We start from the raw sequence: 111,280 nt of genomic DNA on the forward strand, positions 1-111,280 counted from the left end.
TGCAGGGAATTCAATGCGACATATTTTTCCAGGTCGCTCGGCAGCGAGCGCAGATTGGTCAGTACGCGCTCGACCTGTGCCTGCATCGACAGCACGCCCGCCGGAAGGAAGCCGCGCAGGCCCAGCGCATCCCGCTCCTGCTCGGTGAAGGCAGTGCCCTTGTTGAGCAGGGGATCGCGCAGCAAGGCGAGGCCACGCGGCGTAAAAGAAGGCATTGAGCGCGCGCTCATCCGGTTCGCTTGGGTCAAGGTGCTTCCCCCTTGTCGTCTTTTGATTGGCTATCGCAGCTTCTGATTGCTGCCGCGACCTTGCTGCTTAAAGCGTTCGCGTTGGGATTGATAGCATAAATGCGATGCCGCAGCGCACCAATGGTGCGAGCGACCCGACGCGCTGGGTGGCAATGCCAGAACTACAGAAAAAATGACGAGAAGAGGGCGATCACCGCGATCGCCATCAGCGCCGTGCCCAGCCAGCCCAGGATTACCAGCCATGATCTTGCCCTGAACCGTCCCATCAGTTTCTGGTTCGAGACGATCGCCATCATCATAGCCATGATCGGGACCGCCACGATGCCGTTGAGCACCGCACTCCATACCAACATGTGAATGGCGTCGATACCGGTGAAGCCCAGTCCGAAACCGATTACGGTTGCAGCGGCGATGATGGCATAGAAGCCGACCGCGTCAGGTGCCTTGGCTTCCAGAGTGGCGTGCCAACCGAGCGCCTCCGCCACGCCATAGGCCGCCGAACCTGCCAAGACAGGGATCGCGAGCAATCCGGTGCCGATGATGCCGAGCGCAAAGAGCAGGAAGGTAAAGTCGCCGGCAAGTGGCCGCAGTGCCTCCGCAGCCTGGGTTGCCGAACTAACGTTGGTGATGCCGTTGGCGTTCAGCACCGCGGCCGTGGTCAGGATGATGGAAAAGGCGATGACGTTCGAGAACATCATGCCAACTGTTGTATCGATCCTGATGCGGTGAAGCTCGAGGCTGCCGCCCCTGGCAAGCTCCCGCAACGGACGGCTGACGACGCCCCGATTCATCTCCTCGACCTCCTGCGAGGCCTGCCAGAAGAACAGATAGGGGCTGATGGTGGTGCCGAGAACCGCGACCACCATCAGGAAGTAGTCTGCGCTCAGCGTCGGCCGCGGCCAGACCGCCGCCAGCAATGCCGTGCTCCAGGGGATGTCGACCGTCAGCGCCGTAATCACGTAGGCGAAGAGCGTCAGCGTCAGCACCTTCAGTATGGGCGCATATTGCCGATAGGGAACGAAGACCTGGAGCAGGACCGATAGGGCTGCGAAGATCAGGGCGTGCTCGTGGATCAGTCCTCCGATGACAAGTGCGAGCGCTTCTCCCATCGCCGCGATGTCGGCGGCGATGTTGAAGGTGTTTGCAGCGATCAAGAGAGAGATAAGCGCGATCACCAGCCAGCGCGGCGCGATTTCGACGACATTGGCGGCGAGGCCCTTGCCGGTGACCCGACCAATCCGCGCGCTGACGAGCTGGATCGCGATCATGAACGGTGTCGTCAGGAAGACGGTCCAGAGCAGGCCATAGCCGAACTGCGCGCCCGCCTGCGAATAGGTGGCGATGCCGGATGGGTCGTCATCCGCAGCGCCCGTCACCAGCCCCGGGCCGAGCAGACGAAGCACCATGCGGTTGGCGTGTCTGGGTGCTTTGGAGCCGGTTTGAAGCATCGAGGGCTGTGGACGTTTTGAGTAGGCGTTGGTTTTGAGATACCTTACCGAGAGCGGCGATAATGTCGCTCAATGCCGTTTCGGGGTGAAAGTTCCGCTGGCCTCTCTGGCGGCGTCTTCTCCGGCGCAACCTGACCGCGATGATCTCGATGGCGAGGTGCCGATGTCGCCCAACGCGACGTTGACAGAGCCGATCGCCAGTGTCGCAAGGTTGCCGCCGGCAGATGTGCCGCAGCCTTGCTCACTGGGGTCGCTGCGGAGCGCGCTCCCTGCCTGATTGCCGGACCGTTCACTGCTCCGCAGTCGATCAAACCTCGCTGCTGATTGTATGGTGCGGTGCGGGTGTTCAGGTTTTGACGCAGATCAAGCCGGGGGCACCTGATCAGCGGATGCTGACGAACTTTCCCCAGGCGGCCGCAAGGCCGGCAGCCACCAGCACATATTGCGGATGGTCGCAGAACGAACCGCCATAACGGCACACATCAGCGCCGAACGAACCGATCTCCTGATTGCCCGCGGCATAGAGCAGTGCGGACAGAATGAACAGCACCGCGGCGGCAAGATACATCATGATGGCCTCCCTGGCGTGGTTGTCTCGATGCTGGCTCACTGACTAGCTCTCGCGCTTGACACGTCGGGCAAATCAGGCGCAGATTCACATCGTCGCAGAAATCATAGAGCCCGCGCCGCAGGAACGGCAGCGGGTTTTTGTTTTTTCCACGGCGATGTTTGTAAAATCGGTTTCAATCTGACGAATTGATTTTCCCGCATTTTAATTAAAGTTTGACGCGTCGGGCAAATCAGACGCACATTGCCATCATCGAGATGAATTCGAACGGCCCGCACGGAGCAATCCGCCGCGGGCTTTTTCTTTAGGTCCTCTTGACTGTGAGGACTTCCCGATCGGACGGCAGCCCGCACGTCAGGACGCCTCAACCCTGCCTCATGCGTCGTCGCCAGCACGCCGCCGTCCGAGCCTTTGCCAGACATTCCCATTCAGCCGGCGCGCGCGAACGTGCCGNTAGGCAGCGCGCGGCAATCGCGCGCGCCCCGCGGCCCTCTGATGAGGATAGGGTTCGCGCCCGAAACGATCGCGCCGCCCGCGATCTGCCGCGCATGAAATGTTCGCCGTCGCGAGGACAGCTCGCCTGTTGTCCTTTGCGATGAAAGGAAGAGCTCCCATCCATGACCGCATCTTTGATATCGCTCGCACTGTTCGGCCTCATGACGATCGCGATCTGGGACGGCTTCTCTTGAGCGGGGAGTTATTCTCCCGCATCAGCCTCAGCACGGCTTGCTGCTGGTCGTCGATGCTTCGTCTCGGCGCAAGTAGTGCGCATCATTTTGCGGATGCATCGACAAAAGATGTGTATTCGTGTGGCCGCCTGCATGTCATTCCGCAACGCCCTTAAATGCTGGCTTGCGCACTCTACGTATGGTAGATGCGACGCTGGAAGGCGCTTGAACAAATGCGCTTCGGGAGTAAAGCATGCAATGGCAGTTTCGTTTGGGCTTGGTGGTGATGTACGTAGCCTGCTCGCCTGCGATAGCGGCTGAGCCTTATCTGTCCAACATGATCAAAAAGCCGGCCTATGCGCAGACGTTGAAGAGTCTGCTCGATCACGCCGGCAACCTGCCGAGCTGGACCCAGGAAGTCCTCAAGCCGAAGGGCGCTAGGGTCGAATCAACCGCCATCCATGCTGCGATCAACGGGACCGTCTATGACGTATTCTTCTCTTGCGAGCCGCATAATTGTAACGCGGCCGCATTGGTCGTCATGTTTGCGCCGAACGGCACCCAAGCATGGGGCGCGCTCCTCAAAGAGGGGACCATTTCCTACCTCGGAACTCCAAGCGACGCGCAGCAAGCGGTGTTGAAAAAAGAGCTGGGACCCAAGTTGTAAGGGCGGATTGCGCGTCAGCGTCATCCGCTGCGGATCACGCTGACGCTGATCTGTCCTACCGACTAAAACAATAGCTCATAGCCCGCAGGGCGCATTTGGCGAAGCGTAATCCTGCTTTTTTTGCAGGCCAGGCAAGCGCTGGTACGCCTGTTGCGGACGTGATCGTCGTGCAGGCAGAAGTACGTCTGCGCGCTCACGCCGACGGCGCACCGAATACATCGACATCGAATTGAGCAACGGTCCCTCGGGGCCGCTATTCTCATTTGGAGGTTAGGATGGATATTCGCGACGACATCATGGGCGCCGAAAGCTCGGGCAATCGAAATGCGAAGTCCCCCACTTCGAGCGCGCTCGGGCCCGGGCAGTTCATTGAGGGGACGTGGCTCGACCTGATCAAGCGCTATCGGCCCGATCTGGCGCAAGACAAATCGCGGGCCGAAATCCTTGCGATGCGCACCGATCCGGAGCTGTCGAAAGAGATGACCGGCCGGTACGTGGCGGAGCACTCAGCCGGGCTTCGCCGGGCTGGCTTTCCCGTCACGCCGGGCACGATCTATCTCACGCACTTTGCGGGCCTGGGCGGCGGGATCAAATTGCTCAAAGCCGATCCGAATATGCCAGTGGAATCGGTCCTCGATGCTAAAGCCATCGCAGCGAACCCCTTCCTCAAAGGCAAGACGGTCGGCGACGTCATCGCTTGGGCGGATCGGAAGATCGCGACCGCCGCACCGCCAAAGTCGAGTGCCGGGTCACCTCCGGCGCCGCAACAGAAACTTGATGTGCCGCCTGCAGGCGACGCGCGGCGACCCCAGCCTTGGTCTCCGCAGCGGGGAGCGCCCATCCCCTACCTCGCGCAGACTCAGGGCGTCGGGCCGATGCCCGGTGCCGGGGGAACGAGTCCTTCGGTTCAGAATCCGGATCAGGCAGTCGCGGCGCAGCGAGCGCTCGGCGGAAGTGCTGTCAGTGTATCACCGAACGCGCCGAATCCTGACGCGAGATACCTGGTCCGGGTCCCGAGCCCAGCGAACAACGCGCCTGGCGGCAGCACGCCAACGTTGCCGGCCACTGCGGCGCCTTCCATTGCACCACCGTCGTTCGACGATCGTTTCGGCATCTGGCCATCTGCGCGCCAAGCGAGCGCACCGGCGCGGCCGACAGCAACGCCTCCGGACGTGCGACCATCGTCTGACGGAGGTGATACCGGTTTCGGCATTTACAAATATCCGACCAGGAATCAGCTTGTGTTTGATCCCGGCGCACTGGGCGCTTTACCGAAGGTGGCAGCACCTTCTGACGCAGGATATCCTGTCCGACTGCCTTCTCCCCAAACAGGCGCGCCGGCGCGGTTCGACCAACCGGGACCGCCGCAACAACCCAGCCGGCGGCCGGAGGAGGATCGAACGATTGCGTTTCCCGTTCCTCCAATGGTCTACGGTCTGCCGGATACACCGATGCGGTTGGCGACAATATGGACGATTGGTTTGACCGCTGGATCAAGCCACTGATCCGGCCGTGAAATTGGTCGCCGCGAAGAATTTGCGAAACCGATTTGATCTACAGCAAATTGATTTTCTGCAATTGGAGTTTGACACGTCGGGCAAATCACCGGCACATTGCCATCATCGAGATGAGTTCGAACGGCCCGCGCGGAGCAATCCGCCGCGGGCTTTTTCTTTAGGTCCTCTTGACTGTGAGGACTTCCCGATCGGACGGCGGCCCGCACGTCAGGACGCCTCAACCCTGCCTCATGCGTCGTCGCCAGCGCGCCGCCGTCCGAGCCTTTGCCAGACATTCCCATTCAGCCGGCGCGCGCGAACGTGCCGGTAGGCAGCGCGCGGCAATCGCGCGCGCCCCGCGGCCCTCTGATGAGGATAGGGTTCGCGCCCGAAACGATCGCGCCGCCCGCGATCTGCCGCGCATGAAATGTTCGCCGTCGCGAGGACAGCTCGCCTGTTGTCCTTTGCGATGAAAGGAAGAGCTCCCATCCATGACCGCATCTTTGATATCGCTCGCACTGTTCGGCCTCATGACGATCGCGATCTGGGACGCTTCTCTTGAGCGGGGAGTTATTCTCCCCGAAACGCGCCATCGAGGCGTATCGAACGGCTTTTGTTAGTTTCTTGCCGACCAGTTACCCGCAGAAAGGAGGGCGACCCGATAGGATTTTGAGCGCGTCGGAATTTCCCTCAAGTGTTTCCCTCACCAGACGGGCGCAGGAGGAGTGCGGTTTAGAAACGTAAAGACGGGCGGCACTGCTTGCACATGCCGAACAGAGTCCAAGCTCCAGAAGGCGATTATCGACGTCGTCGCGTTTCAGTTCTACGGGGCTCAGCTTTGATCTTATCACGTCGAGGTCGTAATAGACATCCTCCGGATCATCAAAGTCGTCTTGCTTGCCGATCTGACAGTTGACGAGCTTCAATACCTCCACGGGCTCGCCGTCCTCCCGAAGATGCGTGGGATAGCAGTAGCCGCCGTGAGAGCAAAACGACGCTTCGCCGGTCTTCTTGTTCACCCGATACTGAGTAACCGCGGTGTCCAATTCACCTGTCTTCAGAACCGAGGCAGGGTCTTCAAGTGCCGGAACATCATGGAGAGCGACGGCTTTGCACGCGTCTGCCGCCAGTGCGGCCAGCGGCATTAGCAGTAGAAGTACAAACGACAAAATTGCGCGCTTCAAGATTGGCTCCCCGGGGCATGTAATGATGTCAATCATCGATTGCCTGCCGCCGAACTGTCGTTCAGCAGCGACAGCAAGCGGAGCTGAAAAAGGCGCATGTCGGCTACCAATTCTGAAAGGCCCGGAGCGCCCCTTCGCCCAAGGTGCTTCAATAAGATACTTCAACTATCGAAGCGATGCGCGTCTCAGCGCTGCTGCGTCTCGTCATTGGGAGTAAAGCCGCACTTTTTGCCCAGCTCCTCGGCAGCTTCGCTGAAACCTTTGAGAGAAAACAGTAATGCTCTCGATCCGGACGAGAAACCAACGCCGGTTTCGGCTCCATAAACGGACATCAGCAGGGAGTTGAACGAAGGATGCTGATGGCGTTCTTCAACGACGACACGACCCGTGCCGAGCGAGACGGCGAGCAGCTTGCCCGGCTTCTCATTGACCAAACGAAAGTCGAGCGTCAGTTTTTGAGCCGGCTTGACAACCTTGAAGATGGGATCCTCGACAAAGAACGCGTAGCTGTGCAAGGCAGGGCTACATTGGAGACCAAAAGCGGAGTCACCATCTGAGGTGAGCGTGCCTATAAAATAGCTGGCGACGTTGGTGACTGGATTCGGCATAACCGCGAGCTTCCAGTCCTGAAAGGCCTTGAGCACCTCGTCGGCTTGAACCGGCGCCGCGGCTAACAACGCCAACGCCAGGACGAGCCTCATTCTCGTGGGCCAAAATATCATGTCACCAAGTCGTGTGATTGTTGTGATCGGGCGGTCCGCAAATGCACCGAAGCGAGTGCATTGAGTTTGTGTTGCACGGTTTGGTTGACTTGGCAAGACATCGACGGCTCGGCGCGGCAGGCACGTCCCGCCTGACACTCTGGCTCGTCGCCGATGCTATCGCGGTTCGACCAGCCGGGACCGCCGCAGCAACCCAGCCGGCGGCAAGAGCAGGATCGAACGCTTGCGTTTCCCGTTCCTCCAATGGCCTACGGTCTGCCGGATCCATCCGATGCGGCTGGCGACAATATGGCCGATTGGTTCGATCGCTGGATCAAGCCACTCGTCCAGCCGTGACGGGTGGAGCAAGACGCTTCATTGGGTAAAAATTTGAATCCCTTACATCAACCTCACCAACCGATGAGGCGAGCCATCGCTCATGCCAGCCAAAACCATCACCGAGATCCGCTCAATCGCGCGCGGCCATACCAGGACTGCGATCAAGACCCTGGTGGGCGTGATGTGCTCGAAAGATGCGACCCATGCGGCACGGGTCTCCGCCGCCAATGCCATTCTCGACCGCGGCTGGGGCAAGCCGCCGCAATCGCTGCGGAATGGCGGGGATGGCCCCCTGGAATTTATTCATCGTATCGAGCGCATCATTGTCGACCCTGAAGACCCTGAAGATACCGACGGCAAGGATCTTTGAACCGCTGCTTCAGCCTGCCCGGTACAAAGGTGTCTACGGCGGACGCGGTTCTGGTAAGTCGCACTTCTTCGGTGAGCTTCTCGTTGAGATCTGCCAGGCCGAGCGTGGCACGCTTGCGGTTTGCATCCGCGAGGCGCAACGGACGCTGGCGCAATCGTCCAAGCGGCTGATCGAGGGCAAGGTCGCTTCTCTCGGCCTCGGAATGGGGTTCAAGCTGTTCAACGACAAGATCGAGACGCCCGGCGACGGCCTCATCATCTTCCGTGGCATGCAGGATCACACTGCAGAGTCGATGAAGAGCTTGGAAGGCTTTCGCATCGCCTGGATCGACGAAGCGCAGACGCTGAGCGCACGATCGCTGGCGCTGTTGCGCCCGACCATTCGCGCGGCGAATTCGGAAGTATGGGCCAGCTGGAATCCTCGGCGCAAGTCGGATGCGATCGATGATTTCCTGCGAACGCGGAAGCCCGAGGGGGCGATCGTCGTCAACGCGAACTGGCGCGACAATCCATGGTTTCCTTCGGTGCTGGAGGACGAGCGCCAGCTCGATCTCGCGCTCTATCCGGATCGCTACGAGCATATCTGGGAAGGTGATTACGTGCGCGCGTTCGAAGGAGCCTATTTCGCGCAACTGCTGAACGAGGCGCGTGCGCAAGGTCGAATCGGCAAAGTCGCCGCCGATCCTCTGCTTCCTTTGCGCGCGTTCATCGACATCGGCGGCGCGGGCGCCACGGCGGACGCCTTCACGATGTGGATTGTCCAGTGGGTGGGGACCGAAATTAGGGTCTTGGACCACTATGAAGCTGTGGGCCAGGTGCTGGCCTTTCACGTCAGCTGGCTGCGTTCGCGCGGTTATCGAGACGCAATCCTTTACTTGCCACATGATGGGATCGCGGCCAACAACATCACCGGCAAGCGCTATGAAGATCATTTGCGCGAAGCGGGGTTTACCGTCGAGCCACCTGTGAAAAACCAGGGACGAGGAGCCGCGACCATGCGTATCGAGGCGCTGCGGCGGCTCGGGCCGCAGCTCTGGTTCAACGAAGCGACGACGGAAGCCGGCCGCGACGCGCTTGGCTTCTATCACGAGCGCAAGGACGAGATGCGCAATATCGGCCTCGGTCCCGAGCACGACTGGTCATCGCACGCTGCCGACGCGCTCGGGCTGATGGCGATCTGCTATGAGCAGCCCGGAAGGATTGCCGCATTCAACCGACCGATCAAATATGCCGATGCAGGGTGGGTCTAGGATCGGTCGCGAGTTTTTGGCAGCTGCAACCTTGACTATGTTCGTTATTTGTTCTAGTCGAAGAACCGTCCAGATCAGGTTCTGATCGAGGTCGAGTACCCGTCCAGCCGAAGTAGCTCTAGATGTCTTTGTTCGCTCGTTTCGCGGTTCCTGCGCTGAAAGTGATATGCCCTGCCGTTTCGATTATCATCGTTTCAGACCCCAGGGGCGCGCTCGCGCAGAATCAACCGGATAAGGCGCTTGTTCAGGTTGGGAAGGCGAGGCAACTTGTTTCAGTGGAGCAAATGCCTCTGACCGAAAAGCACGTCCAAGGTTACATTGCGGCAACGGCGGAAGTTCATTCTGCCTTGGAGACCTCGGAAGAGAGCGTGGACAAGCTGAGTCCGCAGACGATCGTGAAGCTCGACGCCGTTGCGCAGAAACATGGTCTTAGCGACTACGCCGAATACAATCGAATCGGCAAAAATATCGGGCAGGTAACTTCAGGCGTCGACGAGGTGACGCGAAAATACGTCGGACGAGACGCACTAATCAGGCTACGCATCGCCAGGGTTAAGGCGAACAAGAAGATGTCCGAGGTAGACAGGAAGGAAGCGCTTACGGACCTTAACGATCAGCTGCAATTCGCGTTGCCGCCAGTCCAGTACAAAGGCAACATTGACCTAGTGGTCAAGTATTACGGCAAGCTTCCTGAAGGTTACTATAGCGACTAGCGCGGCACAGCCTCACTTCGCAGCCTTCTATGGCACGGGGCATTCACGATCGGCCACAATGGTGCCGTGCGATACCTGACGCATCCTTAAGCTGAGCCATCCGATGGTTGCCCGAGGCTTCACAGCTTCGCTGGCAAAGACTCTCGTTCGCGCGTCGATGAGCACCCGCCACAACGTAAAGGAAGTTCAAAAATGTCGTGGCAAGACATGATGCAACGCGTGTTGCAGCCGAATGTTTGGCCTCCAAACTGGGTATCACAGGCCGGCGTTACCAGCCCTTTTGCGGAGAGCGATAATAGGCCTCCTGGGTCCACTAGTCCGCACCGCGGCGTTGATTTCAATTACCGCACCGGACCGTATGCAAGACTGCTCAATCGGAGTCATCCGGCACTTCGCGCACCGGTGACAGGCATCGTGACACATGCCGGCGAAGGGGCCGTCGGGAGGATTGCCATCAGAGACGCCAATGGCTTTTCACATGAAATCCTACACACCTATACGCGGCATGTCGCGCCAGGCGATCCTGTTGTCGCTGGTCAATTGATCGGCTCGATGGGTGAGACCGGCGTGAAGCACAACGATTCCAATGTCCGGGCGGACCATGTCCACTATCAATTGAAAGACCCCGACGGCAATATTCTCGACCCGAACGCCTATTGGGATCAGCAAGATCGCCTCGACCCTAATCCAGTTCCACCTGGTCATCTCGGCGATTATCAGCATTATCTGCGCACGTCCGGTTCTGTCGGCTCAAGGGCTGCCTTGACCGATCCTCCGACGGAGGACGTGAAAGAGAGCCGCCGCTTGACGCGCGTCACGCCGAAAGCTGACCTCGGTGGATACAATCCGAACGCTCCGGCGACGGCGCTCAGCGAAATACCCTCTCCCGACCGTTCGACTCTGTTCAACGATCGCTTTGGGAATTGGACATCCTCACCTTCAGTGAGCGGGCCGCTCGATCCGTACCAGCCCGTCGCACCTCCGCGGCACGGCAAGGCGGTCGGGATCATCACTGGCCAGCCCGTGCCGGACATTCCGCTGCCACCGTCGGTCTGGGGCTTGCCTGACAACAGCGGCACGCCCGGCGACGAGGAATGGTCCCTGCGGCGGCTCAAGCGAAAGTGGTGAATGATGCGAACGTCGCCATCTCCAGCCGGGGTTTTGCAATGCCAAAAATGTCAATTTTAGACCTGAAGGCCATGTTGGCCTCCGAGAAGGCCAACGCGCTTGCTGCAATCTCGGCTGCGCGGCTCGCCGAGGAGCGTGCTGACGCGATGGACTATTATCTCGGCGACATGCGCAAGGACATGCCGGCGTAGGATGGCCGTTCCCGCGCGGTCTCGACCGATGTCGCCGACACCATCGAAGGGCTGATGGCTGCTGCGGTGGCTTGGGAGCATTGGCGTGCGTTGATGCCACGAGAGATGATCTGGCCTGGTGCGGCAGGGCGCAGTCTAGTTCGCGGCCTTCTGCTGCTCGAGATATCGCCGCTGCGCTTCGTCGCCGCAATACGATACATTGTGGGCTGGTTGCGAGGATTGTCCGTCGTGCGTCTTTTGCAGGGAGATTGTCTTGTCGTCGATCCTTGACAAGCTCATAACCTCAAAGCCAGGCGGTCCAAACATCGTTTCGCCGTCAATCTTGCGCTCGACAAATCCCTTCTTGGCGTGGGTCTCGTTGCAGACCACGGCCATGTAAGGATCGACAAGCTCCGCATCGTTGTGACTGTAGACCTCGCATTGGTCCGTCCCACTCGAGATGATCTTGCGGGCAAAGTCGATAACGGTGTCGGGTGACTTGAGGCAGCGCTCGTCGAAGTCAGCTCCGGGGCTGGCATAGACGCCGTCCTGTGGAATCCACGGCGTCGGCTTTTCGCCGGCGGCGATGCGTTGCTGCTCGTCCGCGCAATAGGATGCCCTCCACCACGAACCCTTGAACTTTCCATTCGAAGTCTGCCGCACAGAAATTGCTCTTTCGCCGACCTTCTTCAGCAGCATGACTTCCTTGAACCGCGCATCCTCCGGGAGTTTGAGAGTCTCTGCCAGGTTGTAATCGTCGCAGCTCATCTCCAGTCGGATAGCGCCAGGCCCGGTGTCGGTCAGTTTTGTGATGTCGCATCCCCACTCATAGCCACCGATATGCTTTTGCGCGATCTCAACGTTGATGTTGTCGTTTTCATCGCACCATCCAGCGGGCTTCTCGATGAGGGTACCGTACAAACCGTCCTTCGGGCGCCATTTCTCAGCTGCTGATTTTGCGCCGGTTGCTGGCTCAGGCTTGGCGCTGTTCTGAGCGACGGCCGGTGTGGCTCCGCACGATAGCAACAAGAGAGCGCCGCAGAGAAAATAGCGAAAATTTCTGTTGTAGTAACGCAAGCGATTGCTCCCGCAGCTGTGCAATCTCGATGATCGGCCGTCGCCGGCCGCGCGATCTCAAGGCGGGTATATCAGATCAGCTTTAAGTTGAGCAACCAGGCAACCTGCAAAACCGATCGCCTGACATCTTCACTACCTATTGACCAGACAACTTCACAATGGAGAATGGAGATGTGGCAAGACATCATCCGGCGCATGTTGCAGCCGATCGAAATTGAAGACAGGAATAAACGTCGGATCACATTCGAACCGCACACTAACGACGGATGGGGATGGCGGCTCATAAAGGGAAAGCCAGAATTACATCGCGGGGGAGATTTCAACTACAATATCGGGCAAACAGGTATCAATCTCACGCATCCGGTAATACGCTCGCCGATAGCGGGTATCGTGACAAACGCCGGGCAGGGGAAGTATGGCACTATAGCCATAAGGGATACCAACGGCTTTTCGCATGAGATATTACACACGCATTCGCGCCATGTTGCGATAGGTGATCCCGTTGCTGCAGGGCAGATTGTCGGTACGATGGGCAACACCGGCGTAGACCATGCATACGTCGAACAAGGGCAGCAACACGTCCATTATCAAATCAGGGATCCTGCGGGTAACCCGCTAAATCCGATCGAATTCTGGGATCAGCAGGGGCATTTCGATCCCGCTCCGCCATCGCCGGCGAATCTTCAGGACTATAATCGATATCTGGGTAGGCCTGGCGCAGCTGGTTCGCCGGCGTCTCCGCGAGGCTCGGCAGGGGCACCCGCAGGTATCCCCACAACGTTCGGAACGAACGGTCAATTTTGGCCGGGCTCAGCTTCGTCGTCGCAGCCGTTGTACGACACGAACAGGCTTGTCGGACCGCTATCTGCATCTGAAGATGAAAGCAACGATGTTCGGCGTTTGACGCGCGTCGTGCCGAAGGCGGACCTCGGCGGATACAACCCGAACGCTCGGGCGACGACGCTCAACGCCAACGATCCACCTTCGTTCAACGACCGCTTCGGGATTTGGACATCCTCACCTCCAGTGAGCGGGCCGCTTGGTCGGTACCAGCCCGTCGTACCTCCGCGGCAACCCGGCAAAGCCGTCGGGCTTATCACCGGTCAGCCGATGCCAGACATTCCGTTGCCACCGTCGGTCTGGGGCTTGCCTGACGATGTCGATACGACTGGCGACGACGAATGGTCCCTGCGGCGGCTCAAGCAAAAGTGGTGAACGACGCGACCGCAGCGATCTCTTGCCGAGGTTTTGTAATGCCAAAAATGTCTACTTTCGACTTAAAGGCCATGTTGGCCTCCGAGAAAGCCAATGCGCTTGCTGCAATCTCGGCCGCCCGGCTCGCCGAGGAGCGTGCCGATGCGATGGACTATTATCTCGGCGACATGCGCAAGGATATGCCGGCGCAGGATGGCCGCTCGCGCGCGGTCTCGACCGATGTCGCCGACACCATCGAAGGGCTGATGCCGCATCTGATGGACATCTTTGCCGGCTCCGACGAAGTGGTCAGGTTTGAGCCGGTCGGCCCCGAGGACGAAGCGGCCGCGCAACAGGAAACCGACTACGTCAATCATGTCTTCATGCAGCAGAACCCCGGCTTCATGATCCTCTATTCCTTCATCAAGGATGCGCTGCTCTCGAAGGTCGGCATCGTGAAAATATGGTGGGAGGAGCGGGAAGAAGAAAGCCGCGAGACCTACTACGACCTGACCGACGACCAATTCGCGTTGCTGGCGCAGGCAGTCGCCGAGTCAAACGGCGCGATGAAGATCGTCGCGCATACCGTGCATGACATGGCAGCTACGAAGAAATCCGAGGTATCGAGCTGACAGCACGGGCCGCCTGAACTTTGCTGCGCTTGCCGACAAACGCCGTGTGGTCACTTCGGAGTTGATCATGAAAACGGGGCTCCATGACCGGATGATCTCCGGGCCTGATCGATTCATTTCAGCAGAGGCAGCAAGACGATCAGGAAGCCGTCGAGCATCCAGACGAACAGGATGTCTTCGGTCCGAACCGCCGACTTGAGATGAGTGCGCCCGATTTCGGTCAAGCGCGCAGGGTCGATGTTGCGGGCGAGCTTTCTGAACCCCAATCGGCGAAAGTCGGCGGGAAGTGCTTCAGGTGTGCGATTTTACAGGGCCAGCTGCATAAGTTTGCGAGATCGCACCGCCAGAACATAGAGACCACTCAGCCAGACAACGAAGACAGCGGTCGCAAGATAATACATTTCTAACCCGGTTCTCGGTCTTGGCTCTTCGCCGCACTCGTCCTGCGAGAATAGTAGGTAAAGGAGCGGGTCGCAATCCTGTTGCTACGTGAGGTTGTCGAAACGGCGGCACGTCGAATGGATTTCCTGTGCCGCCGCAGCACCGTGCTTCCGCCGCCGATCACCAATAGAGGATGTACAGAATGTCGGTGAACCAAAACGGAAATCTGCGGCCGGACGGGATGTCCATTTCATTGCCGACCTGGTTCGGTACCAGGCGCGCGACGATGTGCCCGATAAAACCGATCATGATATGGAAGATGGTGTAGCTTCGCGGAGCAATGGCAACTGTGTGTATTCGTACTCAGAATCCGCGCATCTACGCGTTGCGCTCGCGCCGGACGTGGACGGCCGCTGCTGCACCTTAACCGCTAGCTTGGCAAGCTCGATGTATGGTAGTGGGCTGCCCGAGACGTTCGAGCAGATGCGCTTAAGGGGTAAAGCATGCAACGGCAGCTTCGTTGGGGCTCGGTGATGAATGAAGTGCATAGGTTATGTCCGGCCGGCAGCGACGGCCAGGCGGGAAGTGCGCGTAAGGTCGTTTTCATGAAGAGCGAAGTCGTCCGGTGGTCTCTGAAAGGACTTTCCGCGATTTTGATGTGGCTATGGCTACAGCCGTGCGCAGCTCGCGAGGAAGTAAAACTAACGCAGTCCATAACTCTTTTGCGCGACAGTCCGTCGGGCGTTCGGATGATCATGAAAACGTGGGTGAATGAAAGCGACTCAAGAAGCCGTTTCGTGATTGATCTATTCTCAAAGGCCAAGAGTGTTCAGCCGCAAGCCTCATACTACGAGCGTGTATCTAACTTCTCGGCAGGCAAGCAGGTGGAGCTTTCGATCTGGGACGCACCGGACTGCGCTATCTCCCAAACTATGGTGTTCCGTGTCAAATCGAAATCAGGGGATCGGCTCGTTGTGGGAACAGCGGATCGTGCACCACCAAAAGGTGATCTCGTTCCTCAGGACCAGCCGATTCCGCAGCGGATTCGCGTGTTTGTTCCCAAAACAAATCCGGACGAGGATGAGCCGGGCAAGTCGTCAGTTTGGTTCGATGCTGTTGTGGAAGGGGTCAGCGATCAAAGTCTCTGTTCGCAAGATGAAGTACGTCATGCAATCGATGCCTTTGTTGGTCAGCACATAGTCGAACCAGACGTGCGGTAACTGGTTTAAGGAGAACGGTTATGCCAACGCCAAATTCGGCCTCTCAAGCCGGTTCTCGCGATTGTATCGGAACGACGACGGTTCGACTACTGTTCGAACCGGTGGGACTGTCGCATGGCGCAATAACAACCCGGGCAACATCAAGTATGGGCGGAACGCTAAAGCTGCCGGAGCGATAGGGAAGGATGATAAAGGCTTCGCAATTTTCCCAACCTATGAAGCCGGTTTGCAAGGGATGACCAATGTATTACAAAATGAGTATGGGAATACTACGATCGATGCGATGATGAAGTCATATGCGCCGACATTTGAAAATGACACGGCAGCATATACAGCATTCTTGAATAATAAAGTTGGTGCGCCAAGTGACACGCTGGTCAGGGATCTATCCCGCGATCAGTTCAATAGACACTTACCAAAAGGAGCGCGCCGCCGATCATCCAAGCGAACATGATCTGCTCGATCCGGATTGCGCCTCCGAGATGAGCCCGGCCGGTCTCGGTCAGTTGCGCCGGATCGACGTTACTGAAGCGGAAGCCGAACCGGTACCACCAACCCGGCTTCATATAGTCGGAATAGCCGATCTCCGGCACGAGATTGTTGTGTACCAGACGTAGGAAATTCATCCACTGCCCGACGAGGAAGACCAGTCCTGCCAGCCATATCACGATCAGGACCGTCGCCAGGTGCGTCATGTTGCGTCAGCCATCTTGCCTGGATTGTGGCGCCGCGCGTCCGGCAGCCGGCAAAAAGACATGTCGTATCTGCAGGCCTACGATTCGCTCGTCGAGCGGCGAGCGGGTTCCCGCCGAGCACGTCCGAAAACTCTCAGAAAAAGCTTGCCGGCAGGCAGGCTTAGGTATGTTCCGATTCCAGCGAGGATTCCTTTTTTCCCAAAGCACAGGAATGAAATGTAGCACGCGAGCGCGAGCCCAAAGACGTTCAGGAGCAATGACTTAAGACAACCTAAGGCTGCGTTGCTTTCGGCTTCCTGTTGCATTTTTGATCTCGCTTGCAGTCCGGTCGGGCTCAGGCCTGATCTTGGAGTAAAGAATGGCTGGTGAGAATTTATTGGCGAGACTAATAGCGCAAATCACAAAGACGGAAGGAAAGAAGGAGCTTCTTTCGCAATATGGTCCGCCTTTGCAGGGTGACATCCTTCACGACGGTCTTGTCGGGGCGGGGGAGACCTGGGGAGGCGTCCTGGGATCAGCCGCCGGGGCCGTGGGCGGAGAGGCGGCCGGTGATCCTCTTGGAGGATTGGCTGGCGCAGCTGCGCTGGCTCCGCCTGGCGCTCTCGCCGGAGCGTGGGCGGCTCATGGGGCCTATCGCGGGGGACAACTGGTACGAGATATTCTCTCGCACCCCGAGAATTGGACGGTTGATGCCGCCGGCGCCATCGTGCCGGCCACTCAGGATCAAGCGCCTGCCTCAGGCGCGAACAGCTTGGCTCGCGCCAAGCCTACGCCGTTAAGTGCGACGCATCCTTCGGCAGAAACCGGTTTGGCGAGCGGCAATGCTGTGCCTGCCGGCCCCGCTTCTTCAGTCCCCGTATCGCCGACGGCGTCTCCTCGGATGGGGCCGGGCCGCATAAAAAGCAATCTGGCCTCGCCAGGCGTCTTCTCGAGCGGTGCGTCCCCCGTTCCTCAACTCCGCCCGACTGAGCAAAATAAACCGGGTGGCCTCCTGGGCATGATGATTGACGGCGGCTACATCGATCCGACCAATCCGGATCCACCGCCGGCCGGTGGATTGGCCGGGCTCATCCAGGATTATTTGCGTCGCAGCCCCGACGCGTCCCGCTAATCGGTGCGCCGAACGATTTTCATTCGCAAAACCTCGCGGTGAGCTTTGAACATGATCAGTCTTTCGCCCGCAGTGGTGGCCACACCGGTGTCCGTTCCCGTCACGCACGACGTCGCGATCGCCACCACGCGCAAGCTGTCGCAGGCGAAGGTGGCGCGCTGCGCACTCCGTCGGCGACTGCAACTATTGCTGCCACGACGTCGTTACTAAGACCGAGGCGCGACTTTGCGGCCAAGAGCCAGTAAAGAGGATATCGTTGCGGGATGCGACGCGAGGCGCCTATTTCAAGCATGGGTTGCAGCAAAAGCAGGCGGGAAATTCGGCAGATGACGGGCAGCGGCATCGACTAAACGTCGCGGACCATTGACGAACGTTGAGGCGAGACGAATATTGGTTCAGATCGCGGCGTGCAACCCGGCGAAGTCGCCGACCAGGTTGCTGTTACTGGCGAGTTTATGGACGCTCGATGTGTATCATCTTCGATATCATGATCGGCTTTATCGGGCGCACGGTCGCGCGCCTGATCTTGCCGCTTCTTTCCTTAGGTAAGATATCCGTCCAGCCGCTATCTGCTCCGATGGATGCATTCAATGTTTTTGGCTACCGCCACGATAGCGACGGACGAATAGAGATAGAATCGACACTTGCGGGCTTTATCGGATTTCTTCTTTGTTTCGCGGCCTTTCTCATGATCGGTCTGCTCACGCACGCGGCTCTCTGACGCAACGCCAAAATCTAACTCGACGAGTCTCTTGCTGCGCGCCCGGCGCGTGCGGGCTGTGTCTGATCCGTTCGCTTCTCGCCTTCACCCTGCAACTTCAGCGCGATCTTGTTGCTTGTCAATGTTCTTATTTTGTTCTAGATGAGTGGTCGCGTAGCGCAGCAAAGCTGCCTGCGACTTCCTGCGGGGAAAGCCAATGGCCGCCGTATTCTTCGTTATAGGCGCGATCGCCTTGATCTGGTCGGCGGCTAAATACCAGATCATCTACCATTCGATCGTCGATTCGTTTCCACCGCAGTTTCGAGACGACCTCAGCTCCCGCTACGCGTTTCCCGTGCTGGTGCTCAGTCCTGCGACGCCATTGCCGTTGCAGGCCGAATACGTGAAGTCCATGTGGGGCTTCTGCGTTTTTTTTCTCTGTATGTCTCTTGGTTCTTTCGCGTCTCGGAATGCGGTTTTTGGCAGCCTCTTTCTGCTCGTCTTTGCCGGGGCTGTTTTCAAGGCCATCAAGTCCCGCAAGACGCTTCAGGAAAACTGCAATCGAGCAGACAACCGGGAAGATAGGGAGCATGTATGAAGTCGGGGACGTACGGTCGAGGAACATTTGGAACGCTCTGGGGCATCGGAGGTGGTCTCTACATAGACAGCCACGGGAGAATCTATCCGCAGGCTTACGGCGGGACACCTGGATTGAGTCTATCGGCAGGTTACACTCCAAATCTCGAAGGGCTTCTGACCGGAACGTCGGTTTCGGGGAGTCTTGGAAGCGGATCGTTCAGGTACAATCTCGGAACGAGTGGAAGTGCGACCGGTGTAGGTTTCGGGACGCCGGGGGCTGGCGTCACCTATGGTGTCGGCCCATTGGAAATGGCACAGGATTAAGCTCGGCCTTGGGTAACCCCGTCCATTCGCGATTCAGCAGCCGCAGCAGGGGTGCCGAGCCGATACAATGTCTGGGAATATGACTTTCCTGGATCGGCGTCCGATGAGAGCGGACCAACATCTTCCGCAAGTCCGGATCCGAACGAAGGTGGCGGTTCGGCTGCAGCCCAATCATCTGATAAGTCGAGCTCGATCAGTGGTCTCGCAAGTCGCACGTCGACGCCTGCCTCTTCAGCGCCCGCACCACCAGCAGCGTCGCCTCAGATTAGGCAAGGCCAGATGAACAGCGAGCAGCGGCCGGGTATCTTCGTTACGGGTGCTTCTCCGATTCCGCAGCTTCCATCGATGCCACGACAGAAGCCTGGCGGTCTTTTGGGCAGGATGATTGATGCCGGCTACATCGATTCCGATCTACCGCCGGCCGGTGGACTGGTCGGGCTTATCCAAGATCATCTGCGAAACAACCCTGCTATCAGCCGCTAGTTGAAGCCGCCGAACCAGTTTTCATTCGCAGCATCTCGCGACGAGTTTTTGGACATGGATATCTCACTGTCACCAACGCTGACGCCGTTGGCGCCGCTTCCTGTTACCCACGACGTCACCATCGTCACCACGCGCAAGCTTTCGCAGGCGAAGGTGATGGGTGTGCCGCCGGAAGAGTTCGGCATCGAGCGCGGTGCGCGCTCGATTCGCGACTGCAACTATTGCTTCCATGAGGTCGTAACCAAGACCGAGGCGCAACTGATCGCCGAGGGTTTTGACGAGGACCAGATCTCTTCGCTCACCGAATATACGGGGCTGACGGAGATCGAGACACTCGCCCGCGACACGGTCGAGGAGCACTTTTCGGTCAATGCCGGCGGGCTCAACTCCGCGGCACGGCTGGTCCGCATCACCGAGCATTATGTGCGGATGGACTATGAGGGCAATGGCCGTCCCTGTCTCTACCAGGTGATCACCGGCGGCGACCAGGGCGACATCCTGCGCAAGGACGGCAAGCAGTGCATCACGCCGTTCGATGTGATGCCGTTTGCCGCGACCACGCCGGTCCCGGTCACGCACCGTTTCTTCGGCCGCTCGATTGCCGATCTCGTGATGCCGCTGCAACGGGAGAAGACGGCACTGAAGCGCAACGCGCTGGACAACCTCTACCTCCACAACAATCCCCGCGTCGAGGTCGCCGAGCAGAATGCCGGTCCGAACACGCTCGACGATCTCCTGGTGTCGCGCCCCGGCGGGGTGGTGCGCACCAAGACGCCGGGTGGGCTGAACTGGCAGGTCGTGCCTGACATCACGTCTTCCATCTATCCGATGCTGCAATATCTCGACGCCGAGCTGGAGACCCGCACCGGCCTCTCCAAGCAAGCCCAGGGCATCGATGCCAATGCGCTGCAGAACCAGTCGGCGACCGCGGTCGCGCAGGTGTTTTCGGCCTCGCAAATGCGGATCAAGCTGATCGCGCGGATCATGGCCGAGGGCGTGCGCGACATCTTCGCGCTGCTGCACGGCACGATCCGCAAGCATGGCCAGCAGCAACAGACGGTGCGCCTGCGCAACGCCTGGATCAATGTCGATCCGCGCAACTGGAAGACCCGCGATGACATGACCATCAATGTCGGCCTCGGCAGCGGCGGCAAAGCTCAGCAATTTGCTCAAACCATGGCGATCGCCAATGTCCAGAAGGAGCTGGTCGCCGCCGGCAAGATCAATCTGGTCAGTGATCGCGAACTCTACAACACCGCAGCGGAGCTGACGCGGATCATGGGACACAAAAGTCCCGATCTGTTCTTCAACGATCCCGCGGCGATCAATCCGCAGACCGGACAGCTCTTGCATCCGTTGCCGGCACCGCCCCAGCCGCCACCGCCGCCTCCTGACCCCAAACTGCTGGCGGCGCAGGCGAGGGCGCAGCTCGACCAGGCTACTGCCATTCACAAGGCGCAGCTCGACCGGCAGCAGGCGCAGAACGATACGATCCATCAGCAGGTTAAAATCCAGGCCGAGATCGAGCTCGCGAAGATGAAAGCCGGCCTCGATGCCAAGCTTTCGCTCTTGGACGCGCATCTAAAAGCTGTGAGCGAGGCGCAGAAGATTCAGCATGCGCGGGAGCACCACCGCATGGATATCGCCGAGACCGCGGCCGGCTTGGCGGCCAGCGCTCCCAGCCATCAGGCAAAACGGCACCACTGGATCGATGGAGCGGAGTAATCCAATGACTGATGAAAGCCGGCTGCGCGAGGCGGCCGCTAAGGCCGCACGAGCGCAGGAGCTACTTGATAACGAGCTTCTTGCCGACGCGTTTGAAAGCTTGGAGAAGACCTACATCGCAGCGTGGCGTGTCACGACCATCGACGATTCGGCAGGAAGGGAGAAGCTGTTTGTCGCCATCAATATCATTGGCAAAGTGCGTGATCATCTTGCAAGCGTCGTTGCCAATGGCAGGCTGGCCGAGGCCGAATTGAAGGAGCTTGCGTATTTAGCGGAAAGGAAGCGAAGGTTCGGGATATTGTGAATATTTTGTTGCAGCCGACGCAACCAGGGCGCGTTCTAGGAGCACCGTATGATGTGGCTTAAATGCTTTGCGATCGTCGCCATCGTCGGCGCGGTGCTTGGGCCGTGCGGACTGGAGTTTTTTTATTTTCTCTATCCGCCGATTGCGGATTGGTGCGATTGGGTCGGCGGTCTCTGCCTGGTTCCTGTATTGCTCCTTTCGCTCGGAGCGTTGATCAAGCTTCGTTGGAAATGGATCACGATCTTCGCTGTCGCCTGGGGGTTGATACTCCTTCCCGTGCTCGGATTTGTTGCGCCCTTTGCATGGTTAAGTCACCAGGGCTTTCATACCCACACGCTCCTGGATCAGAACTATCTCTCCAGATGTCGCCTGATCGATGTTGTCGAAGATGGCAAGACACAGAAAGTCGGCTTCTGCGAACACTTTGATCACCTCGAGATCTGCGACTTTATCATGTATGACACGACGGGACAGTTCGTTCTGCCTGCTTCGCGGAGAACGCCGGAATGGAAGCAGGCGATTGCGGCAGTTGCTGCGAATTCGCTGGTCTCGCCCGACGACGATGCCCTGCATCTGTTCGGAAGCTTCTATCTGGTCATAACCATCAGCGGTCCCGGGTGCTTAGGGTGATCGTCCGTCGCGCATAAGTTCGATCTCTGATCGAGAGTGGCGCCCGCTGCAAGTCGTCCTCTGCTGTGTGTCTTTATCCCCGAAGGGGGCTCCCCCAATTCGGGGTTGAGGCCTACCTCAACTCATTTCGACAGGAGCAGCGATTTGGCTGATCCGACTTTCTATGCCGCCGCGCAAGATCCGACCGCGAAAGGCAGTGTCAAAATAAGCGGCTACGTTCCCTCAAGATTTCTGATGCGCAACGGAGCATACGTTATGGACCCGGTTCCGGGCGCATCGCAGAAGGCCTTTCTCTTTTCCGATGGCTCAGGCAATAACAGAACGGACGGGAGGCTAGCCAATCCTAACAATTATCTGATCGTACCTGCGAATTATAGCGAGCGGCAAGCGAGGAATTTCGCGGCTAAGGTGGCGATGGTTCACGGACTTCTAGGGCCTAGCGCGATGCTTGGGATGATGGCGAATGCATTTTGGCTAGGCGGATCTCAAGACCTGCAGCGCAATCCAGGTTGGGGCACCCCACCAAAATCTTTCGTGCCGGCCTACACAAGCGCTGCCTCGGACCATTTCGGGTACGTCACGGCAGCCGCAGGCTTGCCGCGCGCATTGGCGGACAGCGGCGGAGGCGCTCACAATCTATATAGCTGGGCGCGAAACAAAGCGGCCGGTCTGGTAAATGGGGCGGGTAGCTCACATCCAATTCATATCGAGGGAAAGCTTGGCCTATCGAAGATCAACGAGGCCAACATCGCCCAAGGATTTGCCGCTGGTCTGGAAGCCGGTATGGCTCGTTCACCGTTCAATGACTCCGGTTACAACGCGCAATCCTCGGAAGCGCCCGGCCAAATCGGCGATGGTCATGGCATCGCGCCTTTCTCCGCTGGGCTAGCCGGCATCAATCCCGACCAGCCGGCGCCGCCGGACTGGCCGCCGCAGCAGCACACCCAGGTCAGGTATCTCAGCTCGCAGTGCGTCCGATATTGATCGCGCTTCAAATGTAACCGAAGGGCTTCGTCGTGCAGCGAAGAATACGAGCTGGCTGCGCCCTTATCCGGCCACGTGGCCCGAAATCTCTCTGCATATCTTGCGGAACGGAAGCGAGGGTTCAGGATACTATAAGGTCCGCGGAACGACGCACAACCAGAACGGTAGTTGACCGTGTTCATGCATTGTTCTAGAAGCCCGTGAGATGCATTAGGTGAGTTCATGAGTCCGACTGGATCGTGGGAGGGACAGAGCATCACCTGGTCAAAGCGTATCCTGATCTTCCTTGCTTTGTTCGGGTTGTACGGCGGAGACTTCTTTTATTTTCTCGTTCCGCCCCTCGGGTATTGGTTGCCGATAATCACGCTTGTGCTCGCGATGCCTTTGGCGTTCGTTTTCCTGGCAGCTATATTCAAGCGCCGCTGGAAGTTGGCAACGGTGTTCGCGTTGGCCTGGGCGCTGGTCGGCATTCACTTCGCCGGATCTCGGGCTGCTTCGGAGTGGGTGCGTGTCCAAGGCTTTCGTTTGCACACACTGCTGGTTCGGGATTATTCGTCCGGGTGCGATTTGACCGAATTCGTTGAGAATGGCGTCAAGCAATCCACCGGCACGTGCGAAGGCTTTGATCGCGGAAATTATTTCGACGTTATTGTCTACGACACCACGGGCGAGTTCGTATTGCCTGCTGCGCAAAGAACACCAGCCTGGAAGCAGGCGATGGCGACGACGATTTCGAGGGTTGTTGTGTCAGAAGAAGACCGCGCTTCTCATCTGTTCGGGAACTTCTATCACGTCTACGTACGATCTGAGGAACTCTTAGTGGCGATAGGCCTCTCAAGCCGGATTTCCGGCCAGCAACTGTAGGATCGGCCAACGACCGAGCACCTTGATCTCGGCTACCCGGCCTGTAGTTGCCCATAACCGAACATCCTCAGGCCGGTCGAGATTGCTCGCCGGCCCGGGCCGTTTGTTGACGTTCGCTCATCTCAATTGAAGGAGCCGCGATTTTGTCCGATCCGATCTTCTATGTTCGCGCTCAGGTCCGCAACGATCCCCGCAAAGTAAATGGCTAGCGGGCCTACCGCGGGCACTTGCGGAGTTCGGGGGCGGCATACACAATCTCTTCAACAAGCATGTTGTTGGGGCGAACGTTGATACGAGCGGAAAGTTCGGGCTATCGAAGATCAACGAGGCCAATATTGCTCGAGGCTATGCCGCGGGTCTAGACGCCGGCAACTCCCCTTCACCGTTCAATGACTACGGCTACAACGCGCAACCTTCGGAAACGCCCGGCCAAATCGGCGATGGTCGTGGCATCGCGCCTTTCTCCGCTGGGCTAGCCGGCATCAATCCCGACGAGCCGGCACTCCCGACTTGGCCGCCGCAGCAGACCAGCCAGATTAGATATCTCAGCTCGCAGCGCGCCCAATATTGACGCAGTTTGTTGCTGGTCATGCTCGCGATACAACCAAAGGGAGAGTTGACGGCAGAGCGGAAGCGGCGGTTCGGGATCCTGTGATTTTTCCGGACGGCGATGCAACCAAAACGCGAGTTGACATAGTTCTTGGTCTGTTCTAGATGATCCATAAGTTTGCGCGCACGCCGCAAACTCATGATAGCGGGCTGATCTTCCATGAAATTTCTCGATCGTATTTCGCTGGCTGGGTTGATGCTGTTGATCTCCAACAGCTCATACGGTGCTCAGGCCACAATGACTTGGGAAGACGGGGCATTGTGCCAATTCGAACTCAAGTTCGACCCAACGAAATATGACCGCGAGAGGCTAAAGAACACGATCGACGCCGCCTACGGAGACGATTTTTTCAGCATTCCATCTCCGGCCATGGCCATCGATCGGGATGGCCGGATCACATCGCAGATTACGGAATTCCAGCAGGCATGTGATCGTAAGAGAGACGCTGTGGCCAACCTGCCGCTTCTTGAACTTCCCGGAGCCGAGGAGGCGCGAAAGCTCAGTCTTGAGCAACTGGAAGAGACCTGCAGATTCGATGTGCTTGAGGCGCGTGCTGCATTGGGAGATCCGGCAGCGCTCCGCCAGTTTGCGCCATCGGCTGCACAATGCTCCTCGTACATCGACGCGTTGGAAGGAAAGACCGACCTTCGCGCCGTATGGCGCAACATGGTCGAATCCCGCTGTCGTGACAATAGTAGGCCGGATGTCTGCAAGGCCAATTTTTTTTCAGCCGAGACGAGGCCGAACGCTGAAGCGCGAATTAAAGCGGACGTTCTGACATATGGTTGGGGCAATTGCACAACACGCTATCTGAAAACGGCGGACGTGCAGAAAGAGTCGTCGATCCGGGCGAAACTCGAAAAGGGGCTCCGGCGGCTGTTCAAAATCAAAGCCTACCCTTGTAGCGATTAGCTCGGCCGGGCGGCCGTTCTTGATCGGAATTGCGTCGCCATTGCATTTCAAGTCCTCGTCAGTTTTTGCTTCTCGCTGAGCCGGCATTGCAGATCGTGTAATGCGCTGAAGTGTGAATCCTCGCCTCATGCTTGCCGTGGGGCAGTCAAGCCTCAAATGGTGCATTTCCTGTCGTCGATCTTCTCAAATCGATGACAGCGATCGCTCGCGCCGAGTCCTCGCGAACTGCTCATTTCGGCCAATCGATGACTTCCGCTGAACAGCTCTCCTGGGCTAGACCGTTCTCGATTGGAATAATCAAAGGAATAAGAAAATGGCAACCGATCCAATAATCCAAGGGCTTATCGATCTGTTCGAGCCGCCAGAAGACGGCCATGCGGCGCTGCCGTCGAGTGCCTTCGGTGCGTCTCGGAGCAAGGGTACAAATCCGCACGTCGGCTTTGATGTTAGCCGCGGCCGGGGCGTGCTGCCCCACGGCCGAGTCAATTCACCTGTCTACGGCAAGATAAAGGAAATTCAATCGAAGCTCGGTCGCATTGTAATCGAGGAACGGTACCCCGGCACTAATACGCGGACAGGCTATGACGTTGAGATACTGCACACACAAAGCCAGATGGTGAAAGCCGGGGATACGGTTGTACCGATGCAGCAAATAGGTACGCAGGGCGATGTCGGCGCGCCCGGCGCATTCCACGCGCACATACAAGTGTTCCATGGCGATAGAACGCCGCTCAATCCACTGAGGCACCTGTTCGAGTATCACCATCCTGGCGCGCCGGTGCCGCCTCTGCCTGAGTTTGAACCGCTGCAAGTGCCGCCGCGCGTGAAGGGTGGCTCGGCGTTGCAGCCCGACACGCCGCGGCCGCCGGTGCCGGGCGCTGTACCGACACCGGACAATCCGCCTCTGGCGACCGCACCAGCGCCGCGAATTCCGAAGGACCAGCCGCGCAATCCTGGGCCGCCACTCGACATACGGCCTCCCGCTCAATCGCGTTCGCCCGTCGCTCCAGCGCCGACACCCAGCCCAAGCTTGCCGCCGTCGTCCTTTGGTCGCGAAGGCTCGGCGAGCAATCCACCCAACTTTGTGGATCGCTGGAATGCGCCGGCGCCGGCACCGTCGTCTCCTGGCATCGGTGGTTTCGCTCCACCTGGCCAGGCGAATAGCTTCAATGATCGGTTCGGCAATTGGAAATCCGACGCGCCGGATGGCTCCGTCTCCTCGCCTGCGCCCGAAGGGAGACCGGGAGGATTACCGGGCATGATCATGGATTACCTTCAACCCCAGGGGGAGCGGGCCGCCAGACGCTCCCAGGCGCAGCCGACCGGGTTGCCTTCACAACCAGGTACGCTTGGAGGGGCGGTTGATAGTCAACCGGACCAGCAGCAAGCCTCTGCTATGGCTCGTCCCGGTCTGTTCGCATCGTCGTTTCTTGGCGGCAAGCAAAATGGTTCAGGCGGTCTTGCCGGCTTATTCGGCTCTAATCCCGTCGGTCGAATGCCACCCGGAAGATTGCCGCGACCGGAGACATTGTTCAGGCCACTGCCGTTCATGAGCGGTTCGCTTCCCGACAAGCCGCCGCTCGTCCTGGCTCGGCCGGATGTTCGGTTTCCCCTCGAGGCGTTGCTTGCGCCCGATCGCGACAAGGCCTTGGACGAGTGGAGCTCGGCGCGACCGCCTCGTCAAGCCGTTCCGCGCGCGCCTGCGCCAGACAGCGGAGGATCCATCGCCGATTTGATCATGAATTATATTCGATCGCAAAAGGCGCAGGACGCCGATCAGTCGCAACGGCCTGCGTTCAATACCGATGCGGCCCCGATGCCGCCCATCTCGTCCTATGTCGTTCCCTCAACCGATGGAGAGGACGTGTCCGACGACCCGCGCGGGCGCGCGTCTATCCGGCGGCTGTCGCGCTTCGCGGCGTTGTGACCTATCGGCAACCTGCATTCCCGCGCTAGCCTTATTCGAAGCGTTTGGTCCCCGTACCACTTGCCACAACCGTTTCGTTCGCTGGCCGCGGGCTGGTGTCTGGAGTCGATGCAACCGAGGCGAGAGTTGACAACGCTCCCTGTTTGCTCTGGTAATTGAATTGGGCGCGGTAGCCTGTGACTGATGGATTGTTCCAGGAGCATCGGATGACGTGGCCCAGGCGTATTGCAATTGTCGTCATCGTTGGTGCGGTGCTTGGTCCCTGCGGACTGGAGTTTTTCTATTTTCTCTATCCGCCAATCGCGGATTGGTCCGATTGGGCCGGCGCTCTCTGCCTGGCTCCGCCATTGCTCCTTTCGCTCGGGGCGTTGATCAAGCTTCGGTGGGAATGGATCGCGATCTTCGCTGTCGCCTGGAGTTTGATATTTCTTCCCGCCCTTGGAGTTGTTGCGCCCTTTGAATGGCTCAGCCACCAGGGCTTTCATATCCGCACGCTCCTGGATCAGAACTATCTCTCGAAATGTCGCCTGATCGACTTTGCTGAAAATGGCAAGGCACAGAAAGTCGGCTTCTGCGAGCATTTTGATCACCTCGAGATCTGCGACTTCATCATGTACGACACGACGGGACAATTCGTTCTGCCTGCTTCGCGAAGAACGCCGGAATGGAAGCGGGCGATTGCGGTAGTTGCCGCGAACTCGCTGGTCTCGCCCGACGACGATGCCGTTCATCTATTCGAAAACTTTTATCGGGTCATAACCCTCAGCGGTCCCGGGTGCTCAGCGTGATCGTCCGGCGGGGATGACTTCGATCTCCGATCGAGACTGGCATCCGTTGCCTGCCGTCCTGCTGTCCTTATCCCCCGAAAGCCGCTCAGCCCAATTCGGAGCTATGGCTATACCTCAGCTCATTTCCACAGGAGCAGCTATTTGGTTGGTTGTGCATGCGAAATATAGCGAACACTGGTCGGCCGCCTTCACCATTTAAAGACTACGGTTACAACGCTCAAGCTACACAGACGCCCCGCCAGATCGGTCAGGGTCGTGGCATCTCGCCGTGCTCCGCCGGATTGGCCGGCATCAATCCCGAAGCGCCGGCGTTCCCGACTTGGCCGCCGCAGCAGAAAAGCCAGGTTAGATATCTCAGCTCGCAGCGTACGCGATTTTGACCCAGCTTGTTGCTGGTCATGCTCGCGATACAACCAAAGGGAGAATTGACGGTGTTCGCTATTTGTTCTAGGAATGGTGCGCGCCTCTCGCGGGAGTCATTTGGCTTGTCAACCCCGGGGCAGAGTCCTGCGCAGCATTAGAGAATGCCGTAATGAAAATCTGCTCGCGAATCGGGACGACAACTCGTGCTTGTCGAGCCTGGCGTATCTCTTCCATCTTTCTCACCTACTCGCTGTTGATTTTGCCGAGTCCTGGTAACGCACAGGGCGCTGGCGCAAAGCCGCTCGCCCAATCCGACGCTGCTCCAACTCTGGAATCGCTTTCGCACACCGCCTTGCCTCACAGCCTGTTCAAGGCCTGGTGCGGGGAGAAGGGTAGGTTTCTTCTTGATGTGAACGGTCAGCTTGAGGCCTATGACGATGGCGTCAAGTCCGCGACCATCGCGGTGTCGTCCTCAGCGCCAGTCCAATGCGGCCTCGATGGCCACCAACTGGTCTATGTCGACACGGGGATGGGATACATCACAAAGGTCGATATCGGGAGCGGGGCTTCCCGGCTGCTGGCGACTTATAAGCCTGATGAACGGACCGGGAGCGGTCCTGTCATGTCTCCCGATTTCAAAAGTGTTGCGAGTGATCGAGTTTTGCAGCTCGCTGCCGAAGTGAGAAAATTGAAAGTCGTTCGCGTAGATCCTCGCGATGAGGTGCATCAGATCAAGTGGAGCGAGGATTCTTCGAAGCTGTTCGTCGCTTATTTCGCGGCGATAGAAGTTTTTGATGCAACGGGCAGGAAGATTGGTTCGGGACGACTGCCGGAAGGTTCATACTACCAGGATGGGTGGTTCGCGGCAGATCAGCAGGCGCTAATTCTGTTTCTCGGCGTGAAGAAGAAAAAATTCCGGGATACTGTCATTAAGTGCCGCATTGCGGATTGGACCTGCGTTCGTCTGAGGTCTCGTGTTGACGATGTCTCGGTCGGCGGCCGAGGAATAATTGGAACGGTAAGCCCTTTGGGTAAACCGCCGGCGCTAGGTGAGGAAGATGACGATTCGCCGATCGCCTTCGACAAATATTCAGTCGAACTCCGCGATGGCGCAGCGCGCCTCCTTGCACAACAGACGTTTCTGACGGCGAACGGCACCTCCGGCTACGAGATCACCGTCGCCCCATCGGGGATGAAGGCCATCCTCACCTGGCGCGCAAACAGAGCCGCAGACTGCGGGACCTCGGCAGGGACATCGTCCGGGTGCTTGCAGGGAATGCTGATTGACTTATCAAAGGTGCTTAAATGAACGAGCCGTATAACCCCGGTAGGCCCTTCCGCCTGACGTCTCGATATGGTCCGCGCATCCACCCGGTAACAGACAAGGAGACATTTCACGCCGGACAGGATTTCGCCGCTCCGGCAGGTACGCCGATTCAAGCGGCGACGCCGGGAAGGGTCGTTTACTCAGGCTTCAACGACAAATTTGGTAACACGGTCATCGTGCAGACCACCGATGGTTACAGCCTATACGCCCATATGAAGGATGGTGCTCCCAGGGCTCAGCTCAATCAGGAGATTTGGCCGGGGGATGTTATTGGTCAGGTCGGCAGCACCGGCGAATATGCCCGAGGAAATCATTTGCACTATTCCATTATCAAGCGCGGGGAGGCGGTCAACAACACAAACGAAGGCGGCAGGATCGGGATCGGTGTCGATCGGGATCGCACGGTCGATCCCGCCACATTCGATAACTCGGTTCCCTATATGAGGGAGCCTTTGGGCGCCGCCGGACAGATGTACAGCGGGGTTGCTTTCACAATCAGACGCGTTTGGAGGGATGTGGGCCGGACAACCCGGCCAGCAGCAGGTCTCTGCCATAACCGCTCACCCAAGTTCATTTGCTTCGCCGCTTCCGGGCGTTACGCAAAATGTGCCGGGTGGTCGCACAGGCTTGTTCGGCCCTTCCGGACATTCGGATCTCGTAGATCGAATGCAGCCTGGACGAGTGCCACGACCGGAGACATTGGCTAAGCCGATGCCGTTCATAAGCGGCTCGCTTCCCGACAAGCCGTTGCCTTATTGGTCCCAACTGGATGCTCCGTTTCCGCTTGAGGCCTTGCTTGCGCCCGATCGCGACGCCGCCTTGAGAGACTGGAGCGCGGTGCGGCCGCGCCGTCCGGCCGCTCCGGTAGCGCCTATTGCGCCGAAGGCCAGGCGATCCGCAACCGATCAGATCATGAATTATCTTCGGTTGCTAAATGCACAGGATGCCGATCGCTCGCGAGCGCCCTCCTTCGTCACCGATGCGGTCTCGATGCCTCTTGTCCCTTCGAATGACGCAATCTCGACCGGCGCAGAGGACGACGTTGACGACCCGCGTCAGGATCGTGCGTCCATCCGATGGCTAACCAGGCTCCAGATGCTGTGATGCGTCGATAGTTCGTGATTTCTTTATAGCCTCGTTCTCTACATCCACGCCGACCCTGCGCGCATAGCGCCGGCGCCCGGCGAAGACGTCTCGCTAAGACTGCGAACCGGAAGCAACGCCTCCGCGCCATCGCACGACCGAGATCTGAAACACAATCCGATCCGACCTGCGCCTTGAGTGCATCGTGGACACGCTGCCCATACGGCTGCGCATCCCATCATGCGCGGGTGTTACAAGGAACCATTCATGTCTCTACCGACTTCCACCTTTGCCACCTACCAGGCCGTGGGCAATCGCGAAGACCTGAGCGATATGATCTATCGCATCGATCCGGTCGATACGCCCTTCATGAGCGCCGCCGAGAAAGAGAAGGCGACCGCTGTCAATCACGAATGGCAGACCCAGGCCTTGGCGCCTGCCTCTTCTTCGAACGCTCAGCTCGAAGGCGACGATCCCACCACCAACGTCACCACGCCGACCGTCCGCCTCGGCAATCTCTGCCAGATCTCCTACAAGGTCGCCGCCGTTTCGGGTACCCAGCAGGCTGTCGAGCATGCCGGCCGCGACAATGAGCTCGCCTATCAGGAGATGCTCAAGGGTCTCGAGCTCAAGCGCGACATCGAGACCATTGTCGTCGGCACCAATCAGGCGAAGAACGCCGGCAGCACGACCACGCCGCGCTTTACGGCCTCGATCCTGTCGTGGATCATGTCCAACACTTCCAAGAGCACGTCCGGCTCGCCCTCCGATCCGGCGGCGGCCGACGGCACCGGCACGCGCACCGACGGCGCCCAGATCGCCTTCACCGAGGCGCGGCTGAAGTCGGTGCTGTCCTCGATCTGGACTAACGGCGGCAAGCCGGGCGTCATCATGACCGGCGCTTTCAACAAGCAGGTGTTCTCCACCTTCACCGGGCGAGCAAGTGCGATCGAAGATGCGAAATCCAAAAAGATAGTGGCCTCGGTGGACGCCTATGAGTCGGACTTCGGCAAGCTGAAGGTGGTGGCCAACCGCTTCCAGCGCCCGCGCGACGTGCTGGTGCTGGAGACCGACAAATGGGCCGTTGCGTACCTCAACGGACGCAACATGATCTCGATCCCGCTTGCCAAGACCGGGGACTCCGACCGGCGCGAGATCCTCGCCGAATATGCCTTGGTCGCGCGCAATGAGAAATCGAGCGGCGGCATCTTCGACAACACCACCTCCTGATCGCCTCGATCCTCATTCCATCCACATCAGGGGCGGCCTTCGGGGCGCCTCTTTTCTCTTGGAGACCTGGATGTCCCTTCCAAACAATCACACCCTCAATACCATCGACCTCACCGCCTATACGCCATCATGCGGCGCCTCTCCGGTGGCGGCCTATATTCGTGCGCCTTTTCGCTGCCAGCTCCTGAAAACGACTGGCATTCTCGGCGGCGCCATCACGACGACTGATGGCACCGTCACGGTATCGGCAAAGACCAAGACGCTTGCGACATTCGCGGTGCCGCAGGCTGGCGCCGCCGCCGGCGTGCTGTTCTCGACGGTACCGCCTTCTCCGTCTTATCTGAACGAGGATGACGTGATCGTGCTCGCACCCTCGGGCGGAGGCGGCGCGAATATTCCGATGCATTTCTCGATTACGGTGAGGGCGAGCTGAGATGGGCATTCGATATCTAGGCACCGGCCGCCTTGGGACGACGCAGAGCGTCGCCTACTCGGGAACCGCGGGCAGGACCGCAAATCCGATCGGCTCCCAGACGTACATGGTGCGCGTGCTATGCACCACCGATGCATTTGTCCGGATCGATGACAATCCGACTGCGACGACATCGGATGCGTTGCTGCCGGCCGGCGCGCCCGAATACTTCACGATCACCCCCGGCATGAGGGTGTCCGCGGTGCAACTCGCATCCGGCGGCGTGATGTACGTGACTGAGGTTTCATAATGTCTTTCGGTCGCATCGGCGCGCTTGGTCGCAGCTTCGGCAAGAGGGCGCATGGATCGGATCACTCATTAAGCTTTGCTGATGCCAGGAACTCGCAATCATGGTGCGTTGACAGATGATGAAAGATGAAAAGCCCACCGGTGACACGTTCGATGACGGTGGCAGAGCGGTTCAGGGCGAAGCCGATTTTTCGAGCGCTGCCGACGGCTTCAACTATGTTGGCGCAGGCCCGGAGGCCGTGTCGTGAGCGGCGTTCATTTGCGACCTCATTTCGATAGCGACGGCAAAAGCCTGGCGATCGAACACAGTCAGGACTGCGCCCCCATTCTTGAATGGAACCGCGAGGCGCGGCGGGACGAGCAGCACGGCGAGTGGGGCCGCCATGTCGCCCGTATTCCCAACGTCATCTACGTCAAATGGCTCCACGAGGAGCACGCCAGGGGCAATATCGCTTTGCGTCTCTTTTCGGCTGAGTTCGACCAGATCGTGCAGAGAAAGCTTCGCGATCCCGAATGGGCCTATTTGCGAACGGACCGGCCGAGATTGCAGGCCGGTTGGACTGCGGGGATAGCGTGACCGAAATCGTGGACAATGAATCGCTGCAGGCAGCGATCACCGAATATCTGGCACGAGACCAGGACAGCACCCTGATTGCCCGGATTCCGACATTCATCCAGTTGGCGGAGGCGAAGTTCAATCGGCAGCTGTTCGTTCGCCAGATGGAGCAGCGCGCGATTGCCGTGGTCGATCTCAATTCGAGCGAGCCGGAATTCATTGCACTACCTGCCGACTTCCAATCCATGCGCAGGGTGAGGCTCTCGAGCGTGACCGGAAAGCCTTGTCTCGAGTTCAGGTCAGGTGCGCAGATGGACGAGTATCGCTTTGCGACGTCGGATATAGCCGCGCGGCCACGCTACTTCACGGTCTTCGGCGGCGAGATCGAGCTCGCGCCGACACCTGACGCGTCCTACACGGTCGAGATGATCTATCGGCAGAATATTCCGCCGTTGGCATCGAACCCAACAAACTGGCTGCTGTCGATGGCGCCCGATCTCTATCTTTACGGAGCCCTGCTTGAAACAGCACCCTACCTCAAGGAGGACGCCCGAATTCAGACCTGGGGGCTCGGATTTACTTCTGCGCTCGCGGATCTGAACAATCTCGGGTTGACGTCGACGTTCAATGCAGGGCCGATGACGGTGAGGCCGTCCGGAAAGGTTTGGTAGCATGGCAACCTTCAACAAGTTCAACTCCTTCGTGTCCGACCTTGCGCAGAAGATCCACAACCTCAATTCCGATGCGCTGAAGGTCCTGCTCACCAACACGGCGCCGGTTGCGACGAACACGATCAAAAGCAGCATCACCGAAATCGCGACGGGAAACGGCTACACCGCGGGCGGCGTGGCGGCCGCTTTCGTATCGGGGACCGACACGGCCGGAACCTACAGATTGATCCTTTCTCCAGTTGCCTGGACGGCTTCCGGAGGCTCGATCGGGCCATTCGAGTGGGCTGTTCTCTATAATTCGAGTGCTGCGAACGGCAATCTGATCGGCTGGTGGGACTACGGCACCGCCATCACCTTGACCAACGGCAACACCTTCACGGTGGCGCTCGATCAAACCAACGGTGTTCTGACGTTACAGTGACATGGCAGCATTCCTTGACCTTTGCCGGTTTGTACCGACCGACGGCGGCACCACTTCCTGGACTTACTCCAGCGTGGTTGGCGGCTGCCAAAGCCCGGATCAGGCCGGCGCCGTGAGCGGCACAAATTACAAGATTTACGCCGTCAGCTCGGATTTGACGCAGTGGGAGTTGTCGGAGGGCGCCTACAACTCTTCGACCAAGACCTTTGCGCGAACCACTGTTCTCGCCAATTCGGCGGGCAGCGGCACGAAGCAGGGCGGCACCGGAACGCTGATCAATTTTGGCGCCGTCCCGAATGTTGCCGTCGTCGGCGTCAAGGAGGATTTGATTTCGGTCGAAGAGGCGAACAACTTCACGACGGTTCAACAGCTCCAGGCTCGCACCAACCTCGGCATGTCCAGCGAGGTCGGCAAAATCGAATGGTGGCCGTGCTCTGACGTGCCAGCCGGGCGTCTCCGGGCAGACGGAGGGAGCTATTTGCGCGCCACCTACCCGGACCTCTCAAACTTCCTGATCAAGACTGGCGCCGCGACTTTCACCAACGGCTCCCCCAACCTCGGCATGGTGAGCCATGGCCGCTCCGTCAACGATCCGGTCAAGCTCTTCACCACGGGCATACTGCCAACGAATTTCACGGCGGGCACGCACGGCCTCGTGACCGCCGGGACGGTCTACTACGTTAAGAGCGTGGTTGACGCGAATACGGTGACACTCACGGCGTCACCCGGTGGTGCCGCGATCAGCGCCGGCTCGGCGGGATCCGGCACGCATAGTTGGGTTTGCGCGCCCCACGGCGACGGCGACGGCTCAACCACGTTCACGGTGCCAGACTATCGCGGCGAGTTCTTGCGCGGCTTGGACAACGGGGCCGGCGTCGACACAAACCGCTCCGCTGGTTCGGTGCAGCTCGACGCGATGCAGGGACACATTCACAGCAGCACGGTCCAAGCTGTGTCACCGTCCGGTGGTGGTTGGAACATCACGGGTGGTGGTGGCGGGTTCTTCGCGGGACCACTTACGCTATCGACTGGCGGGCCTCAAGGCGACGGCACCAATGGCCCGCCGCGCACCACTAGTGAAACGCGCCCACGTAATGTCGCAGCTCTCGTGACGATCAGATACACGGCCTAGCAGATGTCGCTTCTCGGCTTTGACGCAATCGGCCGGTGGGCCCTCGGACAGCTCCCGGCAAAGGGCAACGAAGCGCTGATTGCCAACGCGGGCAGCTTTGCCGAAACCGGCGAAATCACATCATTCTCAGTTTCACTTGATGAGCCTCCGGGTGCGTTGGCGTTCATGCCAATTGCCGGAAGTTTCGCCGTCAAGGAGGTGTCGGCGGCGGGCGGCTATGCCTATGCTGGCGTCGTCGGAAACTTCAGGATTTCCACGGCAGCGGGCGGCCGCGGTTACACGCTCAGCGGAGTAGCCTCTGTCGATTTCATTGGCCAAGCCGCAACGGTTGCCGGCAAATTTGGTGCGGGCGGTCTCGCGGCAACATTAAGCCTGAGTCTTGCTTCGCCGGCCGGTGCCTATGCGGTTGTTAGCATCGCGGCGATATTCACGCGGGACTTCATCAATTGGTTGCCGCTGACGATTGAGGGCGACGTTTGGGATATGGAAACCGCGGCGGCATCGAGCTGGAGCGCGGCGAGCGCCCCTGCCGTCTCATGGACCAATAGCAGCACGCCGTCGTCTTCATGGTCTGGACTTACGCCGCCCTCCAGCCCGTGGTCGATTGATCCCACACAAACGATACCGCCTCCGACGTCCGACTGACCCCCGTTACCCGGCCCTGTGACTGCGCGCCCAGACGTGAGCCGTCCGGGCCAGCATTGCCATGGATTCGTGAACACATGCCTTTGCTTCCATACGCCGAATACAAGCCCGATGTCAGCGACTATGAGGGCACGGCGACCAAGAACATCCTCAACGTGGTTCCTCGCGGCGACGGTTACGGACCTTTTCCGTCGTTCTCCGCCTACACGTCAGCGCTGCCTTCGACCTGTCGCGGCGCCTTTTATGCCCTGAAGTCGGATGGGACGGTGATCACCTTTGCCGGAACCGACAACAAGCTCTACAAGCTCAACAACACGGATTACGGCTGGGCCGATGTCTCGAGTGGCGGATCCTCTTACTCCGCTCTCTCTTCCAGTGCGCAATGGCAATTCGCACAGACCGGAAATCTGGTGTTCGCAACGCAAGCCAATGCGCCGCTGCAGGTGTTCGATCTTACTGCATCAAATGCCTTTGCGAATGCGCAGGGTTTGCCGCCGCAGGCCGCCTATATCAGCGTCGTCGGCCGCTTCCTGGTGCTTTCCGGTTTGCTCTCGACGCCTTATCGCATCCAGTGGTGCGGGCTGAACAATTTCAATTCGTCGACCTCCTGGGACAACCTCACGGCTGGCGCCGACTTTCAGGATTTTCCCGATGGAGGGATTGTCCGAGGCGTTGCCGGCGGCGAAGCCGGCATCATCTTTCAGGACCTGGCGATCCGGCGCATGTCCTACGTGCCGGGCTCGCCGATCATTTTCCAGATCGATCGCATCACCCAGGATAAGGGATTGTTTGCGCCTTACTCGATCATTCGCGCCGGCGAGCGGATCTTCTTCTATGCAGGGCAGGGCTTTCACAAGATCGAGCCTGGCGGCGTTCCCGAGCAGATCGGGCGTGAAAGAATAGACCGGACGTTTCTCGATGATCTCGACAAGGGGAACCTGCAGCTCTTCATGGGCGCCGCCGATCCGCGCTCGACGCGGGTTTATTGGGCCTACAAATCCGTCAACGGTACGGCCGGATGTTACGACAAGCTTCTGGGCTATGATTTTCTGCTCGACCGGTTTTTTCCCGTGCAGATGACGGGCGAATATCTGCTGGGCATTTCGCAAACCGGGTTGACGCTGGAGAATCTCGATTCGCTCGGCCCAGGTGCCCTCGCGGTCACAGGCGCGGCGGATAACGGCTCCGGCCTGGTCCGCCTCACGGTCGCTTCGACGGCAACGCTAATCACTGGCCAGATTGCCTCCGTCAGCGGCGTGGTCGGCACGGTGGAAGCAAACGGCGAGCGTTGGGTCATTGCGGTCATCGACGGCACGCATCTCGACCTCCAGGGCGCGATCTTTGCGAACGCGTATGTGTCGGGCGGCATCATCGGCGGGTCAATCGATGCGATGACGCTGAGTCTCGATGCCTATCCGACGGCGGTACAGCCCGAGATCGCGCAGTTCTCGAGTTCGCATGTGCTCGGCTTCTTCCGGGGGACCAGTCTCGAGGCGATCATGGAGAGCAGCGAGCAGGGCACCGACGACGAGCGCATCACAATCCGCGGCTTCTGCCCGATCACTGACGCCGCCAGCCTGTACGGCTCGGCCTCGTATCGCGATACGCCGTCGGCGGCTGCCATCGCCGGCAATGAAGTGTCGGTCAATGCCAGAACGGGCCGCTGCGATGTCAGGCGCGACACTCGCTACTCGCGCTTCAGGGTGCGTATCCCCGCCGCGACCAGCTGGACCTTCTGCGCGGGCGTGGTTCCGGATCTCACGCCGGGAGGTACGCTATGACGGCATACGTTCCTGGACTCACCGAGACCGATTTGAAAAAGATCGTGCTCGCCCTGCAGCAACTTGCCGCAGGACGGTCAAACGCAGTCGGCAGCGTCACGCTGGCCGCCGGTGTTTCCAGCACGACAGTGACAACGGCGAACTGCGCCGCCGGCTCGACCCCGATCCTGACACCGGCATCCGCTGCCGCTGCGACGGAGCTCGGCAACGGCACGATGTATGTGAGTGCCGTGAGCAACGGCGCATTCACGATCACTCATGCCAACTCCGCCAGTCCGGGGCGGACCTTTCTTTATGCGGTCCTCGGCTGAACTCGTTTGCGTCGATCCGAAACGGGTTCACGAAATCTGGCCACACGTCGCTCCGCTGTTGCGGAAGGCTATTGCAAGAACGGGGCTCTCGGCGTTCGCCGATATTGAAAGCGACATTCTTCGCGGCGACGCGCTGCTGTGGCTCGCGCTGAGCGACGGACGCGGCGAAACAGCGATCGAAGCCGCCGCTTCAACAAGCCTGCAACAGACCGATAGCGGCAAGGTCTGCATCATCACAGCGTGCGCCGGCGCCAACATGGCGCGCTGGCTGCCGCTGATCAATCACATCGAAGCATACGCGAAGGCGGAGGGCTGCAGATGCATGCGCATCTTCGGCCGCAGGGGCTGGCAGCGCGTGCTCGAGGACTATGACGAAAAACACATCATTTTGGACAAGGAATTGGATTGATGGCGGACAGAAGTTTCCATGATGTCTACGGATTTGATCCCGAGGCCATGCCGCGTCCGGGCGGGTTGGTCGGACTGCTGCAGGAGGCGATGCGGCAGAGTGGCGCTGATCTCGATGCGCCGTCGAATCCAGACCCGAATTTCAGGCAGCTTTCGCGAGTACCTGCGGTTGCGCCTGCCGCTGCGGCCCCCGCCGTGCCGGCCACTCCCGCTTCGCCCGCTGTGGCTGCACCTTACGCCGGCCCATTCCCGCTACCGCAACGTGATTTCCCTTCAATGCCGCAAGCGCCGGACCCGGAGGCGATCTGGCGGGCGATCGACGCCAAGAACGCCAAAGCCAATGCCGCGTCTGATCGTCGGAACGCGGCGGGCCTGACCGCATCGGCGAATGTTGCTGTTCCTAGTTCTGGCGTACCCGGGCAGGGCTACTCGCCGGCGGCTCCGGTGACCGTGAACGATCTCGGGCGCGCGTTCGCAACCGGCGTTCCGATCGTCGGCGGGACGTTGAACACTTTTGACGCGGCGACGAACGCCGCGCTTGCGCCCGTGCTCAACCGGTTCTTTGACGAAAAGGGCCAACTGCAGGAACCAACCTTCGGCGAGCGCTACGCGCATGCCAAGCGGGACCAGAACGCGGCGGACAAGCGTTTTGCGACTGAGCATCCGGTGGTGGACACGATCGCGCAAGCCGCCGGCAATGTCGCTACGATGGCGCCCGTGATGTCGGCCGCGCCGAAAGCGTTCGGCCTGGCCGGCCCGCTTTGGGAAATGCCGCACGGTGGCGCGATCGCCGGCGCGGCGATGGGCGGCGCTGATGCGGCCACGCGCGGCGAAAACCCGCTTGGTGGGATGTTGGTTGGCGGCCTTAGCGGCGGCGGGGCGGGTCTGTCCGGCCAGCTCGCAGGCAAGGCGTTTAACTGGGGCATGGACCGCGTGTGGCCGTTGGCGGCTCCGCGGATGACGGTTAACCCACGCTTGCGCCTCGGTTCGGGGCTGCGCAGTCAAGCCGGGATCGAATACTTCAATCAGCGGAACCGGGCGGAATGATCTCATTGCCTGCGCGCCGCTCGCGGCGCCGGAAATAGTAGGCCACGCCAAGTATCACCGCCAACATCGTCAGGCCGCCGGCAGCGCCGAGCGTGTCCACGATCCAAAGCATGACGAAGAACACTGCCGACGTCACGAGCCAGCCCAGCACAAAACCAAGTATATCTTCCAACATGCGGGAGCGCTCCCAAGCGGCTTTTGTTGAGGGATCATCGGCTGCAATCCAAACGTGCATCATAAGCGTTCGTCAGCGTCGGAGGCCGGAGGCGCTCATCAAATCGACGTGAGTCGATACTGCGCCAGCGTCGGCCGTATCTGGTCAAACGGCAAATCCGACCCGAATCTGATTGCGCTCAAGTCCGATCCCGCGCTTTCCCGCGAGATGACGGCTACTTACACGCGGACCATGCCCGCATCCTGAAGCGCAACGGGCTCCTTGGAGGCGATGCGGCACAGCTGTGCTCATCTTGAGGCGGCATCGAACCCAGGGATAAGCCCAAACTTTGGAAGGCTATGGTAGTCCCAAGGAGAGAATCTGACGCCTTGAGTTCATGTGCAATCGGGCGCCGGCATGTCACCATTCGTTTATATCAAGCGAAACGATGTCTGCTGCCCCGTTTTGCAGGCGATGTGGCGTGGGCAAAGCTGTCCAACGCGGTTCATCACGATAGCATCGTCGTAGCGGCTGCCAAAGAAGTCTCTATGTGTGCACGGGGCGTTCCAGAGCGTAGTTGAGGCGACAGCCGGGTCTTCTTTCCGCCCTACCAGCGCGCGGCGAGTGATCGCTGGGACAAATAGCTATTTCGTCGCGCTTCGACCACGACAGCGACAACGGCGAACTGCGCCGCGGGCTCGACACCGATTCTGCCCCCGGCATCCGCTGCCGCCGCCACGGAGCGCGGCAGCGGCACGATCTATGTGAGCGCCGTAAGTAACGGCGCGTTCACGGTCACCCACGCGAACTCCGCCACCACGGGGCGGACCTTTCTTTATGCGGTCCTCGGCTGAACTCGTTTGCGTCGATCCAAAACGGGTGCACGAAATTTGGGCGCTTGTCGTTCCGTTGTTGCGGGCGGCTATTGCAAGAAGGGGGCTCTCGGCGTTCGCCGATATTGAAAGCGACATTCTTCGCGGCGACGCGCTGCTGTGGCTCGTTGCTAAGCGACGGAAGCGGCGAAACAGCGATCGAAGCCGCCGCAGCAACTAGCCTGCAACAGACCGATAGCGGCAAGGTCTGCATCATCACAACGTGCGCCGGCGCCAACATGGCGCGCTGGCTGCCGCTGATCAATCACATCGAAGCATACGCGAAGACGGAGGGCTGCAGATGCATGCGCATCTTCGGCCGCAAGGGCTGGCTGCGCGTGCTCGAGGGGTACGAGGAACAGCACATCATCATGGATAGGGATATTTGGAAGTGGCTAAAATAATTTCTCGCGGCGGATACGGTTTGACTCCCGAGGCTTATGAGGACCAGACAACGGGTGGCTTGGTCGGTCGACTTCGCGATCTGCTGGAACAGCGAGGAGCTGCTTCTAGTGCTACGGTCAATCAGTCTGCAGAGAGCAATGGGAGTCCTCAAGGTTTGCTCGGCAGGTTACTCGCGCTAGCTGCGAACAGCCTCCCGGCTGGAGGATTTAGCCAGGAATTGTCCTCTCAGTCAAAAGATCGGAATTTTAGGCAGCTTTCGCGAGTTTCCGGTGACAGGCCGATGGCTTCCTCAATTGCGCTGGGGAGCCTTTCCGAAGCTTCACAACGTGCGCCATCAATTATGCCGCTGGCTGACGGACCCCGACCAGTTGGGCCAAGCGACCAGCAATACGCCATGGGAAAGCCAACCTACAGCCAGTGCGTAGATCAGTGCTTGCATCTATTGCCTTCCCCGAGCGGCGACTTACAATCCTCAGAGTTTCGCCAGTGCGTCGGCAAATGCATGGGACGGCTATAATGGATAAACAATCTGCGAAGCGATTTAAGCTTCATATTCATGAAGCAATCAAAGAGCTGTCTTCGGCGCTTCTTGTTGCGCACGAAGTTTGCGCCGTAGAGGAAATTGCCACGATCAAAAGATCGATGGGTAATATCATCGCTGCCGCGGAAATGCTTCTTCATGATTCTATCTACTCGCATCACCCAGAATTAAATGAGCTAAGCCGCAAACCAAGCGAAACTTAGTAGTTGTTTGGTCGTTGGAAGTTTCGGGCTTTGGTCCTTTTTAGCAATTTGCCCGATTTCGAGGCACAGCAAAAACCGAAGGTCAAGTGATGTAGGTTAAGATGAGGGCTGGAGAAATCCCGATGCTATCCGCGCAGATCGTTTCGCTGGTCTTTAATAAGCGCCTACAGGGAAGCGGAATCGATCCTTGAGGCAGAGCGTGAGAAGTCGGCGAAGGGTGTCGCTCGGAGGCTAGAAGGTCTCTCCGAGCTACTACACGAAAAAATCGGAAACGCCGGGCAAGACGACGCATCGATGCGCGGACTTCTCGCCGGTGTTTACATGCTAGCTGACGTGCCAGTGAACCAAGAATACTGGGCTGATGCCGACATCGCTCTCAAGGGATATGGCTCTCTCTCTCTCTCTCTCTCTCTCGAGGAATGGAGTGTGGCGAGTCGACGATCTTTGATGAGTGAAGCCCGGCTAACTGAACAAGCATTGGGCAAGCTAGGAACAGATCTGCTGAGAGACGCCGTGGCCCCGGGTGCGGTGGTTGAGAGCCTGGAGGAGAGGTATCCAGAGAGTCGCGCTGGAAAGACCCTTCAGAAAGCCTACCCCGCGATCCGTCGTGGTCTTCCATTGGCGCTCGCCGTGAAACGGCGTCTGGCGCATTGAGTTTCCTTGGTCGCCCGGCATTGGCGCATCCCCGCGTTCGATAGAGCGCCTCCTTCGACGGAGGCGATGCCGCGACGCGACTTGCCTACGACGAATGGTGGTGGTGTCGAAACAAAAGTGCTTTGAGAAAAGGACTGAGAATTTGCCTGATATGTCGGGCGGCCGGCCACCGTGCTTCAGCCAGTCTGAATAATTCGTTGTAGAGCCAATACCCTGACGCGAACCAGACGAAACACGCGGGGATATAGAAAAAATAGAACCAGTCCGGGATTTCGAAATCGTCGGTAAATGCCGCAACGACAAGAGGCGACAGGGGAAAGAAAACTAGCCACAACGCAGCAATGCCATAAGCTAACTTTCGAGCTCTTGTTGTCCTGACCTCACCCTGCAAGTCTGGTTGGATTTTCTCCAGGGGCTTGGTCGCGTGCTTTGCGTCTGTGCCGGTGTTCGACATTGGTCGATCTCCGTAATGGTCCAGTTGACGTGTTTCCTTTTTGTTCTAAATGGTGGTCTCGCGCGTTGGAAGTAACCAGTGCGTGTATTTCGCGTATTGTTCGCAAAGCCAATTTTGGATGGCTAGATCAGAGCGCGTGCAGTTCGAATTTCCAGCATTCGAAACTTCGGAATTGCCGGAAAGCTAGACGGCACTTCGTTTGGCTCTCTTTCATCTTTGCGTCGCGTGACGCTCGCTGCCTCGCTTCGCGCCCGTAGCTTCGGGGGAGATGGCTAGCGCGCGTCTGACATAAGTCAGACCCAGAAGAAAAAAGACTGAGCTGGAGAACGTGCGCCGCTTAAGACCGGCGGCCGCTTCGATCTCGCGTAAAGGTCACATCCGTCGAAATTCAATCGCCATACATGGCGCGCTGCAGATAGCGCACGTCTTCGGCCGCAAGGGCTGACTGCGCGTGCTCGAGCGGTACGGGGAAAGGCACATCATTATGGATAAGGAATTGGATTGATGGCAGACAGAAGTTTTTATGATGTCTACGGATTTGATCCCGAGACCATGCCCCAAGCGGGCGGACTGGTCGGACTACTGCAGGAGGCGATGCGGCGACGCGGTGCCGATCTTGTGGCGATAACGAATCCCGCGACTAGCCAAGCTTCGAAAGGCAACGGCAGTTCCCAAGGGCTGCTGGGCCGGTTACTCGCATTGCAAGCCGGGCAGAATAACCCGGCTGTTCCAAATGGCGGACAAGCGCCGCCCGAACCAAGAGACTTGAATTTCAGACAGCTTTCGCGAGTCCCGGGGACAGCCTTCGTGCAGAGATCCTCGGTACCACCTGCGCCGGTATCCGCACTACGGCCGCCGTCGTCGAGAGAATCCGAGGCCGACCAGGCGCAACAAGCGAGGGAGGTCGCAGCCTCGCGTTTGGCGCGCGGAGTTCGAAGTCCTGCCCGAGCTCAAGCTCCACCACCTGATCCAGTCGATATAGCGAAATCGGCGGGCATAGGCCTAGCCAACGGTGCGGTTGGGACACTTGGACTCCCCGGAGATATACTGACCGGCTTCGGCTATTTGCCGAAGAACCTCGTGGCTAACCCAGTAAGACGCCTGGCTGGTTATCCCGAGTTAGGCACTGATCAGCCCGACTTGATTAGAGATCGGTTCACGGCCAATTCTATCCGGCGTTTCATCGAGGACCATCTTCCTTTCGGCGAATTCTATCGACCCCAGACGACGACGGGGCGTTTTGCCGAGACGATCGGAGAGTTTGCGCCATTGATACTGGGTGGCTGGGCGGCGCGGGGTTCAGCGGCATTGACTGAACAAGCATTGGGCAAGCTGGGAACAAATGTACTGAGAGACGCAGTGGCTCCGGGTGTCGTGGTTCAGGGCTTGGAGGAGGCGTATCCAGAGAGTCACGCGGGAAAGACCGTTCAGAAAGCCTATCCCGCGATCCGTCATGGTCTTCCATTGGCGCTCGCCGTGAAACGGCGTCTGGCGCGTTGAGCTTCCTTGGTCTCCCGGCGTTGGCGCGTCGGCGTCCGAATATCGTTCGAAGCTAAGTCGATATATTGAGGGCCTCCTCCGGTGAAGGCGATGCCGCGAGGCGACTTGCCTACGACGAATGGTGGTGGTGTCGAAACAAAAGTGCTTTGAGAAGAGGACTGAGTATTTGTCTGACAAATCGGGCGGCCGGCCACCGTGCTTGAGCGAGCCTGAACATTTCGTTGTAGAGCCACCGTCCTAATGCAAGCGAAATGAAAGTCGCGGGGAAAATGAAAAGATAGAACCACGATGGGGGCTCGAAATTGTCGGTAAATGCCGCAACAAAAACGGACGACAAGGGAAAGAAAATTAGCCACAGCGCAGTAATGCCATAAGCTACTTTTCGAGCTGTTGTTGTCCTGACGACACCCTGCAAGTCAGGTTGGATTTTCTCCAGAGGCTTGGTCGCGTGCTTTGCGTCTGTGCCGATGTTCGACATTGGTCAATCTCGATATTGGTCCAGTTGACGTGTTGCCTTTTTGTTCTATATAGTGGTCTCGCGCGTTGGAAGTAACCAGTGCGTGTATTCCATGTATTGTTCGGAAAGCCAATTTTGGATGGCTAGATCAGGAAATGCCGCTCCGGGTCTTCTTTCCGCTCTACCAGCGCGCCGCGAGTGATCGCTGGGACAATGTCATAGCCATTTCGCCGCAGCCTCCCACCCGACACATCCGCACAACTCAATCTGAAAGAAGGAGTCACCCACGATGGGCGGACAATCCACAACCACGCAAACTCAGCAGTCGCAGACCGCACCCTGGCAGGCCGCGCAGCCGATGCTGCAGAATATTCTCGGTCAAATCGGCACCGGATTGGGCAACACCGGTCTGACGTCAGCGGAGACCGGCGCGCTCAACACGCTGCAGAACAATGCGGCGCAAGGAAACCCTTACGCCGGGCAGATCGGCGCCTACGCGCAGTCACTGCTGAATGGGGGTGGGGCCAACGCCCAGGCGCCGAACGTGCAGAGCAATCTGCAAACATTTCAAAATCAGCTCTCGCCCTATGCCAACGGCAGCATGGTCGGCAACAATCCAGCGCTTGCCGCGCAGCTTGCTCAGATCCAGACGGATGTCGGAAATTCCGTCAATGGGCAGTTCGCGGCTGCCGGGCGCGACTTCAGCGGTGCCAACCAGATGACCTATGGCCGTGGCGTCGCTGCCGCCGAGGCGCCGGTGATTGCCGCGCAATATAACCAGGACGTCACCAATCAGATCGCAGCAGCGAATGCGCTCTACAACGCCGGCAACACCACTGCGAACACGCTTTCGGGAATGCAGCAGAACTATCTATCTAACCAGGGGCAGGGGATAGCTGCGTCCCAGTCCGCACTCGACGCGCAGAACTACGGTGCCAATGCGACGCTTGCCGAGGAGGCGCAGCGCCGCGGGATCCCGGTCCAGGCGTTGGGCCTGCTGGCGCAGATCGGGGTGCCGATTGCGGGCCTTGGCCAGCAATCCAGTGGCACGACGCAAGGTACGCAGGACGCGTCCGGCCTGCAGCAATTCGACATGCTGGCCAGCGGAATTGGAAGCCTCCTTAGTCCCTTCAAGTTCAAGTAGGGATGTATGTCCTTGGCCCGATGAGGCTGCGCGAGGCGCGTTTGTCTATTTGGAACGAGAGTCTCTTGGTGACTCTTATGGTGAGCGCTCGGGCTATCGGCTTACGCGCAAAACTTTTTCGTTGGAGCTGACCCCATGGTCGATGAAGTGGATCCGGCGCTCACTGGCGCTGCCTTCGATCTTGCCAATGCCGGCTATAGATCGATGCCGGACAAGGAGACGAAGCAGGAAGCGGAGGCTATCGGCGGCGACAGTGCGTCCTTGCGCCAGGTAGCTGAAGAGCGCGCCGAGTCGCATAACGAAACTGTCGTCCGTAAGTACACCGGGCCGGGCGGAGAGGTCGCGGCTTCTGACGAAGCGGTGACGCTCGCTCGTGCAGCGAGGGATTATGCCGGCGCTCTCGCGGCGGAGAATCTGATTGCGCAGAACCTGACATCAGAGCAGCTTGCAGTCGAAGTCGATGCGTTGCGTGCGCAGGCCGCCGCAAACGATCCTGATGCCGCCGACTTCTACGGGTTCGACCCTCCGGAGGCCGTTAGCGAAGCGGTTGGCCAGGCCGACACCGAGAACGGTGGTTCGCCGAAGAACGCCGCAGCCGATCGCCCGGACGATTTATTGGCGGCGGGACTCGATCCCGAACTCGACAAGGCCCTGATGCATCCCCAGGTGTTGCAGGCGATCGAACAGAAGGTGGGCGAGGCGGAGCGGTCCCGTCAGAGTTATCGCGAGGGGCTTGAGGCGGCAATGCAGATCGCTCAATCGAGCTTTCTCAGCCAGTTTCCGGAGTTCGCCGGCATGGCGCCGGAGAACATTCCCGGCGCGCTCGAGCTGATCTCGCGTCAGGATCCGGGCAAGCTCGCGCGCATTCAGGGGATGGTGGCAACAACGCAGCAATTGTTGGCGCGGCGCGAGCAGGAGAACGGCCGGCAGGCCGAGATCGAGCGGCAGCACTTTCTGAAATTTGCCGATGCGGAAGATGCCCGGCTCGAAACCATGTTGAAAGGTGAGCCACAGGAGACGCAACGCGCCGTGCTCACCGAAATCGTGGCCTCGGCCAAAGAGAGCGGCATTGAGCCCGCTGAGCTCAATCGCCTCTTCAACACAGAGCCCCTGATGCGCAATGCGATCTTCCAGCGCATGATGTACGATGCCGGAAAATACCGGCTGATGATGAAGGCGAAGAACGCAGCGCTTGCGAGGCCGGTGCCGCCGGTCCAGAGGCCTGGTATGGCGACGACGCGATCCGAGCGCGAGCGCGCCGACGTGCGGGCGCTCAGCGCGAAGCTGTCTAGCTCAGGCGATATCAAGGACGCGGTGGCGCTGTATAGGGCTCGCACCTCCGGCAGTCGCTCTTAAGGCGTACTGCCGTCGCAAGGGTGGTTGTTGACCAGACTATTTGACATCCACAATCGTGCGACGATATGAGCTGTTCAGTTCAATCAGAGAGAGATTTTTTCAGGTTGCCGCGCTTGACTATGTTCTTGTTTTGTTCTAAGCAATCGATGTGTCCCCGCACCAATCGCGAGCAGCGCCTGAAATGAATTTCGCTCCGTACCAGTGGGCGATCAGCTTCTACCTCGACCTGCTGACCAAGGCAGTATTCGTCAGTTTTCTCGGACTCCTGTTTACCCTTGGCGGCGCGCCGGTCTTTGATTTCGTGGTCGGGGCGTTCTTCCTCTCCCTGTTCCATTTCGTTTGCCTGTTCCTGGGATGGATCGTCTTGTGTCTGGTGGAGCTGACACGCGTGCAGCTTACGGACCGGGTCAGATTTCTCGTCACTCTGATCTCCGCCAACGCTCTGTTTGTGCTGAGTATTGCTGCATTCGGGAGTTGGGGCAGCACGCCCAACGACGCGATCTCACATTTCCACGGCGGGCTGATGGTCGGATCGATTCTAGCGACCACGAACGTCATACCGATTTTTCTAGCGGCCGCGTGCGGCCGCATCTTCAAGCGCCAAGTGTCGCCGCAATGTTAAGCCGACACTTGTCAGCAGCTCTTTTGCCATTTTGCTTTGCCTTCAGCAGTAGCGCCTTTGCTGGGGACTATGTTGTTTCCTATGCAATCGATGCGGGTAGCCTTAATGACACAGGTACGGTCCGGAGCTGCAGATACGGCGAGCTATGCCGGGTCAGCTCGAAGAGTCTCGACCTGTCGATATTGATAAGTGTCTATCTGCCGCTCCGCCGCAACCAGAAAGAGCTCAATGTTTCCGTCAGTGGTGGTCGCAGCCGCCCCGACTGTTGCTTTTTGTCGGACGGCGTCGATTGGCGCTCCTTTACTCTTGAAGAGTCTTTCTTCGAGATCCGCCTCTACGAGGGCCACGCACGCAGGCGCAATGAGTTCCTAATCAACTCACCGCTGGGCATTTTGTATCTGCAATTCTCAGATTTGAAGTGAACGGATCATTCTCGCAAGAGCTGCGGGCAAGCCGTTCTGTCAGTCGGATCTGGCGCGCGACCGATAGCGTCCACGCTCGGGATCCTGTCTCCAAATCCCGGACATTGAAAGGTGATGATGGAAAATGAGCGAGGTTGAACGAAGTTATCTTCCACCCTTGAACCCCCGGACGGTTATCACAGAGGCCAATCGCGCAAGAGTGTACGACATCATTCGCGGGCAATTAGCCGATATCATGAACGGCGAACAATCTTACTATCCTGATGGTGTCCAAAAGGACATGCAGGAACGCACTGAGAATCTGACGCGATTCATCGGTTCGATAAGGAGTCTGCAAGGTCTGGTAGACGATCCATCGAACATCCTTGGAAAGGCGGCCGACGACCTTGATCATTTAGTCAAGCAATTTGGCGAAAGAAACGCTGCGGATGAGCCTCGTGATCCGATCGAAATGCCGAAGGAGTTTTCGCCGGGAACCATGGCCCGTCGCCTGGGCGTATTTCCCCGCCCGGCCCGCTTGATCCACGACAAAGGCCGGTCTTTCGGAGGGTATCCGTTCGAGGCTCGATCGGAGCGGAGGATAGGCCTGAGTCGCGGATTCCTCCGCCGATCTTTTTTCCGTTGACCTAGTCTAGTGGCCGGCGAACCCCGGCCGACCCGCCTTTGAAAAGGAAGCTTCTACATGTGCAATTGCAATCGCGATTTCATTGACCGCACCGAATCCATCACGGGAAATCTATACGGAGAACCGCTCACACCCCAAAGGATGGCCGAAAATTTTGCGCTGTATGGCCTGAAGAAGCGCGCTGCCGCGCTGGAGAGGTTCGACAATGAACTGCACGAAGACATCGACTCCGGCGCGCACAACCTGCGGCGGCGCGTGCAGTTGATGGAATTGCGCCGCAAGATGGGCGCGGTCCACGCGGCCTTGCGCAAGGCGAGTCGATGACAAATCCGGTGCTGGCCGCGTTGGCGCAGGCCCGGCTGCGGGCTGCGCCGATGTTTGCGCGCTGGTGCGAGCTAAATGGGGCTTCGTTTTGCCCGGCTGCTCCGCAGACCTTGGCGCGCTTTGTGAAGGACTGTTCGGCGCTTGGAATCGAGCGCCTGTGGCCAGCCGTTCAGGACGTCGCGAAGCTGCACGCCTCGCTTGGGTTGGCTGATCCCACGCTCGGCGGACCGGCAGCGGACGCAATCGGCGAGATCGCCGCCGTCATGCCACCTCGGTCGTGGCCAGAGGAATACAAGCAGCGCTTCAAATCGCTGCCCTATGACATTCAGCTTTTCGTCGCCGCGCACGAGATCCGGCGGGAGAAAACATTGCGGCGGGCACAAAACGACGCTGCAGCCAGCAGGCAGAAACTGGCGGCATCAGAGCAATCCGCCATCAAACTTGCCGAAGGAGCCAAAAATGAAGACAGTGCGCGCGCCGACACTTGAGGAACGTATCCGGCAGATCCGGACAGAGGTCGAGTCCATCGTCGAGGCGCGCGTTGCGGCAGTTGCGGAGCAAAGCCCTGGCGTTCCCGCGGGCGTTATCCGCAACCTCCTCACCGCTCGTGCGCCCGCATGCGCCTGCGCCCAGTATCTCGCGCTCAAGCGGGAGGAGGCAGGAGAGCCGGTGTGATCTCTGGATAAGCCAAGGCTGATTTGGTCCGACAGCGATCTCGAACGAGATCGCTTTTTCATTTCGGGGAAACGAGAATGACGCTCTACAAATGGTCGCAGACGGCATCATCCGACGCGACGGCAGATCCGACCATCAATTGGGCCGAAGGTCAGGCGCCTTCCAGCATCAACGATTCCGCACGCGCCATGATGGCCGCCACCGCCAAATATCGCGACGATATCTCCGGAGCCATCGTCACAACGGGCACGTCGACCGCATACACGATCTCATCCTACCAAGTTTTCGATACGCTCGCCCACCTTGGTGGCCAAGTGATCGCGTTCACGCCACACACGACGAACGGACCAGGTCCGGTCACTCTCAACGTCGACAGCCTCGGCGCCAAACCGCTCCGGTCAGCGCCGAATGTAGAATTGCTGGCGGGGACCATTATCCAGGGAACGCCTTATGTGGCGATCTATAACAACACTGACGGGGCTTTCTATCTCCAGAGCTTCTATGGAAATCCCTACAACATCCCGCTTGGCGCGGGGATCGAGTATTGGGGCAGCACGCCGCCGAATAGCAGCTTTGCATTCCCGTTCGGGCAAGCCGTTTCGCGCACTGGCGCAACAGCGCCGCTGTTCGCGCTATTCGGCACCACTTATGGCGCCGGCGACGGAGCAACCACGTTCAACCTGCCTGACTTGCGTGGGCGCGTCGGGGTTCCGGCTGACAATATGGGCGGCACGCAAGCCGGTCGCGTCAGTGCAGTGCTCGCTAATGCTCTCGGCTCCGCTGGCGGTGAGGCGCAGCATACGCTGACGGTCAGCGAAATGCCGTCTCACAATCACTCTGCAAGCTCAGTCGATAATGGCCACAACCATCCCTACACGGCGCCTCAAAATCCGGGGATTGCAACTCCTGGCGGCAGTGCGGGCCCGGTTGTTCAGGGGAACTTCGGCAGCACTACGGGCGTCGGTTTTGCCAGCATCACGACGACGGTTAACGCCAATGGCGGCAGCGCCGCGCATAACAACGTGCAACCATCGATCGTCTGCAACTACATAATGCGGATCATCTGATTAGACGCCGGCAAGAGCGAAGCGGCCCTGATACGCGGATTCGATGGAAGCAGAATCCTTGGCGGCGAGCTGCTTTGACGAAGCCGCCGCAATCTCTCGCAGATTTGCAACGTTCGTTGTGCCGAAAATGCAAGAGCTGATCTGAGGGACAGATAGCGCGTATGCCATCGCCGCCTGTGCTGCTGACATTCCCGTAACCGAGGAAAGGGACCGCCTTAGGCGCTCCGATTTAGCTGCGAGGCGTCGGCTAGCTGGCTTGAGGGCCGCACGAAGCAAGTAATAGGCATCGGCCATACTCTGTAGACGGCCAATTTTGCCGGGGATCAGATGCCCTTGCGCGAGAACATTCCCGACCATCACGGCAATGCCAGCGCGGTGAAGCTCCTGAATGATCGGGATGCGGTCTAATTGAGCGACGTTGAAATCGATCAGAGCCACGTCGAAGAGGCCCGGCAGCCCGGCAATGTGGTGCATCACGTCTTCGGAATGAGTGTTAATGCCGAGCAAGCGGAACATGCCTTGCCGGCGCATCGCGCCAAGACGCCCAATTAGCTCGTCTGTTATAAAAGCAGGCGTTATCCCATGTAGATAGAAGATATCCACAAAACCGGTGCCGAGGTTCTTGACAGCCTTCCCGCATGCTCGCTCGATGTAATCGGCACTGTAGTTTGTGCCCCTGCGATCAAACAAACCGCCGCGTACAGTTCCGGCCTTCGTGGAAATGAACAGGCTTGATCGGCCGTGATCGGCAATAAGGTTTGCCAAGGCTTTCCCTAACCGCGGCTCGGCGCGGTAATTGCAGTAGTTGTGGCCAGTGTCGAAATGATTGATACCGAGCGCGAAAGCCTCATGCACTAGGCTTATCGCCTTTGCTTCGGAAAAGCGCTCGTTACCCCAAAAGCCCGAGCAGCCAAAACCAATTTCGGAAACGGTCACACCGCGAATCTGCCGATATTTCATTGTGAAGGACGCCACTCATTCCAAATTCAGGGTGGCTTCGTAACATTGCTACCTCACCGCGAAAAGATAGATTTCCCGCTTAGGTCGTGTGGGGACAGTCACTCCCTGTTGATAAGCGGTTGAAAACCGCGCCCGAAAAACAAAAGCGCGAGCTAGCGCTGCTTATAAGATCGGTATCCAAACAGAGATCGGAATGCGACCGCCAGATCTTGCCTAAACGCCATGCACCGTACTTTCTTCCTCTAATTGCCGAAACCCAGTAGCAGAAATAACGATCTGCAACCAGCCCCGGGATTGGGCCGTTTTTCGGCGGTCAAATCTATACTCGCCGAGCTCGACTTGCGGATCACCGGCGGGCTTACGGGGCGTCTCGTAAGCCAACAGAACCGGGTTGTGCGCGTCGGTCTCACACCACGTAAGAGCTCCGTACGCCGAAGATCTGCCGATTCGGCAACCAACGACAGCAAGGCGCCTGTGTAAAGCATCCTCGGCCTTCAGCCGCGGCATTTCATCCCCCCAATCGAGTAATCCATGACCAATATCAACGCCCTTGCTGCGGCGAATGCCGCGCGCTGGAAAAATGCAGGCCTCACGCGAGACTTTGGGGCTGTTGCTAGGTGCCTTGTCTCCCCGACCGCCAAATCTCGCTACCAATCCGTGTCTGCCAAGACCGGCGTCCCCTGGGCGATGATTGCCGTCATCCACGAGCGGGAGTGCTCGCAGGACTGGACGAGGTCGTTGGCGCAGGGGGATCCCTGGAAGCGAACATCAGTGCACGTTCCTGCCGGCCGCGGTCCCTTTATCTCCTGGGAGGCTGCGGCAATCGATGCGCTCGTCAACTGCGCGCCTTATGCGGCGCGGAATACGGACTGGTCGATCGGTCCGAGCCTGACAAAACTCGAGGAATATAACGGTCTCGGCTATGCGGCGCGTGGCCTGCCCTCGCCCTACCTCTGGTCGGGGACCGATCAGTACAAGTCGGGCAAATATGTGCGGGATGGCGTGTACGATCCCAGCGCCGTCGACAGCCAACTCGGCTGCGCCGGCTTGCTGAAGGCGATGGCGGCGCTTGATCCGAGTGCAGCATTCGCGACGAAAAATTCGCTGGATGCGTCGGATGCCTCTTCGCCAGCCCGCCAATCGACGCCAGTTCCTCCCTCGCTCACGAATCCGTCGAAAGGCTCGATCGCCGCGTTCGTTGTTTCCATTCTCGCGGCCCTGTTCAGAAGGAGATGAAGTATGTGGACTTTCTTCTATCTTGTCATGTTTGCAGCAGGCTTTGCGGCCTGCTGGTTTTCCAAGGACAGAGTTGCGCAAGCTCTTAGCGGCGCCGAAGCCTATGCCAAGGCGCTTGAGAGCAAAGCCGCGGCCATGAGGGCTGTGGTCTGATGCTTGGCAAATTCAAGGCTGTTTGCCTTCATTCCTTAACCGTTGCGTGGAGCTACGTCCTCGCGATCGCCGGCGGCGCAATGAACGCCATCGACAGCATCGGAAATGCGCTCGGAGATCCCAATCTAAGAGACCAGATCAATAATGCGATCGGCGACGCCAGAGTTGCCGGGCGCATTCTGCTCGGCATCTCCATCATCACGATCCTGGCCCGGCTGAGATCGCTGCGAAAGGCAAGCTGAATGTGGATGGCGATCTTAAGTTTTCTCGGTGGCCCTGTCATCAAGGGGCTCATCGACGCCTACAATGCCAAACTCAAGGCAGGCAGTGTGGATGCCAAGATCGGGGCGGATCTTGCGGCGACCGAGATCGCCGCCCAGGTCTCGGAAACGAACGCGATCCTTCAATATAGAGCCGCTGAGATCGGCCACTGGTATGAGCCTGACAAGCTCATGGGCTACTTCGTAGCCATCTATTTTGGAAAACTGTTGATCTTCGACAAGGTACTCGGGCTCGGAACCACGGATCCGCTGGCCGGCTTTGCCGCGGTCACGTCAAACCTTGTGGTGTCGTTCTACTTCGCCAAGCGCGGCTTCGAGAATGTCGCGAGAATCATCAAGCGATGAGCCCGATGCGTGACGAGGATATCAAAACCATCGTAGCCGAGACTTTGGCCGAACAACAGCGGCTGCAGCGCGACGATATCGATGCGATCGTGCTGCGGGCGATCGCGACGATTCTCACCTCGTTCGGAATTGAGGAGGAGGACCGCAAGGAGCTGAGATCTGATTTTCAGCATTTGCGGCGGTGGCGGAAAAGCGTCGAGCAAGCGCAGAGCTACACATTCAAGGCTGTCATTACCGTCATTGTTGCCGGACTCCTCGGCGCGGTATGGCTGGGGGTCAAGGTGATGCTCGGAAAGTGACTGGACCCGTAGGACAGCACATCAAGGGGAAATGCTGCTTGGAGAACGAGGCCGTGTACCGAATCCGGGAAGCAGATTCACAGGACGAGGAAGTTGCAGAGTTTCTGGATGAACTGCATCGAATCACATTCTTCGACAGCGCGCCAGTGCCGCCGTTTGATGCAGGCTATTGGTGGCTCGCGTTTTGCGGTGCCGAGCCTGTTGCCTTCGCGGGATTGGTGCGATCGACTCATGCGCCGAATGCCGGGTATCTGTGCCGTGTCGGGGTCATCAGGAGACATTGGGGGCGATCGCTGCAGCTGCGTTTGCTGCGAGCGGCAGCCTCCCGCGCACGTCGGAATGGTTGGCACAGCATTGTCTCCGACACCACAGACAACGTTGTCTCTGCCAACAACTTCATCCGGGCCGGCTATCGGCTCTACCGGCCGAAATTACCGTGGGGCTGGCCCAACACGCTCTATTGGCTCAAATCCATGTGAGTGCAGGCGTTGGAGACATGGCAAAGACCGTCCAGCCTTATTTGCCCGGTGGCCAAGCGCCGCCGGGCCTTTGCTGTTTTCGTGCAGCGCTGTGCAGCCTTGCAGCAGGCGAGGGGCTCTCGCCGCAAGTCACAGGGCTCGATTGGCTTCCCGCCCTTGTGGCCCACCCGAAATCAAACGTAAAGTCTCCACTGTGCATCGAAAGCACGGGGAAATGCCAAAACATGTCAAAAATGCCGCTGCCCGATTATCCGCCAAGACCGATGGATGCGCCCACCGCGCTTGATGGTCTATTGGTCATCGACTTCACGCGCGTCGTGGCGGGCCCCGCCTGCACGCAGACTCTGGCCGATTTCGGTGCGAAGGTTATCAAGATCGAAAATCCTGATGGCGGCGACGACACGCGCGCCTATGAGCATGCCGAGATTGGAGGAGAGAGCGCCGCCTATCTGAGCTTGAATCGAAACAAGCGCGGCATCGCTTTGGACCTCGCGGTGCCTGAGGCGCGTGAGGTGGCTCGTGAGCTGATCTCTCGTGCCGACGTTGTTGTGGAAAATTTCTCCGCCAGCGTGATGGAAAAATTCGGCTTGGACTACGCGTCGGTCGCACCGACCAACCCGCGGCTGATCTATTGCGCGATTTCGGCCTACGGACGCAGCGGGCCGTTTGCATCACGCCCCGGCTTCGATCCCATCACGCAAGCCGAAAGCGGCTTTATGTCGCTGAATGGCTTTCCGGATGGCCCGCCGGTGCGGACCGGTCCGCCCATCGTCGACATGGCGACAGGTATGTCAGCCTGTAACGCCATCCTGCTTGCGTTATTGGCCCGCGATCGGATTGGCCGGGGCCAGTATGTCGAGGTTGCTCTGTTCGATATCGCGATGGCAATGACCGGCTTCTATGGGATGGCTTACCTGATTAACGGGGCCAATCCAGGCCGCTTTGGCAATTCGCCGAACGGCTCACCGACCGTCGGCGTCTATGAGGCCTCCGATGGGCCGCTGTACATGGCTTGTGCCAACGACCGCCTTTATCGCCGCCTTGTGACTGAGGTGCTCGAGCGCCCCGATCTGATCACCCATCCGGATTTCGCGACACGCAAGGCCAGAAGCGCCAACAAGGAAAAATTGCGTGCGGTCATTGCCGGCATTTTTGCCGGCGACAAGCTCGAGACCTGGATGGCAAAGATGAAGAGGGCTAATATACCGGTAGGCTATCTTCGCACCGTGGAACAGGGCTTCAATGCACCGGAGGCGCGGGAGCGTCAGCGTCTCAGCCGAATTCCTCATCCGACCGCAGGCTTCGTTCCGAATATAGCGACGCCGCTCAACATGGAGCTGACGCCGCCGGCCGATCCCGCCGCCGCGCCGCTATTGGGCGAGCACACAAAGCAGGTGTTGCGCGGGATACTTGGCTATGATGATGCTCGCCTCGGCGCGCTTGCCCAAGCCGGCGCGTTCGGTAAGCTGACCTCGGAGACGGCCGTGACGTAGATTGAATGGCGGAACGATCGTCAATCGCCTGCAGCTGGATGGGTTCGTCCGATGAGTATTCAGATCTACGGCTTTTGGCGATCGATCGCGTCGTTCCGGGTTCGGGTCGCACTGAAACTGAAAGGCTTGTCCTTTGAGGAAATTCCCGTCGATATTCTCGCCGGCGAGCAGTTCAGGCCGGGCTATGAGGCGGTGAATGCCGAGCGTGTGGTGCCGACCCTTCTTCATGACGGACATACTCTGTTCCAGTCGCTGGCGATCATCGAATATCTCGAGGATATCAGGCCGGAGCCGCGACTGCTGCCGCTGGATCCCAAGGACCGGGCCTATGCGCGCTCGCTGGCGCTTGTAACAGTCGCGGACGCCCATCCGTTGATAACGCCCCGGATTCGCAATCATCTTGTTGCGACGTTTGGCGCCGACGCCACCGCCGTCGAGAATTGGGGCCGGCATTGGACCATGGAAGGATTGGCGACGTATGAGCGTCTGCTGGAGCGCCGAGCCCCGCAGCCCTTTGCGCTCGGTGCCGAGCCTGGGCTCGCCGATATCTGCGTAGCTGGCCATACCATCGCGGCTCAATATCTGAAACTCGAGCTGACCGGGTTTCCAGTCGTGGCGCGTCTGTCGGAACGCTGCTTTGCCCTTCCGGCCTTCCTTAGCTCTCATCCATTCGAACAACCGGGATACAAGGCTACGCAGGCGCGCTGACAAGTCGGCCGGGCGGAACGCCGCCGGCTTGCCGGTCGAATTGCGACTGCGGCGGAATTTGATTGACGAGGTACGTCCGCCAAGCCTTAATTGGCCATCACGTGTCTGCTGGCCGATTTTCACCGGTCGGGCGGACAAAACCGCGAAGACGCAGCGAGGAATGCCAGATGGCGGGTGTTGGTCGAAAACCAACCACCGATCCCTCTACGGAAGAGGATAGGGACGAGCGCATCCACGCAACGATGGTCGCGCGTGCAAAGGCCTTGATCCCCCAGCTTCGCGATCGAGCGGCGCGCACGGAAGAGCTCCGGCGTCTGCCCCCGGAGACCGAGCGTGATCTGCATGAGGCCGACCTGTTCAGGATCGTCCAGCCGAAGCGGGTCGGTGGCTCGGAGCTCGACTATGTCGCGCTGGTCGATTGCGCCGAGCAGCTCGGGAAGGGAGACGCGTCGGTAGCCTGGAATTTCGCAAATCTCGCGAGCCATCACTGGATGCTGGCGATGTTTGATAGGCGAGCCCAGGATCTTGTCTGGGGCCAGGACCCCAACGTATTGATCGCGTCTTCTTTCATCTTTCCGGCAGGGCGGGCGCGAAGGGTTGACGGTGGCTATCGGCTGCGGGGCAGCTGGCCGTTTTCGTCCGGGGTTGCGTCTTGTGAATGGAATATGCTCGGCAGCGTGGTTGCCTCCGACGACGAGGCCGATGGCATCGAGTATCGTATCTTTCTGCTACCCAGAAAGGATTACAGGATTCTGGACACTTGGAATGCGGCGGGGTTGCGGGGAACGGGCTCCAATGATGTGGAGGTCAGGGACGCCTTTGTTGCGCAGTCGCTTTCGGTGGCGGTAAGCGATCTCGCGGGTGGTTCGACTCCGGGAAGCGTGGTCAATCCCAATCCGCTTTATACGTTGCCGGTGTTCTCGCTTTTTCCCTTCGTGCTCTCGGGCGTCGCGCTCGGCAACGCACAAGCCTGTCTGGACGATTATGTCGACACCGCACGGCATCGGGCTTCGACCTATAATCGCGCCAAACTGGGCGATCTGCAGAGCACGCAGATCAAGATCGCGGAGGCGTCTGCCAAAATCGATGCGGCGCGTCTGATCATGCGCTCGAGCTGTATTGACGCAATGGAAGCGGCGAGGGGCGGTCAAATTCCGGATATGGCGGTCAAGACCAAATCGAGGCGCGATGGGGCCCATTCCGTCAATATCTGCACCGAAGCGGTGTCGTTGCTGTTCGCGGCGAGCGGCGCGCGCGGATTGTTCACGTCAGGCGCCTTGCAACGGCAATTCCGCGACGCGCACGCGATCAATTCGCATATCGCTTTCAATTTCGATGCGGCGGGAACCAACTACGGTCGTATCGCGCTCGGGCTGCCGTCCGAGAACCTAACGCTTTGAGGCTGGCGGATGAACGACGCGCCCAAGCACCCGATCGGCCCGGATCCCGCCAACGAATTGGCCAGCGATCATTCACCGATTGACCCGCGCGACTTTCGCAACGCGCTTGGCACCTATGCGACGGGTGTCACCATCATAACGGCGGCCGGCGCCGACAAGAAGCCGTACGGCTTGACCTGCAACTCCTTCGCCTCGGTCTCGTTGAACCCGCCTTTGGTGCTCTGGAGCCTGGTGCTTTTTTCCTCAAGCTTGAGCATCTTCCAGAACGCCAGCCATTTCGCCGTTAACGTGCTGGGTTTTAAACAACAGGCGCTGGCGAACAAATTCGCCAAGTCGTCGGAGGACAAGTTCACTGGGGTTGAGTGGAAGCCGGGACTCGGCAACGCGCCGCTGTTGACCGAGAGTGTCGCCAACTTTCAGTGCCGATCTGTGAACCGGTATTATGGCGGCGACCATGTCATCTTCCTCGGCGCTGTAGAAGCCTATTCCTACAATCGCAAAGAGCCGCTGCTGTTCGCGCGCGGCGGCTACGGCCGCTTTCATGCGGCCGATGATCACCAGGTGGACCACAAGACGTCATGAGCCGTAAGGCGCTGCCCAGGCGCTCCAAGGGCAAGCAAAGACGACTGGCTCCGGATGATCGTCGCCAGGAGTTCGTCGCCAAGGCGACTGAATTCTTTTCGGAGCACGGGTTCGCGGGTGGCACGCGCGCCCTGGCGCGTCGTTTGGGCGTAACGCAACCGCTGCTTTATCGGTATTTTCCGAGCAAGGACGAGCTGATCAGGGAGGTCTATCGGACGGTCTATCTCGATCCGCTCGATACCGGGTGGGAGCAACTACTTGCGGATCGTTCCAAGCCGCTATGCGATCGGCTACAGGAGTTCTATCGTGCCTATACCGACGTGATCTTCACGCGCAAATGGCTCCGCATCTATCTTTATTCTGGTTTGAAAGGCCTGGATATCAATAGACGGTATGTCGCGGTCGTTCGCGACAAGATCCTGATGCGCATCGTCAGGGAGTGTCGATATGAAGCGGGGCTGCCGGCTCAGGGCAGGCTGACTGCGTCCGAGATCGAGCTAGCCTGGGTCTTCCACAGCGGGATTTTCTACTACGGCGTTCGCAAATATATCTACGAGGCGCCCGTTCTTGATGACAAGGAACGGATGATCCGTGATGCGATCGCGGCGTTTCTGGCCGGCTATCAAAAAGTCTTTGCTCGGCCAAGCGCCACTGCGCCGCGCATGCGGGTCGGGGCAGCGGAATAGCTACGCGGCGCGAACCGCGCCTCAACCCGGCTTGGCCATTTCCGCCCGGTACCAATCGCCAATTTCGCTTGCGGTCATCAATGCCACGCCGTCATGGCCGATGACATAGTCGAGCAACGCCTCGACATATTTGATGCGATGAGGGACACCAGTGATATAGGGATGCAGCGAAATCGCCATAACGCGCGCATTGCTGGCCCCTTCCAGATAAAGCCGGTCGAACTGATCCGTGCAACGCTGCAGGAATTGCTCGGACGGCAAATGCTGCAGTGCATGGATGACAATGTCGTTGGTCTCGACTGAATAGGGAATTGTGGTGATCGGCCCGTGAGGTGTCGCGATATCCTGCGGCAGATCATCGATCACCCAATCCGCAACATATTCGATGCCGTTGAGACGGAGCAAATCGAGTGTCTGCTCGGTCTCAGTCAGGCCCGGGCTCTCCCACGAGCGGGGCGGCTTTCCCACAAACTTCGCGATCGTCTCCACCGACCGCTTGATGGCGTCGGACTGATTCTCAAGCTTGTGCATCGGCCCCTGAACGAAGCCATGACCCATAAACTCGAAGCCGGCCTCGCGCGCGGCTGAGGCAACGCGAGGGTAGCTGTCGCACACATTGGCGTTCAGTGCCAAGGTGACAGGTATCATGCGATCCGTCAGCGCTTTGAATTGCCGCCAGAATCCGGCACGCATGCCGTATTCGTGCCAGGACCAGTTGGGAACATCGGGCAGAAGCGGTTGCCCCATCGGCGGGCTCAGGACCGTCCGAGGCATGGGGTTCTCGATGCGCCACTCCTCGACGTTGAGGATCACCCATACGGCGAGCCGCTTGCCATTCGGCAACCTCAGCTTTGGCCGGTCGATCTGCGCCTGGTAGGGGATGCGATCAGTAAAGGCCACGGCATTTCCTCATACGGTTTAGTGCCGCTTATTCGGCGGCGCGTGATTGCTTCGAAGCGGCGTTGATCCGTGGCATGACTTGCTCCGCCATCAGGATCATCGATTGCCGCGCCAACTCGCGATCCTTCCAGTCCTTGCCGGCATAGAGCAGCGTGCCGAACTGTCCCACCTCATCCTGAAACGAGAGCAACTGGTCCGCGACGCTTTCGGGCGTGCCATGAATGATCAACCTGTCACAGATCATATCCAGCGTTACTTCCTCGTCTGGCTGGTCCCGTCGCGTCTTGAACAGCTCAATCCGACCATTCTTCTTCAGCTTCGTGAACAGCGAGCGATAATAGTAGACGTAAGGACTGTCTGGATCGGTCGCATACGCCTTTGCGGTGGCGGTGTCGTTGGCCACAAAGACGCTTTTTGCCACTCGCCAGTTGGCGGGATCGGCGGCACGGCCGACGCGCTCGCAGCCCTCGACATATTTCGGCCAGTGGCTCTTCACCCATGCCGGCATCAGGAAGTTGGCCGATATCGGATCCCAGCCCCGTGCCGCTGCCTCTGTCACGCCCTTCGAGAAGGGAGCCACTGCGGTCACGACGATCGGCGGATGCGGCCGCTGCAAGGGACGTGCGATGAAGCCCTGACCGATCTCCTTCATGAGCGTCTTCTCTGTCGAGATATTCCAATACTTGCCTTCAATATTGTAGGGCGGCTCGCCCTCCCAGATGGCAAGCACCTGATTGATGGCTTCTACGAACATGGCATTGCGGTCGGCGTTCAGGTTGCCGAACAGCTCGGCGTCGGAAAGCAGCCCGCCCGGGCTGATACCGAAGATCAGGCGGCCTTCCGTCATGTGGTCGAGCATCGCGATGGAAGCGGCTATTGTGGCTGGATGAGAGTTCGGCATATTGATGGTGCCGGTACCGAGTTTGACCTGCTTGGTTGCGGCCGCAATCCAGGAGAGGAAAGCGACGCAGGAAGTGATGTTCTCGGCCTTGTCGGTCACATGTTCGCCGACATAAGCCTCGCTGAAGCCGAGCTCATCGGCGAGCAGAAAGGCTTCGCGGTCCTCTTGCAATGAATGCCGCCAATCCTTCTCGACGGGATGGATCGGCATTGTGAAGAAGCCTAGTTTCATGGCCTTACTCCCCAAACCCGGGCTCTGTGTTGGGAAGGACGGTGCTTCCTTCGTGGCCCCAACACAAGTCCAAAAGTCGGTGGTGTCGAAATAATCGTTCGATAAACAAGCTTGACCTTTGATACTGGCGACACTCTAATCCGCCCGCAAAATGTGGTTTCGGGAAGGGGCGCGCCCATGAAAGCACCGGCTTTCGCTTACTCACGCGCAACCAGCGTCAACGGCGCGCTGGAACTGCTTTCTGCGCATGGGGAGAACGCACGGCTATTGTCGGGTGGCCAGAGCCTGTTGCCGGCCATGAATCTTCGCCTGATCTGTCCTGAGATCGTGATCGACATCGGCGATCTCGCTGAATTGCGGGGGATTGCCGTCCGGGACGGCATTGTCAGCATCGGAGCGATGACGCGCCATGTTGAGCTCCTGGAGTCCGCTCAGATCGCTACTTCTGTGCCGCTCCTGGCCGAAGCCATACGCCATGTCGCACATCCGGCTATTCGGAACCGGGGAACGCTCGGCGGCAGCCTTGCCCATGCCGATCCTGCCGCCGAGCTGCCGGCATGCATGATCGCGCTTGATGCAACCATCGTCGTTCGCAGCCAAAGCGCGGAGCGGCGTATCGCTGCAGTCGATTTCTTCCAGGGCATCTTCGCGACAGCACTGTCAGCCAAGGAGTTGATTGTTTCAGTGGAGCTGCCGATTGCGCAGGGTGCATCAGCCTACTTTTTTCACGAGTTTGCCCGTCGACATGGTGACTATGCACTTGCCGGTGTGGCAGCTCATGCCACAATGGACGGGCAGGTGCTTTCCGAACTCCGAATGGCCTTCTTCGCTATCGCGGATAGGCCGGTTTTGGCAAAGGCAGCGGCCAAATTGGTCAATGTCACGGTTACGCCCGCATTGATCTCTGAGGCCGCAGAGGCGTTTGGCGAGGAGCTCGATCCACCGGAAGACCAGCAGGCCTCTGCCGACCTACGCCGCCATCTGGCCAGGGTGTTGTTCAGGCGCTGTGCCGAGGAACTTGTCGACTTTGGATCGGTTCGGGTGATTCAATGACTGTTCCCGTGGCAATAGCGCTTGAGGTCAACGGCGAGAGAGTCGATGCGCATGTTCTTCCGCGTTTGAATTTGGCGGACTTCCTGCGCGAGCATTTGCAGCTCACAGGAACACATGTCGGATGCGAACACGGCGTGTGCGGCGCTTGCACGGTCAGGATGAACGGTGAAATCGTGCGCGCCTGTCTCGTTTTGGCGGTACAGGCCAGCGCAAAATGCGTGCAAACCATTGAAGGTCTGTCGGACAGCGGCGAGATAGCCGATCTCCAGGCAGCTTTTCGGGAGAGGAACGCGTTGCAATGTGGCTATTGCACGCCGGCGATGCTCATGGCTGCACAGGATCTTCTGGGGCGGCAGCCCGAGCCGTCCCGCGAAGAAATTCGCGAACATCTTTCCGGGAATTATTGTCGATGCACCGGCTACCAGGCCATCGTCGACGCGGTTGAGGCCACGGCGCGGGCTCGAAAGGCGAGGCCCTCATGATGGGGAAAGAGTTGGCCGGGGGGCTATCGATTTCAGATCGGCCGAATTCCTACATCGGCAAGACCGTGCCGCGGCCCAATCTTGATCGGCTGCTGCAGGGCCGCGGAACTTATGTCAGCGACATCGAGCTGCCGCGGATGGCTCATGTGGTGTTTCTGCGCTCGCCTCATGCCCACGCAAAAATCTTAACAGTTGATGCCAGCGCCGCAAGGCAAATGCCAGGAGTGACCGCGGTCGTTGACGGCAAAGAGCTAGCCGAAGTCATTACGCCGTGGGTGGGCGTCCTCTCCCACATGAAGGGGCTGAAGTCCGCGCCCCAGCATGCCATCGCGATCGACCGCGTTTGCTGGCAAGGAGAGGCCGTCGCGGCCATCGTGGCGACTAGCCGTGCTCTTGCCGAGGATGCTGCCGAGGCCGTCGTGGTGACGTATGAGGAACTCGACCCTGTCACGGACATGCGCACTGCGCTTGATTCGCTGACGCCGGTGATTCACCCGTCGTTGGGGGACAATCTCGCTTTCGAACGCGCGCATCATGCGGGTGATGTCGATCAGGCATTTGCGAAGTCTGACGAGGTCGTCGACGTCGAATTCATTTTTGGACGCCACACCGGAGTGACTCTGGAGCCTCGCGCGGTCGTCGCTGATTGGAACGGTGCGGAAGCACGGCTCACGATCTACCAGGGCACGCAGGCGCCGCATATGGTGCAGAACATCGCTGCTCTACATCTCGGGATCAATGAGCAGCAGGTGCGCGTCATCTGCAAAGACGTCGGTGGTTCGTTCGGTATCAAGGTGCACGTCTACGCCGATGAGATGGCGACTTATGCGCTCTCGAAACTTCTGAGGAGACCTATCAAGTTCGTTGCGGATCGGGTCGAGAGCTTCAATACCGACATTCACGCACGTGATCATCGTTGCAAGGCGCGGGTCGGCATCATGCGAGACGGAACCATCACGGCTTTTGAGATCGATGATCTCACCGGCATCGGTCCCTATTCGATGTATCCACGCACCAGCGCAATCGAGGCCAATCAGGTCGTCAATCTTGTCGGCGGCCCGTATACGACCAAGAACTACCGCGCGCGCGCACGCGTTGTGTTCCAGAACAAGAACGTGATGTGCCAGTATCGCGCTGTCGGTCATCCAATTGCGTGTGCGGTCACCGAAGGGTTGGTCGACCTAGCGGCAGCGCGGATCGGAATGGATCCGATCGAGATCCGTCGGCGTAACTTGATCGCCGATGATGCCTACCCCTGTGGTTCGCCGACAGGTCTTAAGTTCGAGAAGTTGTCCCATCACGTCTCGGTTGCGAAGCTTGTGGAGATGATGGGCTATGCGGACCTGCGCGCGGAGCAGGCCGCGTTGCGCAAGAAGAACATTCATCGTGGCATCGGCATTGCGAGCTTCATCGAGGTTACCAATCCGAGTGCTGCATTCTACGGCGTTGGTGGCGCCCGCATCTCGTCGCAGGACGGCGTCGCCGTCAGATTGGATGGGCAGGGGGCGGTGATCTGCCAGACCAGTATCACCGAGCAGGGGCAGGGCTCGGAGGCGATCACCGCGCAGATCGTCGCGACCGTGCTTGGCGTTTCGCTGGAGCGAGTCCGGGTCATTCTCGGCGATACCGACCATACCCCTTATGGTGGCGGCACCTGGGCGTCGCGCGGCGCGGGGATCGGTGGGGAGGCGGCGCTTCAGGCAGCAAAGGCGCTGCGCCAGAACATCCTTGAAGTTGCAGGCACAATTCTGCAGTCGACTCCGGCCGAACTCGACATCGCCAACGATGCGGTGGTGAATGCCGGCGATCGCGTGCCGCGCTTGGAGCTGAAGGAGCTGGCGAGAATTGTTTATTTCCGACCCGATACGCTGCCGCCGGGGATTCAGCCGGAACTGATGGCGACGCGCCATTACGTGCCGCGGGAGTTTCCCTTCGCTTTTACCAATGGGGTTCAGGCGTCCTGGCTTGAGGTCGACGTCGAGACCGGGTTCATAAAGTTGCTAAAACACTGGGTGGTGGAGGATTGCGGCACCATCATCAATCCGCTGCTGGTTGACGAGCAGATTCGTGGCGGCGTCGTTCAGGGCCTTGGCGCAGCCTTGTTCGAAAAATGCATCTATGACGAACGGGGGCAGCTAACCAACGCCAATATGGCGGACTATCTGGTTCCAATGTCCGGGGAGATGCCCGATATCGACATTGCCCACGTTGTGTCGCCCACGCTGGAAAGCGAATTGGGAGCGAAGGGCGCCGGCGAAGCCGGTACTGCAGGGGCCGCAGCTGCGGTCATCAACGCCGTCAATGACGCGCTGCGGCCGTTCGGGACCATTATCACCGAGATCCCCCTCACGCCGGAGATCATCCTGAGAGCTCTCGGTCGTATATGAGCCGGTAACGGTGGCCCTGCTCGTGGCCAGACTATTCCGCAGCATTTGCAACCGCGCTTACAGAGCGGTTCGTAACCACCACCTTGATTGCGTCCTCTACGCGATCACGGGCGTAACGCAGCGCGGTCGGAAGATCGGCGAGGGGAAATGTGTGGGTATGAATTTTCGTCGCGTCGAAGCGCTTCTCGGCCATTAGCTCCATGGCGCGATGGGTGGCGCTGCGGCCTTCGCCGCGGATGCCGAACACGTAAATATTGTTTCTCACGAGATGAGCGATGTCGGTCATGACCGCCTCATGCGGGAACGCCGCGAGACAGATTTTGCCGCCGCGGTTGGTCATGTGGATAGCCTGGTTCACGGTGGCTTCCGTGCCTGCGCACTCGACCACGTAGTCGGCGCCGATCCCGCCGGTCAGGCCCTTGACGACCTCGACCGGGTCTTCCTGGGCGATGTTGACGACCCGGTCCGCGCCCAGCGTTTTGCCGATTGCGAGTCTTCGCTCGCGCGTTCCCGTCAGGATAACGGGACTGGCCCCGAGCGTCTTGGCAACCGCAACCCCGAGCAAGCCGATCGGTCCGGGGCCGATCACGACCACACTTTCACCTGCGACCAATCCGCCCAATTCGGTCAGGCCATACATGGACGTCCCCGCCGTGACGACCAGCGTGGCCTCCGCGTCGCTCATCGTGTCCGGAACGCGCACCAGCGTGTTGATATGATTGACCGCATATTCGGCAAATCCGCCGTCGGTGGTGAAGCCGTTGGCGCGATGTCCCTTTTCTGGCCTCCCGTAGTTCAGGCAGGACGTGTACATGCCCTGGCGGCAGCGTTTGCATTGGCCGCAACCTGCATGAATCTCCACCGTAACACGCTCGCCGATGTTGAACTCGTCGACATCGGGACCAAGCGCGGCAACGGTTCCCATATATTCATGGCCCGGGGTGAAGTTCTTGTTGAACGGCAGTCCGCCTTGAATGCGGGCAGGAGAGCCGGCGTGGATAATCTCAAGATCGGTGGCGCAAATGGCCACAGCATCGATGCGGACCAGGACTTCCGCGCGCTTGGGCACTGGGGTCGGCTTCTCGCGCAGGAAAAGCTCATCGGGGTTGCCGAGCACCCAGGCCTTCATCTGGTCTGGGATTGGATGTTCAGAGGATATCTTCACACCAGCAGGGTTGTACATCGGCGCTCCCCTTAGCTTTTCTTTTGGACCTGGCAGGCAGTGCTCAGGCAGTAGACGCCGATAATTTGTAGATTTCCAGTGCGTCTACATCCGCACCGCGGGAAACTTTCGCCAGCCTGAACAATTGCGCGGCGAGCGAGGCCATCGGCACGGGGGTCGAGGTGTCGTGGGCGACGTCGACTACGGTGTCGAGATCCTTCAGCATTGTCGCAACATGGCCCATTGGTGGGGAATGAATACCCTGCACCATGCGGGGCACGAACAATTGCAGGGGAATGGAATCGGCAAATCCGCCGGCCAACGCCTCCGGCAGACGTGCAGCATCGATCCCGGCGTTGGCCGCGAGCCGCGTTGCCTCCGCAAGCACTGCCATGGCGCAGCCGACGATCACCTGGTTGCAGAGCTTCGTGGTCTGCCCCGCCCCGGTCGGCCCCATATGCGTGAACCGTCGCGCCATGACGAGCACATAGGGGCGCACGCGCTCGATATTGGCGGCGTCGCCCCCGGCCATCACCGCAAGCGTGCCTTCCTCGGCCCCCTTGCTCCCGCCTGAGACCGGTGCGTCGATCCATTCCATGCCATTGGTTTCCATGAGCCGCTTTGCAATGGTGCGGGTGGCGTCCGGGTGGATCGACGAAAAGTCCACGATCACCTTGCCTTCGCCGGGCGCGTTCGCAAACCCATCGACGCCGAACACCACCTGCTCGACGGCTGCAGCGTCCGTGACGCACATGAAGATGATGCCGGCGCTGGTGGCCACCTCACGCGGACAACTCGCCAACGTCGCGCCCGCTTCGACCAGCGCAGCAGCCTTCATGGCCGACCGGTTCCAGATCGTGACCCGGTGGCCAGCCGCGAGCAGCCGGCGCGTCATAGGCGACCCCATCAGTCCAAGCCCGACAAAGCCGAGTTTCTCTGCTTTCCCGTTCGCATTCCCCAAACTGGTCATCAGCTTCTCCCGTCACACCCTGTCGGACCCTATCCGGCCCGTGCTTTCGACGCCATCCAAAGCCTGGCCGGACGATTATGACCGGCTCTCCAATGGCTTGCCTCATTGTTTGAACCATGAAAGATTTGGGCTCAAGTCGAGTTGAGATGCCTTTCGGGGCCCAGAGAACTGGAGTGGGGCGTTATGCGGACGATTTCGAAATGGTGCCTGGTCGCGGGGACTGCGTTCTTCCTGATCGCCGGCGCGCGTGTCTCGGAGGCCCAACAGACGATCCGCGTCGGATGGACCATTCCGGCCGAGGAATCGAAATATTGGATGATGCGTCGTCCGGCCGAGTTTCCCGATCTGGGCAAGACCTACAATATCGAATGGACGCAGTTCCAGGGCACTGCGCCGATGACCCAGGCGCTGGCCGCCGGCGCGCTTGATTGTGCGACGCAAGCTCCGCTTTCGCTCGCCAACGGCGTGGTTGGCGGTAATCTCAAGGCCTACATCGTGGCGCAGCATGTGTACGAAAAGCCGGGCGGCTTCTCTGTCTATTGGGCGGTCATGGATAACTCGCCGATCAAGACCATTGCGGATCTGAAGGGGAAGACGGTCGGGATTTCGGTGATCGGCGGCGGCACCCAGGGGCCGTTCAACATGCTGCTGAAGCAGAACGGCGTCGACCCCGCCAAGGATATCAAGCTGGTTGAAGTCGGCTTTGCCGTTTCCGAGGATGCGCTCCGCCAGGGCCGCGTCGATGCCGTGAACATGAACCAGCCCTTTGCGGCGCGTGCCGAAGCCAAGGGGGGCACCCGCAAGCTGTTTTCGCTGTCCCAGGCCATGCCGAATATCGTGCACATTCTGGAAGCCTGCCGAGCCGATTTTGTCGACAAGAATCCTGATCTGGTAAGGGCTTACGTGCGCGACATCACCTTGGGAATGAAAAAGGCGCTCGCCAACCGCGAGGAGACTTTAAAAGTCGTCTCTGAAGTGCTGAAGGCTCCGATCCCGGTGCTCGACACCTACCTTTTGAAGGACAATGATTTCGGCAGGGACCCGGGCGCCGCGCCGAACTTTCCGGCGATTCAAAAGATGCTCGATATCTACGCAGAGACCGGAATGCTGCCCAAGATGGATGTCGCCCAATTCAAGCATCCAACGATCGTTGCGCCGCTGCAATAGGCGCGCCTAAGACGATGCCTTGGATGAGCGGCGCGGCGCCGATCAGGCCGCGCTCGGGAGATTCTCGCTGATGAACAAATGGCGATCGCGGGTAACGACGGACGGGCTGGATCGTGCGCCGCACCGCGCCTTCATGCGCGCCATGGGCCTGGATGACGCAGCGATCGCAAAGCCGATGATCGGCGTCGTCAGCATGAAGGGCGAGCAAACGCCCTGCAACATGACCCATGATTTCCAAGTCTTGGCCGCCAAGGAGGGGATCACTGAGGCGGGCGGCTGTCCTCGCGAGTTTGCTACCGTGTCGGTTTCCGACGGCATCAGCATGAACCACGAGGGCATGAAATTTTCGCTGTTTTCGCGCGAGTTGATCGCTGACTCGATCGAGGCCGTCGTCCACGGATTGGCCTATGATGCCTTGATCGGTTTCGGTGGCTGCGACAAGACCCTGCCTGGCGTGATGATGGGGATGATCCGTTGCAACGTTCCCTCAATCTTCATCTATGGTGGCAGCGCGCTGCCGGGCCGGCTTGGCGGAAGGACGCTGACCGCGCTCGATTCCTACGAGGCGGTTGGCGGCTTCATGACCGGCGATGTCGATCAGGCAACCCTTCTGAGCATCGAGCGGAATTGCCTTCCGACTATCGGTGCTTGTGCCGGGCAGTTTACCGCCAATACCATGGCGATGGTGTCCGAGGCGCTGGGGCTGACCATGCCCAACGTTTCCATGATCCCGGGCGTTTACTCGGAGCGCGCGCAGGTCGCGCGGCAGGCTGGGCGCCTGGTGATGCAGATGCTGGAGCGCGCAGGGCCGCTGCCGCGGGATGTCGTCACGCGCAAATCGCTGGAGAACGCCGCGGCCGTCGTGGCAGCGACCGGCGGATCGACCAACGCGGCGCTGCATCTTCCGGCGATCGCCAACGAGGCCGGTATCCGATTCACCATCGACGATGTCGGGGAGGTTTTTGCGCGCACGCCATTGATCGGCAATCTTCGGCCGGGCGGCAAATATACCGCAAAGGATGTCTATGACATCGGTGGCGCGGCCGTAGTCATTCGTGCGTTGCTGGAAAGCGGTCATATCGACGGCAGCGGCCTGACCATTACCGGCCGGACGATTGCCGAGGAATACGGCAGCGCGAACGCGCCCGACGGCGAAGTCATTTACGCGACCGACAAGCCGATCATGCCGGATGGTGGGGTGGCCGTGCTGAAGGGCAATCTCTGTCCCGATGGTGCCGTCATCAAGGTTGCCGGCCTGAGAAGCCTGAGTTTTCAAGGGCCGGCCCGGGTATTCGAGGACGAAGAGTCCTGTGTCGAAGCGGTCCGCAACCGCAACTATGTCGCCGGCGAGGTGCTGGTGATCCGCAACGAAGGTCCGGTCGGCGGTCCCGGCATGCGCGAAATGCTCGGGGTGACCGCGCTTATCTACGGCCAGGGGATGGGCGAGAAGGTTGCCTTGATCACCGACGGGCGCTTCTCCGGTGCGACGCGCGGGATGTGCATCGGCTATGTTTCGCCGGAGTCCTTTGTCGGCGGGCCGCTGGCGCTGGTAAGCGACGGCGACCGCATTCGGATCGATGCCGCGACGCGCCGGATGGATCTGTTGATTGACGAGGTCGAGCTTGCAAGGCGGCGCCAGGCCTGGAAACCAAGGCCGCCGCGGCATCGGGCTGGCGCGCTCGCGAAATACGCTCGCCTGGTCGGTCAGGCACCGCAGGGGGCCGTTACGCATGAGGGGCCTGCGGACTGGCCATGGTTCGATTAGCCAAAGGTGGGCCTGTTGGCATGAAACCCGCATCGCCAAGGTCTGCGGTTTTCCGCTATGTTTGTGTCTGACGTCGAGAAAGCGGCGAGTATGAACCTGATGCCATCGCGATCGGATCTCAAGGCCGAAGCCGCACCCGCTGCGAAGCCCACGATCGCCATGATCGAGATCGATCACGTTTCACAGGTGTTCCAGACTTCCTCGCGTCAGGACCATCTGGCGTTGTCGGATATTTCGTTGACGGTTGACGATGGTGCCTTTGTTTCGATCCTCGGCCCATCGGGTTGCGGCAAGTCGACACTGCTTTATATCGTCGGCGGCTTCGTCGCTCCCACTCGCGGCACCGCGCGGATGAAGGGGAATCCTATTACAGGCCCGGGGCCCGATCGCGGCCCGGTGTTTCAGGAATTTGCGCTGTTTCCCTGGAAGAGCGTGCTCGGCAATGTGATGTATGGTCCACGCCAGCAAGGCGTCAAAGCGGCCGAGGCGGAAGCGCAAAGCCGCGCATTGATCGAAATGGTTGGCCTGAAAGGCTTTGAACATTTCTACCCCAAAGAGCTATCGGGCGGCATGAAGCAGCGCGTCGCTCTGGCGCGGACGCTCGCCTACCATCCGGCCGTGCTGCTGATGGACGAGCCATTCGGTGCTCTCGACGCGCACACGCGGACGCGATTGCAGAACGATCTGCTCAACATCTGGGAGCGCGATCGCAAGACGGTGCTGTTCGTCACCCACTCCGTGGAGGAGGCAGTGTTTCTCTCGGACAAGGTCGTGATGATGAGCCGATCACCTGGCCGCATCAGGCAGATCATCGACATCGACCTGCCGCGTCCGCGCCGCCGAACCGAGCTTCTGCTTGATCCGCGTTACCAGAAGTATGTCGTCGACATCGAGCGCATGTTTGACGACGCCGGCGATGATGAGCTGCAGCCATGAGGTCGCGCGTTCTCTTTGCACGCCTCGCGCCGTTGCTAGCCTGCGTTGGACTGCTTGCCGTCTGGCAAGTCGCCGCGCTTACCCTGAACAATGATAGTTTCCCCACCGCGCTCGATTCGATCCGGGCGATCCCTTCGATCCTCGGCGACAAGGAAGCGCTGATCAACATCCTGGCGTCGCTGCGCCGGATGGCGATCGGCTTTGGAACCGCCGTCCTTGTTTCCATTCCCCTGGGACTGCTGATGGGGCGCAGCCGTAGCGTTGCATCGTTCTTCAATCCGCTTCTGATGGTAATCTATCCGGTGCCGAAGGCCGCGCTTATGCCGATCATCATGCTCTGGCTCGGCGTCGGCGATCTCTCAAAGACCCTGGTTATCTTTCTCGGCGTCAGCCTGCCAGTGATTTACCATAGCTTTGAAGGCGCGAAGGCGGTCGAGGAGAAGATGCTCTGGTCGGGTGCGGCCATGGGATTGTCCGCCGTGGAACGGCTGGTTCGCATCGTGTTGCCAGCCGCATTGCCGGAAATCCTCACCGGCTGCCGCACCGGGCTCGTGCTGGCGCTGATCACCATGATCACAAGCGAGATGATCGCCCGGCAATCCGGCGCCGGCAATATTCTGTTCAACGCGCTGGACATGGGCCAGTACGATACCGTCTTTGCGATGATCATCATTATTGGCGGGATGGGCATCTTCCTGGACGCCGCGTTCGAACGAATGCGGGAGCGACTGGTGAGATGGTCCGAGCCGCAGTTTGACATTCCATTGAGCTTCTCATGAACGGACGCGACGCCACCAGGGATGTCTTGCTGGGGCTGATCCCCATCGCGCTGCTGCTTGCGATCTGGCAGGGGACGGTTTCACTCGGATTGGCGCCGCCGACGCTTCTCCCACCGCCTGGTCTGGTGTTCATGCGAATGGCTCAGCTACTGGCAACCGCCAGCTTCAATCAGGAGATTCTTGCCACGTTGTTCCGGCTATTTGCAGGATTTTCGATCGCGGTGGTTCTCGGCATTGCCATCGGGCTGGCGGCCGCGGTCAGTCCGGCCATCAATGCAGCGGTACGTCCCGTCGTGCGGGTGCTGGCTCCGCTGCCAAAAGTGGCGCTGTATCCGGCGCTTCTACTCTTGCTGGGCTTCGGCCATGAATCGAAAATCACGCTGGTTGCCGCGGATGCGCTCTTTCCCATTCTGCTTTCAACCTATTACGGGGCTTCGACCGTCGAACAAAAGCTGATCTGGTCGGCGATGGCGGCGGGCACGCCGCCGCGCGAAATCCTGTTCAAGGTCATCCTTCCGGGCGCAGCCCCATCGATCCTGACGGGCTGTCGCATTGGCCTCGTCATTTCATGCATCGTGGTTTTCCTCGCCGAGATGATTACGTCGACGGATGGCCTTGGGCATGTTCTGATTACCGCTGCGCGGACTTTCCAGGCGGTGGACATGTTCGTGCCGCTAATCACTATCTCCCTGCTTGGACTGATCCTCAATGGCTTGCTGCAGGCGGTGCGATCGTATTTATTGCGCGGGTTTCCGGAAGTCTGATCGATCCCGATAATTTGGAGAGAACACATGCTGGCAGATCGCATCGAAGCGAAGTGGATCGACGCGTTCTGCGAGATATTCGAACGCTGCGCGGTCAAGACTGGCGATGTGGCGGCGATCCTTTCAGAGACGCAATCCCGAGCGCTCAACGTGCATCTGGCCGAACTTGCGCTCCTGCGGATGGGGGCGAGGCCGTTTCATATTGTAGTGCCGACGCCGCGCAACAAGCAGGCGGTTCCGGTGCGCTCGACCGGTGCCAGCGCGGCCATCCAGCGGCTTGGTCCCGTCGTGATGGCACTGCAGCAGGCGGGATTTGTAGTCGATTGCACCATCGAAGGGTTGATGCATGCGCCCGAGACGCCGGAGATCTTGAAGGCCGGTGCTCGCATCCTGGTAATCTCTAACGAGCATCCTGAAGCGCTTGAACGAATGGTGCCGGATCCCGCGCTTGAAAAGCGGGTAAGGGCGGCCGCAAAAATGCTGCGCGGTACGAAGCGGATGCGCGTGACCTCAAAGGCAGGCACGGCGCTCGATGTCGACATGGTTGGCGCTTCCACGGTCGGGGTGTGGGGCTGGACGGACAAGCCGGGCACGCTCGCGCATTGGCCCGGCGGCATTGTCGTCAGCTTTCCGAAGAGCGGCACCGTCAATGGTACGCTGGTGATGGCGCCCGGTGACATCAACCTCACCTTCAAGCGTTATCTGACCTCGCCCGTGAAAATGACGCTAAAAGAGGATTATGTCGTCGATCTCGAAGGCGAAGGTGCCGATGCCGCGATGATGCGGGCTTATCTGGCGGCCTGGGGTGATCGCGAGGCTTACGCAGTGTCGCATGTCGGCTTCGGCATGAACCCTGGTGCGCGCTACGAGGCGCTGTCGATGTATGATCAGCGCGACACCAACGGCACCGAGCTGCGCGCGGTTTCCGGAAATTTCCTGTTCTCCACCGGCGCTAACGAATTCGCGGGGCGCTATACCGCCGGGCATTTCGATCTGCCGATGATGGGTACCACAATCGAACTCGATGGCGTTGCCGTAGTGCGTGATGGTGTGCTTCAGGACGTCTTTGGCTGATCTCAAAGCACCGGCGGGCGCGCCAGCCCAAAGTGCCTGAGCATATCGACCAGTTCGGCCAACCGCCGCTCGCGGTAAGCGTCTACATCGAGGCCGGAATAGTCGAGAAAGCCGGCGCCGGTGCGCAAGCCGATACGTCCCTCACGCATGTTCCGTAGGATCACCTCCGGCGCGCGATAACGGTCGCTACCCAGCGCGCTCTCGAGGTAGCGGCTTGCGTAGTAGAGGATATCGCCGCCACCCCAGTCGATGAATTCCAGCAAGCCAAGCACTGCGTAGCGGAAGCCGAAGCCGTACTTGATCGCCCTGTCAATGTCCTCGGCGCTGGCGACACCTTCCTCGACCATCCGCGCGGCTTCGTTCATCGCAAGCGCCTGGATGCGCGGCACAATGAAACCCGGCCTTGCGGCGCAGACCACGGGCACCTTTCCAATGCCCTCTAGTAAATCCTTGATCCTGACTATGACCGCGGGGTCTGTGGCCGCACCCGGAGAGACCTCGACCAGGGGGATGAGATAGGCGGGATTGAGCCAGTGCACATTGAGGAAGCGGCCAGGATTTTCGATCGCGCCGGACAGATCGTCGACCAGGATGGTCGACGTCGTGGAGGCAATGATGACATCCGGTCTGACCGACTTCGAGGCCGCGGCCAAAACCTCGCGCTTGAGCTCGACCACCTCCGGAACGCCCTCGAACACGAGGTTGGCACTTGCTAGAGCGGCGGAGCCGTCCTTCGCGGGGACGACCGACACCCGGCTCATGATCGTTTGAGCATCCGAATCCCTCAGCAGTCCGAACCTCGCCAGGCTCGCGAGCGTTTTCGCCACCTCGTCGCAGGCATCCGCCTCAAGTCCCGCAAACTGCTCGGGCGACCGCGATTTGACGTCAATCATCGTGACGGCGTGGCCCGCATAGGCAAACGCGACCGCAATGCCGCGGCCCATGCGGCCTGCACCCAGGCATGCGACGGCAGGGCGGTCCGCGTTCATCCCGTAAAACCCTCCTGTAACAGCTGCTGCAGCTCGCTTCGGTCCAATTCTCCAAGGCCGAGACTTTTGAGAGTTCGGCCGGTCAACGAGAAATCTTCGTTGCAGATAGCGCCACCGATAGCCAGAAACGATCTTGCCAGTGGTGTTGCGGTGCCAGCTAGTTCGGCAACCGAAACCAGCAAGGACAGGCCGAGCCGCAAGTCTTCGCGCATATAACGATGCTCGGCCAGCGCAATCCGCTCGCGCCAATCGCCTGAATCGGTCAGCCGATCATGCGAGCCGCGACCGTACATCCAGACTTCGCCTTCCCTGGCGTAATGATGTGCCAGAGGAAAGTGCGGCTGGCCATATCCGAGTGCCTCTCGCACAGCGATACGCTCGGCATCGAGCGCATCAGTGACGCGCCTGATCGCCGCTTGCGTACCTTCCTTGTGAATATCCCAGCGTTCGAAATGTTCGATCGGCCCAGCATTCATCACGATCAACGGCGGATGAATGATGGGGCCGGCATTCATCAATGCGCCAGAAAGCGCATCGCCGCAGGGCTCAATCACGTCAGGGAATGCGCGCCCAATCACGTCGAGCGCATGATCCGCGGTGCGCAGCGGGAAAATGCCGACCGGCAGGCGTTTGGCGCGGATTGTAATGGCGACCTCGAAAGGAGCGTGCTTGCGGGTCAGCCACGGCAGGGTGCCCGTCTCCGCAAAGCAGACCTCGGCGCGATTGCCGGCGTCGCGCGCCGCATTGGCAAAGATCATCGTGCCGAAAGTCGCCGGCGGCATAAAGACGACTTGGCCATCGCGAATGTGAGGCGCAAGTGCGCGCGCGATGTCCGCTTGGGCGAAAGCGGGGGCCGGGCACAGGATCAGCTCCGCCTCGCGCACCGCATCGGCGATGTCGGTGGTCACAAGGGCCAGCTTGACGTCGTGCCGCCCCTTCGAATCTTTCACAATAATACGCGAGCCCGCAGCTTGGTGTGTCGCAACGAGATCACGGTCGCGGCGCCACAGCCGCACATCATGGCCCTGAAGCGCAAAGTCTCCCGCGGCAGCGAAGGAGCCGTTGCCGCCGCCCAGCACCGCGATCCTCAATTGGCGTCTCCCTGCTCGCGTGATTGCACGTCGAACTGCTTCAACATGAAATGCTGAACCTTGCCCAAGGCCGTGCGCGGCAGGTCCTCCACAAAAATGATCTCACGCGGCACCTTGAAGCGAGCGAGCTGCGACTGTGCATGCGCCTTCAGGTCCTCCGCCTCGACCCCAGTCTCGGATCGTCTGATCACATAGGCGACCGGCACCTCGTCCCAACGCGGGTCCGCGCGTCCGATCACGCCACATTCGATGACGTCGGGATGCTCCATGAGCACGCGTTCGACCTCCGCTGGATAGATGTTTTCGCCGCCGGAGATGATCAGGTTCTTCTTGCGGTCGTGAACCCAGAAGTAGCCGTCCGCGTCGCGACGGCCGATGTCGCCGCTGCGGTACCAGCCGTCGTGCAGCGCCGCCCGCGTCGCCTGTTCGTTGCCCCAGTATTCGAAGAATACGTTGGGACCGCGCACGGCGATCTCGCCTGCTGAGTCCGGTGGTAGTTCCTGTCCGTCGTCGTCGAGGATTGCCGCCTCGCAGCACAAGCCGGGCAGGCCGGTCGAGCCTTCGCGCGAAAGGTCGCCTCCGAGCCTTGTGTAGACAGCGATAGGACAGGTCTCCGTCGAGCCATAGACCTGGAGCACCGGCACTCCGCGGTCTACAACGCGGTCGATCAGATGCTGCGGCACAATGGTTGAGCCGGTCGAGATCGCCTTCAGGGAAGATAGGTCGGCTGTCGCCCACCCAGCGTGGTCCGTCATTGCCTGGATGATGGCAGGTACCAGCACGGTCAAAGTTGGACGGTCACGCTCGAAGGCGGCAAGTGTTGCGTCGGGAGTAAAGCGGGAATGGATGGTGACCGTCGCACCATGATGCAGCGCAGGCGTGGTCTGGATATTGAGGCCGCCGACGTGGAAAAAAGGCAGGACGGTCAACACATGATCGTCCGAGGTGAGGTCGTGCATGTGCTGGCTCATCACGCCGTTCCAGAGTAGTGCCTCCTGGCGCAGCACCGCACCCTTGGGTCGTCCCGTCGTACCCGACGTGTAAACGATCAAAAGCGGACAAGACAGGTCGGTATGCGGAATGCGGCCGTCGCCGTGTGCCCGGGTCAGCAAGCTGCTCCAAGTGTCCCCACGTGGCGGCGCGAAGTCCAGGCCGATGACGGCTGCGTCAGGGAGTTTTTCTTCGAGAGGCGACAGGATCGCTGCAAAGGCCTGCTCGAGTGCCAGAACCTTGACTCCCGCATCGCACAAGATGAACAACTGCTCGGGGACTGCCAGGCGCCAATTCAGCGGTACCATCAGCGCGCCGAGCCGTGCGCAAGCATAGAGCAAGACGAGATAGTCTGGCCGATTCAGGCTGAGGATCGCGACGCGGTCGCCCCTGTTGACACCATACCTGGATTTCAAGGTTTTCGCGGCCCGCTCGATCCGTGTCTCCAGGGCCGCATAGCTTAGCGTTGCGCCTTCGAAACGGATCGCGGGCTTGTCCGGTACGAAAGCTGCATTGCGTTCGATCAGCGTGCAGAGATCCACGGCTAATCGTCCGTTTCGCCGGTCTCGTAGAGAGCTTCCCTGCCGATGCGATCGAGACAGAGCTCGGCGGTCCACGGCAACATCAGCGAGCCGCAACGGCTGTCGCGATAGATGCGTTCCAGCGGCAGTGACTTCAGCATGGCCTGCCCGCCGCAGGTGCGGATCGCAAGCGTTGCGAGTTCGTTGGCGCCTTCCATGACAGAGTATTGGGCGGCATAGGCGCGCAGCACCTGCTCCTTGGTGGGATTGGCACGCGCCTCGGTCACCGCCTGGAACCAGATCGCCTTGATCTGTTCGAGCTTGATCTGCATTTGCGCGACCGTGATCTGCTTGGTCGGATACATTCGCCGCTTGACCGGCGGCGTGCCGGGAACTTCGCCGCGAAGATAGCGCACAGTGAAATCGTAAGCTGCCTGCGCGAGGCCCATATAGGTCGGCGATAGTGTGAGGAACATGTGCGGCCAGCGCAATGCCGCCTGGAAATACACCCCGCGCGGCATCAATGCCGCATCCTCTTCGACGAGGACATCCTTGAACAGCAACGTGCGCGACACCGTGCCGCGCATGCCAAGCGGGTCCCAGTCGCCGACAACGGAAACGCCTTCGGCCTTCGCTGGTATCGCAAGATACAGCGTATTTCTGCGGGTTGCCTTCTCACCCTCCGCGATTTCGGTGCAGAGCACGCCGTAATAGTCGGCGTGCCCGGAGAGCGAGGCGAATATCTTCTTGCCGTTGACGATCCATCCGCCCTTGACGGGCTTCGCCTCGGTCCCGAAAGCAACGCCACCCGCGGCAGCCGCGCCGCCTTCGGAAAATGGTTGCGAATAAACCGCCCCTTTCTCGACAATGCGCTTGTAGTGGATCGCACGGCGGTGCTCATGCTCCGCCCGTGTCGCTGTATCCATGTCGAGATCATCGGCCAACGGGCCCGACCACAGCGTGGAGCAGACATGCATGTTCCAGGTAAGGGCGGTTGCGCCGCAGTAGCGGCCAATCTCCGCGGCGGCGAGCGCGTAGGTCTGATACTCCGCGCCGAGACCACCGTGCTCTTTCGGAATCGAAATGCCGAGCAAGCCCGCGCGATGCAGATCGGCATAATTCTCGACTGGAAATTTCGCGTCACGATCATACGCGGCTGCGCGGCCAGCAAACACGGTTTGCCCAAGCTCGCGCGCCCGCGCGATGATCCCGGCCTGCTCATCGGTCAGGCGAAAAGCCGCGGGATCGAAGATCGGCGCATCGAGGGCGATCTTGTCGATCGCGTTTGCGTTCTTGCCGACTTGTACCGTCATGATGCCGTTGCTTCCGTTGGGATCATCTTCAGAAACTGATCGAGTGCGGCGTTGAAGGCCAAAGGGCGCTCCAGGTTGACAAGGTGGCCCGCGCCATCAAGTTCAACATAGTTTGCCGAGGGAATGAAGCTTGCCATCTTGGCCATCATCGGCGCGGGGGCGTTCTTGTCCTTGCTGCCCGAGAGTACCAGCGTCGGGACCTTGATGTCCTTGAGCGCCTGGCGTTGATCGAAGCCCAGGAGCGCGAGCATGCAGGCGCGGTAGCTTGCTTCGGGAACGCTGGCCATGCAATCGCGGGCAAGTTCCATTCCGTCGGGATCGGGATCGGCGCCGACCAACTCACTGACCAGCGTGGGCGCGAGCGAGGCCATGGACTCGCCGCGATCCAGAGGACCAAGTCGCGCTTCGACGAATGATTTTTGCCAGTCGCCGTCGGCCTTGCCGAAGGCAGGGCTGGTTTGCGCGAGCACGACGGCGCCGGCGCTGCGAGGATTGTTCACCAGCCACTGCTGGACGATCATGCCGCCGATCGAGTGCCCGACCAGGATGGGCTTGACCGCCCCAATGTCGCTCAGGAAATCCTGCAGCGCCTCGGCAAGGGTAGCGATGCTGACGCGCGCAAGCGGTGACGAGCCGCCATAACCGGGCATGTCCCACGCGACCGCACGGTAGCGCTCGCCGAAGGCTTCGAGTTGGGTCCGCCAGGCGCGCGCCGCGCCACCGATACCATGCAAGAACACCAGTGGCGGCAGGCCCGCCTCGCCAGCCGCTTCAAAAGTGAAGCGGGCGTCGTTGGTCTTCATGGGCGCAGATTGAGGCACGCCGGTCTCCGGTCTCGCGAACCTGCCAATGCTAACAGGCCCCTGTTGGATGGGAAGCGATAATTTTATATTTAAAGCAATTTTTGCGCCGCGGTTGAACGACAAGTCCCTTCCTTGCAAAAACTTTAAGTCTAAAATATACGCAAGGGAGATCGAACCCAATCGGGGAAGCCTGCGCGATGTCCGGATTGCCGCATTCTTCGCATGCGCTGGTGACCGGCGGCAGCCGTGGCATCGGCCGCAGAATTGCGGCCGCGATGGTAGGCGCGGGTGCGACAGTCACGATCATCGGGCGCGATCGCGCGACGATGGAAGCGGTAGTGGCTGCCGGAGAGGCGCATTTCATTGAGGTCGCCGACGTGGCGAACCAGGCGTCCGTCAACGCGGCGGTTGCGGCTGCGGCGGCGCGGAAGCCGATCGACATATTGGTCGCAAATGCCGGCTCTGCCCAATCCGCGCCGTTTGCCAAATCCGACGCAGCATTCTTCCGTCGCATGATCGACGTCAATTTCATGGGCGTCGTGTATGCGATCCAGGCGGTGCTGCCTGGCATGAAGAATCGACCCTATGGTCGTATTGTGGCAGTTGCGTCAACCGCCGGCCTCAAGGGCTATCCCTATGTGAGCGCCTACAGCGCCGCTAAACATGCTGTCGTGGGGCTCGTGCGCTCACTCGCGCTCGAGCTCGCCGGGACCTCCCTCACCGTGAATGCAGTATGCCCGGGATTTACCGATACCGATCTTGTTTCGGCAAGCGTCGAGAATATCATGAAGAAGACCGGCCGCAGCCGCGAGCAGGCCTTGGCTGAGCTCGCGCGCCATAATCCGCAGGGACGCCTGGTTAGTCCCGCGGAAGTCGCCGATGCCGTGCTTTGGTTGTGCGGTGAGAAGGCGAGTGCAATCACCGGTCAAGCCATCGCGGTTGCCGGCGGAGAGATTTGATAGCAAGCGCGATTCGAAAGCATGAGAGCGGATAAGCAGTCCAGGGAGATGACATGAGCCGGCCAGCCAATCCTGTTACCTTGCCTTTGGCAGACTATACGCCTCAACACTTCCTGCTTGGCGTGGCCGATGGCGTGGCGACGGTGACATTGAACCGCCCCGAGCGAAAGAACCCGCTGACCTTCGAGAGTTACCGCGAGCTCACGGATTTCTTTCGAGCCTGTTCCTTCGATGACTCGGTCAAATCCGTCGTCGTGACCGGCGCCGGCGGCAACTTCTCGTCCGGTGGCGACGTGTTCGAGATCATCGGTCCCCTGGTCAAGATGGATACCAAGGGGCTGACGGCCTTTACCCGCATGACAGGCGACCTGGTCAAGGCGATGCGTGCCTGCCCGCAGCCGATCGTCGCGGCCGTCGAGGGCATCTGTGCCGGCGCAGGCGCGATCGTCGCGATGGCGTCAGACATGCGATTGGCGGCGCCCGGCGCAAAGGTCGCATTTCTGTTCAACAAAGTGGGGCTGGCCGGCTGCGACATGGGAGCCTGCGCGCTCCTGCCGCGCATCATCGGTCAAACGCGCGCGTCAGAGCTCCTTTATACCGGACGCTTCATGACGGCGGAGGAGGGCGAGCGGTGGGGCTTTTTCAGTCGCATCGTCGCGCCGGACCAGGTCCTGCCGCAGTCGCGGGCGCTCGCGCGCGAAATTGCGCAGGGACCGACCTTTGCCAACACCATGACCAAGCGCATGCTTGCCATGGAATGGGCGATGTCGGTTGAGGAGGCGATCGAGGCGGAAGCGGTGGCGCAGGCTCTCTGCATGACCACCGCCGACTTTGCCCGCGCCTTCGAGGCTTTTGCCAACAAGGCAAAACCGGTCTTCCAGGGCAACTAGGGTGGCGCCAAGGACCAAACCGGGGACTTGCGTAAAATTATTTTAGGTTTAAAATAATTTTCGTTCGGGGAACCGGAGGCGCTCATGAAGGTCGCGATTATCGGTGGCGGACCGGCCGGTCTCTACGCGGCGATTCTGCTACGCAAGCAACGACCACAGGCGGAGATCTCGGTCTATGAGCGCAACCGCGCCGACGATACGTTCGGCTTCGGCGTCGTGTTTTCCGATGCAACACTCGACAATTTCGAGAAATACGACCCGCCGAGCTACCGGCGCATCATCCAGGAATTTGCCTATTGGGACGACATCGCCGTGCATTTTCGTGGCACGGTGCACCGGGTTGGCGGCAACGGCTTTTGCGGCTGCTCGCGTCGCAAGCTGCTTCTGATCCTGCAGGAACGGGCGCGCGAACTCGGCGTCACCCTGCATTTCGAAGCCGATATCGACGATGAGTCCCGTTTCGCGGACGCCGATCTCGTCATTCTCGCCGACGGAATCAACAGCCGTTTCCGCGAAAAATATGTCGATCACTTCCAGCCCGAGATCGATGTGCGCGCCAACATGTTCGCATGGATGGGGTCGACGCGGCCGCTCGATGCCTTCACCTTCATCTTCCAGGAAACCGAATGGGGCCCCTTCATTGCCCATGCCTATCAATATGAGGTGGGCCGCTCGACCTGGATTTTCGAGACCGATCCCGAAACCTTCGAGCGAGCAGGGCTCAAGGGCCTGAACGAGCGGCAATCGGCTGACCGGATGGCAGAGATCTTTGGCTGGTTCCTCGGCGGCCACCAGCTTCTCACCAACCGCTCGATGTGGCGCAATTTTCCAATGATCCGCAGTAAGCGCTGGGTCAGGGACAATATGGTGCTGCTTGGCGACGCGAAAGCGAGCGCGCATTTCTCGATCGGCTCGGGCACCAAACTTGCGATGGAGGATGCGATCGCATTGGCCGATGCCATGCGCGATAGCCCGACTGTCGCCGCAGCTCTCCAGAAATACGAGCATGGCCGCCGCGAGGAGGTCGAGAAAACCCAACATGCGGCCGACGTCTCGCTGGTCTGGTTCGAGCATGTCGATCGCTTCTGGGATTTCGATCCCGTTCAGTTCGCCTTTGGGGTGATGACGCGATCGAAGGCGATCACCTACGACAATCTGAATTTGCGCGCGCCGGATTTTGTCGCCGAAGTCGATAAGGCTTTTGCCAGGCAGGTTCGCGCCAAAGGCTTCGATGTCAACGTCGAAAAGCCGCTCGCACCGATGTTCCAGCCGTTCCGCCTGCGGGACATGGAAATCACCAATCGCGCCGTGGTGTCGCCAATGTGCATGTATGCGGCGGAAGAGGGCGTGCCCGGCGATTTTCATCTGGTGCACTACGGATCGCGCGCAATGGGCGGCGCCGGCCTGATCTTCACTGAAATGACCTGTGTCGGTCGCGATGCCCGGATCACGCCCGGCTGTGCCGGGTTGTGGAACGATGCGCAGGAAGGTGCATGGCGCCGCATCGTCGATTTTGTGCACGCCAATTCGGCGGCAAAGTTCGCCTTTCAGCTCGGACATGCCGGTCGCAAGGGCGCCACCAAATTGATGTGGGACGGCATCGATCGCCCCCTGGAACAGGGCGGCTGGGATGTCGTCTCGGCCTCACCGATTCCCTATTTCCCCGATAGCCAGGTTCCGCGCGAGCTCGACCGGGCCGCGATGGAAGCGGTCAAGGCCGCTTTCGTTGCCGCGGCCGAGCGCGGCGAGCGCTGCGGCTTCGATATGCTGGAGCTGCATTGCGCCCACGGCTACCTGCTGGCGAGCTTCATTTCGCCGCTGACCAACACACGTAGCGACGCCTATGGCGGCTCGCTGGATAATCGCCTGCGTTTCCCGCTTGAGGTCTTCGAGGCGTTGCGCGCGGTCTGGCCCAAGCACAAGCCGATGTCCGTGCGTATTTCCGCAACCGACTGGGCTGACGGCGGCATCACCGGCGATGACGCGGTGCAGATCGCGCGGGCGTTCGCGGACGCAGGCGTTGATCTTGTCGACGTGTCCACGGGGCAGACCGTGCGCGATGCGCAGCCAGTCTATGGCCGCATGTTCCAGACGCCGTTTTCGGATCAGGTCCGCAACGAGGCGCGCGTGGCCACCATGTGCGTCGGCAACATCACCTCGGCCGACCAGGTCAATACCATCCTGGCAGGCGGTCGGGCGGACCTTGTCGCTCTCGGCCGCCCGCATCTTGTCGATCCCGCCTTCACCATCAAGGCTGCCGCCTGGTACGGCGCGGGCGATGTGTTTTGCCCGCCGCAATATCTGCCGGGCAAGGAGCAGATCTTCCGCAACAGCGTGCGGGAGAGGCAGGACCTCGAGGATCTGAAAATTAAGGCTAAGCCGAAGACCCGGGCGGAGCTGAAAGCCGAGGCGACAAAGCCGCTTGCGGCGGAGTGAAGGTCCGTGCGACCTTATGTGGGTTTTGCGTAACTCGTCCTCTGGCTTGGAGTAAGGGCGATGAAGGCCATTGTTGTCGGTGGCGGGATCGGTGGCTTGACCACCGCACTGATGTTGCGAGCGCGCGGCATCGATTGCGAGGTGTTCGAGCAGGCCGATTCCATCCGTGAGCTCGGCGTCGGCATCAACACCTTGCCTCATGCGATCCGTGAGCTTGCCGGAATAGGCCTCCTGGATCGCCTCGACGACGTCGCGATCCGCACCGCCGAATTGTTCTATCTCACCCGTCACGGCCAGCAGGTCTGGCACGAGAAGCGTGGGCTCGACGCCGGCCACGACGTGCCGCAATTCTCCATACATCGCGGTCGGCTCCAGGGCGTGATCTACCAGGCGGTGCTTGAACGGCTGGGCGTCGACGCCGTCCACGCCGGCTGCCGCCTTGGTTCATTCACCCAGGATGAGGGCGGGGTCACTGCGTACTTCTTCGACCGTAGTGGCGCGCATTTGCATACCACGCGTGGCGATATTCTGATCGGCGCCGACGGCATCCACTCGAAGGTGCGGCAGACGCTGTTTCCGGAAGAGGGGCCACCCTGCTGGAACGGCTTGATGCTCTGGCGAGGCGCGGCGGATTGGCCAGCCTTCCTGACTGGCCGTTCCATGATCATCGCGGGTGGCCTGAGCGCCAAGGCCGTGGTGTACCCGATTGCCGAAGGCTCGAGCCCGGCAAGCCGCCTGACCAATTGGGCGGTCCTGGTCCGGATCGGTGACGGGACAGCGCCGCCGCCGCGCAGGGAGGATTGGTCGAGGCTTGGCAAGCCCGAGGAACTCATGCCGCATGTGGCGGGCTTCTCCATTCCCCAGGTTGACTTCGCCGCCCTGGTACGCGCCACGCCGGAGTTTTGGGAATATCCCTGCTGCGACCGCGACCCGCTGCCCTATTGGTCGAACGGACGCGTGACGCTGCTCGGCGACGCCGCGCATCCCATGTACCCCGTCGGCTCAAACGGAGCCTCGCAGGCCGTCCTGGACGCGCGCTGTCTCGCCGATACCCTGGCGCGCAGCGAACATCCGCGCCAGGGCCTGATGGCCTATGAGCGCCAGCGCCTGCCGATGACCGCGGAGATCGTCGCCTCAAATCGCCGCGGTGGTCCGGAAGGTGTCATCGATGCGGTCGAGCAGCTCGCGCCGCAGGGATTTACCGACATCGAAAGCGTGCTCAACTACGAATCACGCGAGGCGATCGTACGCGGCTACGCCGCACGGGCAGGTTTCGCCGCCCGCGTCGTGTCGCGGCAGGATGATCGTCAGGCCAGTTAGCCCGGAGGCGGTGGCAGGAAGTGGATGTTGTGCTCAGCTGCGAGCTTGACCACGTCCTCCGGATTCTGGTGCTTCATGTTGTGGATGGCCCAGAACAGATCGTAGAGCCGGCGCGTCGGCGACACCCAGAACAGCGTCTTGGCCGGCTGCTGTGACTTGTTGAAAATGCCATGTGGCTTACCCATTGGCAGGCGTACCGTGTCTCCAGGCGTTGCGAACTCATCGGCGCCATCAAGCATGAAGTCGAGCCGGCCCTCCAGTATGTAGAGATACTCATCCTGGTCGGGATGGATATGAGGCGGCACGAAGGTGCCGGGTGGAAAGGTCGCGTGCCAGGAGAAACTGTGCTCCGTGCGGCTTTTCGGCACATAGGTCTGGCCGAGGATATTCCAGGCGATGCCCTGGATGCCTTCGTTGGCCCGCGTAATGCCGGCGATCTCGCTTTTCATGCGTCGTTTCCTTCTCGTTAGTTGCCCGGCGCGCAATCCTTGGCGTAGCGGTCGCCGTAAGTCTCGAACACTTTCTGGACGATCTCGGTCTGGAATTTTCCGTCCGGGCGTTTGGCGACCTTGGTAAGGTAGAAATCCTGGATCGGATAGCCGTTGGCGTTGAATTTGAAGCTGCCGCGCAATGACGTGAAATCGGCTTTCTTCAGCGCGGCCGCAACGGCCTCTTTGTTGCTGAGATCACCCTTGACCGCCTTCACGGCGCTGTCGATCAGCATCGCCGCATCGTAGGCCTGCATGGCATAGGAGCCGGGTACGCTGTTGTAGGCGGCCTCGTAAGCGCTGACGAACTTCTTGTTTTGCGGATTGTCGAGATTGGGAGCCCAATCCGCGCCCCCAAACATGCCGATCGCCGCGTCCTGCTGGGCCGCCAAGGTCGATTCATCGACGGTGAAGGCCGACAGCACCGGGATCGTGTCGGCAAGTCCGGCCTGCCGGTACTGCTTCACCAGGTTGACGCCCATGCCTCCCGGCATGAAGGTGAACACTGCGTCGGGTTTAAGCGAAGCAATCTTTGAGAGCTCCGGCTGGAAATCCAGTGTGCCCAGCGGCATGTAGGACTCCTCGACGATCTCGCCCTTGTAATCGAGCTTGAAGCCAGCGACGGAATCCCGTCCCGCCTGATAGTTCGGCACCAGCAGATAGACGCGCCTGTAGCCGCGATCCTGCGCGACCTTGCCGAGGATCTCGTGCACCTGGTCGTTCTGGTACGACGTCACATAGAAAAACGGGCTGCATTCCTTGCCAGCGTAGCTGGAAGGACCGGCATTGGGGCTGATCAGGAAAGTCTTGGTGTCGATCACAGGCTTGTGGATCGCCTGCAGGATATTGGAGAAGATCGGGCCGACCACGAAGTCGACTTTGTCGCGCTCGAGCAGGCCTTTCACCTTGGTGACGGCCGCATCGGGCTTGAGCTCGTCGTCGACCACGGTCACTTCGACATCCTTGCCGCCCACCTTGCCGCCGAGGTCCTTCACCGCCAGCGCAAATCCGTCGCGCGCCTGTTGGCCGAGCACCGCCGCGGGGCCAGACAGCGTCACGATCACGCCGACCTTGATCTTGTCCTCTGCGACGGCTGCGCTCGAGACCATGCTCAACAGGACGGCCAGCCCGGCCCCCAGCGATTGCTTATTCATGGCAACTCCCCTGATGATCGGCGGCTCCCGCCTTGAGCCGAATGACTGGGCCGCGTGGCCGCAAGCTTATTCTGACGACTGCGCTTGCTGCAAGCGGCGCGGCGACGCGCGGATGCCCGCCGCCTCCAGCATGCAAGGGGCACGCCAATTACTTGAAGCCTAAAGAAAATGGCCCCAAGGCCGGCCATGCCCGGGATCGTCTGCAATTTTGACTTGTGGGCCGATCGAAAATATTTGAAGGTCAAAATAATGGCCGTCCTGTCCGCCACGACGCAGGCGGGAGCCACCACTGGCAGGTATGATCGCATCATGATGCTGGATTCCGAGACCAAGGCCGTTGAACTGCCTGAAGATCACGGCAACGAATTGCGGCTGTGGCTCCGGCTCCTCACCTGCACGACCCTGATCGAGGGCGAGGTGCGGAGCCGCTTGCGCGAGCGTTTCGATGTTACGCTGCCGCGCTTTGATCTGATGGCCCAGCTCGACAAGGCGCCCGACGGCATGACGCTGTCGGATGTGTCCAAGCGCATGATGGTGTCCAACGGCAATGTCACCGGGCTTGTCGAGCGGCTTGTCGAATCCGGCCATCTTGATCGTCGCACATCGGAAAACGACCGCCGCGTGCAGGTCATCCGTCTCACCAAGGCCGGCCGCGCGGAGTTCCGCAAGATGGCCGCGGAGCACGAGACCTGGATTGCGGACCTGTTCTCGGATCTCACCCCAAAGGATGTGCGTGAGCTGATGCGGCTGTTGGCCAAGACCAAGGCATCGGCACAGAAGTCCGCTGGCCGACGGACTCCGTGAACCAAATGGCAGAGATCGACTACGAGGTCGAATACAACAACCGGGCCAGGGTTCCGGAAAGCCCTGCATTGATTGCGGGATGGGCGCGGGACGCTGCGGCCTATCGGACGCAATGTCCGCAGCGTGCCATGTCGTACGGGCCTGGCGCCCGCAACAGGATCGATTTCTTCGCCGGCGATACACAAGGCCCGATCGTCGTCTTCATCCACGGCGGCTATTGGCAGGCTCTGGACGGTTCCTCGTTCAGCCACTGCGCGCGCGGTCTGAATAGCCATGGCATCAGCGTTGCCATCCCGACCTACGACCTCTGTCCCGACGTTACGGTAGGGGACATCATTGAACAGATGCGTGCTGCGACCCAGGCTCTGGCGAAGCTCGGCCAACGGCTGGTGATCGCGGGACACTCGGCAGGCGGGCATCTTGCAGCCTGCATGCTGGCGACGCATTGGCCCTCCATCGACGCTGCGCTGCCGCAGGACTTGGTGATGGCCGCATACGCCATTTCCGGTCTTTTCGACCTTGTCCCGCTGGTCGGAACGTCGGTCAACGGAGCACTTCGCCTTGATGATGCGTCCGCGAAGGCCGCGAGCCCGCTGTTCCGGTCGCCCCCAAAGGGCGCCAGTCTTGATGCGGTCGTCGGCGGGCGCGAAAGCGCGGAATATTTCCGACAGAGCCGCACCATTGTCGAGCAGTGGGGGTGCGCGGGCGTTGCCACGCAGTTTGGCGTGGTTGCCGATGCCAACCATTTTACCGCGATCGCGCCCCTGGCCGAGCCGGCATCGCCGATGGTTGCGCGGCTGAGCCAACTGGCGCGCGGCTAATCGCCGCCTGCGTCAGGGGAAAGGGCGCCGAAGGCTCGAATTTCCGCTATTGCGCCAAATTATTTTAAGTATAAAATGTTTAAGGATAAAGCGCTGCCGGGCGTTCTGAACTTTGGTCCCGAACAAGAGGGGCAATGAGAGATGTCAGGTGGAATTCCCAATCTCGGCCCGTCGGGCCATGTGGACGATTTCGCACGGCGCAATCTTCCGCCGTTCGATCTGTGGCCGGATCTGCTGCTCGACCGACCTGAATTTCAGTATCCCGACTATCTCAATGTCGGGGTTGAGCTCACCGACCGTATTGTCGAGATGGGGATGGGCGATCGCATCGCCTTGATCGGCAACGGCCGCATGCGCACCTACAAGGAGCTTGCGGACTGGTCCAATCGGCTTGCGCATGCGCTGGTTGAGAATTACGGCGTCAAGCCCGGCAATCGGGTGCTGATCCGCTCGGGTAACAATCCGGCGCTGGTGGCCGCCTGGCTTGCGGCGACCAAGGCCGGTGCCGTCGTCGTCAACACCATGCCGATGCTGCGGGCAGGGGAATTGTCTAGGATTGTCGACAAGGCCGAGGCCACGCTTGCGCTGACTGACAGCCGCATTGCCGACGAGCTTGTCGCTTGCGCCAAGACCAGCCGCTTCCTCAAGCAGGTCGTCAATTTCGACGGCACGTCCAATCACGATGCCGAACTCGACCGCGTCGCACTGAACAAGCCGGTTCGTTTCGATGCGGTGAAGACCGGGCGGGACGATGTTGCCCTGCTTGGCTTCACCTCGGGCACAACGGGCGAACCGAAGGCGACGATGCACTTTCATCGCGATCTCCTGATGATCGCGGATGGCTATGCGCGCGAAGTGCTCAAGGTCACGCCGGACGATGTCTTCGTCGGCTCTCCGCCACTCGCCTTCACCTTCGGGCTTGGCGGGCTTGCCATCTTCCCGTTGCGCTTCGGCGCCACCGCCACGCTGCTTGAAAACGCAACGCCGCCGGAGATGGTGAAGATCATCGAAACCTACAAGGCCACGGTCTGCTTCACCTCACCGACCGCCTATCGCGTGATGATGGCCGCGATGGACAAGGGCGCTGATCTGTCTTCGCTGCGTCTTGCCGTTTCGGCAGGCGAGACCCTGCCGGCGCCGGTGTTTGAAAGCTGGAGCCGGAAGACCGGCAAGCCGATCCTGGACGGCATCGGCAGCACGGAAATGCTGCATATCTTCATCACCAACCGGATTGGCGATTCCGTTGCCGGGACCACCGGGTATCCGGTGGCCGGCTACGAAGCAAAGATCGTGGACCAGGATATGAACGAGCTGCCGGCCGGCACGGTCGGCAAGCTCGCAGTGCGTGGGCCGACCGGCTGTCGCTATCTCGCCGATAGCCGGCAGACCAACTATGTGAGCGACGGCTGGAATCTGACCGGCGATGCCTTCCTCCGCGATGAGAGCGGGCGTTTCTGCTTCGTCGCCCGCGGGGACGACATGATCATTTCCTCCGGCTACAATATTGCAGGTCCCGAGGTCGAGGCAGCGTTGCTGTCGCATCCGGCCGTGGCGGAATGCGGCGTGGTCGGTGCGCCCGATGAAGCGCGGGGCATGATAGTGAAGGCCTTTGTAGTTCTGGCCCCGGATTTCAGCGGTGACGACGCGCTCGTCACGGCCCTGCAGGATCATGTGAAACACGAGATCGCGCCGTATAAATATCCGCGTGCGATCGAATTTGTCGCGCAACTGCCCAAGACCGAGACCGGCAAGCTGAAGCGGTTTGCCTTGAGGCAGATCGCGCAGGCCGGTCACGCATCGCCGGGCATGGCCGCGGAATGAAGCTATCTGAATGATGAGGATTTATTCGTGAGCACGCCAAAGGCGCCCACCCTAGCGGTGCTGCCGGTTACGAGAGACGACGTTGCAACTGGTCCGCAGATCCTGCAGCCCAGCGGCTGGCCCATGCCCAAGGGCTATGCCAATGGCATGGCTGCCGATGGCCGCATTGTAGTCACTGGCGGTGTGATCGGCTGGGACGCCCAGGAACGTCTGGCGACCGGTTTTGTCGCGCAGGTGCGCCAGGCCCTGAGCAATATCGCGGCCATTCTCGCCGCGGGCGGTGCGCGCCCGGAGCACCTGGTACGGCTGACATGGTACGTGGTTGATATGGACGAGTATCTGGCGAGCCTGAAAGAGCTTGGGCAGGCCTATCGCGAGATCCTCGGTTCGCATTATCCGGCAATGGCACTCGTACAGGTCGTGCGCCTGGTGGAAAAAGACGCGCGGGTGGAAATCGAAGCCACCGCCGTAGTGCCGCGCTGAGCCAAGCCGTCGGGGTCTCCCGGCGTTGTCCAGCTTTGTGGCGAAGGAAATCGCTTCGTCGCAAATCCTTCATATGCGCCCTATAGTGGGAGGCCATTCCTTTGGTCCTGCCGTTATTTGGAGCACGCATGATGAAGCTCGTCCGTTTTACCCTGATGTTGCTGGTGCTGGCCGTGCTGGCGCCGTGGCAGTCCGCTAAAGCGGCCGACGTCATCTGCTACAATTGTCCGCCGGAGTGGGCGGACTGGGCGTCCATGCTGAAGGCGGTCAAGGCCGACCTGAACTATGACATTCCCCACGACAACAAGAATTCCGGTCAGGCGCTGGCTCAGATCCTGGCCGAGAAGAACAATCCGATCGCCGACATCGGCTATTTTGGCGTGAACTTCGGCATGAAGGCCAAGGCGCAGGACGCGCTGGAGCCTTACAAGCCGGCCAACTGGGATCAGGTGCCCGCGGGCCTGAAGGATCCCGACGGCTACTGGACCACGATCCACTCCGGCACGCTCGGTCTTTTCGTGAACAAGGACGCGCTCGGCGGCAAGCCGGTGCCGGCCTGCTGGAAGGATCTCCTGAAGCCGGACTATAAGGGCATGGTCGGCTATCTCGATCCGAGCTCGGCAGCGGTCGGCTATGTCGGTGCCGTCGCGATCAATCTCGCGCTCGGCGGCTCCGCTTCCAATTTCGACCCGGCCATCGCCTTCTTCAAGGAATTGCGTAAGAACGATCCGATCGTTCCCAAGCAGACATCCTATGCGCGCGTCGTTTCCGGCGAAATGCCGATCCTGCTGGACTACGATTTCAACGCCTATCGCGCCAAATACAACGAGAAGGGCAATTTCGAGTTTGTCATTCCCTGCGAAGGCTCGGTGGTGTTTCCCTATGTCGTCGGTCTCGTGAAGAACGCGCCCGACAAGGAGAAAGCGAAGAAGGTGCTCGATTATCTCCTGTCCGACAAGGGCCAGGCGATCTGGACCAATGCCTATCTGCGGCCGGCTCGCCCGATCGAACTGCCGGAGGCCGTCAAGGCCAAGTTCCTGCCGGACAGCGACTACGCACGCGCCAAAAGCGTCGATTGGGGCGCGATGGAGAACGTGCAAAAGGCCTTTGTCGACCGCTATCTCGCCGAAGTCCGTTGATGCAATATAGTGCCTCGGCTTAAGAAGAGCGGGGGCACTATCCTTTGTTGTCGCATCGATCCTTTGTCTGGTTCTGCCTGTTGCCGCTCGGGGTTGTGACGGCGGCGTTCTTCCTGCTGCCGATGGCGCGCCTGCTCGTCACCGGCGCCGAAGGGCCGCAGGGGCTGGCGGGCTATTTCGCGATCCTTTCCGAGCCGCGCTACCGTGCGACACTGATCAACACGGTGTTGCTGTCGATCGCGACCACGGTGACGACGCTGATCGTGGCGACCATCGCCGGCATATTCCTGCAGCGCCATCGCTTCCCGGGACGGGCCGTTCTGATCGCGATGCTGACATTCCCATTGGCATTTCCCGGCGTGGTCGTCGGCTTCATGATCATCCTGCTTGCGGGGCGACAGGGGCTCATCGGCGATATCACGAACCGCCTGGTCGGCGAGAAATGGGTCTTTGCCTATTCGATCTACGGGCTCTTTCTCGGCTATCTCTATTTCTCGATTCCCCGCGTCATCCTGACCGTGATGGCAGCCGTGCAGAAGCTCGACCCTGGTCTCGAAGAGGCCGCGCGGTCGCTGGGCGCAAGCCCCTGGGCGGTGCAGCGCGACGTGGTGCTGCCGGCGCTCGTGCCTGCTTTCGTTGCGTCCGGTGCCATTGCCTTTGCGACCGCGATGGGCGCCTTCGGTACCGCCTTTACGCTAGCGACGAATATCGACGTGCTGCCGATGCTGATCTACACCGAGTTCACGCTGGCTGCGAATTTCGCGACGTCGGCGGCGCTGTCGGTCGGGCTCGGCGTGATCACCTGGTGTATCCTGGCGCTCGCCCGCTCATTCACGGGTGGCGCGGTCGCCGCAGCAGGATAGAGCCATGCGCGATCGCCTGATCTTCACCGGCCAGCTTGTCTTTACGCTGCTTGTCGCCGCATTCTTGGTGGTGCCGGCCGGCCTCTCCATCACCGCGGGCGTCACGGCAAATTACTTTCGCGGAATTCGGTCCGGCTTATCCTTGCAATGGGTCGCCCAGGTCTGGGAGCTCTACGCCGGAACCATTCTGCTTTCCTTTGTGATCGCGCTGGCGACACTTGCCGTCACGTTGCTCGTCGGCGTGCCGGCCGCCTATGCGCTGCACTTGAGGGGCGGCAAGCTCTCGCGCTTGATCGAGGAAATCATCACGCTTCCGCTCGCCATTCCCGGTCTTGCCATTGCGCTGGCGCTGCTGCTCACCTATGGCGGCTTCGGCGACTTTCGCCGTTCCTGGCTGTTCATCCTGGTCGGTCATGTCATCTTTACCATGCCGTTCATGGTGCGATCGGTGATGGCGATCTTTGCGACCGTCGATATCAAGACGCTCGACGAGGGCGCGGCGTCGCTGGGCGCCTCGCCGTGGCGACGGTTTCGTGATGTGATCGTCCCAAATGCGCTGCCGGGCATTCTGGCGGGAAGCCTGATGGTGGTGACACTGTCGCTCGGCGAGTTCAACCTGACCTGGATGCTGCACACGCCCCTGACCAAGACGCTGCCGATAGGTCTTGCGGACAGCTATGCATCGATGCGGCTGGAGGTGGCTTCGGCCTACACGCTGATCTTCTTCGTCATGATCGTTCCGCTCTTGGTTGCCATGCAATTGTTCGCCGACAGGGAGCTTGCCAAGTGAGCATTGTCAGTGGACACGGCGCCGCCGTGCGCATCGAAAAATGCGGCAAGACCTTTGCCGACGGCACCCGTGCGCTGGAGCTGGCAACGCTCGATATCGCGCGCGGCGAGACGCTGGTGCTGCTCGGGCCCTCCGGTTGCGGCAAGACCACCATGCTGCGGATCATCGCGGGCCTGGAATTGCCTGATCCCGGCGGCAAGGTGCTATTCGACGGCAAGGACATGACCTCGGTGCCGATCGAACGTCGCAATGTCGGCATGGTGTTCCAGTCCTACGCGCTTTTTCCGAATATGAGCGTCGCGGAAAACATTGCCTACGGCCTGAAGATCCGCGGCATGCCCAAGGCGGAGCGCACGGCACGGGTCGCCGAGCTGGTCGACTTGACCAATATCGCAGGGCTCGAGAACCGCCGCATCGACCAGCTCTCCGGCGGCCAGCGCCAGCGCGTTGCGCTGGCACGTGCGGTTGCGATCCGGCCCGGCATTTTGCTGCTTGACGAGCCGCTGACCGCGCTTGACGCGGCGCTTCGCGAGCGGCTGCGCAGCGAGCTCAACCGCCTGCTGCGGGCGCTTGGCATCACCACGATCTACGTCACCCACGACCAGGCCGAAGCCATGGAGCTCGGCGATCGTGTCGTTGTAATGCGCAAGGGCGCGATCGCCCAGATCGGCTCGCCGCGCGAGATCTACTTTGCGCCGAAGGATCGCTTTGTTGCGGAGTTCATTGGGGCTGCGAACATCGTGGAAGCGCCCCTTGTAAACGGACAACTGGTGCTGCCCGGCGGACAATTGCCGATCGCTGGCGAGGGTAGTCGGGGCGATGCCATCGCCATGATCCGCCCCGAGACCATCCGGATCGTTGCAGCCGACGGTAGTTCGTTGTCGGGAACGATCGACAGCGTCAGCTTCATCGGTGATCGGCAGCGCTTCGTCATCACCGGCGCATCCCACAAACCGCTGACCGTCGATGCGCCGAATACGATTCAAGCCAAGGCCGGCGAGCAGGTCGGGCTGTCGATCTCGCCCGACGCGGTCAGGCTGTTGCCGTCGGAGAATTGAGAGCCATGTCAGAAAAACCCGTTCTCGTCGCGCAGATTTCGGATCTGCATATCAAGGCGCCGGGCTCGCTCGCTTATGGCCGTGTCGACACCGCCAAGGCGCTGGAGCGATGCGTGGCGACACTCAATGCCTTGGATCCCGCGCCCGATTTCGTGGTGATCTCAGGTGACCTCGCCGACACGCCGACGGTCGAGGAATACGACCACCTTGGCCGCTTGCTGCAGCCCTTGAAATTGCCGTACGCCGCCGTGCCCGGCAATCACGACTCCCGCGAGTTGATGCGGGCGGCTCTGCCGAAGGCGTCCTATGCTTTTTCTAGCGGTCCTCTCGACCAGAAGATCGAAGTCGGCGGCCTCGATCTCCTGCTCCTTGATTCGAACGTGCATGGAAAGCCGCATGGCGAGCTCGGCCAGCCGACACTGCAATGGCTGGAAGTCACGCTTGCCTCATCGGCCGATCGCCCGGCGCTGGTGTTCCTGCACCATCCACCTTTCGTCGCAGGCATCTGGCACATGGACAGCCAGAATCTGCAGAACGTCGGCGAGTTGGCTACGATCGTCCGGCGTCACCCGCGAGTCCAGCTCATCGCCTGTGGGCACGTTCATCGGGCGTCTCTGACGACGTTCGCGGGCCGTCCATGCACGATCTGTCCGGCGCCCAATCATGCCGTCGACCTTGATCTGGGTCATTTGCGCGAGCCGTCCTTCAAGGTCGAGCCGCCCGCCTTGCATCTTCACGTCTGGTTGCCAGGAGAGGGGCTCGGTACCCTGGTGACCCATCAGGTGCCGATCGGCACGTTCGACGGCCCGCATCCGTTCTTTGGACCGGACGGAAAGCTGCTGTAACTAGCCCGCCTTCTCCATGTCCTCGTCTTCGGGCGAGTTCAGATACATGCCTGACATGGTGTCGACCCAGCACAGATGGTCGTGCACTTTTTTCACGCCCTCGACGTTCTCCGCAGCGACGACGGCGGCCCGCCGCGCATTTTCCTCGGTGATGACGCCGCTCAGGTGAACGATGCCGTCCCTGACGATTACGCCGAGGCCGAACGGGCACCAATCGTTCTTCTCCATGGAGCTGATGATACGCTCGCGGATGTGATCGTCGTCGGCGGTCGGGTCGGGGACTTCGCGGGCTAGACCTGCAACAGCCTGCAGCAGGTTGGCGCGCGATACGATACCGACGATCTTATCGCCGCGGACGACCGGCAGCCGCTTGACATTGTTCTTCTCCATCAAGTCGACGATTTCTGCCAGCGCCGTGTCCTCGGTGATCGTCAATGGGTCTTTCGTCATCACCTCGGAAACCCTGCGACCGTGCTCATGGACGAAATCGGAGGCGGATGTGCCCGGGCCAAGGATGAAACGCAGCCAGCGACCACGTTTACGCTCGGTGCCGATCTCGCTGCGCCGAATGAAATCTCCTTCCGAAACGATTCCGATCAGCTTGCCGCCGCCCTCCACGACCGCGAGGCCGCTGACATGTCGCTGCAGCATGATGTTGGCTGCTTCGACGATCGTCGCATCGGGGGAGATCGTGATGACCGGCTTGGTCATGATTTGGTGGGCGCGCATGGGAGACTCCGCGAATTCAGAGAATGTATTCGATGCCAAACACGCTAATCCGTTACCGGAAGCCTGATTTGATCGAGGTCAAACCAGGCAGCCGGCGGCCAGCTTGACGCAGCTCAACGCAGGCCCTTGCTCAGGTACTTAAGCTTGAAATCGACCAAGACCTTATCGGGAGATTCACATGGCTGAGTTGTCCGAAATGCAGGCTGCCGGTATCGAGCCCCCAGCGGTCGAAGCCACAGGGCCGGTTGCCCGAACGAACAAGGGGATCCTGGATTTTCTTTGTGGCGTACAGCGGGTCGCGCTGGAGGAGGCCGTCTTCGCAACCGAAGAATGGCTCGATCGGGCGCGAACCGAGGCGCATCTGTTTGCCGAGTTCACCTCGAAAATGGCGAGCGCCCACTCGGTCAACAACGTGAAGACGATGTTCGAGGAATGCGGCCAGCACCAGATCGACTTCATCCGCCGCGATTGTGAGCGAATCTTCAAGCACAGTCGACGGACGGTCGATGCGGTGTCGCGCCTGTTCGATCGCCCATCCGAAGATTGATCTCACGTTCAGACGACCCAAGAGCAGCGGCGGCCGTCCGGGCGACTACGTCCACCCTTAAGAGAAAGGGGGCTCCCTATTTCGATATCACGTTCAGCGCGGCGAGCTTGAGGCACTTGCTCAAGGTCTCCTCAGGCGTGCCGGAGGCGTCGACGACTGCCCAGTCGAGTGAACCGACGTCATATTGCTCCTGGAGCCGGGCAACCTCCGCCGTTGCATCTGAAGCGTCTCCGGTGCGCCGCGAAATCCTCCCTTGCCGGGTCTTGAGGTCCGCAACCAGAAATAATCCTATGAAGCGAATGTGCAGTTGGCGCGCGACATCCTGGATCGCTGCGCGCTCGCTCTCGCGGGCAAAAACCGCATCGGCTATGGCCGAATGACCTTGCGAGAGAACATGGTCGACCTGCTGCGAGAGGAGATCATAGATTTCATCGCTGATCTCTGGCCGGTAGGCGGTCTCTGGTAGCTTCTCCTCCGGGGCAACTCCGAACAGCTGCTTTCGCAAGACGTCGCTGCGCAGGATGATTGCGCCCGGCTCGGGCGGGGCATAGGGGGCTAGTACGCGCGCCATGACCGATTTGCCCGTGCCGGACAGTCCGCCGACAGCGATCAAGCTAGGTGGGCGCGGATGGATCAATTGCTTGGCCAGATCAAAATAGGCCCGCGCGTCCTTGGCTGCGCTGTCGGAGTTGGCACGACCGGCGCGGGCCGGGAGCACATGCGCGCGGATGGCGGCGCGGATCGACATCAGGAGCGGAAGCGTCGTCAGCATGTCCAGATTCTCAGCTGGGGTGACGGAAAGATAGCGGTTGAGAACCGTGTTCGCCGCATCGCGCCTGCCGTAATGCAGCAGATCCATCAGCACGAACGCCAGATCGTAAAGCACGTCGATCGAGGCGATCTTCTCGTCAAATTCGATCGCGTCGAACAGGACCGGCTTCTCGTCGATCACGACAATATTGGCGAGATGCAGGTCGCCATGACAGCGCCGCACAAATCCTTCTTCGCCACGTCGCTCCAGCAACGGACGAAGGCGTGAAAATGCGGCTTGCGATGCGGCTCCGAGCTCTTCGACCTCGTCGGTGGAAAAGCAACCTGCTGCGCGCAGGGCGCTCGAATTGTTGGCGATGAGCTTTGGGATCGATTGCAGCCAGGAATCCGCCGACGCCACCGGCGCGGCACGGTGCGCGGCTGCAATGACATCGGCGATGGCATCCACAAGATGGCCATCAAGCGCGCCATCGCGTGCAAGATGGTCGATCGTCTTGCGCTCGTCGAATCGCTTCATTTCGACGGCATATTCGACTGGCCTGCCCGGTCCATCGAGGCTTAGCGTTCCATCGCCATCTTGCGTGATCGGTACGACGCGGCGATAGATTTGCGGTGCAAACGGCCGGTTCACCCTGATCTCCTGCTCACAGGCGGCCTTTCGCTTGTCCAGCGTCGAATAGTCGAGAAAGGGAAAGCGCACGGCGCGCTTGATCTTGAGCGCGCGATCGCCTTGCAGAAAAACCGATGCCGCGTGGGTGTCGATCCGCTGCACATCGCGGGGATGAACGGGATCGCAAAGGAAAGCGAACACTCTCTCCTGCATCCCGGCGTCGTCTGTCGCGGAACCTGTCATGTGTCACCGATGGCGCGCTTCACGGCCTCAGCACCGCGGCGCCCAGAATCTGGCCTGTTCGCAGCTTGGACAAGACCTCGTTGGCCTGATCGAGGGGAAATGCCGTCGTCTGCGTCTTCACGCCCGCCAGCGGCGCAACCTTGAGGAAATCCAGGCCGTCCTGGCGCGTCAGGTTGGCCACTGATACCAGCTGTCGCTCTTCCCAAAGCAGCGCATATGGAAAGCTTGGGATGTCGCTCATGTGAATCCCGGCGCAGACCACGCGGCCACCCTTTCGCACAGCACGCAGCGCGGCCGGAACGAGTTCACCTGCAGGCGCGTAAATGATCGCAGCGTCAAGCGGTCGATCCGGCGCATCGTCCGAAGCTCCCACCCACACCGCACCGAGCCGCCTTGCAAATTCCTGCGCGACGACGTCGCCGCCTCGCGTGAAGGCGTAAACCGAGCGGCCCTGCCATTTCGCGATCTGGGCGATGATATGCCCGGCGGCGCCGAAGCCGTAAATCCCGAGCCGTTCGGCGTTACCGGCCATCACCAGCGACCGCCATCCGATCAGGCCGGCGCACAATAGCGGCGCGATCGAAACGTCATCGCCGTCATCGCCCAGCGGAAAGGCATAGCGTGCGTCGGCAATGGTATGGCTGGCGAAGCCGCCGTCCCGGGTGTAGCCGGTGAAGAGCGGGCGGTCGCAGAGGTTTTCCATGCGTTCACGGCAAAATCGGCAAATCCCGCAGGTATATCCGAGCCAGGGGATTCCGACGCGATCCCCAATCCGGTGTGTTGTCACATTGGGGCCAATGAGATCGACGCGGCCGACGATCTCATGGCCCGGAACAATGGGGCATTTGATATCAGGAAGTTCCCCGTCGACGACATGGAGATCGGTGCGGCAGACCCCGCACGCGCCGACCGCGACGCGGATTTCGCCGCCGCCCGGCTGCGGATCGGGTCGTTCCTCGAGCCGAAGGGGCGATCCCTGCGCCGTGAGTACCATCGCGCGCATTCATGCTTCTCCCGGACAACGTAGTCTCAGCATAGGATAATTCGGCACCACCTTTTTGCCTTCCGCCGTCCATGGCGGCTTGAGCAAGATCAACTCGCACCTCGCCCGACTGGCTCACTGTCATGGGCAAAGGAGAGTTCCGATGGCGATCAAGGACATCCAGTTGCCGCTGGTCGGCGAACCCAGCGAGGCAGCCCGCGCTGCCATCCAAAAATGCATGGCGATATGCGGCGATTTCGGTGCAAGGGTGACGGCTGTTGCGGTCGAAGAGGACATTTCAGTTCGTCCGAAAGTGTTGATTTCCCCGGATCTCGATAATGCCGCTGCGATAGCGGCTGTCCGAAGCGTCACCGACGCGCAGGGTTTCCTGAAGATTTTCCATGACGTCGCAGCAAGCCTGGGCGTCCGGAGTGTAGCCGAGTTGCATCGGCTCGCGAGTGCCGATGTCGCCGACACGATTGCCCGTGCGGCTCGCCTGCACGACCTGTCGCTTGTTCCGGTCAAATCCCATCACTCGTTCTCGGAACGGCTGGTCGAACGGCTCTTGTTCGAATCCGGACGGCCGATGATCCTGTGCCCGGAGGAACTGGCCGCCGATCTTCCACTAGTGCTGAATGATGTCCTGATCGCCTGGGACGGCAGCGCACCCGCCGCAAGGGCGGTCGGCGACGCACTTCCGATCCTGAAAGCGGCCGAAACAGTCCATATCGTGACGGCCACCGATGATGCCACCGCGGAAGAGGTCAGATCCGGCAGGGCCCTGAGCGAACATCTGGCCGAGCATGGCGTCAGCGCGACATTCACAACCATCGGGATCAGCGGCAGTTCGATCGGGAAGGTGCTTGCGGCCCATGTGAGCGCGCACCAGGTCCATCTGTTGGTCATGGGGGCCTATCACCATTCAAGACTGAACGAGACTGTCTGGGGCGGGGTCACAAAGACCATCATCGGCCAGCCACCATGCTGGGTTATGATGTCGCGCTAGGCGCCGGCTGAAATTCGATCGAAATGCTGATAAAGCCGGACGGCCGCGAGCCGGATCATTGCCGATGTCGACGTATCGTCTGAACAGCCTCCTGTCGCCTCGTTCGGTTGCGCTGGTTGGCGCGAGCCCGCGCCGCGGCTCTGTTGGCGCTGCTATTCTCGGAAATATCCTGAAGGCGAAATTCGGTGGCAAGCTCGGTCTCGTAAATGCGCGGTATCACGAGATCCACGGCCTGACCGCGGTCCGTGGGCTTGAACAGCTTCCTTTTGTTCCCGAACTCGTCGTCATCACGACGCCGCCGCAATCCATTCCTGGGATCATTGATCAGGCGGGACGTCTTGGAAGCGCCGGTGCTGTGATCGTCACCGCCGGGTTCGGCCATGGAGCAGGTTCGTTCGCCGAGGCGGCGGAGCGCGAAGCGCAAAAATATGGCATGCGCCTCATCGGCCCGGATTCTCTCGGCATCATGATGCCGGGCGCCCAGCTCAACGCAAGTTTCGCTGCGCATATGCCCGCCGCGGGATCGCTGGCGTTGATATCGCAGTCGGGCGCGATCGCTGCCGGCATGGTCGATTGGGCAGCCCAGCGCGGAGTCGGCTTTTCGGGGGTCGTCTCGATCGGCGATCAACTCGACGTCGATATCGCTGACCTGCTCGATTACTTCGCGCTGGACGGCCGGACGCGGGCCATCCTCCTTTACGTTGAGGCGGTCAAAAACGCGCGCAAATTCATGTCGGCGGCGCGCGCTGCCGCGAGGGTCATACCGGTCGTGGTAGTGAAACCCGACCGCGCGACGCAACGCGTCGGCGCGGTCGGAACCCACAGTGGTACGCTGGCGAGTTCGGATGCGGTCCATGACGCAGCGTTCCGGCGGGCCGGGATCCTGCGCGTGTCGGACTTGCGGGACTTGTTCGATTGTGCCGAGACATTGGGACGGCCGGGATGGCGGCCGGGAAAGCGGCTGGCGATCCTCACCAATGGCGGCGGCATCGGCGCCCTCGCGGTCGACCGGCTCGTCGAGCTCGGAGGTACCCTCGCTGTGCTCGCGCCCGACATTCGCGAGAAGCTCGATGCAGTGTTGCCACCGACCTGGTCCGATTCAAATCCCATCGATATCGTTGGCGACGCGGATGCTGCGCGCTACGCTGCAGCATTGGAAATATTGCTGGCCGATCGCGGCAACGACGCAATCCTGGTGATGAATGTGCAGACGGCGCTCGCGTCTGCCGAGGAAGTCGCTGCGACCGTTATCAGTGTGGTCGGCGAGCATCGCAAGCAAAATGCCCGCTGGGCCAAGCCCGTGCTGGCCGTTTGGGTCGGAGGAGAGCCCAAGGCGGTCGAGTTGCTTAGTAGCGCGGGCATTCCGAACTATCCGACCGGCGGTGATGCGGTGCGCGGTTTCATGCATCTCGTGCACCATCGCCAGGTGGTGGACGAACTGATGCAGGTCCCGCCCGCGTTGCCCGAGAGCTTCGAGCCGAATACCGAAGCAGCGAAGCGCATCGTCAACACCGCGCTTGCCGATGGCCGCCAATGGCTGGACCTGATCGAGATCAAGCAGCTGCTCGCGGCGTACGAGATCACGATGGTGGCCACTTTTGCCGCCGCCGATCCCGATCAGGCCGTGGCCCATGCCTCGCAGATCTTCGCACGCGGTGCGACCGTCGTGTTGAAGATCAATTCGCGCGATATCGCGCACAAGTCCGATGTCGGAGGTGTCGTGCTTAACCTGACGAGCCCGGACGCGGTGCGCGCTGCGACAATCGACATTATGGCGCGCGCCAAGGCCCGCTGCCCGGACGCACGAATTTCCGGTGTCATCGTGCAGGAGATGGTGGTTCGTGCCAAGGCGCGGGAGCTTATCATGGGCCTCGCCGACGACCCGACCTTCGGTACGGTTGTGGTATTTGGTCGTGGCGGAACTGCCGTCGAGATCATCAATGACAAGGCACTCGCGCTGCCGCCGCTCGACATGCAGCTCGCTCGCGAGCTGGTCGGGCGTACCCGCGTCTCCCGCCTGCTGGGCGCCTATCGTGACGTGTCTGCGGTCAAGGCCGATGCGGTGCCGTTGGTGCTGGTCAAGCTGTCGCAGATGGCTGCTGATATTCCAGAAATCCGCGAGCTCGACATCAATCCGTTACTGGCGGATGAAAACGGGGTTACTGCGGTCGACGCACGCGTCGCCATTGGGAGCGTCGCACCGAAATTCCGGGGCAGGGGCCCGGCCAAATTCGCGGTGCGGCCTTATCCGTCGCGATGGGAACGGCATATTCAGGTGAAGGACGGCTGGCGCATTCTTGCGCGGCCTATTCGTCCCGAAGACGAACCCCTGATCCACGAGTTCCTGCGGCATGTCACGCCCAACGATCTTCGGCTGCGCTTCTTCGCGCCGATCAAGGAGTTCACCCACCAATTCATCGCTCGCCTGACCCAGCTCGACTACGCGCGCGCCATGGCCTTTGTCGCATTCGACGAAGCGACCAGCGAGTTGCTCGGCGTGGTGCGGATCCACTCCGACTCGATCTATGAGAGCGGCGAGTACGCCATCCTGCTGCGCTCCGACCTGAAGGGCAAGGGATTGGGCTGGGCGTTGATGCAGCTCATCATCGAATATGCCCGCTCCGAGGGCCTCAAGGAGATTTCAGGCGACGTGCTGCACGAGAACCACGTGATGCTCGACATGTGTCGCAGCCTCGGCTTCGAGGTGAAGTCGGATCCGACCGAGGCGGACATCTGCAAGGTCCGGCTGAAGCTCTGACGATTCTGTCTTACTGCGCCGCCGAGGTCCGATCGCTCGCGGTCGCTTCGCCACCGCAGCTCGTCTCCCGGCGTACTTCGATCAAACGTCGCTCATCCTCGCCAATTGCATTGGAAGCCTAAACGAGGGCGACAGGCGCTCTTTGATTTGCGTCGACGGCATGGCCGCACGAGGACAATTTGAGGTAAGTCAAACGCGACTGGAAGCACGGCCTTTACTAGTACGAGCTGGCTGCGAATGCTCGTCGAAAGGAATGCAAGTCTTGATATCCGAACCTGTGCTGACCGCTACGCCTTCGGGCGATCAGCTCGAGCTGCGCCCGGGCGGCGCCTGGGTCGCCGCCAATGTTGCCAGGCTCGAGCATCTGACCGAGGCGGTCGCGTCCGAGCTCGACCGCTCCGGCTCGCTGCGGGTCGACATGGCCGACGTGAAGGAACTCGACACGCTCGGCGCCTGGCTCCTGGAAAAGCTGTCCCGGGGCGCGGTGTCCCGGGGACATCGGGCCGAAATCGTCGGCATTGCCGATAATTATTCCGGCTTGATGGACGAGGTTCGGCAGGTCAACCGTCACAATCCCGCGCCGAAAGCCGCAGACAATCCCGTTCTCGCACGGCTCCGAGATGTCGGACGCGCTACCTTGAGCGCGCGCCAAGATGCCGTGGCCTTCCTGCAGATGCTGGGGGCGCTGTTTGCGGCGCTCGTCAACGTGTTGCGCAAGCCGCGCTCCCTGCGCCTGACGTCGCTGGTCTATCAGCTCTACCGGGTCGGCTGGCAGGCGATCCCGATCATCGTGCTGATTACCTTTCTGATCGGCGCCATCATCGCCCAGCAGGGCTTCTTTCATTTCCGCCGCTTCGGCGCGGAGTCCTACACGGTCGATATGGTCGGCATCCTGGTGCTGCGCGAGCTTGGCGTGTTGATCGTCGCGATCATGGTCGCGGGCCGCTCGGGCAGCGCCTACACCGCCGAGCTCGGCTCGATGATGATGCGCGAGGAGATCGATGCGCTGTCCACCATGGGGCTCAACCCGGTGGACGTATTGATCCTGCCGAGGGTTGCGGCCCTGGTGATCGCGCTGCCGATTCTCGCCTTCATCGGATCGATCGCCGCACTCTATGGCGGCGGCCTGGTCGCACAGCTCTATGGCGACATGTCGCCGGCGATCTATTTGGCGCGCCTGCATGACGCGATTTCCCTCGCCCATTTCGAGGTCGGTATCCTCAAGGCGCCGTTCATGGCGCTGGTGATCGGCATCGTTGCCTGCAGCGAGGGCCTGCGGGTCGAGGGCAGCGCCGAGTCGCTCGGCAAGCAGACCACGACCTCGGTGGTGAAATCGATCTTCCTGGTCATCGTGTTGGACGGGCTCTTCGCCATCTTCTTTGCATCGATTGGGATGTAGCGATGCAACAGGTGGATAAGGGCTTCGCCATTCGCGTGCGCGATCTCGTTGTCGGCTTTGGCCATCAGACTGTGCTCGACCATCTGTCGCTTGATGTGCGCAAGGGAGAGATCCTCGGGCTGGTCGGCGCCTCCGGCGGCGGCAAGTCGGTCCTGATGCGGACCATCATTGGACTGATCCCGCCGGGCAGCGGCGAAATCGAAGTCATGGGCAGGCCGATTGGCGACGCCGGGGATCGCGTGACGCAAAGCGCGGCAGCGCGATGGGGCATCCTGTTCCAGCAGGGCGCGCTGTTTTCGTCATTGACCGTGCGCCAGAACATCCAGTTTCCTTTGCGCGAAAACCTGGTGCTGTCGCAGTCGTTGATGGACGAGATTGCCACCGCCAAGCTCGAGATGGTGGGACTGGCGCCGGAAGACGGCGACAAATACCCTACGGAATTGTCGGGCGGGATGACCAAGCGCGTGGCGCTGGCGCGGGCGCTCGCGCTCGATCCCGTGATCGTTTTTCTGGATGAGCCGACCTCGGGCCTCGATCCGATCGCTGCCAGCGATTTCGACGCCCTGATCAAGACATTGCAAAAGACGCTCGGGCTCACGGTGTTCATGGTGACCCACGACCTCGCCAGCCTGAATGCGGTTTGCGACCGCGTTGCGGCGCTGGCAGACGGCAAGATCGTTGCGATCGGACCGATGCCCGAATTGCTGCAATCCGAGCATCCCTGGGTGCGGGCCTATTTCCACGGCAAGCGCTCCCAGATGCTGCAACCTCAAACGAGATGAACCGATGGAAACCCGCGCTCCTTTCGCCCTGATCGGCGCCTTCGTGCTGGCCGCCATCGTCGCCGTTTTCGGCTTCATCTACTGGCTGAACAACACCGGTGGCCTTGGGCCTCGCGCGAGCTATCACGTGCAGTTTGAGGGCTCGGTGCCGGGCCTCGTGGTAGGAGCGGCGGTGTTGTTCAATGGCATCCGCGTCGGCGAGGTCACGCAGCTTGGTCTCGCCCCGGACAACCCGCGCCGCGTCAATACTACGATCTCGGTCGCCGCGACCACGCCGGTGCGCGCCGATACCAAGGTGGGGCTGGAATTTCAGGGGCTGACCGGCGTTCCCGTGATTGCGCTCGAGGGAGGGACGCAACTCGCGAGTTCGGGCCAGGTGCCGACCCTGATCGCCGAGCCCGGTGCCGGTCTCAGCATGACGCAGGCCGCGCGCGAAGCGCTGAGCAAGGTCGATACGGTGCTGTCGGAGAACTCCGAACCGCTGAAGGACACCATCGCCAATTTCAAGACCTTTTCGGACGGGCTCGCGCGCAACACGGGAAAACTCGACGCCATTATCTCCGGCCTTGAGAAGATGACTGGGGGCGGCGCGCCTGTGCAGAAGGTAACCTACGATCTGCGGGCGCCGCAGGATCTCGGCACACCGACCAAGACCATAAAGGGGCAACTGGCCATACCCGAGCCGACGGCGGTCGCCATGCTTCAGACTCAGAAGATGTTGTTCTCGCCCGTCAAGGATTACCCCGACTTTGCTGATTTCCTCTGGGCGGACAGCATTCCGAAGCTGCTGCAGGCCAGGCTGATCGACAGTTTCGAGAATTACGACATCTCGCATGCGCCATTGCGTACGGCCGATCTGGGGCAGCCCGACTTCCAGCTGCTCATCGATATCAGGCGCTTTCGAATTGTGACCGAGCCATCGCCTGCGGTCGAAATTGCGCTGTCGGCGCGGCTCCTCGACAAGAACGGCAAGGTGATCGCCTCAAAGCTGTTCGAAGACAGCCAGAAACTGGATCAACTCGCGCCGGCCGCAGCGGTCGGCGCGTTCAGCGATAGCTTCGACCGGATTGCCAGGGAGATGATCGGCTGGAGCGTGCAGGCGCTATAGAGCGATCAGCCTTGGATTTCGGTCGCTCGATAGGGCTGCGATCGCCGCCGCGTTTGATCTGCGTCAATCGTCCTGCGGTCATTTGACTAAGATGTCATCGGACTGATCGGCGCGCACATCCGCGGCCGCCTGACAGCCGCGGAGATGGAGATGAAAGCTTTCCTGGCTGCGATCGGGTCAAATGGGCAATCCTGCGCCGATTGTCTGGTGCGCCCATTCAGCATCTGCGCCTCGCTCGACAAGACGGAGATGCAGGAATTCGAACGTCTCAGCCGGCACGCACACTTCGCGCCCTGCGAGACGGTTTTCGCCGAGGAGGAAATGGCCATCTCGTTCTACAATCTGATTGAAGGCGTGATGCGTCTCTACAAGCTGCTGCCCGATGGTCGCAGGCAAATCGTGGGATTTGCCTTGCCCGGCGATTTTCTCGGGATGACGGCGTCAGGCCGTAACGCCTTCTCGGCGGATGCAATCAACGCGGTCGCGGTCTGCCGATTTTCCAAAGTGTCTTTCCAGCGTTTTGCCGAGGACAAGCCGCATCTCCTGCGTCGCATCAACGAATTCGCGATCCGCGAACTGTCCCAGGCGCGTGAGCACATGGTGCTCCTGGGGCGTCGTTCGGCCGAGGAGAAGGTCGCAACCTTCCTGGTCAGCTGGCGCGATCGGCTGGCTCGGCAGAATGGGGCGTCAGCCACCTTGCCGTTGCCGATGAGCCGGCAGGACATTGCGGATTATCTCGGTCTGACGATCGAGACCGTCAGCCGCACCTTCACCAAGCTCGAGCGTGTCGGCGTCATCGAGATCATTTCCGGCGGCGTGCGTCTGCTCGATCCTGCGCGTGCCGAGGCTTTGGCGGCTGCTTAGAATCTCCCTCCATCGCGCGTGTCCTTGATCCGCGTCAACGCCCCCGTTTGCCCACAACGTCATATTGGCAACAGACCAAGGAGGCTCTCATGCCGTTTGATGCGCTGATTCTCGGCCTTGCCGTATCTGTCGTCTTTGTCGGCTTCGCAGCCGTGCTGGCTTGGGCCGATCATCAGTCCCGGACGACGACGCAGGCGAACGCGCCGACGCCAAAGCGACGGAGCTTCTAGGCCACCTCGCTCATCTCGCCCTTTGGCCGATTGCCAAGGCGGTGACGAGAGAGCAGTCTCTCCGCAATGATTGCGGCCAGCTTGCCGGACAGGCAATCGAAAAGTGGGAGTACGGGATGCGTTTGTCTCGTTGGCTTGCCGTGGTGCTCGCTGTTCTGGCCGCGGGCCCTGCTGCCCTTGCACAGGCGACTTATCCGGACCGGCCGATCAAGATGATTGTGCCGCTGGCGGCGGCCAGCGCCGTCGATGTGGCGGCCAGGATCGTCACTCAGAAGATGGCCGACAATATGGGCCAGCAGTTCGTGATCCTGAATCTGCCCGGCGCCTCCGGACTGATTGGCGCCGAGCAGGTCGCCCATGCCGATCCCGACGGCTATACGATCGGCGGCTTCAACGACAGCATCATGACCATGGTGCCGAACCTGCAGGCAAGGCTGCGTTGGGACATCCTGAAGGATTTCGAGCCGGTCTCGCTCGTTGCCACCGTCGAATGGGGCCTGATCACAGGCAACCAGACTCCCTACAAATCCGCCGCGGACCTGATCGCGGCAGCCAGGGCCGCGCCCGGAAAAATCGATTACGGCACCGGCGGCCCCGGCAGCCCGCAACATCTGGCGATGGCGATGTTTGCCTCCGCCGCAGGCGTCACATTGACGCACGTGCCCTACAAGGGCGCGACCCAGGCGGCGACTGATGTCGCTGCCGGCCAGATTCCAGTCGGCTTTCAGGGATTGGGCACGGTCGCCCCGCTGGTGCGCGGCGGCCAGGTCAGGCTGATCGGGGTCAGTACGCCGCAGCGGTTGACGCAGTTTCCCGACGTACCCACCATTTCGGAATCCGGTCTTCCCGGATTCCTGTTCAATTCCTGGTTCGCGATCCTGGCGCCGGCCGGCACGCCGAAGGACGTCGTCGCCCGGCTTAATGCCGAGGTGCGCAAGGCCGTTGCCGATGCGGAGGTGCGCCGCAAGCTGGAAGATCTCGGCTTTGTGGTGCGCGGCAGCTCGCCTGAGGAACTCGGCGCCATGACGCGCGAGCAACTCGCCAAATATGCGCGCGTGATCAAGGAAATCGGCCTCGGCAATGAGTGAGTCCACCCGCCTGCTCGACCTGCGCGGATACTCTCGATCTGAGTCGTCTCTAAGGTTGTATTATCCAGACAAATCGTAGAAAGATTGTTCTTTTTCTTCCCTTCTCAGCCTGGAATTTGGCGCGTTGGACTGACGCACTTCGGTGCTTTGTGGTTGAAAATGCCACGTTCCTTGACTAGGGAAGGAATGCGTGCCCCGCAGTTGCTCCAGGAGTCACAACCGGCGTGCCCCAGGAAAGCGTAGGAGATGCTCGCCGCGTCTCAAACAGCAAGCTATCGGTTCTGCGCCAGAATCCGATCTTCCGCGATCTTGAACCGGAAGCGCTGGACCAGCTTTGCCGTTATGCAAAGCACACGATCCTCAAGCGAGGTGCCACGCTGTTTGCCAAGGACGATCCCGGCAACAGTCTCTACGCCGTGATCAGCGGCACGGTGAAGCTCAGCGTTTCCTCGCCCGACGGCCGCAATGCAATTCTCAATCTGGTTGGGCCCGGCGAACTGTTCGGCGAGATGTCGGTACTCGATGGCCAGCCACGGTCGGCCGACGCCACTGCAAATACCAATTGCGAGATTTTCGTCATCGACCGCCGCGATTTTCTTCCCTTTGTGCGGAGTCAACCCACGCTCGCCATGAAGTTCATCGAACTCTTGTGCGCGCGCCTCCGCTGGACCAGCGAGCAGGTCGAGCAGGTCATCCTGCAGGACCTGCCAGGGCGACTTGCGAGCGCTCTATTGGGCCTGATCGAAAAGCGCAAGCCCGATCCGGCAAACCACACCATTTCCATCACGCAGCAGGAAATCAGCGAGATGGTCGGCATGACGCGCGAGAGCATCAACAAGCAGCTGCGGGCGTGGGCCGCACGCAATTGGGTCCGGCTCGAGCACGGTGCGATCGTCATCCTGGATACGTCCGCCTTGCGTGAACTCGCGGAAGCCGGCACGAGCGCCGAGGAATAAGCGGCCCTCTGGCTGCCGATCTCACAAATAGCCTTCGCCGGCCTCTGCCGCGAAGCGGCCTGGATCACCTTCCCAGACGATTCGCGCATGTTCCAGCACATAGACGCGGTCAGCGTGGGGTAGCGCGAAGGTCACGTTCTGCTCGCCCAGCAGCACCGTGATCGGGGTGGTCTGCCGGAGCTTCTCCAGCGCCTTTGAGAGTTGCTCCAGGATGACGGGAGCAAGCCCAAGCGTCGGCTCGTCAAGGATGAGAATTTTCGGCTGCATCATCAGCGCGCGGCCGATCGCAAGCATCTGCTGCTCGCCGCCTGACAGCGTCTGCGCCAGCTGGCCCTGACGCTCCTTCAGAATGGGAAACAGTTCGAACAGCCAGGTGAGCTGCTGGCCTCTCACTTCGTCGGTCAAATGCTGGCCGCCGAGGTCGAGATTTTCCCGCACCGTCATCTCGCCGAACAGCTCGCGCGACTCAGGACATTGCACGATGCCGCTGCGCGCGATCCTGGCCGGGCTGATCCCGCGCAGCTTCTCGCCGTCACGCACGATGTCGCCGCTATAGGGCAGGAAGCCCGAGATCGCGTTGAACAGCGTGGTCTTGCCGGCGCCGTTGAGGCCGACCACCGAGACGAATTCGCCGTGGTGGATGTGGATGGAGACATTCTCCAGCGCCTGCGCCTTGCCGTAGTGGACACTGAGGTCCTTGACCTCGAGCGCCGGCACCTTGTCCTTGAAGCTGGTCTCCGGCCGCGCGGAGGTCTCGATGGCGCCGCCGAGATAGACGCGCCGCACGGTCTCGTTGCGCATCACCTCGTCGGCGCGGCCGGTGACGATCTCCTCGCCGAGATACATCGCAAGCACCCGATCGACCAGCGCCGCCACGCTCTTGACGTTGTGATCGACCAGCAGCACCGCACGGCCCTCGTCGCGAAAGCTCTTGATCAGCTCGGAGAAGGTCCCGACCTCGGCCAGCGTCAGCCCGGCGAAAGGCTCGTCCACCAGCACGACCTTGGGATCGCGCGCGATCGCCTTGGCGAGCTCGAGCCGGCGCAGATCGGCGAAGGGGAGCGTCGGCGGCCGGCGGTCCATCACGCTGCCGAGGCCGACGCGGTCGGCGATCCATTTGGCGCGCTCGGTGAGCGCCTTGTCGGGAAACAGCATCAACAGGCTGTCCGGCAGCAG

120 protein-coding genes (2 of these 120 running past the window's edge) are annotated in these 111,280 nt (G+C 60.3%); 91 read left to right on the forward strand and 29 right to left on the reverse strand.

Going from position 1 to position 111,280, the window contains the following annotated elements; all coding sequences use genetic code 11:
• The 4 genes from A3AI_RS0105135 to A3AI_RS47235 form a co-directional block, all read right to left on the reverse strand.
• Positions 1-215, reverse strand: partial view of an oxaloacetate-decarboxylating malate dehydrogenase gene (locus A3AI_RS0105135; RefSeq protein WP_036047542.1) — the 5' end (the start) only. Its footprint begins 1,402 nt before the window's first position; only the first 215 of its 1,617 coding nucleotides appear in the window; it begins with the start codon at positions 213-215; its stop codon lies off the left edge, out of view.
• A 194-nt stretch (positions 216-409) separates the two neighbouring features.
• Positions 410-1,654 carry an NRAMP family divalent metal transporter gene (locus A3AI_RS0105140; RefSeq protein ID WP_024514548.1) on the reverse strand — a complete coding sequence of 415 codons (1,245 nt, stop codon included), beginning with the start codon at positions 1,652-1,654 and terminating at the stop codon, positions 410-412.
• Between the two features lie 424 nt (positions 1,655-2,078).
• Entirely contained in the window at positions 2,079-2,267 is a 189-nt protein-coding gene (locus A3AI_RS0105145; protein ID WP_502685730.1) for a hypothetical protein, read from the reverse strand.
• Between the two features lie 101 nt (positions 2,268-2,368).
• Positions 2,369-2,686 carry a hypothetical protein gene (locus A3AI_RS47235; protein ID WP_156927632.1) on the reverse strand — a complete coding sequence of 106 codons (318 nt, stop codon included), beginning with the start codon at positions 2,684-2,686 and terminating at the stop codon, positions 2,369-2,371.
• Positions 2,687-3,185: 499 nt separating this feature from the next.
• On the opposite strand from A3AI_RS47235, the gene A3AI_RS0105150 reads away from it, so the two are divergent.
• Both A3AI_RS0105150 and A3AI_RS45125 read left to right on the forward strand, forming a co-directional pair.
• The gene (locus A3AI_RS0105150) at positions 3,186-3,599 is read left to right on the forward strand and encodes an Ivy family c-type lysozyme inhibitor (RefSeq protein ID WP_024514550.1); all 414 of its coding nucleotides are present in this window, start codon (positions 3,186-3,188) and stop codon (positions 3,597-3,599) included.
• A gap of 275 nt (positions 3,600-3,874) precedes the next feature.
• The gene (locus A3AI_RS45125) at positions 3,875-5,104 is read left to right on the forward strand and encodes a lytic transglycosylase domain-containing protein (RefSeq protein ID WP_024514551.1); all 1,230 of its coding nucleotides are present in this window, start codon (positions 3,875-3,877) and stop codon (positions 5,102-5,104) included.
• A gap of 626 nt (positions 5,105-5,730) precedes the next feature.
• Here A3AI_RS45125 and A3AI_RS0105160 read toward each other — a convergent pair.
• Both A3AI_RS0105160 and A3AI_RS0105165 read right to left on the reverse strand, forming a co-directional pair.
• A complete protein-coding gene (locus tag A3AI_RS0105160; protein ID WP_156927633.1) occupies positions 5,731-6,279 on the reverse strand; it encodes a hypothetical protein in 549 nt (182 codons plus the stop codon).
• A 185-nt stretch (positions 6,280-6,464) separates the two neighbouring features.
• Positions 6,465-6,980, reverse strand: a complete 516-nt coding sequence (locus tag A3AI_RS0105165) for a hypothetical protein (RefSeq protein ID WP_024514553.1) — start codon at positions 6,978-6,980, stop codon at positions 6,465-6,467.
• Between the two features lie 439 nt (positions 6,981-7,419).
• Between A3AI_RS0105165 and A3AI_RS42205 the strand changes: the two genes are divergently transcribed.
• The 5 genes from A3AI_RS42205 to A3AI_RS42220 all read left to right on the forward strand — a co-directional run bounded on the left by A3AI_RS42205 (position 7,420) and on the right by A3AI_RS42220 (position 10,970).
• Positions 7,420-7,689 (forward strand): hypothetical protein, encoded by a 270-nt coding sequence (locus A3AI_RS42205; RefSeq protein WP_036047544.1) that lies wholly within the window; start codon positions 7,420-7,422, stop codon positions 7,687-7,689.
• Positions 7,652-8,938: a PBSX family phage terminase large subunit gene (locus tag A3AI_RS0105180; RefSeq protein ID WP_024514554.1), complete on the forward strand. Its 1,287-nt coding sequence runs from the start codon at positions 7,652-7,654 to the stop codon at positions 8,936-8,938. The genes A3AI_RS42205 and A3AI_RS0105180 overlap by 38 nt, the downstream gene beginning before the upstream one ends.
• Positions 8,939-9,060: 122 nt before the next feature.
• On the forward strand, positions 9,061-9,651 hold the full coding sequence (locus tag A3AI_RS42210; protein WP_024514555.1) for a hypothetical protein: 591 nt from the start codon (positions 9,061-9,063) through the stop codon (positions 9,649-9,651).
• A gap of 192 nt (positions 9,652-9,843) precedes the next feature.
• Entirely contained in the window at positions 9,844-10,779 is a 936-nt protein-coding gene (locus A3AI_RS45130; RefSeq protein ID WP_084800832.1) for a M23 family metallopeptidase, read from the forward strand.
• Between the two features lie 47 nt (positions 10,780-10,826).
• Positions 10,827-10,970 (forward strand): hypothetical protein, encoded by a 144-nt coding sequence (locus A3AI_RS42220; protein ID WP_198030068.1) that lies wholly within the window; start codon positions 10,827-10,829, stop codon positions 10,968-10,970.
• Between the two features lie 135 nt (positions 10,971-11,105).
• Here A3AI_RS42220 and A3AI_RS45135 read toward each other — a convergent pair whose 3' ends face one another.
• Positions 11,106-12,026 carry a hypothetical protein gene (locus tag A3AI_RS45135; protein ID WP_024514557.1) on the reverse strand — a complete coding sequence of 307 codons (921 nt, stop codon included), beginning with the start codon at positions 12,024-12,026 and terminating at the stop codon, positions 11,106-11,108.
• Between the two features lie 171 nt (positions 12,027-12,197).
• Here A3AI_RS45135 and A3AI_RS46015 point away from each other — a divergent pair, with 171 nt between their 5' ends.
• The 3 genes from A3AI_RS46015 (at position 12,198) to A3AI_RS0105225 (ending at position 15,453) form a co-directional block, all read left to right on the forward strand.
• The gene (locus A3AI_RS46015; protein ID WP_198030060.1) at positions 12,198-13,241 is read left to right on the forward strand and encodes a M23 family metallopeptidase; all 1,044 of its coding nucleotides are present in this window, start codon (positions 12,198-12,200) and stop codon (positions 13,239-13,241) included.
• Between the two features lie 38 nt (positions 13,242-13,279).
• The gene (locus A3AI_RS0105210) at positions 13,280-13,852 is read left to right on the forward strand and encodes a portal protein (protein WP_024514558.1); all 573 of its coding nucleotides are present in this window, start codon (positions 13,280-13,282) and stop codon (positions 13,850-13,852) included.
• A gap of 884 nt (positions 13,853-14,736) precedes the next feature.
• Positions 14,737-15,453, forward strand: coding sequence for a hypothetical protein (locus A3AI_RS0105225; RefSeq protein ID WP_024514559.1), 717 nt, complete (start codon positions 14,737-14,739; stop codon positions 15,451-15,453).
• Positions 15,454-15,854: 401 nt separating this feature from the next.
• Here the strand turns inward: A3AI_RS0105225 and A3AI_RS0105230 are convergent, their stop codons facing one another.
• Complete coding sequence (locus tag A3AI_RS0105230; RefSeq protein ID WP_024514560.1) at positions 15,855-16,148, reverse strand: hypothetical protein; 294 nt, start codon at positions 16,146-16,148, stop codon at positions 15,855-15,857.
• A gap of 1,162 nt (positions 16,149-17,310) precedes the next feature.
• Between A3AI_RS0105230 and A3AI_RS48675 the strand changes: the two genes are divergently transcribed.
• The 9 genes from A3AI_RS48675 (at position 17,311) to A3AI_RS0105275 (ending at position 23,852) form a co-directional block, all read left to right on the forward strand.
• Positions 17,311-17,469, forward strand: coding sequence for a hypothetical protein (locus A3AI_RS48675; protein ID WP_198030061.1), 159 nt, complete (start codon positions 17,311-17,313; stop codon positions 17,467-17,469).
• A 256-nt stretch (positions 17,470-17,725) separates the two neighbouring features.
• A complete protein-coding gene (locus A3AI_RS0105245) occupies positions 17,726-17,980 on the forward strand; it encodes a hypothetical protein (RefSeq protein WP_024514561.1) in 255 nt (84 codons plus the stop codon).
• A 196-nt stretch (positions 17,981-18,176) separates the two neighbouring features.
• Positions 18,177-18,557, forward strand: coding sequence for a hypothetical protein (locus tag A3AI_RS0105250; protein ID WP_024514562.1), 381 nt, complete (start codon positions 18,177-18,179; stop codon positions 18,555-18,557).
• 584 nt (positions 18,558-19,141) lie between these two features.
• Entirely contained in the window at positions 19,142-19,345 is a 204-nt protein-coding gene (locus A3AI_RS42230) for a hypothetical protein (protein WP_036047445.1), read from the forward strand.
• Between the two features lie 54 nt (positions 19,346-19,399).
• A complete protein-coding gene (locus A3AI_RS0105255; RefSeq protein WP_024514563.1) occupies positions 19,400-21,070 on the forward strand; it encodes a portal protein in 1,671 nt (556 codons plus the stop codon).
• Between the two features lie 4 nt (positions 21,071-21,074).
• The gene (locus A3AI_RS0105260; protein ID WP_024514564.1) at positions 21,075-21,374 is read left to right on the forward strand and encodes a hypothetical protein; all 300 of its coding nucleotides are present in this window, start codon (positions 21,075-21,077) and stop codon (positions 21,372-21,374) included.
• A 48-nt stretch (positions 21,375-21,422) separates the two neighbouring features.
• Positions 21,423-22,004, forward strand: a complete 582-nt coding sequence (locus tag A3AI_RS0105265) for a hypothetical protein (RefSeq protein ID WP_024514565.1) — start codon at positions 21,423-21,425, stop codon at positions 22,002-22,004.
• Between the two features lie 144 nt (positions 22,005-22,148).
• Positions 22,149-22,988: a hypothetical protein gene (locus A3AI_RS0105270; protein ID WP_156927636.1), complete on the forward strand. Its 840-nt coding sequence runs from the start codon at positions 22,149-22,151 to the stop codon at positions 22,986-22,988.
• Positions 22,989-23,210: 222 nt separating this feature from the next.
• Entirely contained in the window at positions 23,211-23,852 is a 642-nt protein-coding gene (locus tag A3AI_RS0105275; RefSeq protein WP_024514567.1) for a hypothetical protein, read from the forward strand.
• Between the two features lie 399 nt (positions 23,853-24,251).
• On the opposite strand, the gene A3AI_RS47240 is transcribed toward A3AI_RS0105275, so the two are convergent.
• On the reverse strand, positions 24,252-24,623 hold the full coding sequence (locus A3AI_RS47240) for a hypothetical protein (protein WP_156927637.1): 372 nt from the start codon (positions 24,621-24,623) through the stop codon (positions 24,252-24,254).
• Here A3AI_RS47240 and A3AI_RS0105280 point away from each other — a divergent pair.
• From A3AI_RS0105280 to A3AI_RS0105335, 7 genes are all read left to right on the forward strand, one after another.
• Positions 24,622-25,374 carry a hypothetical protein gene (locus A3AI_RS0105280; protein WP_024514568.1) on the forward strand — a complete coding sequence of 251 codons (753 nt, stop codon included), beginning with the start codon at positions 24,622-24,624 and terminating at the stop codon, positions 25,372-25,374. The two genes, A3AI_RS47240 and A3AI_RS0105280, sit on opposite strands and share 2 nt — an antisense overlap.
• Before the next feature lie 313 nt (positions 25,375-25,687).
• On the forward strand, positions 25,688-27,301 hold the full coding sequence (locus tag A3AI_RS47245; protein WP_156927638.1) for a M23 family metallopeptidase: 1,614 nt from the start codon (positions 25,688-25,690) through the stop codon (positions 27,299-27,301).
• Positions 27,302-27,489: 188 nt separating this feature from the next.
• On the forward strand, positions 27,490-28,089 hold the full coding sequence (locus tag A3AI_RS0105305) for a hypothetical protein (protein ID WP_156927639.1): 600 nt from the start codon (positions 27,490-27,492) through the stop codon (positions 28,087-28,089).
• Between the two features lie 532 nt (positions 28,090-28,621).
• The gene (locus A3AI_RS0105315) at positions 28,622-29,761 is read left to right on the forward strand and encodes a hypothetical protein (RefSeq protein WP_036047447.1); all 1,140 of its coding nucleotides are present in this window, start codon (positions 28,622-28,624) and stop codon (positions 29,759-29,761) included.
• Positions 29,758-30,486, forward strand: coding sequence for a M23 family metallopeptidase (locus A3AI_RS45140; protein ID WP_024514574.1), 729 nt, complete (start codon positions 29,758-29,760; stop codon positions 30,484-30,486). Before A3AI_RS0105315 ends, A3AI_RS45140 begins: the two co-directional genes overlap by 4 nt.
• A gap of 643 nt (positions 30,487-31,129) precedes the next feature.
• Positions 31,130-32,092 (forward strand): DUF5309 domain-containing protein, encoded by a 963-nt coding sequence (locus A3AI_RS0105330; protein ID WP_024514576.1) that lies wholly within the window; start codon positions 31,130-31,132, stop codon positions 32,090-32,092.
• A gap of 70 nt (positions 32,093-32,162) precedes the next feature.
• Positions 32,163-32,525 (forward strand): hypothetical protein, encoded by a 363-nt coding sequence (locus A3AI_RS0105335; RefSeq protein WP_024514577.1) that lies wholly within the window; start codon positions 32,163-32,165, stop codon positions 32,523-32,525.
• 54 nt (positions 32,526-32,579) lie between these two features.
• Here the strand turns inward: A3AI_RS0105335 and A3AI_RS47255 are convergent, their stop codons facing one another.
• A complete protein-coding gene (locus A3AI_RS47255; RefSeq protein ID WP_156927640.1) occupies positions 32,580-32,867 on the reverse strand; it encodes a hypothetical protein in 288 nt (95 codons plus the stop codon).
• A 62-nt stretch (positions 32,868-32,929) separates the two neighbouring features.
• Between A3AI_RS47255 and A3AI_RS49885 the strand changes: the two genes are divergently transcribed.
• The 10 genes from A3AI_RS49885 to A3AI_RS0105390 all read left to right on the forward strand — a co-directional run bounded on the left by A3AI_RS49885 (position 32,930) and on the right by A3AI_RS0105390 (position 39,785).
• Positions 32,930-33,061, forward strand: a complete 132-nt coding sequence (locus A3AI_RS49885; RefSeq protein ID WP_283807208.1) for a hypothetical protein — start codon at positions 32,930-32,932, stop codon at positions 33,059-33,061.
• On the forward strand, positions 33,058-33,390 hold the full coding sequence (locus A3AI_RS0105350; protein WP_024514579.1) for a hypothetical protein: 333 nt from the start codon (positions 33,058-33,060) through the stop codon (positions 33,388-33,390). Before A3AI_RS49885 ends, A3AI_RS0105350 begins: the two co-directional genes overlap by 4 nt.
• Complete coding sequence (locus tag A3AI_RS0105355) at positions 33,387-34,040, forward strand: phage adaptor protein (protein ID WP_024514580.1); 654 nt, start codon at positions 33,387-33,389, stop codon at positions 34,038-34,040. Before A3AI_RS0105350 ends, A3AI_RS0105355 begins: the two co-directional genes overlap by 4 nt.
• Position 34,041: 1 nt before the next feature.
• Entirely contained in the window at positions 34,042-34,461 is a 420-nt protein-coding gene (locus A3AI_RS0105360) for a hypothetical protein (RefSeq protein WP_024514581.1), read from the forward strand.
• 1 nt (position 34,462) lies between these two features.
• Positions 34,463-35,593, forward strand: coding sequence for a phage tail protein (locus A3AI_RS45145; RefSeq protein ID WP_024514582.1), 1,131 nt, complete (start codon positions 34,463-34,465; stop codon positions 35,591-35,593).
• A gap of 3 nt (positions 35,594-35,596) precedes the next feature.
• The gene (locus tag A3AI_RS0105370) at positions 35,597-36,238 is read left to right on the forward strand and encodes a hypothetical protein (RefSeq protein ID WP_024514583.1); all 642 of its coding nucleotides are present in this window, start codon (positions 35,597-35,599) and stop codon (positions 36,236-36,238) included.
• Between the two features lie 77 nt (positions 36,239-36,315).
• On the forward strand, positions 36,316-38,019 hold the full coding sequence (locus A3AI_RS0105375; RefSeq protein WP_024514584.1) for a hypothetical protein: 1,704 nt from the start codon (positions 36,316-36,318) through the stop codon (positions 38,017-38,019).
• Positions 38,016-38,330, forward strand: coding sequence for a hypothetical protein (locus A3AI_RS0105380; RefSeq protein ID WP_024514585.1), 315 nt, complete (start codon positions 38,016-38,018; stop codon positions 38,328-38,330). The genes A3AI_RS0105375 and A3AI_RS0105380 overlap by 4 nt, the downstream gene beginning before the upstream one ends.
• 58 nt (positions 38,331-38,388) lie before the next feature.
• Positions 38,389-38,739 carry a hypothetical protein gene (locus tag A3AI_RS0105385; protein WP_245286837.1) on the forward strand — a complete coding sequence of 117 codons (351 nt, stop codon included), beginning with the start codon at positions 38,389-38,391 and terminating at the stop codon, positions 38,737-38,739.
• A gap of 275 nt (positions 38,740-39,014) precedes the next feature.
• Positions 39,015-39,785, forward strand: a complete 771-nt coding sequence (locus tag A3AI_RS0105390) for a hypothetical protein (protein WP_156927641.1) — start codon at positions 39,015-39,017, stop codon at positions 39,783-39,785.
• Here the strand turns inward: A3AI_RS0105390 and A3AI_RS0105395 are convergent.
• Positions 39,760-40,023, reverse strand: a complete 264-nt coding sequence (locus A3AI_RS0105395; protein ID WP_156927642.1) for a hypothetical protein — start codon at positions 40,021-40,023, stop codon at positions 39,760-39,762. The genes A3AI_RS0105390 and A3AI_RS0105395 overlap by 26 nt on opposite strands.
• Positions 40,024-40,897: 874 nt before the next feature.
• Here A3AI_RS0105395 and A3AI_RS42255 point away from each other — a divergent pair.
• Both A3AI_RS42255 and A3AI_RS47260 read left to right on the forward strand, forming a co-directional pair.
• Entirely contained in the window at positions 40,898-41,215 is a 318-nt protein-coding gene (locus A3AI_RS42255) for a hypothetical protein (protein ID WP_245286838.1), read from the forward strand.
• Positions 41,216-41,732: 517 nt separating this feature from the next.
• Complete coding sequence (locus A3AI_RS47260) at positions 41,733-41,960, forward strand: hypothetical protein (protein WP_156927643.1); 228 nt, start codon at positions 41,733-41,735, stop codon at positions 41,958-41,960.
• 739 nt (positions 41,961-42,699) lie between these two features.
• Here the strand turns inward: A3AI_RS47260 and A3AI_RS0105415 are convergent.
• Positions 42,700-43,068 (reverse strand): hypothetical protein, encoded by a 369-nt coding sequence (locus A3AI_RS0105415; protein ID WP_024514591.1) that lies wholly within the window; start codon positions 43,066-43,068, stop codon positions 42,700-42,702.
• Positions 43,069-43,572: 504 nt separating this feature from the next.
• Here A3AI_RS0105415 and A3AI_RS47265 point away from each other — a divergent pair.
• Positions 43,573-44,568 carry a hypothetical protein gene (locus A3AI_RS47265; protein ID WP_156927644.1) on the forward strand — a complete coding sequence of 332 codons (996 nt, stop codon included), beginning with the start codon at positions 43,573-43,575 and terminating at the stop codon, positions 44,566-44,568.
• A gap of 109 nt (positions 44,569-44,677) precedes the next feature.
• Here the strand turns inward: A3AI_RS47265 and A3AI_RS0105425 are convergent, their stop codons facing one another.
• Complete coding sequence (locus A3AI_RS0105425) at positions 44,678-45,046, reverse strand: hypothetical protein (RefSeq protein WP_024514593.1); 369 nt, start codon at positions 45,044-45,046, stop codon at positions 44,678-44,680.
• A gap of 268 nt (positions 45,047-45,314) precedes the next feature.
• Between A3AI_RS0105425 and A3AI_RS0105430 the strand changes: the two genes are divergently transcribed.
• The 9 genes from A3AI_RS0105430 to A3AI_RS0105470 all read left to right on the forward strand — a co-directional run bounded on the left by A3AI_RS0105430 (position 45,315) and on the right by A3AI_RS0105470 (position 51,260).
• Positions 45,315-46,169 carry a hypothetical protein gene (locus A3AI_RS0105430; protein WP_024514594.1) on the forward strand — a complete coding sequence of 285 codons (855 nt, stop codon included), beginning with the start codon at positions 45,315-45,317 and terminating at the stop codon, positions 46,167-46,169.
• A gap of 135 nt (positions 46,170-46,304) precedes the next feature.
• Positions 46,305-47,525: a hypothetical protein gene (locus A3AI_RS0105435; RefSeq protein ID WP_024514595.1), complete on the forward strand. Its 1,221-nt coding sequence runs from the start codon at positions 46,305-46,307 to the stop codon at positions 47,523-47,525.
• Positions 47,526-47,706: 181 nt separating this feature from the next.
• Positions 47,707-48,147 carry a hypothetical protein gene (locus A3AI_RS0105440; RefSeq protein WP_024514596.1) on the forward strand — a complete coding sequence of 147 codons (441 nt, stop codon included), beginning with the start codon at positions 47,707-47,709 and terminating at the stop codon, positions 48,145-48,147.
• A gap of 8 nt (positions 48,148-48,155) precedes the next feature.
• Positions 48,156-48,569 carry a hypothetical protein gene (locus tag A3AI_RS42260; protein ID WP_156927645.1) on the forward strand — a complete coding sequence of 138 codons (414 nt, stop codon included), beginning with the start codon at positions 48,156-48,158 and terminating at the stop codon, positions 48,567-48,569.
• Between the two features lie 124 nt (positions 48,570-48,693).
• Positions 48,694-49,194: a hypothetical protein gene (locus A3AI_RS0105450; RefSeq protein WP_024514598.1), complete on the forward strand. Its 501-nt coding sequence runs from the start codon at positions 48,694-48,696 to the stop codon at positions 49,192-49,194.
• A 141-nt stretch (positions 49,195-49,335) separates the two neighbouring features.
• Positions 49,336-49,518 carry a hypothetical protein gene (locus A3AI_RS0105455; protein WP_245286839.1) on the forward strand — a complete coding sequence of 61 codons (183 nt, stop codon included), beginning with the start codon at positions 49,336-49,338 and terminating at the stop codon, positions 49,516-49,518.
• Complete coding sequence (locus A3AI_RS0105460; protein WP_024514600.1) at positions 49,515-50,006, forward strand: hypothetical protein; 492 nt, start codon at positions 49,515-49,517, stop codon at positions 50,004-50,006. The genes A3AI_RS0105455 and A3AI_RS0105460 overlap by 4 nt, the downstream gene beginning before the upstream one ends.
• The gene (locus tag A3AI_RS0105465; protein ID WP_024514601.1) at positions 49,978-50,193 is read left to right on the forward strand and encodes a hypothetical protein; all 216 of its coding nucleotides are present in this window, start codon (positions 49,978-49,980) and stop codon (positions 50,191-50,193) included. Before A3AI_RS0105460 ends, A3AI_RS0105465 begins: the two co-directional genes overlap by 29 nt.
• Positions 50,194-50,270: 77 nt before the next feature.
• Entirely contained in the window at positions 50,271-51,260 is a 990-nt protein-coding gene (locus A3AI_RS0105470) for a tail fiber protein (RefSeq protein ID WP_024514602.1), read from the forward strand.
• Here A3AI_RS0105470 and A3AI_RS0105475 read toward each other — a convergent pair whose 3' ends face one another.
• Positions 51,261-52,220, reverse strand: coding sequence for an aldo/keto reductase (locus A3AI_RS0105475; RefSeq protein WP_024514603.1), 960 nt, complete (start codon positions 52,218-52,220; stop codon positions 51,261-51,263).
• A gap of 657 nt (positions 52,221-52,877) precedes the next feature.
• Between A3AI_RS0105475 and A3AI_RS0105480 the strand changes: the two genes are divergently transcribed.
• From A3AI_RS0105480 to A3AI_RS0105530, 11 genes are all read left to right on the forward strand, one after another.
• Entirely contained in the window at positions 52,878-53,456 is a 579-nt protein-coding gene (locus A3AI_RS0105480) for a hypothetical protein (RefSeq protein ID WP_245286840.1), read from the forward strand.
• A 3-nt stretch (positions 53,457-53,459) separates the two neighbouring features.
• Complete coding sequence (locus A3AI_RS48680; protein WP_198030062.1) at positions 53,460-53,609, forward strand: hypothetical protein; 150 nt, start codon at positions 53,460-53,462, stop codon at positions 53,607-53,609.
• On the forward strand, positions 53,609-53,851 hold the full coding sequence (locus A3AI_RS0105490) for a hypothetical protein (protein ID WP_024514605.1): 243 nt from the start codon (positions 53,609-53,611) through the stop codon (positions 53,849-53,851). Before A3AI_RS48680 ends, A3AI_RS0105490 begins: the two co-directional genes overlap by 1 nt.
• A complete protein-coding gene (locus A3AI_RS47270) occupies positions 53,852-54,235 on the forward strand; it encodes a hypothetical protein (RefSeq protein WP_024514606.1) in 384 nt (127 codons plus the stop codon).
• A 5-nt stretch (positions 54,236-54,240) separates the two neighbouring features.
• Positions 54,241-54,534, forward strand: a complete 294-nt coding sequence (locus A3AI_RS0105500) for a hypothetical protein (protein ID WP_156927646.1) — start codon at positions 54,241-54,243, stop codon at positions 54,532-54,534.
• Entirely contained in the window at positions 54,501-55,013 is a 513-nt protein-coding gene (locus A3AI_RS0105505) for a GNAT family N-acetyltransferase (protein WP_156927647.1), read from the forward strand. Before A3AI_RS0105500 ends, A3AI_RS0105505 begins: the two co-directional genes overlap by 34 nt.
• Before the next feature lie 224 nt (positions 55,014-55,237).
• Positions 55,238-56,506, forward strand: a complete 1,269-nt coding sequence (locus A3AI_RS0105510) for a CaiB/BaiF CoA transferase family protein (RefSeq protein WP_024514609.1) — start codon at positions 55,238-55,240, stop codon at positions 56,504-56,506.
• 51 nt (positions 56,507-56,557) lie between these two features.
• Positions 56,558-57,214, forward strand: coding sequence for a maleylacetoacetate isomerase (maiA, locus tag A3AI_RS0105515; protein ID WP_051382294.1), 657 nt, complete (start codon positions 56,558-56,560; stop codon positions 57,212-57,214).
• Positions 57,215-57,456: 242 nt separating this feature from the next.
• Positions 57,457-58,614: an acyl-CoA dehydrogenase family protein gene (locus A3AI_RS0105520; protein ID WP_245286847.1), complete on the forward strand. Its 1,158-nt coding sequence runs from the start codon at positions 57,457-57,459 to the stop codon at positions 58,612-58,614.
• A gap of 9 nt (positions 58,615-58,623) precedes the next feature.
• The gene (locus A3AI_RS0105525) at positions 58,624-59,196 is read left to right on the forward strand and encodes a flavin reductase family protein (protein WP_024514612.1); all 573 of its coding nucleotides are present in this window, start codon (positions 58,624-58,626) and stop codon (positions 59,194-59,196) included.
• Positions 59,193-59,882: a TetR/AcrR family transcriptional regulator gene (locus tag A3AI_RS0105530; RefSeq protein WP_024514613.1), complete on the forward strand. Its 690-nt coding sequence runs from the start codon at positions 59,193-59,195 to the stop codon at positions 59,880-59,882. The genes A3AI_RS0105525 and A3AI_RS0105530 overlap by 4 nt, the downstream gene beginning before the upstream one ends.
• A 21-nt stretch (positions 59,883-59,903) precedes the next feature.
• Here A3AI_RS0105530 and A3AI_RS0105535 read toward each other — a convergent pair whose 3' ends face one another.
• Entirely contained in the window at positions 59,904-60,782 is an 879-nt protein-coding gene (locus A3AI_RS0105535) for a polysaccharide deacetylase family protein (protein WP_024514614.1), read from the reverse strand.
• A 28-nt stretch (positions 60,783-60,810) separates the two neighbouring features.
• Positions 60,811-61,914 (reverse strand): LLM class flavin-dependent oxidoreductase, encoded by a 1,104-nt coding sequence (locus A3AI_RS0105540; protein WP_024514615.1) that lies wholly within the window; start codon positions 61,912-61,914, stop codon positions 60,811-60,813.
• A gap of 177 nt (positions 61,915-62,091) precedes the next feature.
• Here A3AI_RS0105540 and A3AI_RS0105545 point away from each other — a divergent pair, with 177 nt between their 5' ends.
• The 3 genes from A3AI_RS0105545 to A3AI_RS0105555 are packed head-to-tail and all read left to right on the forward strand — an operon-like array spanning position 62,092 to position 65,836.
• Positions 62,092-62,967, forward strand: a complete 876-nt coding sequence (locus A3AI_RS0105545; RefSeq protein WP_024514616.1) for an FAD binding domain-containing protein — start codon at positions 62,092-62,094, stop codon at positions 62,965-62,967.
• Positions 62,964-63,449 carry a (2Fe-2S)-binding protein gene (locus A3AI_RS46020; RefSeq protein WP_024514617.1) on the forward strand — a complete coding sequence of 162 codons (486 nt, stop codon included), beginning with the start codon at positions 62,964-62,966 and terminating at the stop codon, positions 63,447-63,449. The genes A3AI_RS0105545 and A3AI_RS46020 overlap by 4 nt, the downstream gene beginning before the upstream one ends.
• The gene (locus A3AI_RS0105555) at positions 63,449-65,836 is read left to right on the forward strand and encodes a xanthine dehydrogenase family protein molybdopterin-binding subunit (RefSeq protein ID WP_024514618.1); all 2,388 of its coding nucleotides are present in this window, start codon (positions 63,449-63,451) and stop codon (positions 65,834-65,836) included. The genes A3AI_RS46020 and A3AI_RS0105555 overlap by 1 nt, the downstream gene beginning before the upstream one ends.
• 31 nt (positions 65,837-65,867) lie before the next feature.
• Here A3AI_RS0105555 and A3AI_RS0105560 read toward each other — a convergent pair whose 3' ends face one another.
• Both A3AI_RS0105560 and A3AI_RS0105565 read right to left on the reverse strand, forming a co-directional pair.
• Positions 65,868-67,019 carry a zinc-dependent alcohol dehydrogenase gene (locus A3AI_RS0105560; RefSeq protein ID WP_024514619.1) on the reverse strand — a complete coding sequence of 384 codons (1,152 nt, stop codon included), beginning with the start codon at positions 67,017-67,019 and terminating at the stop codon, positions 65,868-65,870.
• A gap of 43 nt (positions 67,020-67,062) precedes the next feature.
• A complete protein-coding gene (locus A3AI_RS0105565) occupies positions 67,063-67,968 on the reverse strand; it encodes an NAD(P)-dependent oxidoreductase (RefSeq protein WP_036047457.1) in 906 nt (301 codons plus the stop codon).
• Positions 67,969-68,151: 183 nt separating this feature from the next.
• Between A3AI_RS0105565 and A3AI_RS0105570 the strand changes: the two genes are divergently transcribed.
• From A3AI_RS0105570 to A3AI_RS0105595, 6 genes are all read left to right on the forward strand, one after another.
• Complete coding sequence (locus A3AI_RS0105570; RefSeq protein WP_024514621.1) at positions 68,152-69,135, forward strand: ABC transporter substrate-binding protein; 984 nt, start codon at positions 68,152-68,154, stop codon at positions 69,133-69,135.
• 70 nt (positions 69,136-69,205) lie between these two features.
• Positions 69,206-70,900 (forward strand): dihydroxy-acid dehydratase, encoded by a 1,695-nt coding sequence (gene ilvD, locus A3AI_RS0105575; RefSeq protein WP_024514622.1) that lies wholly within the window; start codon positions 69,206-69,208, stop codon positions 70,898-70,900.
• Positions 70,901-70,999: 99 nt separating this feature from the next.
• Positions 71,000-71,836, forward strand: a complete 837-nt coding sequence (locus A3AI_RS0105580; RefSeq protein WP_051382315.1) for an ABC transporter ATP-binding protein — start codon at positions 71,000-71,002, stop codon at positions 71,834-71,836.
• Complete coding sequence (locus A3AI_RS0105585) at positions 71,833-72,615, forward strand: ABC transporter permease (protein ID WP_024514624.1); 783 nt, start codon at positions 71,833-71,835, stop codon at positions 72,613-72,615. The genes A3AI_RS0105580 and A3AI_RS0105585 overlap by 4 nt, the downstream gene beginning before the upstream one ends.
• A complete protein-coding gene (locus A3AI_RS0105590) occupies positions 72,612-73,379 on the forward strand; it encodes an ABC transporter permease (RefSeq protein ID WP_024514625.1) in 768 nt (255 codons plus the stop codon). Before A3AI_RS0105585 ends, A3AI_RS0105590 begins: the two co-directional genes overlap by 4 nt.
• A gap of 27 nt (positions 73,380-73,406) precedes the next feature.
• Positions 73,407-74,453: a 2,5-dihydroxypyridine 5,6-dioxygenase NicX family protein gene (locus A3AI_RS0105595; protein WP_024514626.1), complete on the forward strand. Its 1,047-nt coding sequence runs from the start codon at positions 73,407-73,409 to the stop codon at positions 74,451-74,453.
• Between the two features lie 2 nt (positions 74,454-74,455).
• On the opposite strand, the gene A3AI_RS0105600 is transcribed toward A3AI_RS0105595, so the two are convergent.
• From A3AI_RS0105600 to A3AI_RS0105620, 5 genes are read right to left on the reverse strand one after another with little or no spacing between them, the layout of a single operon-like run.
• Positions 74,456-75,397 (reverse strand): 3-hydroxybutyryl-CoA dehydrogenase, encoded by a 942-nt coding sequence (locus tag A3AI_RS0105600; RefSeq protein WP_036047551.1) that lies wholly within the window; start codon positions 75,395-75,397, stop codon positions 74,456-74,458.
• A gap of 41 nt (positions 75,398-75,438) precedes the next feature.
• Entirely contained in the window at positions 75,439-76,533 is a 1,095-nt protein-coding gene (locus A3AI_RS0105605) for an NAD/NADP-dependent octopine/nopaline dehydrogenase family protein (protein WP_024514628.1), read from the reverse strand.
• A complete protein-coding gene (locus A3AI_RS0105610) occupies positions 76,530-78,065 on the reverse strand; it encodes a class I adenylate-forming enzyme family protein (protein WP_024514629.1) in 1,536 nt (511 codons plus the stop codon). The genes A3AI_RS0105605 and A3AI_RS0105610 overlap by 4 nt, the downstream gene beginning before the upstream one ends.
• A 2-nt stretch (positions 78,066-78,067) precedes the next feature.
• Entirely contained in the window at positions 78,068-79,357 is a 1,290-nt protein-coding gene (locus A3AI_RS0105615; RefSeq protein ID WP_024514630.1) for an acyl-CoA dehydrogenase family protein, read from the reverse strand.
• Positions 79,354-80,160 (reverse strand): alpha/beta fold hydrolase, encoded by an 807-nt coding sequence (locus tag A3AI_RS0105620; RefSeq protein ID WP_502685732.1) that lies wholly within the window; start codon positions 80,158-80,160, stop codon positions 79,354-79,356. Before A3AI_RS0105620 ends, A3AI_RS0105615 begins: the two co-directional genes overlap by 4 nt.
• 197 nt (positions 80,161-80,357) lie before the next feature.
• Between A3AI_RS0105620 and A3AI_RS0105625 the strand changes: the two genes are divergently transcribed.
• From A3AI_RS0105625 to A3AI_RS0105640, 4 genes are all read left to right on the forward strand, one after another.
• On the forward strand, positions 80,358-81,119 hold the full coding sequence (locus A3AI_RS0105625) for an SDR family NAD(P)-dependent oxidoreductase (protein ID WP_024514632.1): 762 nt from the start codon (positions 80,358-80,360) through the stop codon (positions 81,117-81,119).
• A gap of 53 nt (positions 81,120-81,172) precedes the next feature.
• Entirely contained in the window at positions 81,173-82,009 is an 837-nt protein-coding gene (locus A3AI_RS0105630; protein WP_024514633.1) for an enoyl-CoA hydratase family protein, read from the forward strand.
• Positions 82,010-82,093: 84 nt separating this feature from the next.
• Positions 82,094-84,445, forward strand: a complete 2,352-nt coding sequence (locus A3AI_RS0105635) for a bifunctional salicylyl-CoA 5-hydroxylase/oxidoreductase (RefSeq protein ID WP_024514634.1) — start codon at positions 82,094-82,096, stop codon at positions 84,443-84,445.
• 60 nt (positions 84,446-84,505) lie between these two features.
• On the forward strand, positions 84,506-85,765 hold the full coding sequence (locus A3AI_RS0105640; protein WP_024514635.1) for a flavin-dependent oxidoreductase: 1,260 nt from the start codon (positions 84,506-84,508) through the stop codon (positions 85,763-85,765).
• Here A3AI_RS0105640 and A3AI_RS0105645 read toward each other — a convergent pair.
• Together A3AI_RS0105645 and A3AI_RS0105650 are read right to left on the reverse strand one after the other, a co-directional pair.
• Positions 85,762-86,214 (reverse strand): cupin domain-containing protein, encoded by a 453-nt coding sequence (locus tag A3AI_RS0105645; protein WP_024514636.1) that lies wholly within the window; start codon positions 86,212-86,214, stop codon positions 85,762-85,764. The genes A3AI_RS0105640 and A3AI_RS0105645 overlap by 4 nt on opposite strands.
• A 17-nt stretch (positions 86,215-86,231) precedes the next feature.
• A complete protein-coding gene (locus tag A3AI_RS0105650; RefSeq protein WP_024514637.1) occupies positions 86,232-87,407 on the reverse strand; it encodes an ABC transporter substrate-binding protein in 1,176 nt (391 codons plus the stop codon).
• A gap of 309 nt (positions 87,408-87,716) precedes the next feature.
• On the opposite strand from A3AI_RS0105650, the gene A3AI_RS0105660 reads away from it, so the two are divergent.
• The 9 genes from A3AI_RS0105660 (at position 87,717) to A3AI_RS0105700 (ending at position 96,031) form a co-directional block, all read left to right on the forward strand.
• A complete protein-coding gene (locus A3AI_RS0105660; protein WP_024514638.1) occupies positions 87,717-88,211 on the forward strand; it encodes a MarR family winged helix-turn-helix transcriptional regulator in 495 nt (164 codons plus the stop codon).
• 5 nt (positions 88,212-88,216) lie between these two features.
• A complete protein-coding gene (locus tag A3AI_RS0105665) occupies positions 88,217-89,032 on the forward strand; it encodes an alpha/beta hydrolase (RefSeq protein WP_036047458.1) in 816 nt (271 codons plus the stop codon).
• Positions 89,033-89,173: 141 nt separating this feature from the next.
• A complete protein-coding gene (locus A3AI_RS0105670; protein ID WP_024514640.1) occupies positions 89,174-90,853 on the forward strand; it encodes an AMP-binding protein in 1,680 nt (559 codons plus the stop codon).
• Positions 90,854-90,880: 27 nt separating this feature from the next.
• Positions 90,881-91,336, forward strand: coding sequence for a RidA family protein (locus tag A3AI_RS0105675; protein WP_024514641.1), 456 nt, complete (start codon positions 90,881-90,883; stop codon positions 91,334-91,336).
• 131 nt (positions 91,337-91,467) lie between these two features.
• Positions 91,468-92,475, forward strand: a complete 1,008-nt coding sequence (locus A3AI_RS0105680; protein WP_024514642.1) for an ABC transporter substrate-binding protein — start codon at positions 91,468-91,470, stop codon at positions 92,473-92,475.
• Positions 92,476-92,522: 47 nt separating this feature from the next.
• The gene (locus tag A3AI_RS0105685) at positions 92,523-93,338 is read left to right on the forward strand and encodes an ABC transporter permease (protein ID WP_024514643.1); all 816 of its coding nucleotides are present in this window, start codon (positions 92,523-92,525) and stop codon (positions 93,336-93,338) included.
• A 4-nt stretch (positions 93,339-93,342) separates the two neighbouring features.
• Entirely contained in the window at positions 93,343-94,128 is a 786-nt protein-coding gene (locus tag A3AI_RS0105690) for an ABC transporter permease (protein WP_024514644.1), read from the forward strand.
• A 2-nt stretch (positions 94,129-94,130) separates the two neighbouring features.
• Positions 94,131-95,186, forward strand: coding sequence for an ABC transporter ATP-binding protein (locus A3AI_RS0105695; RefSeq protein ID WP_502685733.1), 1,056 nt, complete (start codon positions 94,131-94,133; stop codon positions 95,184-95,186).
• A 5-nt stretch (positions 95,187-95,191) separates the two neighbouring features.
• Positions 95,192-96,031 (forward strand): phosphodiesterase, encoded by an 840-nt coding sequence (locus A3AI_RS0105700; RefSeq protein ID WP_024514646.1) that lies wholly within the window; start codon positions 95,192-95,194, stop codon positions 96,029-96,031.
• Here A3AI_RS0105700 and A3AI_RS0105705 read toward each other — a convergent pair whose 3' ends face one another.
• Positions 96,032-96,760 (reverse strand): CBS domain-containing protein, encoded by a 729-nt coding sequence (locus A3AI_RS0105705; protein WP_024514647.1) that lies wholly within the window; start codon positions 96,758-96,760, stop codon positions 96,032-96,034.
• A 178-nt stretch (positions 96,761-96,938) separates the two neighbouring features.
• Here A3AI_RS0105705 and A3AI_RS0105710 point away from each other — a divergent pair, with 178 nt between their 5' ends.
• Positions 96,939-97,307, forward strand: a complete 369-nt coding sequence (locus tag A3AI_RS0105710; RefSeq protein WP_024514648.1) for a hypothetical protein — start codon at positions 96,939-96,941, stop codon at positions 97,305-97,307.
• Between the two features lie 76 nt (positions 97,308-97,383).
• On the opposite strand, the gene A3AI_RS0105715 is transcribed toward A3AI_RS0105710, so the two are convergent.
• Both A3AI_RS0105715 and A3AI_RS0105720 read right to left on the reverse strand, forming a co-directional pair.
• The gene (locus A3AI_RS0105715) at positions 97,384-98,931 is read right to left on the reverse strand and encodes a bifunctional aminoglycoside phosphotransferase/ATP-binding protein (protein WP_024514649.1); all 1,548 of its coding nucleotides are present in this window, start codon (positions 98,929-98,931) and stop codon (positions 97,384-97,386) included.
• 19 nt (positions 98,932-98,950) lie between these two features.
• The gene (locus A3AI_RS0105720) at positions 98,951-99,934 is read right to left on the reverse strand and encodes a zinc-dependent alcohol dehydrogenase family protein (protein ID WP_024514650.1); all 984 of its coding nucleotides are present in this window, start codon (positions 99,932-99,934) and stop codon (positions 98,951-98,953) included.
• 142 nt (positions 99,935-100,076) lie between these two features.
• On the opposite strand from A3AI_RS0105720, the gene A3AI_RS0105725 reads away from it, so the two are divergent.
• The 9 genes from A3AI_RS0105725 (at position 100,077) to A3AI_RS0105770 (ending at position 110,104) form a co-directional block, all read left to right on the forward strand.
• Entirely contained in the window at positions 100,077-100,919 is an 843-nt protein-coding gene (locus A3AI_RS0105725; protein ID WP_024514651.1) for a universal stress protein, read from the forward strand.
• A gap of 64 nt (positions 100,920-100,983) precedes the next feature.
• On the forward strand, positions 100,984-103,677 hold the full coding sequence (locus A3AI_RS0105730; protein ID WP_024514652.1) for a bifunctional acetate--CoA ligase family protein/GNAT family N-acetyltransferase: 2,694 nt from the start codon (positions 100,984-100,986) through the stop codon (positions 103,675-103,677).
• A gap of 262 nt (positions 103,678-103,939) precedes the next feature.
• The gene (locus tag A3AI_RS0105735) at positions 103,940-105,076 is read left to right on the forward strand and encodes an MlaE family ABC transporter permease (protein ID WP_024514653.1); all 1,137 of its coding nucleotides are present in this window, start codon (positions 103,940-103,942) and stop codon (positions 105,074-105,076) included.
• A 2-nt stretch (positions 105,077-105,078) separates the two neighbouring features.
• The gene (locus A3AI_RS42270) at positions 105,079-105,858 is read left to right on the forward strand and encodes an ABC transporter ATP-binding protein (RefSeq protein ID WP_036047460.1); all 780 of its coding nucleotides are present in this window, start codon (positions 105,079-105,081) and stop codon (positions 105,856-105,858) included.
• Between the two features lie 4 nt (positions 105,859-105,862).
• Complete coding sequence (locus tag A3AI_RS0105750) at positions 105,863-106,966, forward strand: ABC-type transport auxiliary lipoprotein family protein (protein ID WP_024514656.1); 1,104 nt, start codon at positions 105,863-105,865, stop codon at positions 106,964-106,966.
• Between the two features lie 150 nt (positions 106,967-107,116).
• Entirely contained in the window at positions 107,117-107,830 is a 714-nt protein-coding gene (locus tag A3AI_RS0105755; RefSeq protein WP_024514657.1) for a helix-turn-helix domain-containing protein, read from the forward strand.
• An 89-nt stretch (positions 107,831-107,919) separates the two neighbouring features.
• On the forward strand, positions 107,920-108,060 hold the full coding sequence (locus A3AI_RS48685) for a hypothetical protein (RefSeq protein ID WP_198030063.1): 141 nt from the start codon (positions 107,920-107,922) through the stop codon (positions 108,058-108,060).
• A 116-nt stretch (positions 108,061-108,176) separates the two neighbouring features.
• A complete protein-coding gene (locus A3AI_RS0105765) occupies positions 108,177-109,148 on the forward strand; it encodes a Bug family tripartite tricarboxylate transporter substrate binding protein (RefSeq protein ID WP_024514658.1) in 972 nt (323 codons plus the stop codon).
• A 224-nt stretch (positions 109,149-109,372) separates the two neighbouring features.
• Entirely contained in the window at positions 109,373-110,104 is a 732-nt protein-coding gene (locus A3AI_RS0105770) for a Crp/Fnr family transcriptional regulator (RefSeq protein ID WP_024514659.1), read from the forward strand.
• Between the two features lie 21 nt (positions 110,105-110,125).
• On the opposite strand, the gene A3AI_RS0105775 is transcribed toward A3AI_RS0105770, so the two are convergent.
• Positions 110,126-111,280 carry the 3' portion of an ATP-binding cassette domain-containing protein gene (locus tag A3AI_RS0105775; RefSeq protein WP_024514660.1) on the reverse strand. The gene runs 327 nt beyond the window's last position, so the window shows 1,155 of its 1,482 coding nt (coding positions 328-1,482); its start codon lies off the right edge, out of view; its stop codon occupies positions 110,126-110,128.

The sequence above is a fragment of the Bradyrhizobium sp. Tv2a-2 genome (assembly GCF_000472425.1).
Classification (GTDB): domain Bacteria; phylum Pseudomonadota; class Alphaproteobacteria; order Rhizobiales; family Xanthobacteraceae; genus Bradyrhizobium.

Bases quoted from the DNA above. Each gene is read 5' to 3' on its own strand.
- A3AI_RS0105140 (WP_024514548.1), bottom strand. From the start codon at position 1,654: ATGGTGCTTCGTCTGCTCGGCCCGGGGCTGGTGACGGGCGCTGCGGAT.
- A3AI_RS0105145 (WP_502685730.1), bottom strand. From the start codon at position 2,267: ATGATGTATCTTGCCGCCGCGGTGCTGTTCATTCTGTCCGCACTGCTC.
- A3AI_RS47235 (WP_156927632.1), bottom strand. From the start codon at position 2,686: ATGTCTGGCAAAGGCTCGGACGGCGGCGTGCTGGCGACGACGCATGAG.
- A3AI_RS0105150 (WP_024514550.1), top strand. From the start codon at position 3,186: ATGCAATGGCAGTTTCGTTTGGGCTTGGTGGTGATGTACGTAGCCTGC.
- A3AI_RS45125 (WP_024514551.1), top strand. From the start codon at position 3,875: ATGGATATTCGCGACGACATCATGGGCGCCGAAAGCTCGGGCAATCGA.
- A3AI_RS0105165 (WP_024514553.1), bottom strand. From the start codon at position 6,980: ATGAGGCTCGTCCTGGCGTTGGCGTTGTTAGCCGCGGCGCCGGTTCAA.
- A3AI_RS42205 (WP_036047544.1), top strand. From the start codon at position 7,420: ATGCCAGCCAAAACCATCACCGAGATCCGCTCAATCGCGCGCGGCCAT.
- A3AI_RS42210 (WP_024514555.1), top strand. From the start codon at position 9,061: ATGTCTTTGTTCGCTCGTTTCGCGGTTCCTGCGCTGAAAGTGATATGC.
- A3AI_RS45130 (WP_084800832.1), top strand. From the start codon at position 9,844: ATGTCGTGGCAAGACATGATGCAACGCGTGTTGCAGCCGAATGTTTGG.
- A3AI_RS42220 (WP_198030068.1), top strand. From the start codon at position 10,827: ATGTCAATTTTAGACCTGAAGGCCATGTTGGCCTCCGAGAAGGCCAAC.
- A3AI_RS46015 (WP_198030060.1), top strand. From the start codon at position 12,198: ATGTGGCAAGACATCATCCGGCGCATGTTGCAGCCGATCGAAATTGAA.
- A3AI_RS0105210 (WP_024514558.1), top strand. From the start codon at position 13,280: ATGCCAAAAATGTCTACTTTCGACTTAAAGGCCATGTTGGCCTCCGAG.
- A3AI_RS0105225 (WP_024514559.1), top strand. From the start codon at position 14,737: ATGCAACGGCAGCTTCGTTGGGGCTCGGTGATGAATGAAGTGCATAGG.
- A3AI_RS0105230 (WP_024514560.1), bottom strand. From the start codon at position 16,148: ATGACGCACCTGGCGACGGTCCTGATCGTGATATGGCTGGCAGGACTG.
- A3AI_RS48675 (WP_198030061.1), top strand. From the start codon at position 17,311: ATGATCAGTCTTTCGCCCGCAGTGGTGGCCACACCGGTGTCCGTTCCC.
- A3AI_RS0105245 (WP_024514561.1), top strand. From the start codon at position 17,726: ATGTGTATCATCTTCGATATCATGATCGGCTTTATCGGGCGCACGGTC.
- A3AI_RS0105250 (WP_024514562.1), top strand. From the start codon at position 18,177: ATGGCCGCCGTATTCTTCGTTATAGGCGCGATCGCCTTGATCTGGTCG.
- A3AI_RS42230 (WP_036047445.1), top strand. From the start codon at position 19,142: ATGAACAGCGAGCAGCGGCCGGGTATCTTCGTTACGGGTGCTTCTCCG.
- A3AI_RS0105255 (WP_024514563.1), top strand. From the start codon at position 19,400: ATGGATATCTCACTGTCACCAACGCTGACGCCGTTGGCGCCGCTTCCT.
- A3AI_RS0105260 (WP_024514564.1), top strand. From the start codon at position 21,075: ATGACTGATGAAAGCCGGCTGCGCGAGGCGGCCGCTAAGGCCGCACGA.
- A3AI_RS0105265 (WP_024514565.1), top strand. From the start codon at position 21,423: ATGATGTGGCTTAAATGCTTTGCGATCGTCGCCATCGTCGGCGCGGTG.
- A3AI_RS0105275 (WP_024514567.1), top strand. From the start codon at position 23,211: ATGAGTCCGACTGGATCGTGGGAGGGACAGAGCATCACCTGGTCAAAG.
- A3AI_RS0105280 (WP_024514568.1), top strand. From the start codon at position 24,622: ATGAAATTTCTCGATCGTATTTCGCTGGCTGGGTTGATGCTGTTGATC.
- A3AI_RS47240 (WP_156927637.1), bottom strand. From the start codon at position 24,623: ATGGAAGATCAGCCCGCTATCATGAGTTTGCGGCGTGCGCGCAAACTT.
- A3AI_RS47245 (WP_156927638.1), top strand. From the start codon at position 25,688: ATGGCAACCGATCCAATAATCCAAGGGCTTATCGATCTGTTCGAGCCG.
- A3AI_RS0105315 (WP_036047447.1), top strand. From the start codon at position 28,622: ATGAAAATCTGCTCGCGAATCGGGACGACAACTCGTGCTTGTCGAGCC.
- A3AI_RS45140 (WP_024514574.1), top strand. From the start codon at position 29,758: ATGAACGAGCCGTATAACCCCGGTAGGCCCTTCCGCCTGACGTCTCGA.
- A3AI_RS0105330 (WP_024514576.1), top strand. From the start codon at position 31,130: ATGTCTCTACCGACTTCCACCTTTGCCACCTACCAGGCCGTGGGCAAT.
- A3AI_RS0105335 (WP_024514577.1), top strand. From the start codon at position 32,163: ATGTCCCTTCCAAACAATCACACCCTCAATACCATCGACCTCACCGCC.
- A3AI_RS47255 (WP_156927640.1), bottom strand. From the start codon at position 32,867: ATGCGCCCTCTTGCCGAAGCTGCGACCAAGCGCGCCGATGCGACCGAA.
- A3AI_RS49885 (WP_283807208.1), top strand. From the start codon at position 32,930: ATGATGAAAGATGAAAAGCCCACCGGTGACACGTTCGATGACGGTGGC.
- A3AI_RS0105360 (WP_024514581.1), top strand. From the start codon at position 34,042: ATGGCAACCTTCAACAAGTTCAACTCCTTCGTGTCCGACCTTGCGCAG.
- A3AI_RS45145 (WP_024514582.1), top strand. From the start codon at position 34,463: ATGGCAGCATTCCTTGACCTTTGCCGGTTTGTACCGACCGACGGCGGC.
- A3AI_RS0105370 (WP_024514583.1), top strand. From the start codon at position 35,597: ATGTCGCTTCTCGGCTTTGACGCAATCGGCCGGTGGGCCCTCGGACAG.
- A3AI_RS0105375 (WP_024514584.1), top strand. From the start codon at position 36,316: ATGCCTTTGCTTCCATACGCCGAATACAAGCCCGATGTCAGCGACTAT.
- A3AI_RS0105380 (WP_024514585.1), top strand. From the start codon at position 38,016: ATGACGGCATACGTTCCTGGACTCACCGAGACCGATTTGAAAAAGATC.
- A3AI_RS0105390 (WP_156927641.1), top strand. From the start codon at position 39,015: ATGCCGCAAGCGCCGGACCCGGAGGCGATCTGGCGGGCGATCGACGCC.
- A3AI_RS0105395 (WP_156927642.1), bottom strand. From the start codon at position 40,023: ATGATGCACGTTTGGATTGCAGCCGATGATCCCTCAACAAAAGCCGCT.
- A3AI_RS47260 (WP_156927643.1), top strand. From the start codon at position 41,733: ATGGATAAACAATCTGCGAAGCGATTTAAGCTTCATATTCATGAAGCA.
- A3AI_RS0105415 (WP_024514591.1), bottom strand. From the start codon at position 43,068: ATGTCGAACACCGGCACAGACGCAAAGCACGCGACCAAGCCCCTGGAG.
- A3AI_RS47265 (WP_156927644.1), top strand. From the start codon at position 43,573: ATGGCAGACAGAAGTTTTTATGATGTCTACGGATTTGATCCCGAGACC.
- A3AI_RS0105425 (WP_024514593.1), bottom strand. From the start codon at position 45,046: ATGTCGAACATCGGCACAGACGCAAAGCACGCGACCAAGCCTCTGGAG.
- A3AI_RS0105430 (WP_024514594.1), top strand. From the start codon at position 45,315: ATGGGCGGACAATCCACAACCACGCAAACTCAGCAGTCGCAGACCGCA.
- A3AI_RS0105435 (WP_024514595.1), top strand. From the start codon at position 46,305: ATGGTCGATGAAGTGGATCCGGCGCTCACTGGCGCTGCCTTCGATCTT.
- A3AI_RS0105440 (WP_024514596.1), top strand. From the start codon at position 47,707: ATGAATTTCGCTCCGTACCAGTGGGCGATCAGCTTCTACCTCGACCTG.
- A3AI_RS0105450 (WP_024514598.1), top strand. From the start codon at position 48,694: ATGAGCGAGGTTGAACGAAGTTATCTTCCACCCTTGAACCCCCGGACG.
- A3AI_RS0105455 (WP_245286839.1), top strand. From the start codon at position 49,336: ATGGCCGAAAATTTTGCGCTGTATGGCCTGAAGAAGCGCGCTGCCGCG.
- A3AI_RS0105460 (WP_024514600.1), top strand. From the start codon at position 49,515: ATGACAAATCCGGTGCTGGCCGCGTTGGCGCAGGCCCGGCTGCGGGCT.
- A3AI_RS0105465 (WP_024514601.1), top strand. From the start codon at position 49,978: ATGAAGACAGTGCGCGCGCCGACACTTGAGGAACGTATCCGGCAGATC.
- A3AI_RS0105470 (WP_024514602.1), top strand. From the start codon at position 50,271: ATGACGCTCTACAAATGGTCGCAGACGGCATCATCCGACGCGACGGCA.
- A3AI_RS0105475 (WP_024514603.1), bottom strand. From the start codon at position 52,220: ATGAAATATCGGCAGATTCGCGGTGTGACCGTTTCCGAAATTGGTTTT.
- A3AI_RS48680 (WP_198030062.1), top strand. From the start codon at position 53,460: ATGTGGACTTTCTTCTATCTTGTCATGTTTGCAGCAGGCTTTGCGGCC.
- A3AI_RS0105490 (WP_024514605.1), top strand. From the start codon at position 53,609: ATGCTTGGCAAATTCAAGGCTGTTTGCCTTCATTCCTTAACCGTTGCG.
- A3AI_RS47270 (WP_024514606.1), top strand. From the start codon at position 53,852: ATGTGGATGGCGATCTTAAGTTTTCTCGGTGGCCCTGTCATCAAGGGG.
- A3AI_RS0105500 (WP_156927646.1), top strand. From the start codon at position 54,241: ATGCGTGACGAGGATATCAAAACCATCGTAGCCGAGACTTTGGCCGAA.
- A3AI_RS0105505 (WP_156927647.1), top strand. From the start codon at position 54,501: ATGGCTGGGGGTCAAGGTGATGCTCGGAAAGTGACTGGACCCGTAGGA.
- A3AI_RS0105510 (WP_024514609.1), top strand. From the start codon at position 55,238: ATGTCAAAAATGCCGCTGCCCGATTATCCGCCAAGACCGATGGATGCG.
- maiA (WP_051382294.1), top strand. From the start codon at position 56,558: ATGAGTATTCAGATCTACGGCTTTTGGCGATCGATCGCGTCGTTCCGG.
- A3AI_RS0105520 (WP_245286847.1), top strand. From the start codon at position 57,457: ATGGTCGCGCGTGCAAAGGCCTTGATCCCCCAGCTTCGCGATCGAGCG.
- A3AI_RS0105525 (WP_024514612.1), top strand. From the start codon at position 58,624: ATGAACGACGCGCCCAAGCACCCGATCGGCCCGGATCCCGCCAACGAA.
- A3AI_RS0105530 (WP_024514613.1), top strand. From the start codon at position 59,193: ATGAGCCGTAAGGCGCTGCCCAGGCGCTCCAAGGGCAAGCAAAGACGA.
- A3AI_RS0105540 (WP_024514615.1), bottom strand. From the start codon at position 61,914: ATGAAACTAGGCTTCTTCACAATGCCGATCCATCCCGTCGAGAAGGAT.
- A3AI_RS0105545 (WP_024514616.1), top strand. From the start codon at position 62,092: ATGAAAGCACCGGCTTTCGCTTACTCACGCGCAACCAGCGTCAACGGC.
- A3AI_RS46020 (WP_024514617.1), top strand. From the start codon at position 62,964: ATGACTGTTCCCGTGGCAATAGCGCTTGAGGTCAACGGCGAGAGAGTC.
- A3AI_RS0105555 (WP_024514618.1), top strand. From the start codon at position 63,449: ATGGGGAAAGAGTTGGCCGGGGGGCTATCGATTTCAGATCGGCCGAAT.
- A3AI_RS0105560 (WP_024514619.1), bottom strand. From the start codon at position 67,019: ATGTACAACCCTGCTGGTGTGAAGATATCCTCTGAACATCCAATCCCA.
- A3AI_RS0105565 (WP_036047457.1), bottom strand. From the start codon at position 67,968: ATGACCAGTTTGGGGAATGCGAACGGGAAAGCAGAGAAACTCGGCTTT.
- A3AI_RS0105570 (WP_024514621.1), top strand. From the start codon at position 68,152: ATGCGGACGATTTCGAAATGGTGCCTGGTCGCGGGGACTGCGTTCTTC.
- ilvD (WP_024514622.1), top strand. From the start codon at position 69,206: ATGAACAAATGGCGATCGCGGGTAACGACGGACGGGCTGGATCGTGCG.
- A3AI_RS0105580 (WP_051382315.1), top strand. From the start codon at position 71,000: ATGCCATCGCGATCGGATCTCAAGGCCGAAGCCGCACCCGCTGCGAAG.
- A3AI_RS0105585 (WP_024514624.1), top strand. From the start codon at position 71,833: ATGAGGTCGCGCGTTCTCTTTGCACGCCTCGCGCCGTTGCTAGCCTGC.
- A3AI_RS0105590 (WP_024514625.1), top strand. From the start codon at position 72,612: ATGAACGGACGCGACGCCACCAGGGATGTCTTGCTGGGGCTGATCCCC.
- A3AI_RS0105595 (WP_024514626.1), top strand. From the start codon at position 73,407: ATGCTGGCAGATCGCATCGAAGCGAAGTGGATCGACGCGTTCTGCGAG.
- A3AI_RS0105600 (WP_036047551.1), bottom strand. From the start codon at position 75,397: ATGGGCCGCGGCATTGCGGTCGCGTTTGCCTATGCGGGCCACGCCGTC.
- A3AI_RS0105615 (WP_024514630.1), bottom strand. From the start codon at position 79,357: ATGACGGTACAAGTCGGCAAGAACGCAAACGCGATCGACAAGATCGCC.
- A3AI_RS0105620 (WP_502685732.1), bottom strand. From the start codon at position 80,160: ATGAAGACCAACGACGCCCGCTTCACTTTTGAAGCGGCTGGCGAGGCG.
- A3AI_RS0105625 (WP_024514632.1), top strand. From the start codon at position 80,358: ATGTCCGGATTGCCGCATTCTTCGCATGCGCTGGTGACCGGCGGCAGC.
- A3AI_RS0105630 (WP_024514633.1), top strand. From the start codon at position 81,173: ATGAGCCGGCCAGCCAATCCTGTTACCTTGCCTTTGGCAGACTATACG.
- A3AI_RS0105635 (WP_024514634.1), top strand. From the start codon at position 82,094: ATGAAGGTCGCGATTATCGGTGGCGGACCGGCCGGTCTCTACGCGGCG.
- A3AI_RS0105640 (WP_024514635.1), top strand. From the start codon at position 84,506: ATGAAGGCCATTGTTGTCGGTGGCGGGATCGGTGGCTTGACCACCGCA.
- A3AI_RS0105645 (WP_024514636.1), bottom strand. From the start codon at position 86,214: ATGAAAAGCGAGATCGCCGGCATTACGCGGGCCAACGAAGGCATCCAG.
- A3AI_RS0105650 (WP_024514637.1), bottom strand. From the start codon at position 87,407: ATGAATAAGCAATCGCTGGGGGCCGGGCTGGCCGTCCTGTTGAGCATG.
- A3AI_RS0105660 (WP_024514638.1), top strand. From the start codon at position 87,717: ATGATGCTGGATTCCGAGACCAAGGCCGTTGAACTGCCTGAAGATCAC.
- A3AI_RS0105665 (WP_036047458.1), top strand. From the start codon at position 88,217: ATGGCAGAGATCGACTACGAGGTCGAATACAACAACCGGGCCAGGGTT.
- A3AI_RS0105670 (WP_024514640.1), top strand. From the start codon at position 89,174: ATGTCAGGTGGAATTCCCAATCTCGGCCCGTCGGGCCATGTGGACGAT.
- A3AI_RS0105680 (WP_024514642.1), top strand. From the start codon at position 91,468: ATGAAGCTCGTCCGTTTTACCCTGATGTTGCTGGTGCTGGCCGTGCTG.
- A3AI_RS0105690 (WP_024514644.1), top strand. From the start codon at position 93,343: ATGCGCGATCGCCTGATCTTCACCGGCCAGCTTGTCTTTACGCTGCTT.
- A3AI_RS0105700 (WP_024514646.1), top strand. From the start codon at position 95,192: ATGTCAGAAAAACCCGTTCTCGTCGCGCAGATTTCGGATCTGCATATC.
- A3AI_RS0105705 (WP_024514647.1), bottom strand. From the start codon at position 96,760: ATGCGCGCCCACCAAATCATGACCAAGCCGGTCATCACGATCTCCCCC.
- A3AI_RS0105710 (WP_024514648.1), top strand. From the start codon at position 96,939: ATGGCTGAGTTGTCCGAAATGCAGGCTGCCGGTATCGAGCCCCCAGCG.
- A3AI_RS0105715 (WP_024514649.1), bottom strand. From the start codon at position 98,931: ATGACAGGTTCCGCGACAGACGACGCCGGGATGCAGGAGAGAGTGTTC.
- A3AI_RS0105720 (WP_024514650.1), bottom strand. From the start codon at position 99,934: ATGCGCGCGATGGTACTCACGGCGCAGGGATCGCCCCTTCGGCTCGAG.
- A3AI_RS0105725 (WP_024514651.1), top strand. From the start codon at position 100,077: ATGGCGATCAAGGACATCCAGTTGCCGCTGGTCGGCGAACCCAGCGAG.
- A3AI_RS0105730 (WP_024514652.1), top strand. From the start codon at position 100,984: ATGTCGACGTATCGTCTGAACAGCCTCCTGTCGCCTCGTTCGGTTGCG.
- A3AI_RS42270 (WP_036047460.1), top strand. From the start codon at position 105,079: ATGCAACAGGTGGATAAGGGCTTCGCCATTCGCGTGCGCGATCTCGTT.
- A3AI_RS0105750 (WP_024514656.1), top strand. From the start codon at position 105,863: ATGGAAACCCGCGCTCCTTTCGCCCTGATCGGCGCCTTCGTGCTGGCC.
- A3AI_RS0105755 (WP_024514657.1), top strand. From the start codon at position 107,117: ATGAAAGCTTTCCTGGCTGCGATCGGGTCAAATGGGCAATCCTGCGCC.
- A3AI_RS48685 (WP_198030063.1), top strand. From the start codon at position 107,920: ATGCCGTTTGATGCGCTGATTCTCGGCCTTGCCGTATCTGTCGTCTTT.
- A3AI_RS0105765 (WP_024514658.1), top strand. From the start codon at position 108,177: ATGCGTTTGTCTCGTTGGCTTGCCGTGGTGCTCGCTGTTCTGGCCGCG.